Below are 112,382 nucleotides of genomic sequence, written 5' to 3' on the forward strand. Positions count from 1 at the left end.
CACGGCCTGCTCGTGCGCCCGCTGCCGCACCGCCTCCTGGTAGGCGACCGCGTTGCCGACCGCGATGCCGGCGTGCCCGGCCAGCAGCTCCAGCAGCTCCAGCTCCAGGTGTCCCGGGTTGCGGCGGGCGAACAGGGCGTACAGGGCGCCGTACGGCCGCCCGCCCACGGCCGCGAGCCCCAGGGCGATCGTGTGCAGCCCCTTCAGCCGCGCCCACACCAGGTCGTCGAGCCCTTCGGACTGCAGCAGCACGGTCTTGCCGGTGCGTAAGAGCTTGTCCACCAGGCTCGTGCGCAGGTCGGTGGTGATGCCCCTGATCGCCTCGGGCAGCTGGTACGTGCTGACCAGCCGCAGCCTGTCGCCCTCGATGAGGACGAACCCGCCCGCGTCCGCCCCGGTCAGCTCGGTCAGGCTGGCCGAGATGCGGTCGAGCACGGCGGGCAGCTCCAGCTCGGAGTTGATGTCGCCCACGACGTCGGTGAGCCGGGCGACCAGGCGGGCCCTGCGCGCCATGCGGTGCTCGGCCATCTCGTCGGCCCTGGCGGGGTGGTAGGCGCACACGTAGCCGGCCACGGCGCTGCCCAGGCGCAGGGCGCTGATGTCCACCCGCAGATCGAGCACCCGGCCGTCGGCGTGCAGGCGCTTGGTGCGCAGCGACACGGGCTCTCCCGTGCGCACGCGCTCGAGGACCGCGTTGTGCTCGGCGGTCAGCTCCTCGGGCACGATCGGCGCGCGGCGTCCGAGCAGCTCGTCGGCGCTATAGCCGAACATGCGCTCGGCGGCGGCGTTCCACACCAGCACGCTCTGGTCGCGGTCGAGCGCCACGATGGCGTTGGGCGAGCTGGCGAGCGCCGCACGAGCGATCTCATCGTCACTACCGGCCCATTCGTCCCCCACTACTCCATAGTGCACGTGGCGCGGTGGGTGCGTCGGGCGATCCGTCCGATACGCTGCGGTCACGGTGATTCCCGGCAGGTGGGAGGGTGAGGGGTATGTCGAGCAACGATCTCGATGCCCTGTTGCGAGTGACCTCCAGCACCTATCGGGGTGAGACCCCACCCGACATCGCGTTCGGCACCTACGACGGCGCGGTGGGCAGGCTGGTGCTGGCGGTGACCGCCAAGGGCATCGTGGCGTGCAGCTATGAGGCGGAGAACGACGTGTTCGAGCGGGTCACACGCCATCTGGGCCGGTTCATCGGACCCGACTCGCGGCGGCTCGACCCGGTGCGCAGGGAGCTCGACGCGTACTTCTCCGGGCGGCTGCGCGCGTTCGCCACGCCGGTGGACCTGACCCTGGCCACGCCGTTCGCGCGTACGGTGCTGCAGAAGACCATGGCGGTCCCCTACGGCACCACCACGACGATCGAGCGGATCGGAGAGAGCATCGGCAGGCCGCGCGCGCTGCGAGCGATCGGCAACGCGCTGGCCTCCAACCCGGTCTGCGTCATCGTGCCCTGCCACCGGGTGGTGCGCGAGGACGGCGAGCTCGGCGACTACCCGGGCGGCGCGGCCGCCAAGCAGCATCTGCTCAACGTCGAGCGGCGCGCGATCGCTGGATGAGCCCGATGAGCAGCGTGACCAGGGCGGCCACCAAGGCGCCGCCCAGCGCGCCGTTCATCCACGGCTCCCGTACGAAGCCGAGCGCGTCGCGCACGCCGGCCCACCAGCCGTCCCACGCGGCGAAGGTCGGCGTCGAGGTGGTCAGCCAGTACGCGGCGAAGCCCAGCGCCCACGGCACCAGCATCGACCAGCGCGAGGGTGCGTCCTCGGCGGTGTTCCAGCCCTCGCCGCGGCGCAGCACGAAGTAGTCGACCGCGAGCACCGCGAACATCGGCACGAACACGGCGCCGATCACGCCGAGGAACACGCCGTAGGAGTTCACGTCCGCGAACAGGGCGATCACGATCGTGACCACGCCGATGGCGGTCGACAGGATGCGCCGGTCCACCCGCGGCATGAGGTTCTGCAGCGACATCGTGGTGGAGTAGACGTTGGCGAACGACTGGTCGGTCTCGCGCAGCACGAGGATGCCGAAGAACAGCGCGCCGAGCGGCACCGCGACGAACGGGTTGAACACCGTCGTCTGGTCGGCGAGCACGCCGTCGGCGCCCGCCAGCGCCACCGCGTACACGCCCAGCCCCAGGCAGGCCACCTGGGCCAGCGTGTAGCCGCCGACCACGCCGGTGAACGCGGCCTTGCCCGAGCGCGAGTGCCGGGCGAAGTCGGCCGCCATCGGCACCCACGACACCGACAGCGCGATCACGTAGTCCACGGCGGCGGGGAAGGCCGTCCAGCTCCCGCCCTCGGGCGAGGGGGCCTCGCGCAGGAAGAACACCGTGAACCAGACCATCGCCACGATCACGCCGACCGTGACGTAGCGGCGCAGCAGCCGGATCGAGCCGAGCGGCCAGATGGTCAGCGCCGCCGTCAGCACGCCCGCCACGATCACCCACACCTGGTACGGCACCGCGGGGAAGATCGCGCCCGCGCCCTTGGCGATCACCCACAGCTCGAAGGCGCCCCAGCCGATCATCTGGATGATGTTCAGCACCGTGGGCACGTACGAGATCCGCGCGCCGAACAACCCGCGCAGCAGCACCATCGCGGGCTTGCCCGTGTGCGTGCCGGGGATGGCGGACAGGCCCACCATGGCGGTGCCGATGAGGCTGCCGACCACGGTGGCGATCAGCGCCGCGGCCAGCGTCAGCGGGGCGTCGCCCAGCGGGTCGAGCAGCAGCAGCGCTCCGGAGAAGCCGAGCAGGCTGACACCGAGGTTGGCCCAGAGCGCGCCCTGATCGAGCACGCCCAGGGTCTTGGGGGCCTCTCCGTCAAGAGTCAGAGGTACTTCTTCGACGCCGTGCGACATCGCACACTCCCTACGCCGGCATTACCCGGACAGGTTCAGGCGGTCGGCAGCGGATGGTTGTGCTGCCCTCTCAGCCCGGCGACCCCGAGCTCCCGCGACGATCTGTAGTTTGCGCCCCAATAATGCCTCAATGGCGTCTAAGTCGCCATAGTGGGGGACTTATGCCACAAAAGGCTCCTGGCCCGTTTCGCTGACCATCGGCCGCCGCGCCGCCTCCCACGACTGCATGCCGCCGCCGACGTTGACCGCATCGCGCCCGAGCTGGTTGAGCCAGGCCGCGACCTGCAGGGAACGGCCGCCCACCCGGCACACGACGTAGATCGTGCGGTCGTCGGGAACCTCGTCCACGCGCCCCTGGATCTGGGTCATCGGGATGTGAACGGCCTGCGGCGCGTGGCCCGCCAGCCATTCCTCCTGCTCGCGGACGTCGAGCAGGTAAGCGTCTGCGGGTACGGCACTGGCCTCGATCTCAGGAACGGTCATGACTCCATCATGGCCTGCGCGCGGCGGTGCACCGGCCGCCCGGCTACTTCAGCAGGCGGGACAGGCGGCGGTCGGCCAGCGGCTTGCCACCGGTCTGGCAGGTCGGGCAGTACTGCAGCGAGGAGTCGGCGAACGACACCTCCCTGATCGTGTCGCCGCACACGTCGCAGGGCTGCCCCGTACGGTTGTGCACCCGTAGCCCCGACTTCTTCTCCGCCTTGAGATCCTTGGCGGCCAGCCCGCGGGCCCGCTCGACCGCGTCGCGCAGCGTGGTCACGATGGCCTCGTGCAGGTCGGCGATCTGCGCGTCGGTCAGCGTCGCGGCGATCTTGAACGGCGACATCTTGGCCGCGTGCAACACCTCGTCGGAGTAGGCGTTGCCGATGCCGGCGATCACCTTCTGGTCGCGCAGCAGGCCCTTGATCTGGGTGCGCTTGCCGCCGACGATGCGCTTGAGCGCCTCGACCGTGAACGACTCGGCGAGCGGGTCGGGGCCGAGAGCGGCGATGCCCGGCACATCGTCCGGATTTTTTGTGACATAGACGGCAAGACGCTTCTGCGTCCCCGCCTCCGTCAGCTCGAACCCCGGCGCCAGGCCCTCCTCGTCGGGCGCCAGCCGCACGCGTACGGCCAGCGGCCCCTTGCCGGGCCGCACCGGCTTCGCGCCCGACAGGTCGTCGCGCCAGCGCAGCCACCCCGCCCGCGCCAGGTGGACGACCAGGTGCAGCCCGTCGCAGTCGAGATCGAGGAACTTGCCGTGCCTGGCCACGCCGGTCACCGTCAGCCCGTTGAGCGCGGTGACCGGCGGGTCGAACGTCTTGAGCGCCTGAACGGCCACCACGTCGACCCCGGCGATCGCGCGGCCCACGGCCCGCTCGCGCAGAAAGCCGGTGAGCGACTCGACCTCGGGAAGTTCGGGCATGCCCCCAGCGTACGTCCCGCTTGCACCCGGCCGGGGAACCCCAAATCACGCCGTTAGGGTCGAAGGCATGACCGTGACGATCGCCGAAGAACTTCTCCTCCTGGCGCTCAGCGAGCACCAGGGCAGGTTCCTCATCAGCACGGCCCAGCTCGACCTGGCGCTGGGCGGCGGCGTCCTGGCCGAGCTGGCGCTGGCCGGCCGCATCGCCAAGGTCGGCAGGCGGCTGGCGGTCGCCGCGCCCCAGCCGCTCGGCGACGCGGAGCTGGACGCCGCGCTATCGCTGATCGCGCGGGACAGGCCGCGCACCCCCGAGTGGTGGGTGCGCAAGCTGAAGTCGGACGACCTGCGCGGCCGCCTGCTCGCCCGCCTGGCGCGGGCCGGCGTCCTGGCCATGGAGCGCACGAAGGCGCTCGGGATCTTCCCCGTCACCCGCTGGCCGGAGCTGAATCCCGCGGTCGAGGCCGAGGTCAGGAGCCGGGCGGCGGCCGTGCTCGCGGGCGCCGCACCCGACGCCCGCACGACCGCGCTGATCGCGCTGGCCAAGGCGGCCGGCCTGGACCGCAAGGCGTTTCCCGGCTCGAGCAGGTCACGGGTCAAGGAGCTCGCCAGGGGCCACTGGGTGGCCGACGCGGTGGCCCGCGCCATCGGCTCCGACAACGTCGCGGTGATGACGACCACCATAACGTGACCCCCGTGACCTGAGCCCCGGTGACCCGGGAGGGATCGGTCACGGCCGACGACGCCCTTCGACACCGACCAGCCCGACCCGACCCGCCCCCTCAGCATCAGTTGCGGTCGACGACGTCCTTCGGCACCGGCCGGCCCTCCTTGATCGCGTTGAACATGGCGAGGGCCTTCGGCCGGTCCCACTTCACCGCCGCGCCGCTCGGCACGGTCTCGTTGCCGCCGAACGGCACCACCGTGGTCACCGGGCTGTCGCCCATGGCCAGCCCGAGCGAGAGCATGTCGAAGGCGCCCGTGCCGGCGTCGACCTCGACCGCGTCGGTGGCGCTCGCCGCCAGCGGGACCGCGGTGAACGGGTTGAGCAGCACCCCGGGGCTCGCCGCCTTCTTCACGACCGCGCCGAGGAACTGCCGCTGCCGCTTGGTGCGCTCGTAGTCGGGCAACGCGCCGCCCTTGCGGGTGCGCACGTAGCCGAGCGCCTGCGCGCCGTTGAGCGTCTGCACGCCCTTCTTCAGCTTGAGCCCGGCCTTGGGGTCGTCGACGGCGGCCCGCACGTTGATCTCGACCCCGCCGACGGCGTCGACGATGTCGACGAACCCGGCGAAGCCGATCTCCATGTAGTGGTCGATGTGCACGCCGGTGGCGTTCTCGATGGTGCGCACCAGCAGCTTGGGCCCGCCGAAGGCGTAGGCCGCGTTGAGCTTGTCGCGACCCCTGCCGGGGATGGTGACGGCGGAGTCGCGCGGCAGGCTGATCAGCGTGGGCGGGTCGTCGGTCTCGGGGATGTGCAGCAGCATCATCGAGTCCGTACGCTGCCCCGCGGCCCGCCCGGTCTTCAGCTTCTTGCGCTGGGCGGCGGTCAGCCCCTTGCGGCTGTCGGAGCCGACGAGCAGCCAGTTGGTGCCCGGCGTGTCGGCGGGCCGTCCCTCGTAGTCGTCCAGCACCCCCTCGATGCCCGTCAACCGCGAGTCGATCCAGAAGTACATCCCGATGCCGGCGATCAACAGCACCACGAGCAGGCCGGCGATGATCCCCAAAACGGTCTTGCCGGAGAACCGCGGGCGCGGCACCAGCCCCCAGGGCCGCCGCTCACCGGAACCGGAACGCGACCCGAGCGGCCTGATCGGGCTCCTGCCCGACCGCTCACGCCCGTAGATCCGCGAGGACACCCGGCGCGGCTCGTTCTCGGCGGGACCTGGCGGCACGGGGGCGGAAAGCTTCTGTGTGGGCGCTGCCTGCGCCCCTCCGGGCGGAACATGCCCTCTGGGCGGAACGTGCCCTCCAGGCGGGGTCGGCCCACCAGGCGGAGTAGGCCCTGCGGGCGGTATCCGGTGCGCCGGCGCGCCCCCAGAACGCAGACGGCCGTCACCGGGCCGTGGTGGCAGCGGGCGGCCGTCGCCTGGCGAGCGCATGGCCCGCGTCCGGTCGTCCTCAGACACTTCGCCTCTTCCCTTCACTTGTCATCAACGCTACGTCCAACCCCGGCAGTCAAGACGTTCCGCCAAGGATTTCCTACGGAAAAGTACGCGGAGCCAGCGGAGAGTCACTGCGGAAACATAGATGCCATCGGGATCGTTACGGTTGTGGACGACCCCTATCGAAAGGAAGATCGTGTCCGACTCGGACCCGTGCAGTCCCCGCCCGTGCTCGGGCACGGGTTCATCTGAGGACTCACCACGGTGAGCGCCTATCTGGGGCTGCTGGCCCTGCTGCTTCTGACCGCGGCGACCGGCTACTTCGTCGCCCAGGAATTCGCTTTCGTCGCCGCCGACCGCAGCCTGCTGCGCGAGCAGGCCGCCGCGGGCGACACCTCCGCCGAAAAGGCACTCCAGGTCACCTCCCGGCTCTCCTTCATGCTCTCGGGCGCCCAGCTCGGCATCACGGTGACGGCCCTGCTGGTGGGCTTCCTCGCCGAGCCGGCGATCGCCGAACTCGTCCGCCCCTGGCTGAGCGGCCTCGGCCTGCCCGACGCCGCGATCACCGGGGTCTCCGTGGCGACCGGCGTGTTCGTGGCCACGGTCGTGCAGATGGTGTTCGGCGAGCTGGCGCCCAAGAACCTCGGCATCGCCAGGCCGGAGCCGGTCGCCAAGTTCCTGGCCCGCTCGACGCTCGCGTACCTCGCGGTCGTCGGCCCGGTGGTCAGGCTGTTCGACTCGGCCGCCACGGGCCTGCTGAGGCGCATCGGCATCGAGCCCGTCGAGGAGGTGGAGCACGGCGCGACCCCCGAGGAGCTGTCACGCATCATCGCGGAGTCGACCCAGGCGGGCGAGCTGCCCGCCCGGCTCTCCGACCTCCTGGAGCGGGCCCTGGAGTTCGGCGACCGCATCGCCGAGGAGATCATGGTGCCGCGCCCCCGCGTGGTGGTGCTGCGCGCCTCACAGCCCATCTCGGACCTGCTGGACGTCATGCGCGACGGCGGGCACTCCCGCTACCCGGTGGTGACCGACGACGGCGATGTGGCGGGCGTGACGGGCGTGCGCGAGCTGCTGACCGCCGGCGTGGAGGACGGCACGATCGCCGCCATCACGCGCCCCGCGCTGCTGGTGCCCGACTCGCTGCCGCTGCCCGCCGTCCTCGACCGCATGCGCGCGGCGCGCGACGACATCGCCTGTGTCATCGACGAGTACGGCGGCCTGGCCGGCGTCATCACGATCGAGGACCTGGCCGAGGAGCTGGTGGGCGAGCTGGTGGACGAGAACGACCCCGAGCCGCAGGGCGCCGTCGAGCACCCGGGCGGCGTGTGGGAGGTCCCCGGCCGGCTGCGGCTCGACGAGGTGGAGCGGGCGACCGGATTCGCGCTGCCCGAGAGCGACGACTACGACACCCTGGCGGGCCTGGTGCTGGCGAGGCTGGGCCGGCTGCCCGACCCCGGCGACACGGTGACGGTGCCGGTGAGCCAGGACACCGACCCGTTCGCGGAGGAGACCGAGGAGCAGTTCGCCGAGCTGACGGTGATCTCGCTCAACCGCAGGGTGCCCGAGTGGGTGCGGCTGACCCCGCTCAGCAAGCACGCGGAGGCCGCGCACTGATGGGCCTCATCATCCTCAGCCTGGCCCTGCTGGCCTTCAACGCGCTCTTCGTGGCCGCGGAGTTCGCCTTCGTCTCCTCGCGCCGCCACCGGCTTGAGGAGATCGGCGCGAGCGGCAACCGCCTGGTCAGGATGGCGGCCCGCTCGGCGGCGGGCGGCAGCCGCAGGCTCTCGCTGATGCTCGCGGGCGCCCAGCTCGGCATCACGCTGTGCACGCTGGGCCTGGGCCAGGTGACCGAACCGGCGATCGAGCACTACCTGGAGCCGGTGTTCGCGGCCGTGGGCGTTCCCGAGGCGATGCGGATGCCGATCGCGCTGACGTTCTCGCTGACCCTGGTGACGTTCCTGCACATGGTGGTGGGCGAGATGGCGCCGAAGAGCTGGGCGCTGACCCACCCCGAGCGCGCGGCGCTGCTGCTGACGTTCCCGTTCCGGGCGTTCACCACGGTGATGCGCCCGCTGCTGTCGGCGCTCAACGCCCTGACCAACTTCACCCTCCACCTCTTCGGCGTCCAGCCGAGGGACGAGCTGGCGACGGCGCGGACCCCGCGCCAGCTGGCGATCCTGGTAGGCGAGTCGGGCCGCATGGGCCTGCTGGACAGGGCGGAACACGACCTGCTGACCAGAGCCCTCCGCCTGGGCGACGAGGGCATCGAGCACCTCATGGTGCCCCTGGAGAAGGTGGTCAAGGTCAAGGTGGACGCGACGGCGGCCGAGATCAAGAAGACGGCGGCGGGCAGCGCCCACCTGAGGCTCCTGGTGGAGGGCCCGAACGGCATAGAGGGCGCCCTGCACGTACGGGACGCCCTGCTGAACCCGGAGCGCAAGGCGGTGGACTTCCTCCGCAAGCTCCCGTCCCTGCCCTGCACGACCCAGGTCCCGGAGGCGGTGACCGTGCTGCAGGAGGAACGCTCCCATTTGGCCCTGGTCACGAACCAGGATCAGAAAGTCATCGGAATGGTGAGCCTGACGGACCTGGTGGGTGAACTTCTGGACACGAGGGCGACAAGTGTGACGTAGTTCACAAGAGTGGCAAAGGGTGCGGCTTGGGGCTTGCAAGTGCCTTGCAAGCCCCAAGCCGCATCGTGAAGAAGAAAAGAAGACGAGATTCCCCTTGCGCGGAGCGCGTCCTTTGGACAGGGTGAGCACAGCAAATCCGGAGGAAGCCAAGCACCAAGGTCACCAGACCCCAGACACACAAGCCCCGGGGCCCGGAGTTCAAGGCCTTCAGCGATCGGGATCCGCGAACACCAGCCCCACCTCGGTGACCAGCCTTCTCAGAACAGCGCCTTCTCAGAACCACAGCACGGCCGAGCATTCGGACACCGGCAAAGGCCCGCCGGCACCACGGCACCACCACCACGATCCGAACACCTGAGGCAAAGCCCGAAGATGCCAAACGTCGGGTCGGGACTCGTGGAGGGCTGGAACACGTCGGGCTGGAATCCGGGCACTGGAACGCGCCGGGCTGAGATCTGGGGGCTATAAGGCGTCAGGCTGAGGCCGGAGGCCGGAAGGCCTCGAGCGGGGATCTGGGGGCTGAAACGCGCCGGGCTGGAGTCAGGGGGCTGCAACACGTCGGATCGGAAGTCTGAAGGGGGTTGGAACGCGTCGAGTTGAAACTCTGGGGGCAGTCGAAGCTCTGGAGAGCCGAAGCGCTCTACTCGTGTTCGCGGGCGGATCTTCGGCCCGGGAACACAAACCCACAGAACCGAAGCACCCCCGTTCAGGAGGGGAAGCGCCCCCTCCGGGGGGCCAGGAGCGCCAGCGACCTGCCGGGGGTCCGGGGGTCATCCCCAGGACGGACACGACGAGGGGCCCCGAGGGAGCAAGCCGACCAAGGCTTGCGACCAGGGGCCCCCAGTCACCGAGTGGGCGAGGAGGGATTTGAACCCTCACGTCCTTTCGGACACACGGACCTGAACCGTGCGCGTCTGCCGTTCCGCCACCCGCCCTTGTGGGTGCGGAAAGAACAGTAGCACGGAACAGCCACTGGTACTGAACCCGGATACGATCGCATAAGACACGGGAGCGGAGGAGCTGGGCGCGGCCGCCCGACGAGCGCCTGTGACACCGTCACGTGGAACGAGCGGAGACCGGGCGCCGATGCGTCTACGGGGCCGCGATCATATGCACGGAGGAAGGGAGGTACCCGGTGGGAGTCCTTCAGCGCTTCGAGCGAAGGCTCGAAGGCCTGGTTGAGGGAGCCTTTGCGCGGGCGTTCAAATCTGACCTTCAGCCGGTCGAGGTCGCCAGCGCGGTTCAGCGGGAGATGGATGAGCGTGCGGCGATCGTCGCTCAAGGTCGCACGCTCGTGCCCAATGATTTCGTGGTGGAGCTGTCGACGACCGATGCCGAGCGGCTTGAGGTGTACGCCGACAGCATCAGCCAGGAGCTGGCCAACCTCGCCAGGGAGTACGCCAAGGAGCAGGGCTACTCCTTCGTGGGACCGGTCCGGGTTCGCTTCGAGACCGCCGGCGATCTGGCCGTGGGCTTGTTCCGCATCCGGTCCGGGGTCATCCGCGGTGCGACGGTGGAGCAGGACGAGATCCGCCAGCCGGTGAGCGACCTGCCTCCGTCGAGGCCCCATGCGTTCGGCGGGCGGCCGCGGCTGCTCGTCTCCACTCAGGACGATCCGCAGGGCGACCGCTCCTACGAGCTCACCACTCCGGTGACCTTGCTCGGCAGGGGCACCGACTGCGATCTTCGTCTCGTCGATCCCGGTGTCTCGCGGCACCATGCGGAGTTGCGGGTCGAGGGCCAGAATGTGGTCCTCGTCGACCTGGGTTCGACGAACGGCACTTTCGTCAATGGCCAGCCGGTGCGCAGGATCGAGCTCCAAAACGGCACGCGAGTGACGCTGGGGCGTACGACTCTGGTGTTCCGGCGCGATTAGGGGTAGACAGACGGTCCATGTCCGAGCTCACGCTGCTGCTGATCCGGCTCGCCTTTCTGGCGGTGCTGTGGTTCTTTGTCATTGCCGCAGTCGGCGTGATCCGGACTGACTTGTTCGGTTCACGCACCGCGCCGGCGGGTGGCCGCAATGCCATGAAGCCCGCCAAACCCGTGGCGAAGCCCAAGAGCAAGAGGGGCGAGCCACGCCAGCTCATCGTCACGGGTGGGCCTCTCCAGGGCACCACCATCAACCTCACGGAGCAGCCCATCACCATTGGCCGGGCCAATGACGCCACGCTGGTGGTCACCGACGACTACGCTTCCAGCCGGCATGCCCGGCTCTTTCCTCAGGACGGTCAATGGATCGTGGAAGATCTTGGGTCCACCAACGGCACGTATCTCGACCGTTCGAAAGTCACCCGCCCGACCCCGGTGCCGCTCGGTGTTCCGATCCGCGTCGGCAAGACAGTCATTGAATTGCGCAAATGACCATCGCACTCCGCTACGCCGCCCGCTCGGACGTCGGCCTCCTCCGCGAAGGGAACGAGGACTCGGCGTACGCTAGCGGCCGCCTGCTCGCCGTCGCCGACGGCATGGGCGGGCATGCACACGGCGAGGTGGCAAGTTCCGTCGCCATCGCCGCCATGGCCTCTCTGGAAGAGGCCCAACAGGGGGGTGACCTGCTCAACGCCATCGAGGCAGCGGTGCGCGACGCCAACCGCAGGCTGCACGAAATGGTGGGGCGGGATCCCAGCCTCAAAGGCATGGGCACGACGCTCACCGCCATGCTCTGGAACGGCACCCAGGTCGCCCTGGTCCATGTGGGCGACTCGCGGGCCTACCTCCTGAGACGTGGTGAGCTCTACCAGATCACCCATGACCACACGCTGGTGCAGCAGCTCGTCGACGACGGGCGCATCACGCCGGAAGAGGCGGCCACCCATCCGCAGCGGTCGATCCTGCTTCGCGCGCTCGACGGCAGCGGTGAGGTCGATCCCGATCTCACGCTGCGCGAGGCGCAGGTGGGCGACCGCTATCTGCTGTGTTCCGACGGCCTGTCGGGCGTGGTCAGCGCGGAGACGCTGCACGCCACGCTCACCAACATCGACGATCCCGAAGAGGTCGTCCGCCAGCTCATCGACCTGGCGAACCGGGGCGGCGGGCCCGACAACATCACGTGCGTTCTCGCCGACGTGCTGGAGATCTCCGACGACCAGCAACTGCCCGCGGAGGCCGCCATCGTCGGCGCCGCGGGGATGAACCGGCTCGATCCGACCAAGGACCTTCAGCCGGGGCGAGCAGGCGCGGTGACCGCACCCCAGCCGGTGCTCTCCGACGACGACTTCGATGAGCCGGTCGCCGAGGCCACGTCCCGGCGCTCGCGGAAGCGTCGCAGGTTGTGGCCCGTGCTGTTCACCGTGCTCGGTGTAGGCGTCGTCGGCGTGGCCGCCGGCGTCTACTTCGGTTACCAGTGGACCCAGGACCAGTTCTTCGTCGGTGCTAGGGGCGGCGAGGTGGTCATCTACCAGGGGATCAAGAAAGAGGTGGGTCCCTTCCAGCTCTTCCACGTCTCCAGGCCCACCGGTCGCAAGCTCTCCCAGCTCTCCGAGGCCGATCAGGCTCTGGTCAAGAGCGGCATCCCCGTCACCACCGTCGACGAAGGCATCACGAAGATCAACAGCTTGTCGTTCACCGGCGACAAGGAGGCCGACAAGGCCGAAGCAGAAGAGCAGCAGCCCGAGACGGAGGTGAGCGCCACTCCCACCGCGAGCGCCTCCGCCACCAAGTCCAAGACGAGACAGCAGTAGATGAGCGAAGTCGCCGTCACCCCCGTTCCGATGCCGGCCAAGCGGCGCGTGGCGCAGTTGCTCATGCTCGCGCTCGCCGTGGGCATCGTCATGGGCGCCTACGCGAACGTGGGCCTGGCCATGGACGGCCGGATCCCGGCCGGGATGCTGACGTACGGGCTGAGCCTGGGCGGCCTGATGCTGGCCGCGTACCTCGTGCTCGCGAGGTTCGCCCCGTGGGCCGACCCGCTGATCCTGCCGCTGGTGACGCTGGTCAACGGCATCGGCCTGGTGATGATCTACCGGCTGGAGAACGCCCCGATGCAAGGCGCCTCCGCCACCAGCCAGATCATCATGACCGGCATCGGGGTCGTGCTGTTCGCCGTGACACTGCTGGTGCTGCGCGACCATCGCATGCTGCAGCGGCTGACGTACACGGCGGGGCTGGTCGGCGTGGTCCTGCTGATCTCGCCGCTGACCCCGGGTCTCGGCAAGGAGATCAACGGCGCCCGCATCTGGATCGGGTTCGGCTCGGCCTCCATCCAGCCGGCCGAGTTCGCCAAGATCGCGCTGGTCATCTTCTTCGCCGGCTACCTGGTCGCCAAGCGCGACGTGCTGGCGCTGGCGGGCCGGCGGCTGCTCTTCATCGACCTGCCGAGAGCACGCGACCTCGGCCCGGTTCTGATCACCTGGGCCGTCGCCATCGGCGTGCTGGTGCTGCAGAAGGACCTCGGCTCGTCGCTGCTGCTGTTCGGCGGCTTCGTGGTGATGCTGTACATCGCCACGCAGCGCACCTCGTGGGTGCTGATCGGCCTGCTGCTGTTCGTCGGCGGCGCGTTCGTCGCCGGGCAGATCTTCTCCCACGTCGGCGACCGCTTCGACGTCTGGCTCGACCCGAGCAACCCCGAGTACTACGAGCGGGCCTACGGCGGCAGCTACCAGATCATGCAGGGCCTGTTCGGGCTGGGCTCTGGCCGCATCCTGGGCACGGGTCTCGGCCAGGGGCACCCCGATCTGATCCCGCTGGCCTTCTCCGACTTCATCTTCAACGCCGTCGGCGAGGAGCTCGGCCTGACCGGGCTGATGGCGATCCTGATGATCTACGCGCTGATCGTCGAACGCGGCCTGCGCACCGCGCTCGCGGCTCGCGACCCGTTCTCGAAGCTGCTCGCGGGCGGCCTGTCGTTCATCCTCGCCTGGCAGGTGTTCATCATCGTGGGCGGTGTGACGAACCTCATCCCGCTCACCGGCCTGGTCACGCCGTTCATGTCGCAGGGCGGCTCGGCGCTGCTGGCTAACTGGATCCTTATCGCGCTGCTGGTACGAACGTCAGACGCCGCCAGACGCCCCCCACCCCAGGCGATCCAGAACGAGGGATTGACGCAGGTGTTCCAGCGATGAACGGCCCCCTGAAGCGAGTGGCGGTGGCCGCCCTCGCCATGTTCGCGCTCCTGATGGTGAACGTGAACTGGCTGCAGGCGGTCAAGGCCGACGAGTACGCCTCCGACGCGCGCAACACCCGCAACTTCTACGACCGTTACGCGGTCGAGCGCGGCCGCATCACGGCGGGCGGGAAGGTGCTCGCGGAGTCCGTCGACACCGGCGACAACAACTTCCGGTTCGTCAGGAAGTACCCGGACGCGAAGCTCTACGCGCACGTCACCGGCTTCTTCTCGCCGGAGAGCGCCTCGGCCATCGAGGCGGCCGAGAACAAACTGCTCGACGGCTCCAGCGCCGACCTGCTGCTGCGCAGGAGCATCGATCTGTTCACCGGCGAGCCGACCAAGGGCGCCAACGTCGATCTGACGATCGACCCCAAGGCCCAGAAGGCGGCCTACGACGCGCTGCGCCAGAGCGGCAAGCGCGGCGCCGTGGTGGCGCTCGAACCGAAGACCGGCGCCATCCTCGCCATGGTCTCGCTGCCCACGTACGACCCGTCCGAGCTGTCGGGCACCGACAAGGGGACGGTGTTCAAGCGGTACGACGAGCTGGCCAAGGACAAGAGCCAGCCGCTGCTCAACCGCGCCATCGCCCAGACCTACCCGCCGGGCTCGACGTTCAAGGTCGTGACGACGGCGGCGTACCTGGAGGACGACTCCTCGCGCGGCCCCGAGACCACGGTGCAGGCCCCGCAGCGGCTGCCGCTGCCCAACACGAACATCAGCCTGCCCAACTACGGCGGCGCCGCGTGCGGCAGCGGCCAGGTCACGCTCACCTACGCGCTGGAGCGGTCGTGCAACACGCCGTTCGGCGCGATCGGCATGGAGCTGGGCTACGACAAGATGCGGGAGCAGACCGAGAAGTTCGGCATGGGCAAGCAGATCGGCGTGCCGATGTCGGTCGCCCAGAGCGACTTCGGGCCCAAGGAGGACCAGGCCGCCGTGGCGATGGCCTCCATCGGCCAGCGCAGCAACCGCATGACGCCGCTGCAGATGGCCATGGTCGCGGCGGGCATCGCCAACGACGGGACGGTGATGAAGCCGTACCTCGTCAACAAGATCACCGACTCCAAGGGCGACACCATCGATGAGGCCGACCCCGACGAGCTCAGCGAGGCGGTCAGCTCCGAGACGGCGGCCAAGCTCCGCGAGATGATGGTGAGCGTCGTCGCCAACGGCACCGCCAACCTCGCGCAGATTCCAGGCGTCGAAGTTGGAGGGAAGACGGGCACCGCGGAGACCACCGACGGCCGGCCCCCGCACGCCTGGTTCATCAGCTTCGCGCCCGCGGACAACCCGAAGGTGGCCGTAGCGGTCATCGTCGAGTCCGGGGCGGCCAACGTCGGGGCCGAGGCCACCGGTGGTCACACCGCCGCGCCCATCGCCAAGGCAGTGATGGAGGCGGTGCTGAACAAGTGAGTGACGGTAACCTGCTGGGTCATGCGGCTGCGTAACCGCTATCTGCTGGTCTCCCGTATCGCCACGGGCGGTATGGGAGAGGTCTGGCGTGCCCGCGACGAGTTGCTGGGGCGCGAGGTGGCGGTGAAGATCCTGCGCAGCCACATGCACGCCGACCCCACGTTCCGCGAGCGGTTCAGGAACGAGGCGCGGCTCACCGCGGCGCTGGCCGACCCGGGAGTGGCCCAGGTCTTCGACTACGGCGAGCAGAGCGACCTGGCCTACCTCGTCATGGAGCTGGTGCACGGCGAGCCGCTGTCGGCCATCCTGGCGCGCAACGGCGCGCTCGGGCCCGAGGTGACGCTCGACGTGGTGCACCAGACGGCCAAGGCGCTGCACGCGGCGCACTCGGCCGGCATCATCCACCGCGACATCAAGCCCGGCAACCTGCTGGTCACCCCCGAGGGGGCGATCAAGGTGACGGACTTCGGCATCGCGCGCGCCCTGGAGGCCGCGCCGGTGACGCAGACCGGCACCGTGCTGGGCACCGCCCAGTACGTCAGTCCCGAGCAGGCGCAGGGCCTGCCTCTGACGCCTTCGACGGACCTGTACTCGCTGGGCGTGGTGGCCTACGAGTGCCTGGCGGGGCGCACGCCGTTCCGTGCCGACAGCCAGGTGGCGATCGCGCTGCTGCACCTCAACGAGCAGCCGCCGCCGCTCGGCGCCGACGTGCCGGCCCCGGTGCGCGAGCTGGTCATGAGCCTGCTCGCCAAGGAGCCCGAGCAGCGGCCGGGGTCGGCGATCGAAGTCGCCGACCGTGCGTACATGCTGCGCGAGTCGCTGGCCGGGGCTGTGCGAGGCCAGGCCGAGCTCAGCATGCTGACCGACCCCGCGGGCTTCCGCGTCCGCGAGCCGGGCCCTGAGGACGAGCTCGCGACCGACGACCTGCAGCCGGCCACGCTGCAGGAGGGCACGGGCAGGAAGCGGCGCAGGGGCGCGCGGACGCTGGCGCTGGTCGCCACGGCGGGCTGTGCGGCGGCGGTGGGGCTGACCGCCATCACGTTCGCCGAGCCGCAGCGCCCGCAGGCCACTCCCCAGGTGGCCGAACCGACACAGTCGCCTAACGTGAAGCCGACGCCGACCCGGCACAAGCCGCGGCCGTCGAAGACGAGGGAGGCCACGCGGCGGCCGCCGGTTGTTACGGTGAGGACACCGCGTCCGGTACCTTCGCGGTCGGCTACGGTAAGCACGTCGGCTACTCCCACCAAGAAGCCGACGCCGAAACCGCCCCCGACCACCCGGACACCCACCCCCACCCCGACCCCAACGCCCACCAGGACTCCGACAACTCCGACACCCACCACGACCAGCACCTCGCCGGATCCGGGTGAGACAAACCCGCCCAATGAGGAGACGTGACGCGCCATGGGGTCGATGATGGACACCGGCGGCCCCGCGAGCCGGCCGGTACCCAAGATGAACGGTAAGGGACAGTGCAGGAAATGACTCAGCCTCGGCTACTCGGAGGTCGCTACGAGCTCGACGGTGTCGTCGGGCGCGGCGGCATGGCCGAGGTGTATCGCGCCCGAGACATCCGGCTGGACCGCGTCGTCGCGATCAAGACCCTCCGGTCTGATCTGGCGAGAGACCATACCTTCCAGGCCCGGTTCCGCCGTGAGGCGCAGTCGGCGGCCTCACTGAACCACCCGGCCGTGGTCGCGGTCTACGACACCGGCGAAGACGTCACCGACGGCACGCCCGTGCCGTACATCGTGATGGAGTACGTCGACGGCCGGACGCTGCGCGACCTGCTGCGCCAAGACCGCCGGCTGCTGCCCGAGCGCGCCGTGGAGCTGGTCGACGGCATTCTGCGCGCGCTCGACTACAGCCACCGCGGCGGCATCGTGCACCGCGACATCAAGCCCGCCAACGTCATGATCACCCGCTCCGGCGACGTCAAGGTGATGGACTTCGGCATCGCCCGCGCGATGGCCGACTCGGCGGCCACGATGACGCAGACCGCCCAGGTGATCGGCACCGCGCAGTACCTGTCGCCCGAGCAGGCGCGCGGCGAGCGGGTCGACGCGCGCAGCGACATCTACTCCACCGGCTGCGTGCTGTACGAGCTGCTGACCGGCCAGCCGCCGTTCACCGGCGACTCCCCGGTGGCGATCGCCTACCAGCACGTGCGCGAGGAGCCCATCCCGCCGTCCCAGATCGACCCGGACATCCCGCAGTGGGCCGACGCCATCGTGCTCAAGGCGATGGCGAAGGACCCGAGCCAGCGCTACCAGAGCGCGGGCGAGATGCGGGCCGACATCCAGCGGGCGATGTCCGGCATGCCGACCGACGCCCAGACGATGGCGATGACCGGTCCCATGCAGCAGGGCACCCGCGTGATGACCGCGGCCCAGGCGGCCACCGGCCCGGCCACCCAGCGCACCAGCGCGATCCCGCCGTACGAGTACGACGACGACCGCGGCGGCCGCGGCGGCGGTGGCCGGCGCCGGGCCTCCGGCGGAGGCGGCGGCAACAGCGCGCTCAAGACCGCCTTGTGGATCATCATTCCGCTGCTCATCATCGGCGCGTTCATCACGATCGGCTACACGGTCTTCAGCGGCAAGGACACGCCGTCCGACTCGACGGTGACGGTCCCGTCGCTGGTGTCGCAGGAGCGCTCGTACGCCGAGGCCGAGCTGAAGAAGCTCGGGCTGGTGCCCGACGTGGAGCTGAAGGCGAGTTCCGACGTCGAGAAGGGCGCGGTCATCGAGACCGACCCGCCGGCCGACACCAAGGTCGAGAAGGGCTCCACGGTCAAGCTGATCGTGTCCAAGGGCCCCGAGAAGATCAAGGTGCCCGACGGCCTGGTCGGCATGTCCCAGGAGGACGCGCAGCGGGCGCTCGAAGAGGTCGGCCTGCGCGGCGTCATCAAGACCCGCAACTCCACCAAGCCGCAGGGCACGGTCATCGCGACCGACCCGAAGGCCGGCGCCGAGCTGGAGAAGGGCGGCTCGGTCACGCTCTTCGTGCCGAAGGAGATGCGCGAGGTCCCGAGCGTCATCGGGCTGACCCAGGAGGACGCGACCGCCCAGCTCAAGTCCGCGGGCTTCAAGGTCAAGGTCTCCCAGCAGCCGGCGCAGGAGCCCGAGGGCACCGTCGTGCAGCAGAACCCGGGTGAGGGCACCAAGCTGCTGCCCGGCACCACGATCACGATCACCGTGTCGACCGGTCCCCAGCAGCAGCAAGAGGATTCGCCGCCGCCGACCGACGATTTCCCGACACAGGACGTCCCGAGTGACGACCAGCCGGACGACGGCTTCCCGGCGGAGGAGGAGCCGCCGGGCGACAGCCCGATCGAGGACGGTCTGGGCGGCGGCCGCGGCCGCGGCCCGGGCTGGGGCCCGAGGAACTAAGGCTTCGAGCCGACGAGAAAGCCGCCCCTCCGCTTGCGGAGGGGCGGCTTTTCGCTGCTCATTTCCGCCGCGCGGCCTGGTCCCCGCGCACGGGAGCCCCCGTGCGGCAGGAGGTCCGCACACGAGAACGCCCCCGCCGCTCGGGGGCAACGGCGGGGACGCTCACTGGTACGTCGCTCGCCGCGCGCCGTTTGTTACAGGATTTTTCGCCACCAATTTCCGAGCAGCCGGTGGCCGTGCTCGGACAGCACCGACTCGGGGTGGAACTGGATGCCCTCGATGGGCATCCGGCGGTGCCGCAGGCCCATGATGACGCCGTCGTCGGTGCGCGCGGTCACCTCGAGCTCCGGGGGCACGGTCTCGGGCAGCACGGCCAGCGAGTGGTAGCGGGTCATGCGCACGGGCGACGGCAGGTCCTCGAACACGCCCTTGCCGTCGTGGGCGATCTCGCTCGTCCTGCCGTGGAACAGCTCGGGGGCGCGCGCCACCGTGGCGCCGAAGGCCACCGCGATGGCCTGGTGGCCGAGGCAGACGCCGAGCAGCGGCAGGCCGGTCTCGGCCGCGTGGTGGACCAGCGGGACACTGACGCCCGCCGCCTCCGGCGTGCCGGGTCCCGGGCTGACGAGCACGCCGGCGAAGCCGCCGGCGTCGTGCACGCGCACGTCGTCGCGGGGCCGGACGTCGCAGTCGGCGCCCAGCTCGCGCAGGTACTGCACGATCGTGTGGACGAAGCTGTCGTGGTTGTCCACGACGAGCACCCGGCTCATCTCCTCACCGTCACCTCGTCGAGCGTCACCGACGGCTCCATCAGCGGGAACACGACGTACCAGAGTACGGCCCCCGCGAGCAGCACCAGCAGGGCGGCCGTCAGCAGCCGGACGGGCGGGCGGCCGGGCAGCTTGCGCCAGAGCCAGGCGTACACGGTGTCACTCCTCTCGCGGTTCGCTGTGCTTGAGCACGCCGTAGACGATGAGCCGCTCCTCGGCGGAGTACTCGGGGTGGCAGGTGGTGAGCGTGATGAACGCGCGGATGGGGCGGATGTCGGGCTTGCCGGGCACGGGGGCGAGCACCTCGACCTCGTCGGGCCGCACGATGTCCTGGGAGGTGACGCGGTAGGTGTGGCGGGCCTCGCGGGTCTCGACGATGATCTCGTCGTCGCGTTCCAACTCGTCGATCTCGTTGAACGGGGCCGCGTACGTGGTGCGGTGGCCCGACAGCACGAAGTTGCCGACCTCGCCCGGCATCGCGCTGTCGGGGTAGTGTCCCGGCCCCTTCTTGAGCTGCTCGGCGCCGACGCCCTCGACCACCGCGTACGTGTAGTCGCGGCCCAGCCTGGGGATGCGCAGCAGCGCGAACGCCTGCCCGATCTTCGGCCGCGGCGGGCGCTGCGCAACGCTCTCCTTGGCCGCGAGCTCGCGCTGGAGCAGCAGCTGCTGGCGCTGCGTGTACGCGCCCGTCCCCCAGAGCAGGTACGCGCAGAACAGCATGAGGATCAGGCCCGCGGTGATGCTGAGCTCCCCGAGGGCACGCAGGGTGGCCCGCATGCGCTCAGGGTATTCCGCCGCGATGCGGGCCCCTGGGATCGCCATGCGATGCGCGTGGCGACTATCCTGGGCCTCACTTCAACTACCCTTACCGAAGAGCCTGCGGACGATCCGGATGCCCAGGCCCTCAGCAGGAGTCATCCAGTGCCCAAGTCCAAAACTCGCAAGAAGGCGGTCTACACCCCGCCGCAGCGGTCGCAGCAGGTCAAGGTCAGCCCGCGCTGGCTCGCCCCCACGATGGTCGCCGCGTGGGTCATCGGCATTCTGTGGATCGCGACCTATTACGTCGCTCCTCAGGCGCCGTTCTTCAGGGACCTCCAGAACTGGAACCTGCTGATCGGGTTTGTTTTCATCATCTTCGGTGTGGTTCTCTCCACCCGCTGGCGTTAGTTCTTTCCACAGTCTTTTCCACAGCCTGGGGAAGCTCAGCCGCCGAGCATGCTGACAATCGCTGGGACGCGTACGAGCACGAGCACCACCAAGAGCGCCAGCGCTCCAGCGATCGCCAGCCACTGCACCCGCGCCCTGTTGGCCTTCGGCGCGTAGACCAGCGCCAGGGCCAGGAGCGTGCCGGTGACGAGGCCGCCCACGTGGCCGGTCCAGCTGATGCGCACACCTGAGATCGCGGGCAGCACGAACGTGATGACCAGGTTGAGCACGATGATCAGGCCGATGCCGCGTACGTCGAGGTCGAGCCTGCGCCCGACCACGAAGACCGCGCCGAACATGCCGAACACCGCGCCCGACGCGCCCAGCGTGAAGGTGTTGACCGGGTCGAGCCAGAGGCCGAGCACCGAGCCGCCCAGCGCGCTGATCAGGTAGAGGGCGGTGAAGCGGGCGTGGCCGAAGGCGCGCTCGAGGTAGGGGCCGACGACCCAGATGGCCCAGCCGTTGAACAGGATGTGGATGACGTCCTGGTGCAGGAACGCCGCGGTGATCAGGCGGTAGTACTGGTCGAGGACGGCGACCCCGATGGGCGACATCCCCAGCTCCGCGACGATGGCGTGGGAGCCGCCCAGCAGGAACTGAGCGGCGAGCGTCGCGAGGAAGACCAGCACGTTGAGCGCCAGGATGGCGTAGGTGACGACCGGGGTGCGCACGATGCCGCCGCCGAAGGCGGTCTTGGCCTCGCGGACGGCCCTGTTGCCCTCGGCGACGCACTCGGGGCACTGGAAGCCGACCGCGGCGTCACGCATGCAGTCGGGGCAGATGGGGCGCTCACAACGCTGGCAGCGCACCCACGTCTCCCTCTCGGGATGGCGGTAGCACGTGGGGACGGCTTCAGCGGGCTGCTCGGGCTGCGGGGGCTGGCTCGGCGGCTGGCTGGTCATGACCGAAGCCTAAGGCTTGCGGAGGCATGCTGCGTGAGCCTCCCGGGCCCGGCGGCCGGGCGCGGCCGGAAGGGCGCTGAGAGCGGCCGTCCGGCGCGCATGGAGGGCCGCACGATACCGACCCGCCCAAAGGAACCCTGGGAACCCCAGAGGAGCCCTGAGCAACGGCCCCGCGAGGCCCGCCTCCGGTGTGCGTGCGCCCCCTGACGCGACACGCCGGCGCTGCGGGCCCCTGCGGCCGGGTGTCAGGCGGCCTGGCGCTCGATGGTGACCGACTCCAGGACGACGTCCTCGACCGGGCGGTCCCGGCCGTCGGTGCGGGTCTTGGAGATCGCCTCCACCACCTCGCTGCCCTCGATGACCTCGCCGAAGATGGTGTGCTTGCCGTTGAGGTGCGGCGTCGGCGCGACCGTGATGAAGAACTGCGAGCCGTTGGTGCCCTTGCCGAAGCGCTTGCCCGCGTTGGCCATGGCCAGCAGGTACGGGCGGTCGAAGCGCAGCTCGGGGTGGATCTCGTCGTCGAACTCGTAGCCGGGGCCGCCGATGCCCTGGCCGAGCGGGTCACCGCCCTGGATCATGAAGCCGGCGATGACCCGGTGGAAGATCGTGCCGTCGTAGTAGCGGGCGTTGCTCTTCTCGCCGGTGCCGGGGTGCGTCCACTGACGGGTGCCCTCGGCGAGCTCCACGAAGTTGCGCACCGTCTTGGGCGCCTTGGTGGGGAAGAGCTCCACCTTGATATTGCCGTGATTGGTCTGCAGGTTCGCGATCAGCTTCTCAGCCACGAGACAGCTGCCCCCCTCTATGGACAGGGTTGGTTTTGTGATGTTTTGAGGACTATGGCCGTTCGGCCTACCGGGCCATCCTCCCATGGACGGCCATGATTGAGCCGCCTTGTCCAGGGAAGGTCAGGCTCGGGGCCCCAAGACAGGGGAGGTTGTCGTGTCCCTGACAATGAAAAGACGCCGCGTGGTCATCGACGTGCCCACCACGTGGATGGGTCAAGTGAAGACCCGGGCCGCTGAAACCGGCCAGCGCCTCGCACCCATGGCGGACCAGGCCAAGGTGGTCGCGGCGCAACGTATCGAAGAAGCCCGTCACTGGGCGGCGCCGCGGCTGGAGTCCGCGGCGCACGGGTTCGAGCAGCAGGTCGCCCCCAAGGTCAGCTCGATGCTGACCGCCGCGGCCAAACGCATCGACCCGGCGCCGGCGCGATCGCGGCGATGGCCGGCGCTCATGCTGCTGACCGGCCTCGCGGTGGGGACGATCGGCTACATGTTCTACCGCCGCAACGCTCAGCAGTGGACCGAGCACATGAAGGACTCCGCCTCCGATGCCACACGATGGGTCAATGAGAAGGCGGACAGGGCCGCGGAGTCCTCGGACCAGATGGCGGACAAGGTGTCCAGCGGGACGGACGAGACCTCGCACGAGACATCGTGAGCGCGTCCGTCCTGAAAAGCGCGCCCCCGTCACATGACGGGGGCGCGCTTTGCTTCCGGGTCACGGCCTGGCCGGGCGGAGGGCGTTCGGGCCGCCCGTGAGCGGCGCTCTCAGTCGTCGAGCCCCGCGCCGGCGATCCCCTCGCAGGTGATCTCGATGGTCTCGGCGACCTTCTCAGCCTGCGTTTCGGACGGCGTCACGACGCGGACCTTCACCGGGGCGTCACCGGCGGGCTCGCCGCTTGCGGCGGCCCGGGTGGCACGGAACTTCACCTCCCCGGCTTCGGCCTTGCCCTCACCGCTGGACGGCGACACGACCTGCGGCTCGCCGTTCGGGTCCACCGACTCGGCGCGCCGCGGCTGCGTGATCGCGCTCGGCGGGTCCGCCGGCTGGGCGGGGCGGGCCTCGGTGCCGGCGCCGCGTTCGGCGGGCTTCGCCTTGGCCAGTGTGATCACCTTGCCATCGGCGGTCTTGCAGGTCAGCGTGCCGGTCCCGGAGGCGGCGGAGGCCGTCGAGTCCCAGGCGGGCTCGGGCGGCGAGGACGGAGTCCCGGCCAGCGCCGACCCGGTCAGGCCCGCGACGGTCAGCGCGACCGCCGCGCCGAGTACCGCGAAACGCCGCTTGAACATGGAGTGCTCCTCTCTCGGAAACGGTGAGACGGCTCCGAGGGTGGCCGCGCCGACCTGAAGCGACCCTGAAGGGAGCTAAACGATCTTCAGCTTCGCTTTAGGTACGCTGAGGCAGGCTGGACCGCGTGCGAGTCTTGCTGGTGGAGGACGAGGAGCGGCTGGCCGACCTGATCAAGGGCGGGCTGGCGGGCGAGGGCTTCGCGGTGGACGTCGCCCACGACGGGCGCGACGGCCTGTGGCTGGCCACCGAGAACACCTACGACGTGATCATCCTGGACGTCATGCTGCCCAGGATGAACGGCTACGCCGTCTGCTCCCGGCTGCGCGAGGCCGGCGACTGGACGCCCATCATGATGCTCACCGCCAAGGACGGCGTCTACGACGAGGCCGAGGCGCTGGACAACGGGGCCGACGACTACCTGGCCAAGCCGTTCTCGTACGTGGTGCTGCTGGCCCGGCTGCGCGCGCTGGTCCGGCGCGGCGGGCGGGAGCGTCCCGTCCGCATCACGGTGGGCGACCTCGTCATCGACCCGGCCGGTCTGCGCTGCCGCCGCGGCGAGGTGGACATCGCGCTCACGCCGAAAGAGTTCGCCGTGCTGCACGCGCTCGCCCGGCGGGCCGGCGAGGTGGTCTCCAAAAGCGACCTGCTGGCCCAGGCGTGGGACTTCAGCTACGACGGCGACCCGAACATCGTGGAGGTCTACATCAGCGCCCTGCGCCGCAAGATCGACGTCCCGTTCGGAAAGACGACACTGATCACCGTACGCGGCGCCGGCTACCGCCTGGAGGCGACGTGAGCGCGGGAGTTACGCCGATGGCGGAAGGCGCGCCCCGGCCGGCGGGGCGCGCCTTCCGCCATTTCCGGGGTTCTTCCTGGAGCGATAACCGATCGCGGCCGGGCGACGCGTGCGCGAGCGCAAGCGGGACGCCCGAGAGATTTATGCCTGCAAACGGCCGCGAATGGTACACGTGTTGAACCGGTGCGGCGTGGTGCGGGCCACCGAGGGCACCGAGCAGAGGCATTGACGTCTACGGGGCGGGCCGCCGGACGCGGGGTGCGGCGGCCGGCGCGCAAGGGGACCTCATGAATCGATCATGGTGCGGGTGGTTCGGTGTCGGCCTGGCGGTCACCGGAGCCGTGACGACGATCGCGGCCTACGCAACCTGGGGGTTCGCCTGGCCCTTCTTACCCGCCTCGCACCCCCCGGAGCCGCCCTTCGGCTTCTGGGGGATCGCGCTGGTCGTCCTGCTGATGTGGGTGCTGATCGCCCTCGTCCTGGACATCCGCCACAGTCGGGACCCCCAAGATGGCGAGCTACGACTCTACGAATCGCGCCCGCCATCGATGATCCTCGCCATAGGGCTCGCGGTCGCCGCCGTATTCCGCTGGATCGCGTTGACGAACACCTTCAAGCTGGGCGAGCCGGGAGGATCAGAGGCCGCCCTGGCGATCGGCCTGTCGGCGACGGCGGTGGGTCTGGCCACGGCGGCGCTCACGTTCCGGCCGCGGAAGAAGGAATGGACCGGAGCGCTGGGCGGAGCGGCCGTCACGGTGCTCGCGACCGTAGCCGTCGTGATCGCCGCCGCAGTGGTGCCCGTCGACGCCACCACCACGACGAAGGACACCCCCAAGGGAGCGGTGCCGGCCTCAGTGAGCAGGATCGCATGGCAGTGGCAGACGCCCGACGGCTTTGCCGCGCGTCATGTCGCCGTCGCGGGCGGGGGTCTGGTGGCGATGATCAGAGACGGCGTCGTGGCGCTGGACAGCGCCACCGGCCGGGAACGCTGGCACTACCGCAGGCCGGGCGGCTTCGCCTGGGGGTTCAAAGCGTCGCCTGACGGGAGCACCCTCTTGATCCGGTTCAACCGTCGGACGGTGGTCCTGGACGCGTACACGGGGGCGGTCCTCGCCGAGCACCCATTGAAGTGGCCAAGCGACTACGGCATGTGGCTGAGCTCCAACATTCACCAGTCCGGTCCGGCCTTCCTCGAAATTTCGTGGCCAGGCGACTACGGCATGTGGCTCAACTCCACCAACGTGGTCACCGCCGGCCTCGGCCATCCGCTCGCTCACCTGTGGCCGGGAACACTCACCGGATGGCGGGTGACCGCCTCGGAGCCCGCCTGGCACTACACCCCGCCGCGCGGTTGCCTGACCGGCCAAGACCACAAGAGCTCGCAGAGTTACCACCACGCCATGGCCCTGAACGTGTTCGCTCACGTCCTCATCTGTGCGCCAGGGATCGAGCAGCGGGAGCGTGACTCGGACTACCGGTACACGCCGAGCTCACTCACCATCGTCCTGCTGGGGCTCGACCCCGCCACGGGCGCCGAAAAGTGGCGGCATGAGCGGAAGGTGACGGCCGCCCCGGAAAGCGTCAAACTCCACATGTCGGATGATGCCAAGGCTCTGTCGTTGATCTGGGGCGAGGACGAAGGCGTGGTGCTGGACCAGGCGTCGGGCAAGGTCATCGCCCAGCAGCGGGTGACCGGCGCGTTCAACACCGACGGCGTCCTCGACATGGGGGACCACGAGCTCAAAGACACCCGGTGGACCTCCGAGTGGCAGCCGTTCGGCACGGGTCCGGTGAAGCGGGCGTCGTTCTCCCTCGCGGGGCTGAATCGGTCGCTTGGGAGCGACCGCGCAACTGGGCAGCTGCCGCTCGACGACTCGCTGGTCGTGACATACCCGAGCGATGACCCCGGACCCACGGCATCCATCGTTGTGCTGGTCACTCCGTGGAATACGGCCGACACGACGCGGATCTCCATCGCCCGCACTGATAAGGACATATATCACTCCCCGCTGCGCCTGCTGCAGGCGCCCGGCTCGCTGGTCTTCGCGCACCCGGAGATGCCGGTCGTCGTCGGTCTGGTGTGAGAGACCGGGGTCGCCCGGCGCTGAACGATCTTCAGGTTGGCTTTAGGTGGGCTGCGGCACCCTGGTGCCCGTGCGAGTGTTGCGGGTGAAGGACGAGGGCGGGACGGGGCGCGGGGTGAAGGGGCTGTGGCGGCGGCTCTCCCCCGCGTTGTCCTCGGTGCGGGTGCGGGCGACGGCGGCGGCCACGCTCGTCGTGGCGCTCGCGCTCGGCACGGCGGCGCTGGTGCTGGTGGTGTCGTTGCGCGGCACGCTGGTCAGCAGCGCCGACGCGGAGGCGGCGAGGAGGGCCACGGCGGCGGTGCCGTACGCGCGGACACTGGAGATCCCCGAGCACGCCACGGAACGCATCACCGAGCCGGAGGCCCCGGCAGAGCGCACAAACGAGCCGGAGGCCCCGGCAGAGCGCAAGACCGAGCCGGAGGCGGGGGCTCCGGCGGAGCGCACGACCGAGCCGGAGGCGAAGGCACCCGAGGAGGAGCCCAAGCTGGTGAAGGGGGCGCAGCGGGCGGCGGCCCTGGAGGAGGGCGTGTCCGTGCGCTTGGCCGACCCCGACCTGGTGGTGACCAAGGAGGACGGCGCCGCGGAGCTGGCCAGGGCCAGCGGGTACGCCGTCGCCGCCGTCGAGGTGACCACCGCCGACGGCCCCGCCACGCTGCTGTCGCGGGTCCCGCTCGACGGCGTCGAGCAGGCGCTGCGGACCGTCTACGGCGCGCTGCTGCCCGGCGTGCCGGCGCTGCTCGCGGTGGTGGCGGCGATGACCTGGCTGTCGGTGGGCCGGGCGCTGCGCCCCGTGGCGGCGATCCGGGCGAAGGTGGCCGACATCACGGCTCGCGACCTGCACCAGCGGGTGCCCGTACCGCGCTCCAAGGATGAGGTCGCCGCGCTCGCGACCACCGTGAACGGCACGCTCGACCGGCTGGAGACGGCCGTGGAGCAGCACAAGCGGTTCGTCGCGGACGCCGCGCACGAGCTGCGCAGCCCGATCGCGACGCTGCGGGCCCGGCTGGAGCTGGCCGAGCCGAGCGAGCTGACCGCCGAGGCGCTGGCCGACGTCGAACGTCTCCAGTCGCTGGCCGCCGACCTGCTCATGCTGGCCAGGCTGGATGCGGGCGAGCCGCTGCGGGCCGCCGAGCTGGACCTGGGTCAGGTGGCGGCCGAGGCGGCGCTGCGGGCCAGGCGGCGGCCGGGTGTGCGGGTGGAGCTGGACGTCGCGCCGGACGTGGTCATGTCAGGGTCGAGTGGGCATCTCGACCGCTTGGTGACGAACCTGGTGGACAACGCCGTACGCCATGCCGCCTCGACCGTGACGGTGCGGGTCGCCGCCGAGGACGGCGCGGCGGTGCTCGTGGTGAGCGACGACGGCCCCGGCATCCCGCCGGACCAGCGCGAGGCGGTGTTCGGCCGGTTCACCCGGCTGGACGAGGCGCGGGCCAGGGACGCGGGCGGCGCGGGGCTCGGACTGCCCATCGCCAGGGACATCGCGCACCTGCACGGCGGTTCGCTGGTGTACGAGGACGCGGGCTTCGTCGCGCGATTCCCCCTCGGCTGACCGAAACCCCGCCGGCTCCCCTCCGCTGACCGAAACCCTGCCGGCTCCCCTCGGCTGACCGGAGCCATACCGGCCGAGGGCTGGCCCAGCCGACCGGTCCGCTCAGTTGATCGCGGCGTCGAGCTGGTCCAGCTGCATGAACGCGCGCTCGATGGCCTGGCGGGAGATCGGCTCGGGGTAGGGGAAGAGCTTGATCGAGTCGCGCAGCCCCTCCACGTGGGCCTTCCTGGCCAGGTCGGCGACCAGCGCCAGCTCCTCCTGCTGCCCCTGCACGTACGCCCGGTCCACCACCGCGCCGTGGCCGGGCACGATCACCTGCTCGGGCATCTCGGCGAGCATGGCGGCCGTGGTGACCGGCCAGTCCAGCGGGTAGGAGTCGCTGAACGCGGGCGGCGCGCCCTCCTCCACGAGGTCACCGGCGAACAGCACGCCCGCGTCGGGCACCTGCACCACGATGTCGTTGCTGCTGTGGCCGAGCCCGAAGTGCCGCAGGTGCACGATGCGCCCGCCGATGTCGAGGCTGGCCGCGGAGGCGAACGTGTGGTCCGGCGGCACGATCGTGACCTCCTCCCACTCGTCGCGCCGCTCGGGGCGGCTCTCGATGAGGTGGGCCCGCTGCTGCTCGCCGTACTGCTCGATCTCCTCGGCGCACCTGACGTGGCCCCAGATCTCGGCGGGGCCGAACGCGGCGTTGCCGAAGAAGTGGTCGAAGTGAGAGTGGGAGTTGACGATCGTCCAGGGGGCCGGGGTGATCCGCCGGACGGCCTCGACCAGGTCCGCGCCCTCGCGGTGTGAGCCGCGGGTGTCCAGCACCAGGCAGTGCCCGTCGCCCACGATCAGGCCCGTGTTGACGTCGTACGACCGGTGGCGCCGTACGTAGACCCGGTCGCCGACTTCCTGCCACTGCTCGTTCATGCCACCGAACCATACTGAGCGCGCCGGGTCATGACATATGCCCTCATGAAATGATCACCCGCCTGCGCGATGAGCCGCCCGAGCTCGGTGTCCTCAGGCGGTGACCGTGTACGCGGCCACCGGCGGCAGCAGCACCGCGTGGTCAGTAGTGCTGGGTCCAGCTTTTCACCGGACGCTCAGGCCCTCGTACGCGCCCCTCAGCGGAACGTCAGCCCGTCGAAGTCGCCCGAGTTCCGCCAGCGGTCGATGTAGGCGAAGTACGCCATCGCGCCCTGCGGGTGCCCGACGTTCAGCCACGACTTCAGCCCGAGGTCGCGGCCCTCGTTGTTGTAGTAGCCGGGCGTGCAGTCGAGCGAGCCCATGAGCCGTCCTTTGCCCGACAGCAGCAGCTCGATCCAGGCGTCCTCGGCCTCTCTGGTGGCCTCGACCTGTGTGTATCCGTGCTCGACCGCGTGCTTGACGATCGCGGCGATGGTCTTGCCCGCCTCGGTGAAGTTGTGCGGGATGTTGGAGATGAGGTTCGCGCCCTGGGCGGGCTGGACGATGAAGACGTTGGGGAAGCCGTGCACGTGGATGCCGTGCAGGGTGCGCATGCCGCCGGCCCAGCGCTCCGACAGCCGCACCCCGCCGCGTCCCTTGACGTCGTAGCCGGCGCGGCGGGTGTAGCCGGTGCCGACCTCGAAGCCGGAGGCGTAGATGACGCAGTCGACCTCGTACTCGCGGCCGGCCGCCACGACGCCGCGCTCGGTGATGCGCTCGACGCCTTTGCCGTCGGTGTCGACCAGGTGGACGCCCGGCAGGTTGAACGCCTGGAGGTATTCGTCGTGGAAGCAGGGGCGCTTGCAGAGCTGGCGGTACCACGCCTTGAGCTTCTGGGCGGTCTGCGGGTCGCGGACGACGGCGTCCACGCGGGCCCTGATCTCCTCCATCTTCTCGAAGTCGGCGTCCTCGAACGCGGCCTGCACGCTCTCCGGGGTGACCTGGCCGGGCGGCAAAGCGTTGATCTTGGCGCGGAAGCGGCGGGCGATGTCGGTCCAGCCGTCCATGACCAGGTCCTCGTCGGCCAGGACGCCGGTCTGGTTGGCGGTGAAGTTCTCCAGCCAGCGCTGCTGCCAGCCGGGCGTGGCGATCGAGGCGAACCACTCGGGGTCGGTCGGCCGGTTGTCGCGTACGTCGACGGAGGAGGGCGTGCGCTGGAAGACGTACAGCTCGCGGCAGGCTCTGGCGAGGTGCGGCACGCACTGCACGGCGGTCGCGCCGGTGCCGATGATCGCCACCCGCTTGTCGCCGAGCCGGTCCATCGGCGCGCCGGAGGGGTCGCCGCCGGTGTAGGCGTAGTCCCAGCGGCTGGTGTGGAACGAGTGCCCGGCGAAGTCGTCGATGCCGGGGATGCCGGGCAGCTTGGGCACGTGCAGCGGGCCGATGCCCATGGCGACGAACCGGGCGGTGAACGCGTCGCCCCGGTCGGTGCGGACGATCCAGTGAGAGCGGGCCTCGTCCCATTCCAGGTCGGTGACCTCGGTGTGGAAGAGGGCGTTGTCGTACAGGCCGTAGTGCTTGCCGATGCGGCGGCAGTGCTCGAGGATCTCGGGCGCGTGCGCGTACTTCTCGGTCGGCATGTGGCCGGTCTCTTCGAGCAGCGGCATGTAGACGTACGAGGCGGTGTCGCACTGCGCGCCGGGGTAGCGGTTCCAGTACCAGGTGCCGCCGAAGTCGCCGCCCTTCTCCACGATGCGCACGTCGTCGATGCCGGCCTCCTTGAGGCGCGCGCCGGTGAGCAGCCCGGCGAAGCCGCCGCCGATGAAGGCGACCGTCACGTGGTCGGCCTTGGGCGCGCGTTCCGCGACCGGCGTGTACGGGTCCTTGAGGTAGCGGGCGAAGCGGCCGGTGAGGCGGATGTACTGGTCGTTGCCGTCGGGGCGCAGCCGCTTGTCGCGCTCTTCGCGGTATTTCCTGCGGAGGGCTTCCTTGTCGATCGCGGGACGGCCGGCGACGGTCATGCTTTCCTCCGGCGGCGTTCGGCATCTCCGGACCTTATTTTCAGAATGTCATTCGGAAATAGCCGCGGCAAGACCGGCCCGATGCGCTGACCAGGATGTCCACTATTGTGTGGTCCGGGACTCACGAGGAAGCGGATTCGTCTTGGCCCATCGCGCACTGGTCATCGCCATGTTGCCGGCGATCGGGCTGCGCGTGCTCGCCGTGCTCGGCTTCCCTCCGGCCATCCTCTTCTACGGCGACTCCTTCGCGTTCCTGCGCGAGGAGCTGACCCCCGGCACGACGCGGCCCTCCGGCTACTCGCTGCTGCTCGCGCTGCTGCGCCCCGCCCACAGCCTCACGCTGGTCACGGTCCTGCAGCACCTGCTCGTACTGGGGCTCGCCGTCGCCCTGTACGCGCTGCTGCGCCGCCGCGGCCTGCCCGGCTGGGGCGCCGCACTGCTGGTCACCCCGGTGCTCTACGACGAGTTCATGATCCTGCTCGAGCACATGATCATGGCCGATGCGGTCTTCATCGTGCTCGTCGCCGCGGCGATCGCGCTGCTCGTCTGGCGGGTCACCCCGGCCACCGCCGCGACCGGCGGCATGCTGCTCGGCCTGGCCGGCATCACCAGGACCGTCGGGCTGCCGCTGCTCATCCTCACCGCCGCGTACCTGCTGATCCGCCGCTACGGCTGGCGTCCCCTGGTGGCGCTGCTGGTCGCCGGCGCGATCCCGCTGGGCGCGTACGCGAGCTGGATGAAGGCCGAGAAGGGCGTCTTCGCGCTGACCGAGGCCGACGGGAACTTCCTGTGGTCGCGCACCATGAGCTTCGCCGACTGCGACGTGATCAAGCCGCCGGAGCGGCTGAAGGTGCTCTGCCCGGACATGCCGGTCGAGGAGCGGCCCTACCCGCCCCACTGGCTGTGGGAGGACTTCTCGCCGTTGCCTAAGGTGCCGGGCACGGCCAACCGCAACCGGCTCGCCGGCGAGTTCGCGCGGGCGGCCATCCTCGCCCAGCCGGGCGAGTACCTGGGGGCGGTGCTGACGGACCTGGGCCAGCTCTTCCGCTGGGAGCGGACGGCCGTGGACGAGAAGACGCCGTACAAGCTGCCCACGTCCGAGCGGCCCATCAGCGAGTCGGTGCGCGGCGTCGCGGAGTCGTACGAGATGGGGCCCGCCGCCACCCGCGTGGTCGAGCCCTTCGCCGGCTGGCTGCGCGCCTATCAGCGCTTCGGCTACGTGCCGTTCCCCATCCTCACGCTGGTCCTCGCCGGCACCCTGGTCGCCGCGCCGCTGCGGCGGCGCTGGGACGCGCTGCTGCCCGCGCTCGCCGCGCTCGCGCTCGTCGCCTCACCGCCGTTCCTCGCCGCCTTCGACGTCCGGTACGTCATCCCGGCCATCCCGCTGGTCTGCCTGGCGGTGGGGCTGCTCTTCGGGCCGCCGGCCCCGTTCCTCGCCCGCCCGGCGAGGCGGAGCCGTGACCGTCTCACGGACGGTCGGGTGACGGCTGGGCGCTGAAGCGGGCGACGTAGCGGCGCTGCCAGGGCGTCTCGACGGCGTGGCGGGAGTAGTGGGCGCGCACGTACGCGACGGCCTGATCGGCGGGGACGCCGTCGATCACGGCCAGGCAGGCGAGCGCGGTGCCGGTGCGGCCGCGCCCGCCGCCGCAGGCCACCTCGACCCGCTCCGACGCGGCGCGCTCCCACGCCTCGCGCATGTCGGCCGCGGCCTTGCGCCGGTCGGACGGCAGCCAGAAGTCCGGCCAGCGCACCCACCGCTGCTCCCAGGGGGTGGGTGGCGGCTGCTTGCCGAGCAGGTAAAGCCCGAAGTCGGGCTCGGGGCCCGGCGGGAGCGGATGGCGCAGGCCGCGGCCGCGCACCAGCCGCCCTGAAGGCAGGCGCAGCACGCCCGGGGCGTCGGGATCCCACGTCATGCCGCCGAGCGTAACCACGCCCACCCGGCCGGGACGGCGACACGACGGACATTCCGCGCTGAGCGATCAGGACACGCCGGCGCTCTCTGCCCTCACCCACCCCGCGACGGCCCCAACCAGGGCAAACCCAAGGGAACCCCAACTTATCTTTGAAGCGACACGAAAATTGCATCGCTCATAAACTTGTATCGTTCGTGTTTACGTGAGTAGGTTAGTCGCCATGACCGCACCCAGGACGCCGACCGGCGCCGAGGAGCTGCGCAGCGTCGGGCTGCGGGTGACCGCCGCCCGGGTCGCGCTGCTCGAGACCGTCCGCGACGGTGACCACCTCGACGTCGAAGCCATCGCCGCCGGGGTGCGCGAGCGCGTCGGCCACATCTCGTTGCAAGCCGTCTACGAGGCGCTCAACGCCCTCACGGCCGCCGGACTCGTCCGCCGCATCGAACCGGCGGGCAGCCCGGCCAGATACGAGGGACGGGTCGGCGACAACCACCACCACGTCGTCTGCCGCGTCTGCGGCGCCGTCGCCGACGTGGACTGCGCGGTCGGACACGCGCCCTGCCTGCACGCGTCCGACGACCACGGCTTCACCATCGACGAGGCCGAGGTCATCTACTGGGGTCTATGCCCCGACTGTTCCACCGCCACCAGCTCATGAGCATCTTGCGTCACATAGTCCGGAGGGATTCATGTCTGAGAACCACGACGCGATCGTCACAGACCCGAAGGGGCAGGATGGAGGTGGCTGCCCGGTAGCCCACCGCGCACCTCACCCCACCCAGGGTGGCGGTAACCGTCAGTGGTGGCCGGACCGGCTCAACCTGAAGATCCTGGCCAAGAACCCGGCCGTGGCCAACCCGATGGGCGAGGACTTCAACTACGCCGAGGAGTTCAAGACCCTCGACCTGGCCGCCGTCAAGCGCGACATCGCCGAGGTGCTCACCACGTCGCAGGACTGGTGGCCGGCCGACTTCGGCCACTACGGGCCGTTCATCATCCGCATGGCCTGGCACAGCGCGGGCACGTACCGCATCAGCGACGGCCGCGGCGGCGCCGGCTCCGGCCAGCAGCGCTTCGCCCCGCTCAACAGCTGGCCCGACAACGCCAACCTCGACAAGGCCCGCCGCCTGCTGTGGCCGGTCAAGAAGAAGTACGGCAGGAAGCTCTCCTGGGCCGACCTGCTGATCCTCGCCGGTAACGTCGCGCTGGAGTCGATGGGCTTCAAGACGTTCGGCTTCGCCGGTGGCCGCGAGGACGCGTGGGAGCCGGAGGACGACGTCTACTGGGGCCCCGAGACCACGTGGCTCGGCGACGAGCGCTACACCGGCGACCGCGAGCTGGAGGAGCCGCTGGCCGCCGTCCAGATGGGCCTCATCTACGTCAACCCCGAGGGCCCGAACGGCAACCCCGACCCGCTGGCCGCCGCCCGCGACATCCGCGAGACGTTCCGCCGCATGGCGATGAACGACGAGGAGACGGCCGCGCTGATCGCCGGTGGTCACACGTTCGGCAAGACCCACGGCGCCGGTCCGGCCGAGAACGTCGGCCCCGACCCCGAGTCCGCGCCCCTGGAGGAGCAGGGCCTCGGCTGGCGCAACAGCTTCGGCACCGGCAAGGGCGCCGACACCATCACCTCGGGCCTCGAGGGCATCTGGACCCCGACCCCGACCAAGTGGGACAACAGCTTCCTGGAGACCCTCTACAAGTACGAGTGGGAGCTGTACAAGAGCCCGGCGGGCGCCTGGCAGTGGCGGCCGAAGGACGGCGCGGGCGAGGGCACCGTTCCGGACGCCCACGACCCGAACAAGCGCGTCCACCCGACGATGCTCACCACCGACCTGTCGCTGCGCTACGACCCGATCTACGAGCAGATCACGCGGCGCTGGCTCGACCACCCCGAGGAGTTCGCCGACGCGTTCGCGCGGGCGTGGTTCAAGCTGACCCACCGCGACATGGGCCCGGTCGCCCGCTACCTCGGCCCCGAGGTGCCGAGCGAGGTGCTGCTCTGGCAGGACCCGCTGCCCGAGCGCACCTACGAGCTGATCGACGCGAACGACATCGCCACGCTCAAGAGCCGCGTCCTGGCCTCCGGCCTGTCGGTCTCCGAGCTGGTCTCCACCGCGTGGGCCTCCGCCTCCTCCTTCCGCGGCAGCGACAAGCGCGGCGGCGCCAACGGCGCTCGCATCCGCCTGCAGCCGCAGGCCGGCTGGGAGGTCAACGACCCCGACAGGCTCGCCAAGGTGCTCGGCACCCTTGAGGGCATCCAGAAGGCGTTCAACGGCGAGCAGACGACCGGCAAGCAGGTCTCGCTGGCCGACCTGATCGTGCTGGCCGGCTGCGCGGCCGTCGAGAAGGCCGCCAAGGACGCGGGCTTCGAGATCGAGGTGCCGTTCACGCCCGGCCGCGTGGACGCCACGCAGGAGCAGACCGACGTCGAGTCCTTCGCCGCCCTGGAGCCGAAGGCCGACGGCTTCCGCAACTACCTGGGCAAGGGCAACCGGCTCCCCGCCGAGTACCTGCTCATCGACCGCGCCAACCTGCTGACCCTGAGCGCCCCCGAAATGACCGTCCTGGTCGGCGGTCTGCGCGTGCTGGGCGCCAACTACCAGCAGTCGCAGCACGGTGTCTTCACCACCAGGCCCGGCACGCTGACGAACGACTTCTTCGTCAACCTGCTCGACCTGAACACCACGTGGAAGCCGACCTCCGAGGACTCCACCACCTTCGAGGGCCGCGACGCCTCCACCGGCGAGCTCAAGTGGACCGGCACCCGCGCCGACCTCGTCTTCGGCTCCAACTCGGAGCTGCGGGCGCTCGCCGAGGTGTACGCCTGCGACGACGCCCAGGAGAAGTTCGTCAAGGACTTCGTGGCCGCCTGGGACAAGGTCATGAACCTCGACCGGTTCGACCTGCGCTGACCCTCCCGGCCCGCCGCCACCTGCCGAAGGGAGCGGCGGGCCGCCTTCCGGCCCGCCGCCTTCGCGGTGGCGGGCCGCCTTCCGGCCCTGTCACGGCGGTCTTCCCGGCCCGCCGGCACGGCCGGCCGGAGCTTCGGGCCCGTCACCCTCGCGGTGGCGGGCCTTTGCGTTGCATGCGTTCAGTACGCAACGGCGATCTTGCCGATGCCCAGCGTGGTCTGCGAGGGCAGCATGCCCGACTCGAACACCGCGCCGAGCAGCGGCCGGTTCAGCTCGGCGAGCAGCGCGGCCCGCTCCTCGCCGAGTGCCCGCCAGGGTCCGGCGGCGAGCTGGTCGGTGTGGCGCTCGACCCGGTTGCGCAGGGCGCGCCCCTCGTCGGTGGCCACGCCCTCGGCGTCGACGAGTCCGCGGGCGGCCAGCCGGTCACGGGCCGCCGCCCACTCCTCCTCGCTCCACCCCCGGCTCTCAAAGGTCGCGGCGGGCGCGGCCCCCACGGCGGCGAACGACACCAGCGCCTCGCACCCGTCGAACCCGGCCGCCTGCAGCGCCGTCAGGTGACCGTCGCCGCGGTGCTCGCGCAGCACCGTGTACGCCTGCCACAGCCGCAGGTGCGGCTCGTCGGGCCAGGGCAGCGCCAGGTTGGCCGCGGCCATCGGCCGGTGCGCCACGTCGGCGCTCTCCGCCGCCCTGACAGCAAGCTCGGCCGCCTCGGCCAGCGGCGCGACATCGCCGGCGAGGGCGCGGACCGTCCGGTCCATCGCCCGCAGCCTGGCCTCCAGCACCCGGCCGGGGGCGGCCGTGTCCCAGATCGCCGGCACGTACTCGGCGATCATCTTCGGGCTGAAGCTGTAGTACGCGGCGGTGACCAGCCCGCGACCTGCGGCGCCCAGGGGCGCCGTGCGCCAGGCGAAGTAGCTCGGCCAGCGCGGCTCGATCGCGTAGCCGAGCGCGGCGGCCTCCTCGTACGCCTCCTTGCTGTAGTAGAGCGTGGCGTGCACCGGCTCGATCTGGTGCCACATCTGCCGGGCGAGTTGCTCGAAGGCCACAGGAATCCTCACTGTCTAGATAAGTTATGACAGTGATGGTAGAGACATGGCGAATCACTGGTCAAGCGGAAATAGACGGTTATGTTGGGAGCCGGGTAGAACTCGCCGTACGGCTGATCAACGCCCTGGCCACACCGTTCCAGCACGGCCGCGCCGTCACGCCGCCCGCGTCGGGAGATGACCGGCTGGCCGCCGTGCGCGCCGTTCAGCAGCACCTCACCGTCCACCCGGCGGCGAGCCTGCTCACGCCCGCCGACGCCGACCGGCTGGCCGGGATCGCCGCCGAGCTGCGCCCGGTGTTCGCCGCGGGCGATGGCCTCGCCGACGCCGCCGCCGGGCTCAACGACCTCCTCGTCCGCCACCACGCCGTGCCCAACCTGCACGGCTCCCCCGCGAACCCGCTCGGGCTGTCCTTCCACCGCCCCGACGCCGACCCCGTGGACGCCTGGGCGGCCGACATGGGCACCGCGCTCGCGATGGTGATCGGCGTCGGCCAGGCCGCCAGGCTGGGCGCATGCCAGGCCGGCAAGTGCGCGCTGGTCTTCTTCGACACCACCCGCAACGCCTCCCGCCGCTTCTGCGGCCTGTCCTGCCAGAACCGCGCGAAGGCCAGCGCCTACCGCGCCAGGCGCCGCGGCTGACCCCCGCACACACCCCCGTCCACGGCCCTGAGCAGGGCTTTCACGCTTGACAGGCCCATGTGGTGATCATGTGGAGCTTTTGTGGAGTGCCGGGCGATCGTTGGCCAGGAGGCGATCACATGCCTCGCCGCGGAGCTCCGCGGCGAGCGTCGATTGGAGGAACCTGTGATCCGTATGGGCCTGCGTTACGCCAGGTACGCCATCAGCACCCTGACGACCGCGCTGTTCCAGATCCCCGCCACCTGATCGGACGAGGCCGGCCGGCCACTCCGGGGCCGGCCGGCCCCCATCGCGCCGTCACGTTGAATCGAGGTGCCATTGCTCGCCACTGCCGCTCGACAGCTTCGTTACGCCGCCACCGTCCTCCGCGGTGGCCGCTTCGATGTGGACGCGCTACGGAAGATGGTGACCGACATCCGCCTGATGCTGGCCGAACTGGGCGAGCCGGGTGAGGGTGCGGGCGAGTTGCTGCCGGGCGGCGGTGTCGACGATCCGGAGATCCGCCGCGCGATGGCGGACCGCCGGCTGCGGCAGGCGGTCAAGCGCGCCGCCGAGCACACCGCGTACTACCGGCTCTGGTTCAGAGAGCACGGCATCGACCCCGCCGAGGTCGGGATCGACCAGATCGAGCAGGTGGCGTCCACGCCCAAGTCCGCCCTGCGCGGCGCCGGCCCGGCGTTCGTGTCGGAGCGGAGCGAGCCGGTGCTGCTGGCGCAGACCACCGGCACCACGGGCACGCCGACCATCGTCTGGTTCTCCCGGTACGAGCTGGAGCTGGCGGCGGTGCTGTCGGCGATCTCGTACCTCATCGTCGGCGACATGCGCGAGCACCACGTGGGCCTGTCGTGCATCAGCTCGCGCGCGACCGTGGGCCTGGTCACGGCACAGCGGGCGCTGAACATGGTGGGCGCGGGCTTCATCGCGCAGGGCCTGGTCGATCCCGGCATCGCGCTGGACCGGCTGGCCACGCCGCTGCACCTGCCGCGCAAGGCCCCGTACATCACCGATCTCTACACCGTCCCCTCCTACCTGGGGGCGCTCGTGCAGCGGGCGGAGCGGGACGGCTGGCGGAAGAAGGACTTCGGGCTGCGCCGGATCTTCACCGGCGCCGAGGTCCTCACCGACGCGCTGCGCGAGCGCGTACGCGAGCTGTTCGACGTGCCGGTGAACGACGTGTACGGCATGACGGAGCTCGTCCCCACCACCGGCATGGTGTGCAGCAAGCAGCACCTGCATCTGGCCGCCGAGCAGGCGCACTTCGAGATCCTCGACGTGGACGCCGACCGGCCGGTCGCCCCCGGTGAGATCGGGGAGCTGGTGGCCACCCCGTACGCGCCCTACCGCGAGACGACGCTGCTGATCCGCTACCGCACCGGCGACCTGGTGCGCCGCCTGCCCGACGAGCCGTACGGCTGCGAGCTGGCCATGCTCCCGGCCACGTCACTGGTGCTCGGGCGGGCCACCGGATACGGCGGGGGACCGACCGCCCGCGACGTCCTGGAGGTGCTGCAGGGGGTGCGTGAGGTCCCGCTGCCGACCAGGTACGCCCTCACCGGCGACCCGGTCAAGCCGGACCTGCACGTGGCGGCGCCTCCAGGCGCGCTGGGCGAAATCGAGGAGCGGGCGACCGCCCGCTCGCTCCAGGTCTCCAAGATCCTGCTCGTGGACGACGCGAAGAACCTGCCCGAGCCGTGCCGGGTCCGCGCCGACCTGTACGAGCACAGCTTCGAGTCGTCGCTCTTCTAGCCCGCCGGAGACCCCCTTCATGCTCACCTTCCAGAACATCGCCCTGCTCGACGTCCTCATCGCCGCGATCGTGCTGGGCGGCCTCGGGTACGTGCGGCGGTTCGCCCTGCCACGGCCGCCGGTCGGGCATTCGACCGCCTCGGACGTGCTCATCATGACGTGCCTGGTGGTCGTGATGCCGGTCGCGTACCTCGCGCTGCCGGGTCCCGCGGTCTCCGCCGTCTTCGGCGTGCTGTTCCTCGCCGGCACGCAGATGACGCTCGCGCCGCTGCTCGGCGGGCGGTGGGCGACGCTCGGCTCGCTGCTGCTCGTCGCCGCCGACGTGGCCGCGGCCTTCGCCGGGCTCGGCGGCGCGGTGCTGGTGCTGAACGCGCTGCTCATCGCGGTCGCCGTGATCGGGGTGACCAGCCTGTGGGCACAGACCGGCATGAAGGCGGGCCACGTGGCCGCGTTCGCCACCGTGCTCGCGGTGTACGACCTGTTCGCGACCGGGCTCGGCGACCTGACCGACCGGTTCCTCGCGCAGGTGGTGGGCCGGCCGTTCGCGCCGCTGCTTGCGGTGACGGACGGGTCCGCGCCGGTGGCGGCAGGCCTCGGCGACTGCCTGATGCTCGCGCTGTGGCCGCTGGTGGCGACGAAGGCGTACGGCAAGGTGGCCGGCTGGATCGGCGCGGCCGTCGGCGTCGGCCTGATCGTGCTCGTGGAGATCGGGTTCGTGACCGGGCTGCTGCGCTCGGGGATGGCGTTCCTGACCGTGCTCGGCCCGGCCATCCTCATCCAGTACGTGATCTGGCGGCGCCTTCGCGGGACCGAGCGGCGTACCCACGAATGGCTGGGCCTGCCCGCGTCGGGCGTGGACACCTCCGGCCGCGTCGAGCGGCTGGCCGGCTCGCTGCGCGCCGCCCGCGCGGCCGAGACCGGCGTGCCCGCGGGCACCTGGGTGGCCGTCGCCGGCGACGACCGCGTGGTCGGCCACGGCCCCACCCCCGGAACGGCGCTGCGCGCCGCCCGCCGCGCCGGCTACGAGGGCGCGCCGTTCGTCAAGCAGGTCTGACCCAGCGCCACCGTCACACACACGCCCGGCCCGAGTCCCGTTGATCAGCTTTCGGAGAGCAGGACGGCGGCCGCGCGCTGCTCCGGGGCTCCGGCGTCGGCGGCGATGGCGTGCGCGCGCCGCCAGGCCGACCGTGCCGCGTCCCGCCGTCCCATGGCGTGCAGGGCACGGCCGAGCGTGATCAGCGTTCTGGCGCGGGCGAGCCGCTGCCCGGTCCTGCGGAAGACCAGCAGCGCCTCCTCGCAGCTCTCCTCGCAGGCGGCCGGTTCGCCCAGGTCGAGCCGGGCGGCGGCGACGGCGGCGTGCGCCTTGCCCAGCGCCAGCCCGTAGCCCCGCTCCGCCAGGTGCCTGGCCTGCCCGGCGAAGGCCAGCGCGTCGGCGAGCGCGCCCCGGGCGCGGGCCAGCTCGGAGCGGGCGAGCAGCAGCTCCACCTCAATCGGCCGGTGTCCGGTCCGCTCGGCGATCGCGGCGGCGGCGTCGAGCCGTTCACCGGCCTCGGCGGCGTCGCCGAGCCGCAGGTGCGCGAGCGCCAGCCCGATGAGCGCGCGCGCCTCGATCTCGGGATTCTCGGCGCGGCGCGCCGCGTCCGCCGCCTCCGACAGGACGGGCAGCGCCTCCTCGTTCCCGCCGCACTCCAGATGCACCAGGGCGAGCGACTCCAGCGCGATGGCCTCCACGTACGGCGAGCCGGCATCCCGCCCGGCCGCCAGGGCCCGGCCGAGCGTGGCCCTGGCGTCGTCCAGCCGCCCCATCTCCCGCCTGACCACGCCGAGGTTCACCAGGATGACGGCTTCGAGATGGCGCTTGCCGATCTCGGCGGCGGCGACGATGGTCTCCTCATGGCGACGCTCGGCCTCGCGCAGGCGGCCGAGGTCGAGGGAGAGCGAGGCCAGGTTGGCGAGGCTGGTCGTCTCACCGGCCCGGTTGCCCAGCTTCCTGTCCAGCGACAGCGCGCGCCGGAACCTGCCGGCCGCCTGTTCAGGCTCACCCGCCTGCGCGAGCGCCACCCCGGCGGCCCGCAGCGCCGCCGACTCGGCGGCCTGCCAGCGGGCGCGGCGCAGGAACGGCAGCGCCTCCTGGTAGGCGTCGATGGCGGCCTGCAGGTCGCCGATGCGCCACCGCGCGTACCCGATGGACATCAGCGTCGCGCCCTGCCCCAGGCTGTCGCGCTCGGCGCGGGCGGCCTTCAGCCCCAGCTCGGCGATGCGCAGGCACTCGGCGACCGGCCGCCTCCATGGCAGCACGTCCCGCAGCGCGTCGGCCATCCGCCAGGCCATGGCGTACGAGCCGTGCTCGGCCGCGCGGGCGATCAGCGCGGCGATGGTGTCCCACTCCTGCTCGAGCCAGCTCTCCGCCTCGGCCCGGTCGCCGAAGGCGAGCGGCGCCGCCCCCGTCTCGGGCGCACCCGGCGCGGGACCGACGACGCGCACGTCCACGTGCTCCCCCGCGGCCACGATCGAGCGCAGGTAGAAGTCGAAGTAGCGGATGACGGCGCTGTCACGCTCGTCTTGGGGGTCCTCGGCCGCCGCACGCTCCGCCGCGTACGTGACCACCAGGTCGTGGCAGGTGTAGCGGCCGGATCCCGCGTTCATGAGGTGGACCCGCGCCAGGTCGTCGAGCAGCCCGGCCGTCTCCTCCGCCGGGTAGCCGGACAGCGCGGCGGCGGCGGGGACCGTGATGCCGGTGTTCGGCACCAGCCCGACCAGCCGGAGCAGCCGCCTCCCTTCCGGGGTCAGCGTCTCGTGCGACCTGCCGACCGCGCCGCGCACCGCCGTACGCTGGTCGCCGGCCACTTCGAGCTTCGACAGCAGGTCCTGACCGCCCAGCTCGGCCACGTAATCGGCGAGCGTCCTGTGCGGGCCCGCCGCCACCTTCGCCGCGGCCACCCGCAGCGCCAGCGGCAGCCGCGCGCACAGCTCGGCCAGGCGGGCGGCGGCCTCCGGCTCCCTTTCCACCCGCTCCGGCCCGACGGTCTCGGCGAGCAGCGCGACCGCCTCATCGAGGCCGAGCACGTCCAGCGTGACCGGGGCCGCCGACTCCAGCGCCACCAGGCCGCTCAGCCGGTCGCGGCTGGTGACGAGCATCCGCGAGCCGCTGCCCGGCGGGATCAGCGCCCTGATCAGGTCGGGATCGGCGGCGTTGTCCAGCACCACGAGGACCCGCTGCCCGGCCAGGATCGACCGGTACAGGCCGATCTGGGCCTCCAGCGCCACGGGGACGTCCTTGGCCGGCCAGCCGAGCGCCTGGATCAGCCGCGGCAGCGCCTCGGCCGCGCTCATCGGCGGCGCCTGGTCGAAGCCGCGCGCGTCGAGGAAGAGCTGGCCGTCGGGGAAGCGGTCGGCGACCTGGTGCGCCCAGTGCACGGCCAGCGTGGTCTTGCCGACGCCCGCGCCTCCGACCACCAGGATCAGCTTCGCGGCCGACACGGCCTCCAGCCGCTCCAGCTCCGCGCGCCTGCCCACCAGGCGGCCCAGCGCGGGCGGGAGCTGGCGGGGGACGATGCGAGAGGGGACGGCGGCGCGGACGGGCGGGGTCAGCGGCGGGGCCAGCGTCTCGTCGCCCGCGAGGATCGCGGCATGCAGATCCCGGAGCTCGGGGCCGGGTTCGACGCCCAGCTCCGCCGAGAGCACCGCGCGTACCCGGCCGTACATCTCCAGCGCCTCCGCGCGGCGGCCCGACCTGTGCAGCGCCAGGATGAGCTGCCGCCAGATCCGCTCGTTGAGCGACTTGGCCTGGGCGAGCGCCCGCAGCTCGCCGATCAGCTCCTCATGCAGGCCCAGACGTAACCGCAGGTCCGTCCAGTCGCAGCGGGCGGACACCGCCAGCTCCTCCAGGTCGGTGACGCGCGGCAGTACGGCGCCGGTGAGCTGGGCGTCCTCGGCCGGTCTGCCGCGCCACAGCGACAGCGCCGACCGGTACGCCTCGTGCGCCGCCTCCAGGTCGCCCGCGTCGGCGCGGCGGCGCGCCTCGGCCACCCTGTCCACGAAGACCAGCAGGTCGAGCTCGGTGCGGTCGAGGGGGAGCAGGTAGTGGTGGTCCTGGGTGACGAGGCGGGGCGCCACCGTACGCCGCAGGCGGGTGACGTAACTGTGGATGTTGGACACCGCCGAGGCGGGCGGCTCCTCCCACAGGCAGTCGATCAGCCGCTCGATCGAGATCGGCGTGTTGGGGTAGAGCAGCAGCACACCGAGCACCGACCGCTGCTTCCCCGGGACGTGCACCGGCCCGTCCGCCGAACGAGCCTGCACAGCACCGAGAACGCCAAACGCGGTCACTGATGACCTTTCCTCGTCGATGGTGACTGGTTGTACACCGGCCATCGCGACCGCGCAAGGCATTACTCCTTGACGGGCGCCGCCCTGGAGGGAAGCAGGATCGCGGTGATCACCACGGCCACCGACAGCACCGCGCCGATGACGAACGCAAGGCGCATCCCGCCGAGGTCGGCGAGCAGGTCGGTGACGCCCGATGCCCGCAGCGCGGCGCTGCGCGCGCTCATCACCGTGACCACCAGCGCCGTGCCGATGGCCGCCGCGACCTGCTGCAGCGTGCTGAGGATCGAGCTGCCGTGGGAGTAGAGCGACGGTGGGACCGCGCCGAGCCCCAGCGTGAAGACCGGGGTGAAGGTCGCCGCCAGGCTGATCGACAGCAGCGCGTGGAGCGCGAGGAGCTGCCAGTAGGGCGTCGTCATCGTGATCTGGGTGAAGCCGGCGAGCGAGAGCATGATGCCGATCGCTCCCGGCACCACCAGCACCCGGCCGCCGAACTTGTCGAACAACCGCCCCACGGCCGGCCCCAGCAGCCCCATCGCCAGGCCGCCCGGCATGACCAGCAGCCCGGTCTCCAGCGGGCTGAACGACCGGACGTTCTGCAGGTAGAGCGGCAGCAGCACCATCGAGCCGAGCATCGCCATGAACGCCACCGACATCATGATCAGCGCGATCGTGTACGTGCGGTGCCGGAGCGTGCGCAGATCGACCAGCGGCACCCCGCGCCGCTGCAGCACGAGCTGGCGGAGCACGAACACGGCGATGGTGGCCAGGCCGGCCGCCACGATGCCCGCCGCGACCCCGGCGTCACCGCCCTCGAACCTGCTCAGCCCGTAGACCAGGCCGCCGAACCCGGCCGCCGCCGTCACCACGCTGAACCAGTCGATCGTGCCGGCGCGCGGCTCCCCGACGTTCTGCAACTGCGCGAGACCCCGCCACGTGACCAGCGCGGCGATCGGCAGCACCACCGCGAACAGCAGCCGCCACGACCCGAAACCGAGGATCAACCCGGAGATCGTCGGCCCCATGGCGGGCGCCACCGAGATCGCCAGGCTGACGCCGCCCATCACCCGGCCTCTGCTGCTCTCCGGCACCACGTGCATCAACGTCGTCATCAGCAGCGGCATCATCACGGCCGTGCCCGACGCCTGGATGATGCGGGCGGCCAGCAGCACCTCGAACGTCGGCGCCACGGCGGCCAGCGCGGTGCCCAGCAGGAACAGGCCCATCGCGGTGGCGTAGGCGGTGCGCGTGGACACCCGCTGCAGGAACCACCCGGTGATCGGGATGACCGCCGCCATCGTCAGCATGAACGCGGTCGACAGCCACTGCGCCGTCTGCTCGGTGATGCTCAACGCGGTCATCAGACGCGGGATCGCGTTGATCATGATGGTCTCGTTGAGAATGACCACGAACGTGGCCAGCACCAGCAGCCGGATCACCGGCGGTGTGCGCCCACCGGCCCCCTCGGTATGGGACGGCACAGTATGGGATGGCACAGTATGAGGGGGCGCAGTATGAGGGGGCGCAGTATGAGGGGGCGCGTCCTGCTGGGCGTCTTGCGGGGAAGTGGTCACGGAGCCTCGATCCCGGTCGTCGGTCAGAAGGTGGTCAGGGGCTCCGCCTGGGGGACGGTGCCTCGAGAAACGGTGCCTGCGGATGCGGTCATCGCCGTCATGCACATACTGACCGGCGCCACCGACAGAACTCATCGGCCGGGCGGCGCCGGGCTTCTCCACCGGCGTACAGCGACCAATCGGCGGCACAAATTCCACAATCGCGTTACGAATCCGGGCAGCGGGCTCCACGTCCGTTAGCGTCACTCGTATGGTCCTCGCCGCGATTCCCAGCCCCTCCGAGGGGGTCTGGCATCTCGGATTCATCCCGATCCGTGCCTACGCGCTCTGCTTCATCGCGGGGATCGTCGCAGGCGCCTGGATCAGCGACCGCCGCTGGCGCGCCCGGGGCGGCGCGCCGGGCACGATCACCGACATCGCCGTCCCCGCCGTCGTCTTCGGCCTGATCGGCGCCCGCGCCTACCACGTCATCACCGACTGGCAGCTCTACTTCGGCCCGCGCGCCGTCAAGGAGCCCTACCAGGCGCTGTTCATCTGGGAAGGCGGGATGAGCATCTGGGGCGCGGTCGCGCTGGGCGGCGTCGGCGTGTGGCTCGCCTGCCGCCGCCGCGGCCTGCCCCTCGGCGCCATCGCCGACACCATCGCGCCGGGCCTCGCCGTCGGCCAGGCCATCGCCCGCTGGGGCAACTGGTTCAACCAGGAGCTGTACGGCCGCCCCACCACGCTGCCGTGGGGGCTGGAGATCGACCAGGCGCACGGCGGCGAGCCCGGCGTCCTCTACCATCCGGCCTTCCTGTACGAGTCGCTGTGGGACCTGGCGCTCGGGCTCGCGCTCATCTGGGCCGGGCGGCGCTTCGCGCTCCATCACGGGCGGTTGTTCGCCGTTTACGTGGCCGGATACACGTTCGGCCGCTTCTGGATCGAGGGCCTGCGGATCGACCCGGTCGGCGGGGTCGATCACGCGGCGACGTTCCTGGATCTCAGGATCAACCAGTGGACGTCGCTCGTGCTGTTCGCCGGGGCGATCGTGTACTTCTTCGCGATGCGGCGCAAGAACGCGCCGGAGGCCGTCGTACCGGCAGGAAAGACCCCCGCCCCCGCCGAGTGACCGTCTCCGGGAGGCTCCGCCGCAACGGCCGGATGGACGGATGGACCACTGCCGCGCCTGGGCCGGATGCCCCCGGAGGTATGGGCTACAGTCGTCCGCCATGGCCGAACCCTCCCACCTGACCGCCACGGCGGACGCCTACGACGCCGTCGCCGACCTCTACACCGACCTCGTCAGGGACTCGCTCGACGCCCTGCCGCTGGACCGGGCCATCGTGGGGGCGTTCGCGGAGCTCGTACGAGCCTCGGGCATGCGCCGCGTCGTCGAGGCGGGCTGCGGACCCGGCCACATGACCGCGCACCTTCGCGACCTCGGCCTGGACCCGTTCGGCGTGGACCTCTCGCCCGCGTTCATCGAGATCGCCCGCAGGGACCACCCTGATCTGCGCTTCGAGCCGGGCTCCATGGGCGCGCTCGACGTGCCGGACGGCGCGCTGGGCGGCGTGCTGTCCTGGTACTCCGTCATTCACACCCCGCCCGCGGAGCTGCCGCCGTACCTCACCGAGTTCCGCCGCGTGCTGACCCCCGGCGGTCACCTCCTGCTCGGGTTCTTCGAGTCGGAGGGCGGGCCGGTGACGGAGTTCGACCACAAGGTCGCCCCTGCCTACCGCTGGCCGATCGACGAGCTGGCCGGCCTGGTCCGCAAGGAGGGCTTCACCGAGGTGGGGCGCATGCTGCGCGAGCCCCTAGAGGACGAACGCTTCCGCCGCGGCCACCTGCTGATGCGCGCGGTGTGAACGGAGAAGATCCGGACCAGCGTGGCCGAAAGAACCGGTGCGGGAGAGGCCCGGCGATGGGCTACCCGCCGATCGAGTTCGTCACCGCCGTGCACCCCCAGGTCCGCTCGAGCCGCTCGGCCAGGTCGGCGGCCGTGCCGCCTTTGTTGAGCAGCGCCTTGACCGCCTGTGCCTGCGCGGTCGTCGGCAGCCGCCCGTCGAGGAGGTAGGGCAGCAGGAGCCGCCGCGCCACCATCTCGTGCGACGAGATCCCGTACGGCCTGCGCACCACCGACACGTTGACCCGTATCGCGTGCTCGTTCCCCGGCGGGACGCCGGGCCGGTCGATCTCGATGGCGGCATACCGGAACCCGTTGGCCCGATCGCACGTGCCGCACCCGGCCGGCCCCCTGCTCAGCCTGCCGCCGCACTCCTCGCAGGTGAGCCGGTCGTAGGCGGCGTCCACCACCCGCCACAGGTGCTTGCCGGGCTCGTCGGCCACCATCGCGGCGACGTCCCGCTCCTCCTGGTCGCCCAGCGCCCCGAACTCGCGCGCCACGAACGCCCGCCACCCGGACTCGACGATCTCGTCCACGACGCCCGCGCACCGCCGGCAGTCCGGCGCCCCCGCCGGCTCCCGCTGCCCGCACTGCCCGCATCGCCGCATACGGGAACGCTATCCACCGTCTTGTCCCCGCCTCACCCGAATATCGGGGACCGCCCGTGCCTCCTGTACCGCCCGGCGACCGTGAGGTGCACCCCTGTGTTGCCGGTGCGCCTCCGTACCGTCGTCATCGTCGCCGAATGCTCGGTGGCCGCCCACCGCGCGGGCAGCGCGGGCAGGTGGGCGTCGTCCACGTCGGCGAGCGTGCCACGGACGCTCACCGGCGGCGCCAGGATGCCGGGCCCGTAGACGGAGGGAGAGTCTTCGGGGAGGGCGTCCCACTCCTCCGGAGTGCGCGGACCGACTCGCAGGCCGTGCGGAATCTTGCCGAGTCTTGTCCGGAGGCGGGCGCACGCGCCAGAATCACTTGAGTCTTCAACTATCCCGGTTGAAGAGACCGATGAAGGAGAGGCATGAAGCGCACCATCTCCGCTCTCGCCGCCGGCATCCTCGGCGCCACGCTGTTAGGCGCCGCCCCCGCCTCGGCGGCCACCTCCGGCGTCGACTGCGCCGCACGTGACGACTACACGTGGGTCAGGAACAGCTACGTCCCCACCAACGTCGAGCGGCCGGCGATCGACGGCCGCAGCTACAACATCGGCGGTCCCTACACCTACACGTACGAGATCTGCCTCGACATCCCCGACGAAGCCTCGAAGTTCGCCATCGAGGTGCGCATCTACAACAACGGGGCCTGGAGCACGTTCACCGACGACCGGCCCGGCGACAAGATCTTCACGTACACGCTGCCGCCCAACAGCTTCTGGCAGGTCTACGGCACGTTGACCGGCCCCGGCAGCACGTACCTCTACTACACCTGGCACGAGAAGCAGACCCTGTCCTGACCCTCTGACGCCTTCGAGGCCGCATCCCGCCGGCCGGGGTGCGGCCTCTGCGACGACAACGGCTCCCCGGAGCGGCGCCAGGGCCCGCTGTGACGCCGCCACCCCGCGTCCGCAGGCACGGCGGTGCGGCGAGACCCGGGACGCCGGCCACCTGACTCCAGCACCTTTCCCGATCTTGCAGAAAAGGTGAACATCGCACACAATCAGTTGAGCGTTCAACATTCCCGATTGGCGTGGACTGATGAGGAGTGGCATGAAGCGCATCTTTTCCGGACTGGGCGCCGCCGGCGTGCTCGGCACCGCACTCGCCGCCGGCGGTCCCGCCTCGGCGGCCACGTCGTCGGTCGACTGCGCGGCGATCGGCCCGTGGGACCAGGTTCAGCGGCTGTACGGGCCCGCCAACGTGGAACGGCGCGGAGTCAACAACGCGGCCTGGAATGTCAACGGGTCGCAGAAGACTACGCATGAAGTCTGCGTCGACATCCCGGACGGCGAGACGTTCACCATCCGCGTGAAGGACCTGTACGACAACGAGAAGGTCATCTTCGAAGACGGCCGGCCCGGCGACAAGGCGTTCAGCTACACGATGCCGCCCAACAGCTACTGGCGGATCGACGGCACGATGACCGGGCCCGAAGGTGCCTTCCCCTACTACACCTGGCACCAGCGGACCATCCGGGACTGACCCGGCAGGGCGCGACGGCGAACAGGCCGCATCCCGCCGAACGAGATGCGGCCGCCGCGGCTCTCATCCGAGAGCACGGTACTCGGGCGGCGGGTCGGCGAGCTCGGGATGGGAGACCCAGTAGCGCTCGCCGTAGATCCCGAGCATCGCCCAGTGCCACGCCTCGTCGTGGAAGACCAGGCCGCGGTACGGCTCGCCGGCCGGCTCGTACGCGTAGAACTCCCGGGCCGCCGCCTCCGCCTCGGCCTCACCGAGCCCGCCGTACCTCCGCATCACCCAGGCGTACCGCCGCCGCTCACCCTCCAGGCACGCGACGTACTCCTCCTCACTGAACGCCATGGCCGCAGACTAAGAGACGTCAGCGCGCCCGCGCCCGCCGTGGGGTCAGCTGAACTGGTGGTTGGCGCCGTTGCGCCCGTCGTTCAGCATCGTCCTGCGCAGCTCACGCGTCCGGTTGCTGATCATCTCCTCGATCTTGCTGCGTGCGGCCAGGTCGGTCGCCTTCCGCTCCACATCGATCTGCTGCCGGGCCCTGTGACGTTCCTCAGCGGTCATGTACGCGCTCAGTTCGAGCCGGCCGATCTCGGCCTCCGCCGCGAGCCGCACCTGGTGTGCGTGGACCTCTTCCCTGCGGCGATTCTCTTCGCCGACCATGCGGTCGTACGTCGTCGTCCCGCCCATGAGCTTGACGAGCACGGGCAGGCAGTCGATCAGGATCAGGAACAGCCGGAGAAGCCAGCTCGCCGCCCCAAGGTAGGTGTTGTCCCGCGTCAGTTCATGCAGTGCCTTGAGGCGTTCGAGAAGACCGACGGGGTCGTCCGGCGACGGCATCTCGGCGAGTCTCCGCTGGATCTCCGCGTCGAGGGCCTTCTGGTACGCCTCCCCCTTGACCGGAAGAGGCTCGCGCAGCTTGTCGATCCGCGCTTCCAGTTGCCGCAGTTCGGCCGTGTTCTCCTTCAGACGGCTGTTCGCCAGATAGCGCCGGGCCTCCTCCTTCAGGCGGCGGCACCGGGGCCCTTCGCCCGCTCTTCCGCTCAGCCCCGGGCCCGACCTGCCGGCGCACTCGTCACTCGCCTGGTCCACGAGCTTGGCATGGCGGCGGTTGGCCGTGTCGATGCGTTTCCGCAGCTTCTCGGCGTCTTTTTGCAGATCGGCCAGAGCGGTGAGGTCCGCCACCGTGGTCGAGGCCATGAGGCTGCTCCCCTGGCAGTCCTGCCGCTTCGGGGTGGCGGGAGGCAGGGGATTGCACTCCACCCACCAGGCTTTGCGTACGTTCCTGAGCGTCTCGCGCTGGTCTTTGACGTGCTGGACCACCGCTGTCTCGAACACCCTCAGCACCAGCGGTTCCGCGATGACGACTCCCAGGACCATGGCGACGAGCAGCCGCGGGATGAGCGTGAGGAGGCGGCGCTGCCACATGCCCGTGACGGTGGAGACCAGCCACCGGTCGAGATTGAGCACGATGAGGGCCCAGATCAGGACCGGGACGGCCAGCAGCAGATGGGAACCTCCGAGCACCTGGCTCAGCGCGAACCACATCGAAAGCCCGGCCATCACCGCGGTGCCCAGGATGACGCCGCCAACCCCCGTGTAGCGGGTACGTTCCAGCGGCACGCGCGCCAGCAGGGCCTCGTCGACGCCGGCGAGCACCCGCAGGCGCCGGCCTACATCGACCTTGCGCAGCCAAGACCGCCGACCGACGTGCGCCGGCCCTGTGTGCTGTGCGGACTCAGTCATCCAGATCCTCCAGCCCTATGGACCGTGGACCGTTGGTCTCGCCCCGATCGCGCCCGTCGGGTAGGGCAGGCCGTTCCCCTGACTCCGGCGCCTCGATGAAGGGCTCGAAACCGGCCATCGCCTTTATCAACTTGAGCAGCTGCTGGGAGTCGATGGGGAGGAAGTCCAGCGATCCTTGGGGCAGCTTGTCGAGCACCTCCTGCAGGCGCTGCAGCCGTTCCTCTTGGAGCTTGTGGCTGGCCTGGGCGACATCGTCCATCGTGATCTGCTCCCGGCTGATGCCGAGGGCGATCGCCGCCTCGACCCCGCGTTGGAGAATGCTCTCGATGCGCTCGACGTCCCGGTTCTCGATCGCCGCGCGCAGCTCCGCGCTCTCGCCGCCCCACTGGATCCGCTTGAGCCCTCTTCCGTGTACGGCGACGTCGTCCGGCATGAGCAGCTCGACGTTCTCAAGCGCGATCTCCATGCCGTCGATCGCCGGCGGATGGAACTCCAAGAAGGCCTGCACCCTGGAGACGACGTCGGGAGCGAGGGCGTTGACGTCCTCGATCGGGCGGGTCGCTCCGAGCTGCATCAAGGTCGAGTCTTTGCGGAGATGCCCGGCCAGGATCTCGGCGACGTCCTTCACGTGATCGGCGACGACCGTCTCCGGGTTGGTCACCCGGCATCTGAAGTTCGCCCGCACGGTGAACTTGTAGCCGAGGTCGCGTGAAGGCAGCTCGACCTCGGTGGACACGTGGCGGGTCCGCACGTCCACGACGGCGACGGAGCGCGCCTCGACGACCGCCTCCTCGGTCCCTCGTGGGTGCCCGCGCTCCGCGAAGGCGTGATGGCCGCCGTGAACTTCGAAGACCAGGACCGTTCCGGCACGCGGCTGGGGCAGCTGGGCGGGATCGCGGCGGGCGAAGATCCCGAAACGCCGCTGCGACGGTGGCAGGTCCTGTTCCTCGATGATCGGATATGAGGTGCTCACGGCATGACTCCTCTTGTTCGTGTGCTGCTCGAAAGCCCTCCTCCAGCGCTCGCCGCGAGCACCGCCAGAACGAGTTCCCGCGTCCTGCCGGCGTCTTCGCGGCCCTCCCGCAACGTGTTGCCCGCGCGCTCGATCGCGTGCTTGACCAGGGGAACCGTGTTGGGCGGCAGCGACGACCACACGACCTTCCCCAAGGCCATGGCGGCGGCGCGCGCTCCGTCCTTGCCGCAGAGGGCCCGCAAGGTGCGGTAGAGGGCCTGTATCGCGTCCCTCCGGTAATGGCCGCTGCGCAGGGCCCACGCCCAGAGAGTGCCCAGGGGCCGGGCACTGTCGGGCTCGTTCAGCAGCAGCCAGGCCGCCAGAGGATCGTCCTCGGTATCGAGCCGGTCGGCCTTGAGGACCTCCAGAGCCACGGCTAGGGCCTTGCGGGCGGAGCCGGGGTCGATGGGGCCGTGCAGCTCGAGCTCGATGTGCTTCGTGAGGAGCCGTAGTGCCTGTGACGCCCCTTCCTCGCGTTCGGCGGCGCCTTGAATCAGCAGGACGAGCGCACGTATCGCCACCACGCGGATGTCGATCGCACGCAAGGACAGGAACCACAGCCAGTCGATGCTGTCGGCCGGGTAGCGGATGGACAGGCCGCCAGCGAAGGCCAGCGCCGCGGTCATGGCACGGCGCCGGTCGGCGTCGACGGCCCACCCTAAGACCGTTCTAAGGGCTATCGGGGCCAGCGTGTCGTTCGCGCACATCATCGACAGCAGCAGCGTGGCCATGATCTGCTCCGACGCCGGGCCCGCGGCCCACGGTTCGAGGAACGACTCGCGCACCTCTTGGGGGTTGACGGCGGCCAGCAGCGACAGCCCTTCCGCGACTTGAGCCTGTACCTCCGGCAGGTCGTCGGCCAGGGCACGGATCCACAGCCGCAGCGGCTCCCACAGGTCGTAGCTGTAGAGCAGCATCAGCTCGGTGATGACCTGCTCACGATGGCGAGCCGCCCGGAAGACGATCCTGCGCTCTCCTGCGAGCAGGTCCGACGATCTGTCGACGGTGATCAGTGGGTGGTCACCGCTCCACTGCGCTCGATGCTGCGGCAGGGTGTCGTCATCGTTCTGCGCGCCCGGTTCCCTGCCGCGCAGCTTGACGTCCTCCGCTATGCGCTCGAAGTCGACCAGCAGGCGTTCGAAGATTCGCTCGGGAAGGTTGTGCGCGAAAGCGAGGGCGGCGACCACGAGGACCTCGGACCGCTTGGGCTGCCTCTCGAACCACTTGGTCACCTCGCTGTCGGAGATCTCCGCGAGGACGTCGGCCGGGGATCGCCCGCCTACGGCGATCTGACGTGCGAGACCGGCGATCTGGCCGGGTGAACGGAGCTCCGCCGCGTGGGCGCGCACCTCGGCGAGCTCGTCGGTGAGGGCCGTGCCGCCGAGGTGGGCGTCGAACAGCGCGAGAGGCTCCGGTATCTGCCAGCGCATGTGGAAGGGCCCCGGCGCGGCGGTCGCCGGATCACGGTGGACGGTGAGCACCAGGTAGGCGTCGGCCTCTTCAAGCGTGCGAGCGAGCGTCTCGAACTCGAAGTGCTGCAGGGCCGGCGCGATGTCATCCGGCGTCCATCCCTGGATGACGTAGCCCCAGCCGTTCCGATAGGCGGTCTTGCTCGCCAGGTCGTCGAGGGCGCGCGCAGGTGACAGCACGATGATCTTCGTATCCGGCCGCTTGACCCGGTTCAGGAGCGCGACCGCGCTGGTCCATTTGCCGGTGTCCTCACGGCTGACGAGCACGAGCACGCGACGCTCGCGTAACTTCGCCAGAGCGTCTTCGAAGCAAGGGGGAGGGACGAAGGGTTCGAGGGCCCGCTCGATGTCGGCGGGGCCGAGGGTGCCCGTCATCGTACGCGTGGTGCGCCGGGAGGCTACGCCGAAGACGGACTGTGAGGCGTCCACCGCGTCGAAGAAGTTGTTGATGACGGTAGCGCTCTGGCCGAGCGCGCCCTCGTCGAAGGCGGCTTCTTCCTTCTTGTCCTGCTGCCCAGGCTTTTGCTCGCCCTTCTCGTCGTCCTTCTTCTCGTCCTTCTCTTCGCTCTTCTCCTCGGCCTTCTGCTCGCCCTTTTGCTCGGCGGTCTCCTTCCCTTTCGACGCCTTCCCCTCCTCGGATGCAGAGCCATCCTCAGGCGTCTTGGGATCGGCCGGCTCCCTTGCCGGTGATGCTTCCGCCATCGTCACTTCCCGCTCACGCCGAAAACAGCGTTGCGCGCGTCGACGGCGCCGTAGAGATTGGTGATGACTTCGGCTTTCTGAGTCATCGCTCCGACGACGTGGCGCGGCGACGGCCCGCTCGGCTCGGGTTCCGTTTCCGCGAAAAGCGAGCTCAAGTCGGAGACGTCAATACCGGCCACGCGGATCCAGGCCGATGAAACGTACTCCTTCTCCTGGACCTGCACTTCCCGGAACTCCGAGAGCGAGTACGAGGTGTGCCCTTGCCGTACGGTCTCGTCGAAGACCCGCTGCGAGAGTATGAGGGCCAGATCCACCTCGGGCCGCCTGTCCAGCAGTAGCTTCAGCGGCCGGCACGACAAGAGCCGACTGGCCTCCACAACCGCCTGGCCGGCATAGCCATTGGCGGCGGGATAGGCCGTGCCGAAGGCCATCGCCACCCTCAGCCGCAGCCGCTCCTCCAATGGAAGGTCCGCGTTATAGTCACGAAGCTGCTTGCCCAACTCTCTGACGTACTGGTCGATGACCCTTATCTCAGGTTCACCCGCGGGCAGCACCGCGAGTTCGCCGTCACCACCCGGCTGGCGCTCCCATGCGTCCCGGTTGAGACCTGCCGCCTGCGTGGCAGCCTGCTGGATCCGGACGAACTCCGCCTGCATGGTCTCATGACGCTTGTCATTGCCGCGCCCATAGCCTTTGAGGTCGCTCGAAACTACGAGAGCACGCCCGAAAGTTGTGCTTTTCACGACCATAGACCGCCTCTCTGCCTCTGACGCGGATATCAGTATGAGCGCTTAAGCGCGCGCAGACTACCTATTAATAGGAAGAATCCGGCGGCACAATACACTCATGATCCCGACAGATGGGGCGTATGTGACATTCTGCTCTAAACGCCGCCAATACCGGCCGGGTCAGTTTGCGTGTTCCAGGTCGTGGAGCCGGGCCGGGTCCGTGATGACGTACTGACGGTAACCCGTACGCAGCACGCCGGTTTCCTTGAGGAATCGCATGGCCTTGCTCACGGCGGCGTCCCGCGCCCCGATGAGCCGCCCCAGCTCCTGCTGGGACAGATCGACGCCAAGCTCGATCCCCGCCGGAGTCTCCACCCCGTGACGCCGGGCGAGCTCCCCGATGATGCGCGCGAGCCGTACGGGGATGTCGAAGGCCGCGAAATCGAGCCGCCGCTGATTCGCCCAGTCGAGCCGGTTGGCGAGCATGGCGGCGATCGCCGTGGCGACCTGAGGCCGCTGCTTGAGGTAATCCGTGAAAACCTTCGCGGTGATGCGGAACGCCAGAGTCGGCGTGCAGGACGTCACCGTGGCCGAGCGCTCCGTGCCGCGCAGCACGCCCATCTCCCCGATGAGATCGCCGCTGACCCGGATGCCGAGGAGCGTTTCGACGCCCGTTCCCCGGTTCGCCGTCACTTTCGCGCACGCGCACATTCCCGCTCGCGTCGAGCGCAGCAGATAGACGTGATCCACGCGCGGATCACCCTGGCGAAGGAGGACGTCACCCGCATCGAAGTGCTGCGGCTCGCCCAGCGCGAGAAACTCCGCCTGGGTCCGCTGGTCGAGCCCCGCCATGAACGTGCCCCTGGGCCACCGCATGACCATCACCTTCGCATGAATGCGGGTATTCGTGATGATACGGAATTCAGGCACCGCCGTCTCAGTGAAGAGGTATCACCACGGTTCTCGGCGATCTCCGTAATCGTCGGAGCCGATCAGTGTCGTTCGAAGGGCCGGTGAGATGTTCCTGAGCAAGAAGCGCGCCGCGATGCCGGCACCGGCGTCCGCCCCTCGACCGGACCAGCCGCGTACTGGAGTGGAGGACGCGTGGAAGGCTCTTTCGCTCGTCGTCGATCTGGTCAAGCACGCGGAGAACAAGGCGGGGTTCACCCTTGCCGCTTCAGGAGTCATCGGCGGTCTCGTTTACACGCTGATCAGGACCACCGTGCGGCCGAGCGCGCTGTTCGCGGTCGCGGTCGCGATCTGCGCACTGCTGGTGATCGGCGCCGCCTGTTGCGCCGGGCTCAGCCTCCTGCCCCGCCGCGTGAACGTGAAGCCAGCCAACCTCCTCTACTACCACCAGATCGCGGGGCGTTACCGCGACCGGCCCGATGCGTACGCCGGCGACCTGGGCGGTCTCATCCGGGATCCCGACGCGCTCACCACCGCCGTGGCCGAACAGGTGTGGGCGAACGCCCAAGTGGCCTCACGCAAATACCGGTGGAGCAGTCTGGGGATCATCGCCCTGCTCGCGGCCCTGGCGGCTCTCACGATCACGGCCGCCATCGCCGTCCTGCAAAGCACGTGAACGCCTGCCGGCTTTCCGCAGCCCCGCACCGCTAGACGACCGGTCTAATCCATTGGGTACGGTCGAGGTATGACCGCTTCCGACACCCGGCAGACCATTCTGGACGTCGCACAGGCCACGGTGGCGCGCAAGGGGTGGGCGGCGGTCGGCATCAACGAGGTGCTGACGGCGGCCGGCGTGCCCAAGGGGTCGTTCTACCACTGGTTCAGCTCGAAGGACGCCTTCGGCGAGGCCATGCTGCGCAGCTACTTCACCACGTACCTGGCGGAGATGGACGCGCTGTTCGCCCGCCCGGGCGTCCCGGCCGCGGAGCGGCTCATGGCGTACTGGCGGAACTGGCGCGACGACCAGGGCATCGGGGACTGCCAGGGCAAGTGCCTGGCGGTCAAGCTCGGGGCGGAGGTGGCCGACCTGTCGGAGCCCATGCGCCTGGCGCTGAAAGAGGGCACGACGGCGATCATCGACCGCATCCAGCGCATGATCGAGGCGGGTGCGTCAGACGGCTCGCTGGATGCCGGCGGCGACGCGCGCGAGGTCGCCGAGACGCTGTACGAGATGTGGGTGGGGGCGAGCGTCCTGGCGAAGATCCGTCGAGATCCCGGGCCGCTCGACAGCGCGCTCGCCGCGACGTCCCGCATCCTCCGCCTCGCCTGACGGCGCCGACCGGCCTCCCGCCGGGCCTGCGCACACGCGTCCAAGACGACCGGTCTACTGGAAGGAATCATGAAGGTTCTCATCGTTCTCACCTCGCACGACCGGCTCGGCGACACCGGCGAGAAGACGGGGTTCTGGCTCGAAGAGCTCGCCGCGCCGTACCGCCGCTTCAAGGAGGCGGGCTACGACATCACGCTCGCCTCGCCCGCGGGCGGACGGCCCCCGCTCGACCCGAAGAGCAGCGCGCCCGCCTCCCAGAGCGAGGACACGCGCTGGTTCGAGTCCGACGCGGAGGCGACGGCGGCGCTGGCCTCGACCGTACGCCTGGACTCGGTCTCGGCAGCGGACTACGACGCGATCTTCTACCCGGGCGGCCACGGCCCGCTGTGGGACCTCGCCGAGGACCCCGCCTCGATCCGCCTGATCGAGAGCGCGGTACGCGCGGGCAAGCCGGTCGCGCTGGTCTGCCACGCGCCGGGCGTGCTGCGCCGCGTCACCGGCGAGGACGGCCGGCCGCTCGTGGCGGGCAAGCGGGTCACCGGCTTCTCCAACAGCGAGGAGGCCGCGGCCGGGCTGGTGGACGTGGTGCCGTTCCTCGTCGAGGACGAGCTGGTCAAGCTGGGCGGCGAGTACGAGCGTTCGGAGGACTGGGCGCCGCACGTGGCCGAGGACGGCCTGCTCATCACCGGGCAGAACCCGGCCTCCTCGGCCCCGGTGGCCGACGCGCTGATCGCCAAGCCGGCGGCCTGAGCGCGCGATGCGGCGTCGAGAGTGCGGCGGCGTCCGTCGCCCCCTCGACGTCGATCGTCCGGAGATTCCGCAGGATCGCGGTCGAGGATTCGCTCGATACCGTGCTGAGCGTATGACGTTCGGCGATACTCGGCGTATGGCTGAGCTGGACGAACTCGACACGGCGATCCTGCGGGAGCTCATGCGCGACGCACGGCGTACGAACCGTGACGTCGCGGCGGCGGTCGGCGTCGCACCGACCACGGCGCTCGACCGCACGCGCTCACTGCGCGAGCGCGGCGTCATCACCGGCGCGCGGCTGGAGGTCGACCTCGCCAAGATCGGCCGCGCCGTGCAGGCGCTCGTGGCGGTCCGTGTACGTCCCCCCACGCGGGCCAACATCGAGGGGTTCCGCGAGTGGGCGGCCGGGCTGCCCGAGGTGATCGGCGTGTTCGTGACCGCGGGCGACGAGGACTTCCTGCTCCACGTGGCGGTGCCGTCCAACGATCACCTGTACGCGTTCGTCATCGACCGGCTCACGGAGAAGCCGGAGGTCGCCGACGTCCGCACCTCCATCGTGTACGAGCACATCCGCAGCTCGAACCTCTTCCCCGAGAGCGGGCCACGGCGCGGCGCACCGGGCCGGCGCGGCCCGCGGCGCTGACCCGTACGTTCGGCCCTGGCCGCCGCCGTCCTGAGCCCGGGAGTCGCGGGCGGCGAGCCGGCGATGCGGCGGTGGGATACCCGCCCGGCGGCTCCTGACCAGGTCGAACCCTGGGGCTGCCGGAACGGTCAGATGGCTATGGTCGACCCGATACCTTGCCACACAAGGTATCGGGTCGTACCGTGCTTGTATGACCGAGGACACCGAGACGACGCCGGGATCGGCCACCATCGCGCGGCTCCGCCGGGAGCTCGCGCGGGGCACGACCGAGCTGGCCGTACTGTCCGTGCTCAACGCTCGCCGCCGATACGGCTACGAGCTGATGAAGGTGCTGCGCGGCGCGGGCGAGGGCGTCCTCGAGGTCAAGGAAGGCACGCTCTACCCGCTGCTGCACCGTCTTGAGGACTCCGGCCACATCGTCGCGACCTGGGAGGCCGAGGGACGGTCCAGGCCGCGGAAGTACTACGTCATCACCGAGGACGGACGCGCGTACCTCGCCATGCTGCGCGAGGAATGGAGCGGCCTCGTCGACGGGATGCGCCAGCTACTCGACACCCTGGGCGAGGTACACGAATGAGCGACGTACGACAGACCATCGACGACTACACCGGAAAGGTCGCCCGCCACCTGGTCGGCGCCGAACGCGACAGGGCCAGGGCGGAGCTCGGCGATCACCTGGCGGAGGCGGCGGAGGCCGGCGAGCTGTCCGAGGCGTTAGAGCGGCTCGGCACTCCGGCCGAAGCGGCGGCCTCCTTCGCCGAACTGCGCGACACCAAGCCCGCCCGCACCGACATCCGCTTCATCGCCGTGCTCATCGACAACCTGCCGCTGGCCGGGATCTCGATCACGCTGTTCGTCCAAGGGCTGATCAGGACGATCGAGGGCGGCGGCGGGTTCACGATGTCGTTCCCGCCCGTCACGTACTTCAGGATCGGCGAGGGCTGCGCCGCCCTCTCGACCGCGGGGTGCGGCGCGTACGACGGCTCCGGCCTCGTCTACACGCTGGGCTTCCCCCTCGCGCTCGCCTGGTCGATCATCGGGCTCGGCCTGATCGAGGCGCGCACCGGCATAACGCCCGGCAAGCGCCTGATGAAGCTCCGCACCGTCACCGAGACCGGGCTGCGCATCCACCCGATCACCGGCATCGTCCGCAGGCTCAGCCTGCTGGTGGGACCGTTCGCGTGGGTGGACTGGATCCCGGCGGTGTGGGGCGACCGGCGCCGCATCCTCGACCGCCTGACCGAGACCAAGGTCGTATCCGTCACCGCCGCTGAGAAGTCACGGTGAGCGGGCGTTCGCGCTCGAGCGGAATCCAGAAGCAACAAGCCGGATCGGCTGCCCGACCCTCCTGGCTCGCCCACGGGTCGGGAGTGTGCTGGCAGGAGCGTCCAGAACAGCCAGTTGCCGCTGGCCGCGCAGGTGGCCACGTCCCGACCGCGTCCGCCGAGTTCGGAAAGCACCGCGACCACCTCGTCGTAGCCGCCGGAGAACACGCGCGAGCTGCTCCCCGGCGACTTGACGCGGATGGCCTCCTCACCCCGATTCCACTCGACAATGCCGGACTCGTCAGTGAACACCGCTGCAGAAAGCCAGGAAGACAGCACGACGGCGGATTCTGCATCGTTGTTTCATTCCTTTGACAGGCCGACGCCCCACAGCGGCCGACCTTCGGTGACGCCCCCCGAGGCTCTGCAGAATGCCGCTGTAAAAGTCCGCCAGAAGAAATTCGAATGCCGTGGCGAAAGGCTTGTAGCGGGGTCAGCGGCATCTCCACGTGCGGTGGCAGGAGGCGCCCGAGGCCGGCGGGAACGAGCGCCGGCTCGGGGATCCCCGTAACGGAGACCCTACTGACGGACCCCGTTCACCGGCTTCTCGTGTCCTCGTCTCTCATGACAGATGTCATACGACACCGATGATCTGCGCCTCTACTGCGCACGCGGCGTCCACGGAAGTATGTGAGCCATGACGAACACGAAGTGCTCCCCCGACTGGAGGTTCGGCATCTGCGGGAGCCTGGCCATCGGCCTGGCGCTCGGCCTGGCGCTGTCCAACATCGCCCTGGGCATCGCGCTGTCGGTGAGTTTCGGCGTGGCGCTGCCGTTCGCGCGCGGGATCCAGAAGACGGAGACGGAGACTTCCGCCGACCCTCATGCGTGAAAGGGCGCCCCGCGGAGTCAGCGGATCCGCCAGAGGCTCTCATCCACGCGAACGTCCGTCAGCCCCGGCACCGGCGCCGTGACCGCGTACAGCATGGGGGTGCCGTCCTCGTCGTCCAGCTCGGCGAGGAGGCGACTGCCGTCCGGCAGGATCACCGACCACAGCCAGACCGGATCGTCGTCGCCGTACAGCACGTACATGCCGAAGCGCGCTGCGAACCTTGCGATGAACTCCCGCCTGCCCACCCGGTCGGCGAGGCGTCCCTCGATGCCGACGTCGAACCGCATCGCGAAATGGCCGCCGGCCTCCTCGTAGGTGCAGAAGGCCGGGAACGTCACGTCCTTCGGAACGCCCTCCAGCGCCTCATCGACCCGGTCGGCGTGGCTGACGAACAGCTCGTGCTCGGCGATCCCGAAACAGTCCAGCAGGAACTCCCGCAGCTCGGCTTCCGGGACCAGGCGGGAGGCCAGGCCGTCGTAGCCCGTGGCCTCCGTCCGCGTCATCAGGCCAACCTAAACGCTTGCTAGCCCGCTGTCGCGCCGATTTCCACCAGGCCCGCCGAGGACGGAGAGGTCCGCCGGGAGACCGACGAGCCGGAGCGCCGATGAGTTCCGCCCGGACACGCCGTCCGCAGCACTGACAAGCACCCCCGTGCCGGCGGAGCCCGAAACCGCGCGCTCATGCGGCTCGATGCGCTCGACGAGCTCCGGGTGACGATGTACCGCCGCCACTGATGGGAAGCGCAGACGTACGGAGCGCGTCCGGCCGCGGGTTCGATCCGATGCCGATGAGATCTGCGGCCGGTTCTCGCCCCCGCCCGGCGCCTACGCTCGGGGCACATCCCCCGTCCCGCCGGAGGCGCCCCATGTCCGGGTACGATCATCCGCTCGACCCGCCGCGACCGGTCAGGCTGGCGCGGCTCTGCCTATGGGTGCAGGCGCTGTTCTTTCTCCCGTCGGTGGCCCTGCTGATCATGGTGCTGCGGGCCGGCGCCGGCGATGACACCCTCCAGGTCGTCGTCCAGCTCGCCGTGCAGGTGGCGGCGGTACTCGCCCTGGGCACGCTGACCTTCATGGTCACCACCCGGCGCACCTGGGTGCGCCTGACCGCGGTCTGCCTCCAGGCGCTGCTGGCGCTGACCTTCCTGCTCTCCATGTTCGGCGAGGGCGGGTTCTTCCTGGGCGCCCTGGCGATGCTGGTGGCGAGCGTGGGCGCGACCCAGCTCCTCACCGAGCCCGCCCAGGAGTGGTTCAACGTACGCGGCCGGCGGAGATCGCCGACCGGCTGACCCTCCGTTCGAGAAGAACAGAACTCATCGGCGTTGCTCCCGGAGCCCGGCCGCCTAGGGAATGTCACCCGCGCGGTCCACGATCCCGGAGCCGAGCACCGACATGCCGAAGCTCCGGCCGTCCCGCTCGGCCTTCACGCCCATGTAGTGGTAGTCGCCGGGATCGAGCACATAGGAGAGCCTGCCGTGCTCGCCCGCATCGAAGCTCACACCGATGCCGTGGCGGCCCTCCATGTCCGTGGTGTCCTCCTCCACGGAGACCCGCGGGATCTTCGCGAGGGCCTGGAACATCGCCGCGGCCGTCTCCGGCGGGATCACGGGCCCGTACTTCAAGTACCACCCGATCGTCCCGAACGCCTTCATGTCCTGCGCGATCTCCGGCGGGCAGGTCGGCACGCAGATCGACAGCGGAGTGCGCTCCGGAGCATCGCGGAAGAGCCGCAGCAGCGCGTCGGGATCGGCCGGAAAGGCCTCCACCTCCTGCTGAGTACGCCGCACGTTCGTCGGCCCCTTCTCCCCCGGGCCCTTCTTCAACCGCCCGCCCTCATGGCGGAGCGCCATCCTGCGGCCGTCCATGCGGTCCCAGATCTCGAACGTCGACGGGCCGGCTCCCGACATGTGCTGGGACTCCTTGAGGTAGAACCACTGGTCCGGCCGGATCTCGGCGGCCGTGCTCCGCGCCGCCACGAGCGCGGCCCGCTCCAGCACCGCCGCCGCGCTCGGCGGGGCCGGCTCCGTCACCGGCTCGCCCCCACCCGGCCGGAGGATGACCACGGCCGTCGCCGCCGCCAGCACGACCGCCGCGGCCAGCCCGAGTGCGAACCTCACCCCGTACGCGGGCCGCGCACGCCGAACGGGGACCCCGTCCGCGAGACGCACACGTGGAGCGCGAACCCGACCCGCGTACTCGGCGATCTTGCGCTGGGCTTCTGACACGTCGGGCCGCCTGGGAACCTCGCCGCGCATCTCGCGCAGCATCTCCATCTCGTCCACCATGGACTACTCCTCGTCCCGCTCGATGCCGGACAGCGCCCGGCGCAGCTTGTTCCTCGCCCGGTTCACCCGCGACCGCACGGTCCCCACGGGCACGCCCAGCGCCGCCGCGGCCTCCTCGTACGTCAGCTCCGCCCAGACCACCAGCAACAACGTGTCCCGGTGCGCCTGGGAGAGCCCGGCCAGCGCCTTCGCCAGCCGCCTGCGCGCCGCGCCCGCGCTCACCCGCCGATCCACCACGTCGGTGAACGACTCGATCGCCGGGTCGATACCGGTGCGGCTCAGCGCCTTGTACAGCCCGATCTCGCGGCGCCGGTGCCGGCTGATGAGGTTGGTGGCGATCCCGAACAGCCAGGCCCGCTCATCTCCCCTGCTCCGGTCGTACGACGCCAGGTGCTGCAGCGCCACGGCGAACGTCTCGGCCACGATGTCGTCGGCAGGCTCAGGCCCCAAGCGCCGGATGATGTAGTGCTTCAGCTCGGGGGCGTGGTCGGTGAACAGGGCGGTGAACCGCTCGGAATCGCTCCAGGGCGGCGGCCCCTCGGTGGCGTGGGGCCAGGGCGAGGGAGCCACCCGGCTCTCGTGTCGCATCTGTCGCCTCTCGGGTGTCCTCGGACATGACACGAGTAATTGCCACGAACGCGGCCAGCGGTTCCATGATTTTCGGCGACACGTGTCATGCCTGGTGCGTCCCCCAGCGTGCCCGAAGCGAGCCTGGCAGCTACGCCCCCCCCCCCCGGCGCCACGCTGAACCCCGCCGGCCCGACGGGTCCACGGGGCGCCAGGCTCGAACCCGGTCCAGGTCACGTTGCGGCAAGCTCGTACCCAGTCCAGGAGGACTCGGTCCGCCACTTCAGAACGGCATGAGCACGTTCCTGGAAGGACGGCATGAGCCCGTTCCTGAAAAGCCATTCCGATCCCGCACACGGGACCCACCCCGCCCGAAAGGCCGGAGGATGCCATCACCGGCGTAGGACTGATCGGGGACCCGCGAGCCGAGGCTCCGGAGGTGCACGTGGTCCTGGGACCGGGACGGGGAGCGGTGCCGGGTCCCCGGCCCGGTGTCCCGCTGACACCACTTCGAGCGGAGTACATCGGGCGACCTTGCGGCGCAGCGGGGCGCGCCGTAGGCGCGCCCACCAGGAGGAACAGCCCGAGCGAAGCGAGGCCCTTTGGTCACGGGCGGGCGTAGGCGGTGAACCACCCAGATGGGCAAGGGGTGGGTGGAGGGGGTGACGGTGGACCACCCAGGCGGGCAGGGGATTGGCGGAGCGGGCGGGAACGCGGCGGCCGGGGGCCGTCCGCCGCGTTCCGCTGGAGGGCGGGGGTCAGGCGGCGGGAGCGGCGCCCTTCTCGTCGCGGGGGAAGAAGGGGTGGTCGATGCGGACGCGGTCGGCGGCGGCGAGGATCTTCTCCGCGTCGTCGACCGGCGGGTGGATCGCCTGGTTGATCCGCATCTTGATCTCCTTGCCGTGGCTGCCCGTGGCCAGCACCCTGCGCTCCCAGCCCCGGGTGAAGATTCCGCCGGCGTCGCCGAGGTCCAGGCAGGTGACGTACGGGCCGGGCGTGAAGTCGCGCAGCGGCACGCCGAGCAGGTCGGCCGCCGCGTTGTACCCGGCGACCTTGCCGAGCGGGGTGGCGTGCTGGCACGCCTGCATGACCGTGTGCTCGGCGTCGAACGGCGCCGCGGCCGTGTCTCCGGCGGCGAACACCTCGGGCAGGGCGCGCAGCCGCCGATCCACCGGTACCCGGCCGAGGTGGTCGAGTTCGCCGGAGATCTGCCGGGTGAGCTCGCTGGCCCGCATCCCCACCGTCCAGACCACCGCGTCCGCTTCGGTCTCGGTGCCGTCGGACAGAACGGCGTACCCGTCGCCGACCTCGGTCACGGTCGTCCCGAGGCGGCGTTCGATGCCCAGCTCGTCCAGCGCCGCCTCGATGTCCTTACGCGGTCCCGGTCCGAGCTGGTCGCCGACCACCGGTGACCGGTCCACCAGCAGCACTCTGCCCCGGGAGGCCAGCGCGGTCGCGGCTTCCAGACCGGTGAACCCGGCCCCGACGACCACGACCCTGCAGTCCTCCCGGTCGCGCAGGTGGTCGGTGAGCCGCCGGGCCCCGTCGAGGGTGTCGATGTCGAAGAGCCGTTCAGCGCCGGGCAGGTCATGCGGCCGGATGAGCCGGCTGCCGGCCGCCAGCACCAGGCGGTCGTAGCCGATCTCCACACCGTCGGCCACCACGACGCGGCGTTCGGTGTCGATCGTGCTCACCGAGGCGCGCACATGCCGGGCGCCGATCGGCCCGAGGATCCTGCGCAGCTCGACCTTGGCCAGGTCCGGCTCCGGCTCGTACAGGCGCGGCCGCAGCACCAGGTGCTCGTTCGGCGCGATGAGCGTGATGCGCGGCTCCGTATCCCCGTCGGCGCGCTCGCGTGCCAGGGCCGCGCCCGCCGCGCTCCACACGCCCGCGAAACCGCCACCGATGATCACAACGTGTGCCATCGTCTCGTCCTCTCTCAGTCTCACCCTGGAAATCAGGGGCGACAGGGAGACAAGACAGCGGGTTCAGATGTGACCGATGTGGGTGAGCTTTTCGGGGTTGACCAGTCTCCGCAACGTCGTGATCCGCCCGCCGGCGATCTCCACGGTGTCGAGCCAGACCAGTTCGCCACCGGAGTAGGTCGCAAGGGCCGGCTGCCCGTTCACCTCGATGATCCGGAACGCGTCGGGACGCCTGATCTCGATCTGCCTGACCGCCAGCAGCGCGATCCGCTCGGCACCCTGAACCGGCCTGCGCGCGGCGGTCGCCTTACCGCCGCCATCGGCGAGGTAGACGGCATCGGGATGCAGCAGCTCGACGAGCTCGGCCATGTCCCCCGCGTCGGCGGCCGCCTTGAACGCCTTGAGCAGACGTTCCGTCTCGGCCTTGGACGCCCGGGGCCGCTCCTTGACCGCAGCGACCCGCGCCCGCGCCCGCGAGGCCAGCTTGCGGCTCGCGGCGGGCGTACCGCCCAGCACCTCCGCGACCCGGTCGAACGGAAAGCCGAAGACGTCGTGCAGCACGAACGCGACCCGCTCGGCCGGGGTCAGGCTCTCCATGAGCACGAGCATCGCGGTGCTCACCGACTCGTCCACGAGCACCTGAGCGGCGACGTCGGGCCCGGTCAGCAGCGGCTCGGGCAGCCAGGGCCCGACGTAGGACTCCCGCCGGACGCGGGCGGACTTGAGCACGTTGTACGACGCCCGCGCCGCCAAGGTCACCAGCCAGGCCCGCAGATCGCGCACCTCGGACACGTCGGCGGCGGCGGCGCGCAGCCAGACCTCCTGCGTCACATCCTCGGCCTCGGCCACGCTGCCGAGGATGCGGTAGGCCGCCCCGAACACGGCGGGCCGATGCGACCGCCAGTCGGCCTCCGCCAACGGCCCGCTCGGCTCCACCCCCGGCCTCCCGTCCTCATTTCCAGACCAGCGCCCGACCGCCGAGTTTAGGGTCCCGACCTCACCCCGACTGCGCCGACCCGGCCCCGCCCCTGGCCGGCCCCACGCCACCTCCCTGTACCTGGACAGGCAGCCCACAAGTGACCGGAAGCACCCCTGTCGACCGATCCTGATGCCACGGATGCGTGGGGGCCGTGCCCCATTGACTTCCGCGTAGCCTCTGAGACTGGATGCTGTTCGGGTGAGCAGCGACGATCTCTCAAGATCGGTGTTCTCGCCTTGGCCGGCCGTCTTGTCGACCATGCTTTACGGCACTACGACGAACTCGGCCAGCTGCGGCCTGCGGTTGTCGATTCAACCACTGGCCATCGCCGTTAGCTGGTCTGGACGAAGCGGGCATCGATGCGCCAACCGACGCCTGCCCGCGTCTTGCATGAACGACCCAGCCAGTGAGCCACCGCGCACCATGCTGCAGGCACAGCGAGGGCGGCTGGTGGATCGCGTCCCGGCTCTTCCCTTCGTCGCGTATCGCGTAGCGGCCCGAGTGCATGGTTTCGAAGCGACACCATGGTGATGCCTGGCGGCTCTGGGAGCGCTGGAGTGAGTCTTTTCCGCACGACAGCATGGTGTGCTTGACTGTGGGCAGGAAATCTTCTTGAAGTGCCTAGGGGCATCCCGAACACCACATCCTGAGGCCGCCCGTTTCGGGCGGCCTCAGCGCTACTGTGCCTCCGTGCACATCTGCTATCTCGATGAGGCAGGTGGCTGCGAAGCTCCGGACAGCGACACCGAACGCAACGCCTGTCATGGTGGTCTTGAAGCTGCGCGCACCGACGCTCAGCCGGAAGCCGGGGAACCGAACATCCACTTTCGCGATATCCAGCACACCGGCAATACCCCCGGCCGCCAACACGGGCGTGTCCACCCGAGAACCGACGATCCGCATGGGCCGGCCCGGCACCCAGGCCGCCCTTATTCACCAGCACCACACCGACGAGCGGGAGCGCCAGGTGGCTCACAGGCTCAACACCGTCGCCCGCGGTGCGCTGAACCAAGAAGCCATCGGGCGCGTAACGGGAACGTCTCGGAGAAACGAACCCTGGAAAAATCGAAGGCCCAGGCCGCTGACCGTACTTTGCAACTGAACGAAATCGGAAAGACCATTTCTGGTCATGAGAAATAGCCGGGGAGCGGGTGAAGGCCATGGACCTGGCCTCGTCGGCTACCTACTTCCAGCCGAGAATCGTCAGGCACCCATGCGGCGAAGCCGGGCGCGCCTGCGCGCCCACGAGGAAGAACAGCCCGAGCGAAGCGAGGCCCGCTGAACGACGGGCGGGCGTAGGCGGTGAACCACCCAGACGGGCAACGGGTGGGTGGAGCCGGGTGACGATGGTGGTGGAGCCTAGGGGATTCGAACCCCTGACTTCCTGCTTGCAAATCGGCCCGATCAACAGGGGAAACGGCTTCAACCTGCGCAGAAAGCAGTCCACAAGTGACCGCGAGTACCCCCTGTTGACCGCTCTCAATGGCACGCTAATGGCACGACGATCACGCGACCCGATCTGCCCAAGCAAGGGGCCCGCGCCCCGCCTCCTGGTCCGCCCCCGTCCTCCTCGTAGCTGCCGACCCCCAGGCCGGGGACCGTCGCGTCAAGGGTCAGCGGAGCTGATCGCGCAGCGACGCCGCAGGCGCCCTTGACTCGGCGGGCACGGCCGGGATACTCGGGGCAGCAAGGAGGACAAAGGACAATCGGATTATGAGTCCGACGCAGTATCGCCATCGAAACACCCGCTGACCTGCTGCTGAGTGGCAGAGAAACCCTAGAAGAGGAAGATCACCCCGTGTATATCCCGCGATCAGTCCTATCGGCACCTTCTGTTTACAAGGTCCCCAAACGATCTCCAGGGTCGTTCGAGGGCGTTCGTATCGCTGCTCGTCGGGACTCCGGCCGTTCAGATCCGTCCGGCTCAGTTCGTGATCGTCCGTCCCGGTGGCTCCTAGAGTGGCTCCCGGAACCGGGTCGATGCCCAGCCCATGCTCGATGACGGCGGCCGCCGAGAAGCCCGCTCGCGTACCTGCATGGTGAACCTTTCGGCAATGCGTCGGGGCACCAGTGCGGCGATGAGTTTTGGATGAACTCGGCGGGCCACTCGGCGAGACTGGTGAGGACAGTCACACCGGCTTCCGGTGGGCCGGGGCTGAGGAACGAAGCCCCGGCCCGTCGATCGCCCCAGCCATACACGGCGGTCGACCAGAATCGGGCGATCGTGAGGGTGGTACTGGGCAGTTGTTCACCCCTCTTGGCGGCTGTCGCCATCGGGTCTTGGATCCTCTTCAAGTGAGGCTGCATTCCTCTTTTGAAGGTGAACCCGTAGTGTGTCAAGGATTCTCTTGCGGCGCGTCTCTAGATCGTCGGGCGCATAGAGTGGGTATGGACCGGACGGCTCCGTGTTGTCGATCTCGTCGGCGAGTTCGCCCAGAATATAGTCCAGACCCACCAGTGTGTCGAAGCTCTCCAGGTCGACCTCACCGACCACGCGTGATTCGCCCGCGCCATTGACGACGCGGGCAGCCGGGAAGAGTCGTACGAGCATGTCCAGCAGATCCCAGCCTGCTTGGAGCCGCTCGTGAATCCACGCCTTGGCAGGCTCTGCTGCTAGGAACCTCCAAAGCAAAATGAGATCAACCTGAATATCTGTAAGGTCGGCAGGCGATGAGCCGATGCCCCTCAGGTGGTGCTTGATGCCGGCCTCGACAGCTTCGCGGCAGCGCAGCGACCACTCCGGTTCTGGGTTGGTCAGATCCGTGTCGCTCGCGGGAGTTTTCTCTTCTTTGAGCCTCAGCAAGGACAGTGCAGCAAGATGTGTTCCGGCCGATGTGCGACTCATTCGAGTCAATACGGCGGAACGAGATTCGCGAGGGATATTGGCAAGGAGATCAGTCGCTAGAAACCGGAGAGCAGAGTCCGGTGTCAGAAGCCCGAGCGACTCGGCGGGTGCATCAAGCTCTCCTGCTGAATCAGCAAGGAAGCCTAGGAAGTTGCTGTTGGGCAACGAATTCCCCTCGAAATACCGCCGGATCCGCCGGGCGATCCGATGAGTGTCTGAGCGCAGCCGCTTAAGTACTTCTTCTCGCTCGTAGCCTGCGGTGTCTGTGAGGATCTGCTCAATCGCTCGAGCGAATTCTGCCTCCGGGAGATCGTCGTCTGGCACTGCAAAGGTGATGTAGCGGTCGAAATAGTCGATGCTACAGATGCCACGCGGCCGAGTGGCGTCGCCCACGCCGAATTGCGTTATCTTCGCGATGGAAGGAAAAAGTAAGCCAAGAAGCGTAAGAACACCCTCGCGATTATTTGCCGACACGCCAGCATCGACGAGGCGTTTCTGCCACTTTCCCAACCGGTCTTCATGCTTGTCCGGCAGGTACTCAGTCCCGGTTAGTTCACCTCGATATCGCCTAAGCAAATTATAGGCACCAGGCTCCATGGTACGCAGGAACGTCACGATGAGAAAATCCACCAGGTCAATGTCATTGGCCACAGAAATCAAACCAGCGTTTACCTGACCAAAGTAGCGCTTGATCGACCTTGGGGTGGTGAGCCGCTCCCGGAGATGCGCATCATAAGCGTAAGTCAGGCGCTCCATAGCCTTCGGCTCAAGAGTCAGGCCGTACGCAGCAAGGAGGTCACCTATCCCCTGATTAACCAAGGCGACCGCGTCTCGTTCACGGAATGCCGGGAGATCGAGTCGAACCTGAACAATTTTTTCTAGGAACTCCTGCGCACGAGTTTCTTCGTTGCCGACGAGATCGGTACGCCTCAATACGTCCAGAAGAGTGCGCTCGTCGTAGCAGAGCAGGTAGTAGATGTTGGGCAACCGCCCTACGAGTCGGACGAGTTTGAAAACAACGAGTAGTTCGGCTGGGGTAACCCGGTCGAGATCATCAATAATTACCAGGATCGGCCTGTCAGTAGCACGCAGAGCCTCTTCGACCCGCCGCTTGGCTGCGCTTGCACTCTCATCGCCCGCGATGGCCGCAGATACGCTTTCAAGGGCTCCGGATGCATCGATGCCGACGAACGATGCGATTTTGCTGTATGGGACGATGGCGCGGCCGAACTTGGCAATCCTCTGCCGGGTTTCTGACCATCGCTCGTCCTCGGGGAGGACTTCGCGGATCTCACTGAACAGCGCGAGGGTGAGAGAGTCAACATCGGAGTACATCCACGGGTTAAGCTCGGCGATCGACCACGGTGTGTCGGGCCGACTCTTAAGCTGCCGGGTGATCATCCCAAGCAGTGAGGACTTACCCGAGCCCCAGGGCCCGATGAGGGCGAGCACGCCCGAAGGACTCTGCTCGCGAACGTGCTCCAGCAGAGTGACAGCGTGACGAACATAAGCGTCCCGTCCTAGCAGATCCGGCGCTGAATCGCTGCCATCAACCGGGTCGTCGTTCAAGTAGCCGAAAGTACCCATAGGGACCATTGTGGCGGGACGACTGGGGACGCGCTGCTCGTTCCGACCAGGTAGACATCTGCGTCCTCGGATCGTTACTTCGTGCGCCGCCGACTTCTTTCAGTCATGAGATCGAACTCATTCAATGCGTCCAGGGGCCGAACGACATGCGTCGAAATCACTGCTTTAGAAACAGTCCGGCAAGCTGCGGCCCGAGCCGCTGGCGGCCGGGACCGGCCCCCAGGCCGCACGCCCGGCCGCCGAGCGGGCGACGGGCCGCGAGGCGGCGCGCAGCGCCGCCCTTGATCCCTATGAGAACAATTCGGCAATGCCCGCCACAGCCAGAGTGGTAGAACGCTCGGTGTGGAGGATCGACGGGATCGCTTGCGGGCGTTGGGTGAGCTGCTGCGGAGATTGCGCAAGCGGGCAGGGCTGACGGGCAAGGAGCTGGCGCAGCGCGCCCAGATCGCTCAGCCCACCGTCTCCCGGATCGAGACCGGCCGGCTGCTGCCCACCCCGGAGACCGTTGAGCGCCTGGTCGATGCCCTGGCACTGGATGAGAACGAGCGGGCAGAGCTGGATGGCCTGCTAGCGCGGCTGCGTGATGAGGTGTCGAGGCTCAAGGGTGGGCTCGCCGGCCGGGAGGCTGCCAACGCGGCTCGGTTGCGTGCGGCTCGGCGGGTGAGGTCGTTCCAGTCGGCCATGATCCCGGCTCTCCTCCAGACGGCCGAATATGCGCGGCTGGCGCTCGCGATCGGTCGGGATGTCGATGAGGAGGACGCGGCCAAGGCGGCGGCCGTGCGTGTGGAGTCTCAGGCGGTGTTGTTCGAGGCGGGCCGGGAGTTCGCGTTCGTGCTGACCGAGGGAGCGGTGCGGACGTGGCCAGGGTCGCCGGCGCTGATGGTGGCGCAGATCGATCGGCTGGTTCAGGTGTCCACGTTGTCGCATGTACGGCTGGGGGTTGTGCCGTGGACGGTGGAGGCGCCGGCCTTTCCGCTGCACGGCTTCACGATCTATGACGACGGCGTGAGCGTGGTCGAGTCCCTGACCGGTGATCTCACGATGACGCAGGCGCATGGGGTCGCGGCACACGAGGAGACCTTCGAGCTCTTCGGCAACGCCGCCGTGTACGGGGACGAGCTGCGGGACTTTCTCGGGCAGATCGCCCAGGACATGAAGGAACTGACGACCCGCTCTCACTAAGGCGCGCATTTATACGTCTAATACCTTGAGCTTGCTGCGATGCTGCTCATACGCTGGGTGCGCGGCGGCGTATAGTCCCCTAGACACCCAGGAGTGTCCCGTGTCAGCTTGGTGCATCTCCCGCTCCTTCCTCGGGTCCACCGTTTCGATCACGGAAGCTCGGCGCTTCGTCACCATGTTCCTCAAGGGCTGGCCGGACGTCGAGACGGCCGAGCTGATCGTGAGCGAGTTGGCCACGAACGCGATACGGCACTCGGCCAGCGGACGGTTCGGCGGTCGCTTCCATGTGACCATTCGCGCCGAACGCCGCCGAGTTTGGATCGGCGTCCTGGACGAAGGTGGCCCCGGCAGACCACAAATCTTCCCCGAGTATCCCGAGCTGGAAGGCGGGCGCGGCCTGCGGATCGTCTCCGAGATGGCGACCGATTGGGGCGTGCTGGGCGACCACAGGGGCCGCACGGTCTGGGCTTCGCTGCACGAAGCGCCGCAGCCTCAGCGCCGGGACTGCTGATGTGCATCTCGCCCCACGTGGGGCTTCCGCAGCCCACCTGCAAAGCCCTCCCCTGGCGGGCGCCTCGTGATGACGGCAGGCAGAGGGTCGTCCAGTGGACGTGCGACTGCCAGGAGATCGTGTACGAACTGCGCGAGGCCGCAGGTCAGGGGTTCGTCAGACGGTACGTGCGGGCCGGCAAGGGATGGCGGGTGTCCGACACGTTCCGGATGCGGACCGGCGAAGCGCACGAGGTGTGGCAGGCTCTGTTGTCAGGGCATGCTCGATGAGCCCGCGCGGGGTTCCTCGACGACGCTCAGCAATTCGGGCAGTACATCCCAAAACCGGCGAACCGCTTGAATGCGTACCGTCGAGGGGGATAGACGTCATTCTGTCTAGGGGCCTAGACTCATCGGCAATGATCCGAGGGGGACCATTGCCATCGAACGACGTGGAGCGGATCGCCGCGATCGAAGATCCGTATCAACTGCTCAGAGTCGCCACCGAGCGCCTGAACGCCGCGCAGCAGGAGGTGACCGAGCTGTCGCGTCTTCGCCGGCGGGTCATCCAGGAGTTGCACGCACAGGGCATGTCGTACGCCCAGATCGCCAAGGAAGCCGGCCTCACCCGGGGCCGCATCCACCAGATCCGCCACACCGGCCCTGCCCCTGAGGGAGCGTTCTTCGGCCAGGGGACGATCACGCTCGTCACGCCCCTCAAGCGCGAGGCCCGGCAGGCACGCCCTGTCGTGGCCGTCGAGGACGTCGCGGCGGCGAAGCGGCTGGAGGATCTGGCGCGTGGGTTCGATCTGGCCGTGGAGCTGGAGCACGTACCCCTCGGCGGCGAGATCGACCTGAACCGGCCCAACCTCGTGGTGATCTGCGGGCCACGACTCTCGACGGTCATGGGCGAGCTGTACGAGCGGGACCCGGTGCTGGAGTGGGTGAAGGAGGACGTGTGGACCCTTCACGACACCCGTACCGATGAACGCTACCGATCGGGCTCCGACGACGACCCCGCACGGCCGGTCGACTACGCCTACCTGGGACGGCTTCCTCGCCCTGACGGGGCCGGCAACGTCCTGGTCTTCACCGGCATCCACCCGCAGGGGACGCTCGGCGTGGTCCGGCTCCTGCAAACCGAGCTGACGGCGCTGTGGGGTCAGGTGGCGGACAAGCCGTTCTCGACCATCGTGGCCACGGAGTACGCCCCGGACAGCGGGGAACCCGTGAAGGTCGAACTCGCCAGTCCGCTCTACCGGCACGAAGAGGAGTGAGCATGCGCGTCGCGCTGGCCACCGAGGCGGCACCGGGACGTCCCAATGAAGACTTCGCCGCCGTGACCGCGGACGCCGCAGTCCTCCTCGACGGGGCCGGCACACCCGCGGGCTCGGAGTCCGGCTGCTCGCACGGGGTCGCATGGTACGCGCGCACCCTCGGCTCCTCGCTGCTGGCCGCTATGACGCAGAAGCCGAACGAGACCCTGCCCGAGCTGCTGGCAGGCGAGATCAAGGCGGTCGCCGGCCTGCACGAGGACACCTGCGACCTCGCCCACCCCGGCTCGCCCTCGGCGACCGTGGTCATGCTCCGCCGTACGGACGACGCTCTCGAATGGCTCGTCCTGGCCGACTCCAGCCTGATCCTCGACACGGGCGGCACCACAGACCCGATGGTCATCTGCGACGACCGCGAAGCCCAGGTAGGCGCCCGCTACCGCAAGGCCATGGACGCCCTCGACTCCGGCACCCCCGAACACCAGAAAGCCCACCGCGAATACGTCGAGACCCTGCGCGCCCACCGCAACCGCGACGGCGGCTTCTGGGTGGCCGCGACCGATCCCCTCGCCGCCGACCAGGCCCTCACCGGGACCGTCCCCCAGGAGGCCGTGCGCACGGCGGTCCTCCTCAGCGACGGCGCATCCCGCCTCGTCGATCGCTTCCACCTCGCCACCTGGCGGCAGACCCTCGACCTGCTCGACCAAGAGGGACCGGCAGCGCTGATCAGCCGCGTACGCGCCGCCGAACACAGCGACCCCACCGGAGCCCGCTGGCCACGGGGCAAGACCTTCGACGACGCCACCGTGGTCACGCTCTCAATGCCTTGAAACAGCAGAAACCGCCCCTCGATCCATAACCGCTCGGCATTTTTGAGACCGACTCCGTTTACCCCCCTAGACAGTCCGGGAACACCGTCCCTATCTTCGTTTGCATAGCCCCCTAGACAGTTCGTCGAGCAGGGCACCTGTCACTGTCTAGGGGGGTTGACAGAAGGGACGCCACATGGCACTCCAAGGACCGATCCCGGTCACGTTCGAGATGGTCTTCCCCCACGGCTGCTACCTCGTCGGGGAGGTCGAGCAGGTCAAGGACTTCGACGCCTCCACCAACGGCCGGTTCGTCCAGGCACGCGACAAGGCCACCGGCGAACCGGTGTGGCAGGTCGCCGTCGTGGACGCCGACCCGACGCTCAAGCCCGCGCAGAAGACGGTGGCGGTCAAGATCCTGTCGCCGGTTCAGCCGGCCTGCCCGGCTGCGGTGCCGGGGATGCCGTTCACGCCGGTCGAGTTCGACCACATCACGGTCACGCCGTACGTCAACCAGGTCGGGCGGCTGGCCTACTCCATCCGGGCCCGCGAAATGCGAGCACCGGCCCCGCGCCGTACGGCCAAGCAGGCCCCGAGCGCAACGGACGCGGCATGAGCGGGCGGCGGCAGGCTCGGCCGACGAGCGTGATCACCATCAACACCGCCGAAGGCGCGGTGGCCGAGAACCACTCCTATCAGCTCAGAACGCCGGTCCTGATCATCCGGTTCGGCACCACGCAGGTGCAGATCGCCACTGCCCAGGCGGACCGCGTCACGGCTGCGGAAGTCGAGTTCGCCCGGCAACTGGCCCGTGAAGCGAACGACTTCGCCCGCAGCGTGGAGCGGACCTTTCGCGGCCGGCCTGGAGCAGAGCGGTCGGCCTGACATCCAGCGGGGCCGCTGGAAGCGGCAACTTCCTGCGGCCCCTTGATCTCCCGGACACACCACATGCTCGGAAGGACTCCCACTCTAATGTTCAAGAAGATGCCCGGCGAAGAGTCGCAACGCATCGTCTCCACCACCCCGGACACGGCCGTCGTGTTCAAGCCGGCCGTCGTCACGACCCCGGCCTTCATCACCCTCGCCATCTTCGTCGCCCGCCTCGTCGCAGGTCTGGCACGCACGATCTGGCGGCATCCCGTGGCGGTGGCGGTGGCCGTCGCGCCGCTCGCGCTGTGCTGGCTGTACGGCTGGAGGGCCGGCCTCCTGCTGACCGTTCCTCCGCTCACGGGCCTGGCGACGTGGGCCGTTCTCGATCGGACGTCGTTCGCCCGCCTGGTGGGCCGGCGGCTGCTGGCCTGGTGGCGACTCGTCTGGATCTACCGCCGTCACTGGCAACCCGTCATGATCATCTCCGGGCTCGGCAAGCACCTGCAAGGCCGCGACTACCTCCCACGCCTCGGCAAGGTCACCTGCACCGCATGGGCCGACCTGGTAACCGTACGCATGCTGAACGGCCAGACGGTCAAGGACTGGACCGACCGCGCCGATCACCTGGCGCACGGCTTCGGCGCTCCCTCCTGCCGCGTCTCGGTCCTCAAGGCCGGTCGGCTGCTGCTCACCTTCCCGCGTCACGACCCCCTCGCCGACCCGCTGCCGGCGCTTCCCATCCCGGACCGGACGAGCGTCGGACCGGTCGAGATCGGCAAGCAGGAGAACGGCCTGCCCTGGCGGCTCAAGGTCCACGGCACGCACATCCTGGTGGCCGGCGCGACGGGTGCGGGCAAGGGCTCGATCATCTGGTCCACCATCCGAGGGCTGCTCTCGGCCGTCCAGGCGGGGCTCGTCGAGCTATGGGCGCTGGATCCGAAGCTCATGGAGCTGTCCTTCGGCCGCGACCTCTTCGGACCTCGCTACGCCGCCACCCCCGAGGCATGCGCCGACCTCCTCGAACAGGCCGTCAAGGTGATGCAGGAACGGGCCGCCCGGTTCGCCGGGGTTCAGCGCTCGCACACGCCCACGACCCAGGACCCGTTCATCCTGGTCATCGTCGATGAGGTGGCCTTCCTGACCGCCTACCAGGCCGACAAGCACCTGCGGCAACGCATCACGGCGGCGCTGGCCACGCTCACCACCCAAGGCCGCGCGGTCGGCATCGGGGTCCTGGCGGCCCTCCAGGACCCGCGCAAAGAGGTCATGAACATCCGCAACCTCTTCCCCGACAAGATCGCCCTCCGGCTGGACGAGTCCGAACAGGTGGACATGGTCCTCGGCGACGGCGCCCGCGATCGTGGCGCACTGGCCGATCAGATCTCCCCCGCCCCGGCCAAGGGCGCCGGCGTCGGCTACGTCCGCCTGGAGGCCAGTCCTGACCCGATCCGGGTCCGCGCCGCCTACGTCTCCGACGACGACATCCACGCCATGGTCAGCGCCTTCGCCCGCCCGAGGGCCTTCGGCATCGACGGAAGGGAGGCCCTATGACGGATCGCTCCGTGCCCAGGGCGGTGCGGCTGACCCGGCCGCTGGCTCGGGAGGTGGTCAAGGAGGTCGCCAAGCGGTACGGCGTGTGCATCCGCCCCGTGGCCTTCCAGCGCCTCGACACCCGCACCGGCCGTACGGAGATCGTGGACGTACCCTGCGGGGCGACCCTGGAGTCCGCCTGCCCGCCGTGCGCCAAGCGCAACCGTCAGCTCCGCATGGCCCAATGCCGCGAGGGCTGGCACCTCGACCACGAACCGGCCAGCACCCCGAACGAGCCGAATGAGGAACAGCGCCGGCTGGTCGAGTTCCGCGCCGACGTCCACGCCCAGCAAGAGGCCGCCGAACGAGCAGGCCAGGACAGCACCGGCCTCGACATCCTCGCCGAGGGCTTGGACGAAGAGATCACCAAGGCCGGGATGCGCGGTCACGTCACCGGTCGGACCACCGGCCGCCGCGTCCGCTCCACCAGACGACGCCAAGACGCGCCGGACCTGCCCAAGCGCAAGATGGCCGCCACCACGCTGGGCCGCACCTTCACCGCACCGGACGGCCGGGTCTACCGGCCCTCGATGTTCATCACCCTGACGCTCCCGTCCTACGGCAAGGTGCGCGACGGCGTGCCCCTCGACCCGGACACCTACGACTACCGGCGCGGCGCCCGCGACGCCCTGCACTTCTCCCGGCTGGTGGACCGGTTCGTGCAGAACCTGCGCCGGGTGGCCGGATACGACGTGCAGTACTTCGCCACCGTCGAGCCGCAGCAACGCCTCGCCCCGCACCTGCACATGGCCATCCGCGGCACACTGCCCCGCGCCGAACTCAAGCAGATCATCGCCGCCACCTACCACCAGGTCTGGTGGCCACCCACCGACACCATCCGCTTCGAGGGAGTCCACCTGCCGCTCTGGCAGGACGGCGTCGGCTACCTCGACCCCGACACCGGCGATGTCCTGCCCACCTGGGACCAGGCACTCGACGAGCTGGACGCCGACGACGACGCCCAACCCCTCCACGTGGTCGGCTTCGGCGAACAGCACAACATCCAAAGCGTGCTCGCCGGCACGCCCGCCGCCGGCAAGTGGCTCGGCTACCTCACCAAGTACCTGACCAAGAGCCTCGCCGACCCGCTCGACGCCGCCACCGACGACCAGGCCCGCCGCGACCACGCGGCCCGGCTCGTCGAAGCCCTCCGCTTCGAGCCGTGCTCACCCACCTGCGCCAACTGGCTCCGCTACGGCATCCAGCCCAAGAACGCCAAGCCCGGCATGCAGCCCGGCCGCTGCCGTGGCAAGGCCCACAAGCCCGAACACCTCGGCTACGCCGGACGCCGCGTCCTGGTCTCGCGCAAGTGGTCCAACAAGACCCTCGCCGAACACAGGCAGGACCGCCGCACCTGGGTCCTGGAAGCCCTCGGCCACCCCGACCAGCCCACCGACCCGCACCGCTACATCTGGAAGCCCGTCCCGGCCGGCGACGCGAACGTACCGCCCCTCGCCGTACGCCTCCTCCGCACCGTCGCCGAACGCCAACGCTGGCGAGCCCACATGAACCGGCTAGAGCAAGATCTTTCGGCAATCGGAGAGGAGGCGGCGTAGTGGACAAGCTCCTGAGCGTGGATGAGGCAGCGGAACTCCTCAGCACCACCCCGCGCTTCGTCCGGCGGCTGATCGCTGAACGGCGGATCGAGTTCGTCAAGCTCGGCCGACTGGTGCGCATCCGGGAGTCGGCCCTGATCGCCTACGTCACCGCCGGCACCGTCGCCCCCATGAACGCGGGAGACACCCGCCGGTCGCCGGGGAGGGCCGCCTGATGGCCAAGAGGGAAGGTCGCCGACGTTTCGGCAGCATCCGTAAGTTGCCCTCCGGTCGGTTCCAGATCCGCTATCCCGGCCCTGATGGCCGGCTGCGCACCGGGACCACGACGTACCGAACGAAGACCGACGCCGACCGGGCGCTGACGCTCATCGAAGCTCAGATGATCTCGGGCGAGTGGACGGACCCGGATCGAGGCAAGATCCGGCTCGCCGACTATGCCCGCGCCTGGATCAAGGAACGTCCGGGCCTGCGCCCCAAGACGGTGGAGCTGTACACCTGGCTGCTCGAACGCCACATCATTCCGACGCTGGGCGACGTGGCGGTCGGCAAGCTGTCCGCGCAGGCGATCCGCACGTGGCGCGCCGATCTTCTCGCGAACGGCGTCTCCGTCTCGACTGCGGCCAAGGCGTACCGCCTGCTGCGCGCCATACTGATGACGGCCGTCGAAGAGGACCAGTTGATCGCGCGCAACCCGTGCAGGATCAAGGGCGCCGACAACGAGCACACTCCCGAACGGCCCGTCCTCACCGTGCGCCAGGTCTTCGAGCTGGCCGACCGGATGGCCGACAAGCGCTTCAAGGCCCTCATCCTGCTGGCCACCTTCGCGAGCCTGCGCTGGGGTGAGGTGATCGCCCTCCGTCGTAGCTCGATCGACCTCGACGCGCGGACGGTGACGATCCGCGAACAGCTTCTCGAACTCGACAACGGCGAGATGCGCCTGTGCCCGCCCAAGTCACGCGCCGGCAGGCGCACGGTCAGCATCCCCGCAGTCATCATCCCTGTCCTCGCCGAACACCTCGCCGCGTACGTCGATGAGGCCGACGACGCCTTCGTCTTCCTCGGCAAGCGCGGGGCGTTCCTTCGGGGCAGCAACTTCCGGCGCGAGGCCAGGTGGGCGGAGGCGCTGAAGGAGATGGGACTCCAGGGCTTGCACTTCCACGATCTCCGGCACACCGGCAACACCCTGGCCGCGCAGTCCGGCGCGAGCCTGGCCGACCTCAAGGCGCGGATGGGGCATGACAGCGACCGGGCGGCGCTGATCTACCAGCACGCCACGCGCGACGCGGACCAGCGGATCGCCGACGCGCTGAGTGCCCGCGTCGCGGCCGAACAGCAGAAGATCGCCGACAGCTAATGGCACGTGGATGGCACGAACGCCCCGCACCGAGATCGGTGGCGGGGCGTTTCGCCTGGTGGAGCCTAGGAGATTCGAACTCCTGACTTCCTGCTTGCAAAGCAGGCGCTCTGCCAACTGAGCTAAGGCCCCTTCGACGAAGATAGCTTACCGGGCCGATGAAGCCACCTGCGTCGTACCGAGATCATCGCTCAGGACCAACCCGGGGAAGTCCTGGATGGAGTCGAGGATGTGGGTGGCGCCGCCCTTGAGGAGGCGTTCGCGGCTGTGGACGCCCGTCATGATGCCCGCGACGATGGAGGCGCCGGCGCGCTTGCCGCAGAGCATGTCGCTCTCCGAGTCGCCGAGTACGGCGACCTGGCGTACGTCGTCGACCCCCAGGCGGAGTACGGCGTGCAGGACCATGTCGGGCCAGGGGCGGCCGCGGCCGCCGGCGTCTTCGGGGGAGATGGCAAGATCGATCTTGTCGTGCCAGCCGAGGACGCTGAGGATGCGGCTCAAGGTGGTGCGGCTGAAGCCGGTGATGAGGGCGAGCTTGATGCCGTTGCCCCGGAGCTTGTCGAGGACCTCCAGGACTCCGGGCATGGGCGTGAGACCCGCCCGCTCGATGGCGCCCTCGTAGGAGCGTTCGAACGTCAGGTTCGCCGCCTGCGCCTGCGCCTCGTTCCCCGGGAAGATACCGCGGAACACGTCGATCTTGGGGCAGCCCCGGGACCGGTGCACGTGAACCATGGCTCTCGCGTACGCTCCGGTCCCGGGCACTATGCCCTGAGTCGCGATCGCCTCAGCGAAGGCGCGCTCGACCATGGCGATGTCACCGACGGTGGTGCCGGCCAGGTCAAGGCACACCAGCTTGATGGGGACGATGTCACTCATCGCCTCGCCGGTCGGTTAGTTCTCGGTGCCGGTCGCCTCGGTCCAGAGATCGAGCTCTGCGCGGTCGGCCTGCACCTTACGCCAGATCAGCAACCCCCCGAGGGCGATCAGCGCCAGAACGAGCAGCTTCTTCACGGTGTGACCCCACTTCTTCGACGGCCTCACCTGCCGGGGTGAGACCCAACGGTTGACAAGCAGCCTAGCAAGGTATGGCTGCGGTCCCTGTGTTGTGCGGCGGACCAGATGGGTGGATCGGGCGAAGGACGGGCATTCCCACGTCCAGATCCACGTCCATGTGGCGGCCGTTCTCCCATAACGGGCAACAGCTCGATCATGCCAAATATGCGGCCGAGGTGCGCAGGTCTCGTCGCCCTTGCTTCCCCGGTTCTCGCCCCGGCCGCCGCCGTGCCTTCTCTCGCAGCGGCCCTGGCCCCCGCTCCCCCTCGCACGGCGCTCCTGGCGTCACTTCTCCTCCCACGGCGGCAACAGGGCTGTGAAGGGCTCGCCCTCCGTGCAACGCACCTCACATATGCGGGAGACCAGTGGGTACAGAGGGGCTATATGTCATGGTTCGACCGTGTTGACATACCCCTTGGGGGTATATTACGTTCAGCCGGTAACGCACCGGAACGCCCGGTCCGTTATCTCGGACATACCCTAGGGGGGTACGGTGTTAGACTCGAACCGGATGAGGAAGACAGAAGGAGAGCCCGCCATGACCACCGCCACCTACACCGTCAACGGCATGACCTGCGGCCACTGTGTGAGCTCCGTCAAGGAGGAGGTCGGGGAGGTTCCCGGTGTGACCGGCGTCGAGGTCGACCTGGCCACGGGCCTGTTGACGGTCAGCAGTGACGAGCCGGTCGCGCGCGACCTGATCGCCTCCGCGGTGCAGGAAGCCGGCTACGAGCTGGTGGATCGCCCATGAACGCCGCCACCAAGCTCGGCTCCTACGTCCTGGGCCTCGCCGTCGTCTTCGGCGGCGCCCTGGGCGCGGGCAAGCTGATGGCCCCCTCATCCACGGAGGCCGCGGGCAGCCAGAAGCCCGTCCAGCAGTCCCCCGAGAGCCACGGGCACACGACCGGCGAGAGCCAAGAGGCGCCGGCGGCCCACGAGGGCACCCCCGCAGAGGGCCATGGTCAGCAGGCCGGCCATACCCCCGGGGGGCTTCAGGTGTCGCAGGACGGCTACACGCTCGACCTCATCGACTCGATCTCGACGAAGAAGGCCACCGACTTCACCTTCACGGTCATCGGCCCCGACGGCTCCCCCGTGACCGACTACGAGGTGGAGCACGACAAGAAGCTGCACTTCATCGTCGTCTCCCGCGACCTCACGAGCTTCCAGCACGTCCACCCCGAGCTCTCCCCCGACGGCACCTGGTCGGTACGCCTGAAGGCGCCGAAGCCCGGCCCGTACAAGGCGTTCGCCGACTTCATCCCCAAGGGCGGCGAGAAGCTGACGCTGGGCGCGGACCTGACGGCCGCGGGCGACTACAAGCCCGAGCCGCTGCCGGAGGCGAGCCGCACGGCAAAGGTGGACGGCTACACGGTCCGCCTCGACGGCGACCTGACCCCGAACGCGACGGCCAAGCTCACCCTCACGGTCAGCAAGGACGGCGAGCCGGTCAAGGACCTGGAGCCCTACCTGGGCGCGTACGGCCACCTCGTGGCGCTGCGCGCGGGCGACCTGGCCTACCTGCACGTCCACCCGGAGGAGAGCGACACCGCAGGCCCCGAGATCACGTTCTTCGCCGAAGCACCGAGCCGGGGCGACTACCGTCTGTTCCTGGACTTCAAGCACAAGGGCGAGGTCCGTACGGCGAGCTTCACGGCGACGGCCGGCGACACGCCCGCGGGCCACGGCGGCGACGGCCACTCCCACTGACGGACACGAGGAAGGAGAGGTGACGATGACGTCTTCCCTCACCGAAGGCAAGTCCGTCGAGCTCTTGATCGGCGGCATGACGTGCGCGTCCTGCGCCAACCGGATCGAGCGCAAGCTCAACAAGCTGGACGGCGTGACCGCGACGGTCAACTACGCGACGGAGAAGGCGAAGGTCACCTTCCCCGTGGACGTCGATCCGCAGGTGCTGATCGCCGAGGTGGAGAAGGCGGGTTACACGGCCGAGCTGCCGCCGCCGCCCGCTTCAGCCCCTGACGAACATCAGGAGCGGAAGAAGGAACGCGACCCCCTCCGCGACCGGCTGATCACCGCGATCGTGCTGTCGGTCCCGGTGGTGGCGATGGCGATGATCCCGGCGCTGCAGTTCGAGTACTGGCAGTGGCTGTCGCTGACGCTGGCCGCGCCGGTGGTGACGTACGCGGGCTGGCCGTTCCACAAGGCCGCGTGGACGAATCTGCGGCACGGCACGGCCACCATGGACACGCTGGTCTCACTGGGCACACTGGCGGCGTTCGGCTGGTCGGTGTGGGCGCTGTTCTTCGGTACGGCGGGCGTGCCGGGCATGACGCACCCGTTCGAGTTCACGATCGGCCGCACCGACGGCGCGGGCACGATCTACCTGGAGACGGCGGCGGCGGTGACCGCGTTCATCCTGGCGGGCCGCTACTTCGAGTCCCGCTCGAAGCGGCGGGCGGGTGCCGCGCTGCGGGCGCTGATGGAGCTGGGCGCCAAGGACGTCGAGCTGGCCGACGGGCGCCGCGTGCCGGTCGAGCAGCTCAAGGCCGGCGACAGGTTCGTGGTCCGGCCGGGCGAGAAGATCGCCACGGACGGCGTGGTCGAGGAGGGCACCTCGGCCGTGGACGCGTCGATGCTGACGGGCGAGTCGATGCCGGTCGAGGTGCGTCCCGGCGACCCGGTGACGGGCGCGACGGTCAACGCGGGCGGCCGGCTGCTGGTCAGGGCCACCCGGGTGGGCGCGGACACGCAGCTCGCGCAGATGGCGAAGCTGGTGGAGGAGGCGCAGACCGGCAAGGCGCAGGTGCAGCGGCTGGCCGACCGCATCTCGGGCGTGTTCGTCCCGGTGGTGATCGCGCTGGCGATCGGCACGCTCGGCTACTGGCTGGGCAGCGGTGCGGGCGCGAGCGCGGCGTTCACGGCGGCGGTCGCGGTGCTGATCATCGCCTGTCCGTGCGCGCTGGGCCTCGCGACGCCGACGGCTCTGCTCGTCGGTACGGGCCGGGGCGCCCAGCTGGGCATCCTCATCAAGGGCCCCGAGGTGCTGGAGTCGACGCGCAGGATCGACACGATCGTCCTGGACAAGACGGGCACGGTCACCGAGGGCAAGATGACGCTGACCGAGGTCCACCTGGCCGAGGGCGAGTCCCGCGACGAGGTGCTGCGGCTGGCCGGGGCGCTGGAGCACGCCTCCGAGCACCCGATCGCGCGGGCCATCGCCCGCGAGGCCGGCTCGACGGCGGCCGTCGAGGACTTCAAGAACATCGAGGGCCTGGGCGTCCAGGGCGTCGTGGACGGGCACGCGGTGCTCGTGGGCCGGCCGCGGCTGCTGGAGGAGTGGTCGCAGCACCTGCCGGAGAGCCTCGTCCGCGCCATGGAGGAGGAGCAGGCCAAGGGCCGCACCGCCGTGGCGGTCGGCTGGGACGGAAAGGCCCGCGCGGTGCTCGTGGTGGCCGATGTGATCAAGCCGACGAGCAAGGAGGCCATCGCCGAGCTGAAGGCGCTGGGCCTGACGCCGGTGCTGCTGACCGGCGACAACGAGGCCGTGGCGCGCACGGTCGCCGCCGAGGTGGGCATCGACGAGGTGATCGCCGGTGTGCTGCCCGCGGGCAAGGTGGACGTGGTCAAGCGGCTGCAGTCCGAGGGCAAGGTGGTGGCCATGGCGGGCGACGGCGTCAACGACGCCGCCGCGCTGGCCCAGGCGGACCTGGGCCTGGCCATGGGCACGGGCACGGACGCCGCGATCGAGGCCGGCGATCTGACGCTCGTCCGCGGCGACCTGCGGGTGGCGCCCGACGCCATCCGGCTGGCGCGACGCACGCTAGCAACGATCAAGGGCAACCTGTTCTGGGCCTTCGCCTACAACGTGGCCGCCCTGCCGCTGGCCGCCCTGGGGCTGCTCAACCCCATGATCGCAGGTGCCGCGATGGCCTTCTCCAGCGTCTTCGTGGTCAGCAACAGCCTGCGGCTGCGCCGCTTCTCGTGACAGCGACCATCTGACGGCCGGCGCCATCGAGGCGCCGGCCGCCACGAACGCGGCGCCGGTGAGCAGCCAGCCGAGCGTGCCGCCGCCGAGCACGACCGTGGTGAGCACGGCGGGCCCGAGCATCCTCGCCACGGCCACGCCGCTGCCGAAGAACGCCTGGTACTGGCCCTGCCGGTCGTCGGGGGCCAGCCCGAAGCCGATCTCGAAGCAGCCGGCCGCGAGCCACAGCTCGGCGATCACCTGCAGGACCGCCGCGATCAGCAGGAACGCCCACCACGACGGGCTCAGCGCGAACACCGCGCAGGCGGCGAACATGATCAGCCCCGCCCGCCGTACCGCCGCCGACGCGTCGCGCAGGTCCTTGACCCGGCGGGCCACCCGCACCTGGCAGAGCAGCACGCCGCCGGTGTTGATCAGCAGCAGCACCGAGACGACCCAGGTGGGCGCGTCGGTACGGGCGGCGATCCACAGCGGCACGACCACGCTGAGCAGCGGCATGTAGAAGAGCATCAGCGCGTAGATCAGCGTGACGAGCGCGTACGGCCGGTCCCTGAGCACGGCCAGGCGGGGCCCGGCGGGGGCGGGCTGCGGACGTACGGGGGACAGGCGGAGCAGCAGGGCGGCGGCGATGAGGAAGGTCACCGCGTCCAGCCCGAACACCGCGAGGTACGCCTCCTTCGTGCCCGCGCTCAGCGCGAGACCGCCGATGGCGGCGCCGAGCGCCAGGCCGCCGTTGAGCGTGGCCTGCAGCACGGCGCGGACGACGGTGCGCTCCTCGGGCGGTGCCAGGGCGGCGAGCAGTGCCTGGCGGGCGGCCGACAGGCCGGTCTGCGCGGTGCCGTACAGGCAGGCGGCGAGCACGAACAGCGGGAACGTCCGGACCAGCAGGAACGACGCGACCGCGGCGGCGGTCGCGAGCGCGAGCAGCACGGCGACGCCGCGCGGCCCGCGCCGGTCGGCCAGGTGCCCGAGCGGCACACCGGCCACCGAGCCGACGCCCCAGCCGAGGGTCAGGCCGATGCCGATCTCGGTGGCCGAGAGCCCGACGACGGTGGAGAAGTAGAAGGCGGAGGTGACGAGGAAGACACCGTCACCGATGGAGTTCGCAAGCTGCGCCTGTGCCAGGATTCGCCGATATTTCATGAGGTGCAGGCCCCCTGCCTCGCGTGCCGACGCCACCATCTTGGATCCTGGCTTGTCCCGAGATAAGCTCCGTTTTTGGGCTATTTGATTGGGCCAATCGTGGACGTGCACATCAGCCTCGAAGGCCGCCGTGACCTGGCCGCACAGGTCTACCGGCAGCTCCTCGACGCGATACTCGACGGCCGGCTCAGATCCGGCGAACGCCTCCCCCCGACCAGGGAGCTGGCCAAGCGGCTGGAGATCTCCAGGAACACCGTCGCCCTCGCCTACGACCGGCTGGTCGCGGACGGGTTCCTGGTGGGCAGGGCGGGCGCGGGCACGTTCGTGTCGGCCGAGCCGGTCAGGGGGCGGGCCGCGCCCAAAGGCGTCGTACGGCCGCGTGCGGTCTGGCGGGACCTGCGCCCCGCCCCGAGCGGCATGCCGCCCGCCCGCTACGACTTCCGCGTCGGCGTCCCCGACGCCCGCCTGTTCCCCATGGAGACCTGGCGCCGCCTGGTGGCCCGCGAGCTGCGGGTGGGCGCCGCAGGTTACGGCGACCCGGCGGGTCACGAGCAGCTGCGCGCGGCCATCTCCCGGCACATCGGGCTCAGCCGTTCCGTGCACGCGGGCCCCGACGACGTGATCGTCACGAACGGCGCGCAGCAGGCGCTCGACCTCATCGGCCGCGTGCTGATCGAGCCCGGCACGGTCGTGGCCGTCGAGGAGCCCGGCTACCCGCCCGCCCGGCAGCTGTTCCGCACGCTCGGCGCCAGGGTGGCCGGCGTGCCCGTGGACGGCGAGGGCATCGACGTCACCGCGCTGCCGCGCCAGGCCCGCATCGTCTACGTCACGCCGTCGCACCAGTTCCCGCTCGGCACCCCCATGTCGCTGGCCCGCCGCGCCGCCCTGCTGGCCTGGGCCGAGCGCCGCCGCGCGGTGATCATCGAGGACGACTACGACAGCGAGTTCCGCTTCGGCGACCGCCCGCTCGAACCCCTCCAGAGCCTCGATCGGGCCGGCCGGGTCATCTACGTGGGCTCGTTCTCCAAGACCCTGCTGCCCATGCTCAGGGTCGGCTTCCTGGTCGCGCCCGCCTCGCTCGCGCCGGCGCTGCGCGCGGCCAGGCAGCTCACGGACTGGCACGGCGCGCTGCCCACGCAGGCCGCACTGGCCCGCTTCATCGACGAGGGGCTGCTCTCGCGGCACATCAGAAAGGCCACCCGCGAGTACGCCGCGAGGCACGCCATGATCGCCGAGGTGCTGGGCGCCGACGAGCGGCTGCTGCCGGTGCCGTCATCGGCGGGGCTGCACCTGTGCGCGCGCCTGGCGCCGGGCGTGCGCGTGCGGGCGGGGGACGGGCTCGCGGTCGAGCGGCTGGAGTCGTACTGCGGGGAGAGCCCGGTGCAGCACGGCCTGGTGCTCGGCTACGGCGCGATCCCCACCGACGCCGTGGCCGCGGGCCTGCGGCTGCTCAGGTCACGGATGTCGGCGGGTCCAGAAGCGGCGGTGGCGCTCTCCTGAGATCTCGGGCTCGTCGGGCGGCGCGGGTTGCTGCACGATCACCACCGTCGTCCTCGCGTGCCGGGCGCAGTACATGCTGGTCGAGGGGAGGAAGATGCGGCTGAGCAGGCCGCGCCGCCCCCGCCCGAGCACCAGCAGGTCGCCCTCGCGGGCCAGGTCGACGAGGTGGTAGCCGGGGTCGCCCACCCGTCCCACCGCCGCGATCGTCAGATCGTCGGGTACGCCGCCCGCCACGTCCTCGAACACGGACGTGATCACTTCGGAGCAGCGCGCCTCCTCGCCCTGGCGCACCGCGTGCTGCACGGGCAGCGCCTCAGGAAAAGGATGGACGGGCGCGCGGCTGACATGCACGGCCACCAGAGCCATCCGGTGCAGCCTGGCCGCCCCGATGGCCCAGGCCAGAGCCCAACGCGCGGCCGGGGACTCGTCGACCCCAACGATCAACCGCGGGCCGCCGGGCAGTTCCTGTTCCACGGTGCCTCCTGTTGAAGTACGACCATAGTGCGCCTACCCATCGGTTACCGGGAGGTGGCAGTTTGCGAACTCCGAAGTTTTTTCGGGAACGCGGATGGGGCCCCAGGTCGGCGGCATGGCCGGCGTCTTCGGGAGGGCTATTTATCCAGCCTTGAGCGGATCTTTTCTCTATAGAACTTTAATGGCCATTTGGGCGGTTTCCGGAGGGCTTTTCAAGAGGCGATCTAGATGAGCTTCAGCAGGGTCTCGTACAGGACGTGGCGCTCGCGCTCCGGCAGGATCCGGTACGCCTGTCCGGCCCGGCGGTTCGTGTCCGCCTCGATCTGCGCGCGCAGCGGGCCGTCCTCCAGGCGTACGATCTCGGCCGCCGACAGCCCCGCCGCCTGCCAGGCCGCGGCATGCGCGTCGGCGCGGTGGTAGCGCAGCACGGCCAGCCGGTTGAACAGCAGCAGCCCCGGCGAGGCGCCCGCCGGCTCGTACGGCGGCGACACCAGCTCGAACGCCCCGCCGGGCAGCCGGTCGGCGGTGTCGAGCACCCTGCCCACCAGGTCGGCCGCGCTGGCGAGGTCGCCGCCCGCCCAGACGCGCCCGACAGCGGCCTCGTGCAGCTCGTACAGCCGGTGGATGAACGTCCTGCCGGCGTCCGTCAGGCGCAGCACGCCGTCGCCGTCCTCCGCCAGCGTGCCCTGGCGGAGATGGTCCCGCACATCGGGCTCCGGGTCGGCGTACCGGAACAGCACGGCCAGCCCGCTGCGGGGCAGCGGGCGCAGCGGCAGGCTGAACCGCAGGTCGGACAGGAGCCCCGGAGTGAAGCCCGATGCCGCCGTGAGGTCGGCCACGGCTCTGACGGCGGAGGCGTGCACGTTGACGTGAGCGGCGTTGATGACCGGGGCGATCGCCTCAGCGAACTCCGACAGCTCCTGAAATTTCGGCATCGCTCCCGATTATGCGATCCCACCAAAGAACCCGCACCCACCACAACGAGACACCCCTCGCCCACCGCCAAGAGATCAGCCACCGGCACTCGAACCACCCAGCACCCCACCCACTACGACGAGACACCCCGCAGCCAGAGGCCCCGGACCGGCCCGACCAAAGACCACACACCGGAGCCGAGACCGCCACAGTGGCGTGGAATGCTGGTCGCATGGCGCTGCCGTTCCGTCTGGCCCGCACTGCGGTGTTCGCCGCGGTGTGTCTGGCGCTGGGCGTGGCGGCGCACGTGCTCGGCGGTGCGTCGGTGCCACCGGCGGCCGGGGTGTGGGCGTTCGGGCTGTCGTTCGCGGCGGCGTACCCGCTGGCGGGCCGCGAGCGTTCGCTGACGGTCATCCTGCCGCTGCTCGCCGCCCTGCAGGTGCTGCTGCACCTGATGTTCTCGCTTTCTCACGCGGTGCTCGCACCGGACGGACCGGCCACCGCGCAGCACCTGCACTCGGGCCTGGTGCCGAGCCTCGGCATGCTGATCGCCCACGGCTGGGCGGTCGGGCTGACCGCGCTGTGGCTGGCGCGCGGCGAGGCCGCGCTGTGGGCGCTGCTGCGCCGCCTGGCCGTACGGCTGCTGGTGCTGTGGCTGCCGCTGCCGGTCACGCCTTTCGCCACGCCGCTGTGCACGACCGAGCCGCCGATCCTGCGCTCGGCCGTGCTGCGGCACGTCGTCAGCAGGAGGGGTCCGCCGCGGGCCGTCGCCGCTTGACCTCCGAGGTCGGGCACGACGCTCCCCTCTCCGTTCAGACGACCCCACCGCCCGGCAGGGTCTATTTCGGCATGCCGGGCGGAGAAAGGCACTGCCATGTTCTTCCGTCATGCCCTCGTGCTCGCGGCCGCCGCGGCGGCGTTGACCGCCTGCGGCTCCTCGGCGGAGCCCGCCGCCGCACCGAGCCCGTCCCCGTCCGACTCCGCAGTGGCGGCGACCGGCGGGCTGAGCATCACCGACCCCTGGGTGAAGACCGCCGAGAAGGGGATGACCGCCGCGTTCGGCACGCTGGTCAACAACACCGACCGGCCGATCACCATCGTGTCCGGCAGCTCGCCGCTCTCCTCGGAGATCGAGCTGCACGAGGTGGTGGAGAGCGGCGGCAAGATGGTCATGCGTCCCAAGGAGGGCGGCTTCGTGGTGCCCGCGCACGGCACGCACACGCTGGAGCCGGGCGGTGACCACATCATGCTGATGAACGTCACCGAGGAGGTGCTGCCCGGGGCGCAGATCCCGTTCACGCTGCAGGTGCAGGGCGGCGAGCCGCTGGAGTTCACCGCCGTCGGCAAGGACTTCGCCGGCGGCGAGGAGGACTACCAGCCGGGGCACAAGTGATCACCCGGCGCGGGCTGCTCACCGGGGGCGCCGTCACCGCGGCCGCCGGCGCCCTCGCGGGCTGCCGAAGCGACAACACGTCCGCCCGCACGCTCGACGTCGGCTCGCTGGTACGCGAAGTCGCGGCGGGCTCACGGACCGAGCCCTTCTACGGCCCTCACCAGGCGGGGGTGGCCACGGAACCGCAGGCGCACGCCGTCTTCCTCGGCTTCGACCTGCGGCCGGGCACCCGCAAGGAGGCCCTCGTACGGCTGCTCAAGCTGCTCACCGACGACGCCGCCCGCCTCACCCAGGGGCGGCCGGCGCTCGCCGACACCGAGCCCGAGCTGGCCGCGAACCCGGCCCGCCTGACCTGCACGTTCGGGTTCGGGCCCGGGCTGTTCGACGCGGCCGGGGCGGACTCTCCGGTGCAGCCGCTGCCGCGCTTCGCCACCGATCGGCTGGACAAGCGGTGGAGCGGGGGAGACCTGCTCGTGCAGGTGTGCGCGGACGACAACGTGACGGTCGCGCACGCCGTACGGATGATCGTCAAGGACGCGCGGTCGTTCGCCCGCGTACGGTGGACGCAGCGCGGCTTCCGCTCCGCCACCCGGCGCAACCTGATGGGCCAGATCGAGGGCACCGGCAACGCCACCGACCTCGACAGAGCCGTCTGGATCGGGCAGGGCCCGCTGGCCGGCGGCACCACGCTGGTGCTGCGCAGGATCCGCATGGCGCTGGAGACGTGGGACGCCGTCGACCGCACGGCCAGGGAGTTCACCATCGGCCGCAGGCTCGACAACGGCGCCCCGCTCACCGGCGCCACCGAGTCCGACGAGCCCGACTTCGCGGCCAAGAACCGGCTCGGGTTCCCGGTCATCTCCGAGTACGCCCACATCAGGCGCGCTCACGTGGCCGACCCGGCGCTGCGGCTGCTGCGGCGGCCGTACAACTACGACGACGGGCTGAGCCCGGACGGCGAACCCGACGCCGGGCTGCTGTTCGCGTCGTACCAGGCGGACGTCGAGCGGCAGTTCGTCCCGATCCAGCGGATACTGGCCGAAGGCGACCTGCTCAACGAGTGGATCACCACGATCGGGTCGGCCGTCTTCGCGATCCCGCCCGGGTGCGCGGAGGGCGGCTGGATCGGCGAGCCCCTGCTGTCCTGAACCGTTCGCCGGAGGGCCTTCACCGTACGTACGCGGGAGGGCCCTCCTTCCTCGTCGCCCCCGCGCATCAGGGCAAGGGCGCCGGGCGGGCGCTGGGGGAGCACGTCCTCGGCCGGTGCCGCGCCGAGGGCTTCCACGGCACGTGAGGCGGAACCTTTTCCGGTCCGCGTACGTGATGGAGGTCATGCGGAGCCTTCCCTTACTCGCCCTCCCCGCCCTGCTCGCGCTGACCGCCTGCGGCGGGGGTGACACGACGGCCGCCGAGCCCGTCACGTACGCGGCCGACTCCGTCACCGTCCTGGAAAGCCCCGAGCACGGGCCGCAACTGTGCAGCACGGTGGCCGAATCGTTGCCGCCCCAGTGCGGCGGGCCCGACGTCGTCGGCTGGGACTGGTCCAAGGTGCGGCACGAGAGCCACGGCGGCACCACGTGGGGCCAGTACCGCGTGGTCGGCACCTGGGACGGCGCCAAGCTCACGCTCACCGAACCGCCGGGACCGGCGACCTCGGGGCAGAAGGAGGAGCCGCGCTTCGGCTCCCCGTGCCCGGCTCCCGAGGGCGGCTGGCGGCCGGTCGATCCCGCCAAGGCCACGCAGGCCGCGCTGGAGACCACCCAGCAGCGGCTGAACGAGGCGGACGGCGTGGGCGGGGTGTGGCTGGACCAGAGCTACCTCGACGCGATCCCCGGCTACGACGAGAGCGATCCCGACATGGCGCAGAAGTACGCCAACGACCCCACCAAGCTGGTGCTGAACGTGAAGTTCACCGGCGACCTGGCCGGCCGGGAGGCGTGGATCAGGCAGACCTGGGGCGGCGCGCTCTGCGTCAGCCAGGCCCGGCGCAGCGAGAAGGAGCTGCGCGAGATCCAGGAGTCCCTGAGCGGCGAGCTCGGCCCGCACGCCGTCTCGGCCTCGGTGGACATCGTGAAGGAACAGGTCGTCGCCGGCGTCCTGGTGGCCGACGAGGAGCTGCAGCGGCGGCTCGACGACAAGTACGGCGAGGGCGTCGTACGCCTCGACGGCGTGCTGAAGCCGGTCCGCTAGCTCACTTGGGGTGCGGGCGCGCATCGCCGGGATCGCGGCGGGACCGGCGGTGACGACGTACGCGCGGCTGTCGTCCAGGCGGCGGCCGGTCTTCGCGTCCACGTCAGCCCCAGCCGCAGGTCACCTCGCCCCGGACAGACGACCGCTTTGCCATGGTTCGAGGTTTTTTGATCTGTGCTACGGCACGCGCCGTCATCGCTAACGTGCTGGCGGTGAGGAACATGAGGAGATGCGCACGGGCCGTCGCCGTCGTGGGGGCGGCGGCGGCCACGGGGCTCGCTGGGATCACGGTGCCCGCACAGGCGGCCGAGAACTACGGACAGTATTCGATGTTCGGCAAGCGCCGGGCCGGCCAGCACTGGTCGGGCGGGCAGGTCGGCGGGCAGTGGGCGTGGAAGCCGCTGTCGTCGACGACGTCCGAGATCAGCTGGGGCGACCCGAAGAAGTGGCCGCCGTCGTACGCGGAGAAGTTCGTCCGTTCGGGCGACTGGCTGATGCTCGACGGGTGGCGGGACAATGGAACGTACTACAAGCTCCGCGTCACCAAGGAGCAGATCGGCGACGTCAACTGCAAGAACCTGAAGACCTTCGCCACGTCGGGGCCGCAGCACTACGTCAAGTGGACCATTCCATCCACCGGCTACTGCCTGAAGGCGTGGGGCACGATCACCGAGCAGTCCTCGGGCAAGGTCGTGGACTTCGGGCACACCCAGATCTGGTATCCGCCGGCCTCCTGCTCGAACCGCTACCTGGGCAAGCAGACCTGCATCAAGCAGTGGGAGTCCTGGTGGGACAACAACGGCAGCCCCGGTAAGCCGATCAAGCGGAAGCTCGACCGGGACCAGTACATCGCCCGCGGACAGGGGATGGCGTTCAAGATCCACCAGTTCTACCCGAAGACGTGGAACTCGGAGGCCAAGTCGTACTGGAACTGGTGACGTGAGCACGACCCGGCGTGCCGGGCTGTGGACGCCGCCCGTCAGGCGGCGGCCCGTGCACGCCGGGTAGGGCACAGCCGATCGCGAACGCTGTACGGGGGATAGCAGGCTGTGGATATCCGGGGGGAGACGGCCCCGTACACATCACACAAAGTCGGACCCCGCGCAGACAGCACGGGCGAGCTCGGACTTCGCACCCACAATCGCGGGCGCCACCCCAGCGCCCGGCCGACCGGCCTCTGTTCACCGACTACGGCAAGGGGCGGACGACCGGCCGTGGACACGTAGGGACGGTCGGGTGTGACTCCGGTGAAGGACGGCCGCCTGTGAAACGTCGCGTAGGGGACGGCCGCTTGTGAACGTCACACAGGGGAGCGGCTGCCTGTGGATGCCGGCCACCGGATGCCGAGCTGTGGCGGCCGCGGAAAGCGTGCGGCCCTGGGAGCGTGCGGCCCTGGGAGCGTTTGGCGCGGGGAGCGTTTGGCGCGGGGAGCACCACCGCGCACAACGCCGGCGCCGGAAACACTGAGCTGAGCTGAGCTGGGAGCGGTGGGGGTGTGGATGGCGGGCCGGGAACGATCTGCGGGGACTCGGTCTCGGCCCGCCGTCCGTTGGCTTGAGGGGGGTGACAGGAGCGACGTTCATCCACAGGGTGAGGGGTGCGGTGGACGGCGGCGGAACCCGCCCGGACGCCCTGGGCACAGGGGGTGATTTGGAACGTTATGTACCGGTGACTTTTTCAGTGTGGTATGGCCGGTCCTGGGCACTCGGGGGCGTCCGGTCGAGGCCGTACCGGTGACCTAGAACACACACCTGACCTGGGGAAATGTGGATAACCGCTGGTGAGCGCGGGGGTGCGGGACCGGCGGCGGGGACGGCGCCGAACGAGGGTGCGGGCAGGGGCGGCGAACGCGGGCGCGACGGGCTGTGGATGAGACTCTCGCACGGGGGTGCGAAAACGGGTTATCCACAAGAGTCATTGGTTATCCACAGCTTGTGAGTCACCGGCTTCCTGACGGTCGCGGAGCGGCCATGATGCCCGTCAGGAGGTGCGGCGACGATGTTGCTGAGCGAGGGCGGCGGCGTCCCCGGGAAGGTCACGGGCGGCCAGGCCGGCGGCCACCCGGTCACGCAGTTCGGCCGGCTTGTGGTCGTCGTACTTGAACTTGGCGCGTACGTCGGTCACGCGCAGCCGCAGGCCGCGCAGCCCGGAGAGCTGCCGGTGGTACGGCCCGGCATCGGCCGCCATCTCCCCGTAGTCGCCACCGGGCTGGTGGTGGGCGAGCTGGCGACGCAGGATGTCGGCCTTGCCCTCCTTATCGTCCACGATCTCGGCCTGGCAGATGAGCTGCACGGACGCGTAATAGCTGGTGGGCACGCCGACCTCGGGGGAGTCCGCCCGCCAGCCGGTGGGGATGTAGGCGTAGTCGCCGTAGACGCTGACGACCGCCACCGGGTTGGCCTCGAGGGCGGGCCAGATCGGGTTGGGGCGGGCCAGGTGGAGCAGCACCTGGTCGTGCCCGTCGTACAGGAAGTGCGTCGGCACCACCACCGGGGGTGCGCCGTCCACGCCGTTGGCGGCGATCTGCCCGAAATCGCGCGTACGCAGCCACTGACGCCACTCGTCGTCGGTCCTGGCCGCGTCCCAAGGGTGGATCAGCATGCGAACCTCTTTGTACTAGTACATAATGGACATTGTGCTAGAAACATATCCGATCGCCGGTTCGACGGCCAGCGAGATAGCGGCCGGCGTCGAGGTCGCCGTGTCCGAAGGACGGCTGCCGCCTGGAGCCACCCTCCCCCCGGTACGCGAGGTGGCGGCCATGGCCGGTGTCAGCCCCGGCACCGCGGCGGCCGCTTACCGCCTGCTGCGCGAGCGCGGCATCATCGAGACCGCAGGCCGGCGCGGCACCCGGGTCAGGGCGCGGCCCGCGAGCACGTTCAGGGAGGAGATCCGCGTCGAGGTGCCGCCGGGGGTGCGCGACCTCTCCCAGGGCAACCCCGACGCCCGCCTGCTGCCGCCGCTGCATGACGCACTGGCCGCCGCCGCGCGGGCGCACGAGGAGCGGCCCGCCATGTACGGCACCGGCGACGACGACGAGCTCATGGCCCTCGCCGGTGAGCGGCTGCGCGCCGACGGGGTGCCGCCGGGGCCGCTGGCCGTCACCTCGGGCACCCTCGACGCGGTCGAACGCGTGCTCGCCGGGCAGCTCCGCCCGGGCGACGCGATCGCCGTCGAGGACCCGGGCTGGACGGCGCTGCTCGACCTCGTCGCCGTGCTCGGGCTGCGGCCGGTGCCGGTACGGGTGGACGACGACGGTCCGCTGCCCGACGAGCTGCGGCGGGCGTTGCGGGCGGGCGTACGCGCGGTGGTGGTCACCGCGCGCGCACAGAACCCGACAGGCGCCGCCGTGACGGCCGGACGGGCGGAGGAGCTGCGCGCGGTGCTGGGGGCGTCCCCTGAAGTGCTGCTGATCGAGGACGATCACGGCTCGGGCTTCGTGGACGTGCCGCTGCACCCGCTGGCCGGGGCCACGTCGCGGTGGGTGCTCCTCCGGTCGACCGCGAAGGCGTTCGGCCCCGACCTGCGGCTCGCCCTCGTCACCGGCGACCCCGTGACCCTGGCCCGGCTACGCGGACGGCAGCGCCTGGCCGCCGGTTGGGTGAGTCACCTGCTGCAGCGTACGGTCGCCCACCTCTGGCGCACGGGGGCGGTGGACCCGGCGGCGGTGGCGGCCTCGTACGGGCGACGGCGCGACGGCCTGGTCACCGCGCTCGCCCGGCGCGGCATCCGCGCCCACGGCCGCACCGGCCTGAACGTGTGGATCTCGGTGGCGGACGAGTCCAGCGCCATCACCCGGCTGCTGGCCCGCGGCTGGGCCTGCGCCCCCGGCGCCCGCAACCGCATCGCCACCCCGCCCGCCCTGCGCCTGACCGTCTCAACGCTGGACGTGGAGGACCTGGAGCCCTTGGCCGACGCCCTGGCCACCGCCCTCACCCCCACCACCTCCGGCCGCTACGGCTAGCAAGCTGACCAGGGGTGCCGCGCGACCACCCCCCGCAAGGGGCACAGCCGCCCCCGGGGTGCCGCGAACCCACCCCCGCCCGGGACACAACCGCCCCCGCACCACCGCCCACGCACGACCGCCCCGAAAACCCGCACGTTCCGGCCACCGCAAGGGCCTGCACCCGGGGCGGCGTCTCCGGCCGCCCTAAGCGCCCACGCGGGCGGGCCGACGCAGCGTCAAGGACTGGAATCGCTGCTTACCCGCCCCCACGACGTGAAAATCCACAACCTCGGACAACCGCCGCCCGCACTCCTGCGGCTCCTCATCACCCCGGAACGAGAAGAACCGGGGCGGCTCATGGTCGTCCCCGTCGTAGGGCCCCTCACCCAGCAGCGCGCCCCCGCCGTAAACCCCGAAGAAGAACACGCAGCAGCCCGCGCACGGCCCACGGCCTCCAGCACCGCCGGCAGGTCGCTGTCGGGCACGTGCAGCAGGCGGTTCATCGCGTCCACCGCATCGAACGACTCGGGCGCGAAGTCGAGGTGCAGAAAGTCCATGACAAAAGCCTCAAGGCCCTTCTCACGGCACCGCGCCACCATGGCGGGACAAGGTCCACGGCGACGACGTCCAGGCCGTTCTCCTTGAAGTACAGGCTGTCCTGGCCGGTGCCCGCGCCGATCTCCAGCAACCGCCGCCCGTCACCGGACCGCACCAGATCGAGAAACGCCGCCCGCGAAGGAAGCACGTGGGCGGACGACAGGTGATGCTCGTCAGATTCGCCCCGGGGAAACATGGTCACCCGGTCAGTCGCGCAGAAAACCGAAAAGGCCACTTCCGATGCTCGGAAATGGCCTTCGAACTGGGTGGGGCTACCTGGACTTGAACCAGGGACCTCTTCCTTATCAGGGAAGCGCTCTAACCGACTGAGCTATAGCCCCGCTCGCACCCCGAACGTTATCGCATTCGCCTCCCGGAGGCGAACCGTTTGTTCGGGACGAGGTAAAGCTTACAGGGTCCGGCGGGCTGCTCGCGCCGTACGGGCGGGCCGTACGGCGCGAGCAGCCGATGTCACTCGGCCTCGCTGAAGGTCACCTCGACACCGCCCACCAGGTCGGAGGCGATGTTGTAGATGACCGCACCCAGGGTGGCCAGTGCCGTGATCAGGACGACGTTGACCGCGCCGATCAGGGCCGTGTAGCCGAGGATGCGTACGGGCTCGAACCAGGAGGCGATGTCGATCGGGATGGAGCTCTGGCCCTGCTCGCCCTTGCCGAGCTGGTTGACCAGGTCGACGATCGAGTCGAACACGCCCAGGCCCGACAGCACGCCGTACAGCACGGCGACCGCCACGAAGAGCACGACGAAGCAGACGAGGGAGACCACGAAGCTGAACTTCATGGCCGACCACGGCTCGATGCGGCGCAGGACCAGGTGCGCCTTGCGGGGAAGCCGTCCCGAGGAGGCGGACTTCTTCTTCTTGCTGCTGGAGGTTTCAGGGGCCGGCGGGGCCTCCGTGGCCAGCGACGGGCGCAGGCGCACGGTGTCGTTGTTCCCCGCCTGCGGGCCGGCAGGCGGCGCGGAGGGGCTCATGGAGCCGGCCGCGTGCGGCTGGGGCTCCTGGACCGGCCTGCCCTGCGCGGGCGAGGTGTCCTTGCCGTCGTCCGCCTTGTGGGAGATCTCGTTGTCTGTGGGCTTCTTCGGCTGCTGTCCGTTGCCCGAAGCCGCCGTGGTCCTGGCGGTGCCACCCTGGGCGCTCATGGGTTACTCTCCTCCCCCGTCTTCCTCATTCCCCATCGAAGTCTCCCTGGACTCCGCGTTCCGGGCGAGGGCCACCACGCTGTCGCCTTCAGCGAGATTCATCAATCGCACTCCCATGGTCTGGCGGCCGGACTGCTTGATCTCACCGGCGCTCGTCCGGATCACGCCGCCTGCGGACGTGATCGCGAAGACCTCGTCCTCTGGGTTGACCATGACGGCTCCGACCAGCTTGCCACGAGATGCAACGATCTTCGCAGTCAGCACGCCTCGACCGCCACGGCCTTGGACCGGATACTGCTCCACTGGCGTCCGCTTTGCGTACCCGCCCTCGGTGGCGATAAGCACGTCTTGACCGTCGGCGATGCGATTCATGGCGAGAAGTTCGTCACCTTCGAGGAACCTCATGCCGATGACGCCGCTGGTCGCGCGCCCCATGGGACGCAGCGTCTCGTCGGAGGCGGTGAACCGGATGGACTGCGCGCCCTTGGAGACGAGCAGCAGGTCGTCGCTCTCGTTGATGAGCAGGGCTCCGATGACCTCGTCGTCCTCGCGCAGGTTGATCGCGATCAGCCCGCCCGACCTGGGGGAGTCGTACTCGGACAGGCGGGTCTTCTTGACCAGCCCGCTGCGGGTGCCGAGGACGAGGTACGGCGCGACGTTGTAGTCACGCAGGTCGAGGACCTCCATGACGGTCTCGTCGGGCTGCATGGCGAGCAGGTTCGCAAGATGCATGCCGCGCGCGTCGCGCCCGGCGTCGGGCAGCTCGTACGCCTTCACCCGGTACACGCGGCCCTTGTTGGTGAAGAAGAGCAGCCAGTGATGGGTGGTGGTGACGAAGAAGTGGTCGACGATGTCGTCCTGGCGCAGCTGAGCACCGCGCACGCCCTTGCCGCCGCGCTTTTGCGCCCGGTACATGTCGGTACGGGTGCGCTTGGCGTAGCCGCCCCTGGTGATGGTGACGACGACCTCTTCCTCGGCGATGAGATCCTCGATAGACATGTCGCCGTCGTAGGCGATGATCTCGGTCTTGCGGTCGTCGCCGTAGCGGCCGACCAGCTCGGCCAGCTCCTCGTTGATGATCTCGCGCTGGCGGATCTCGCTGGCCAGGATCGCGTTGTACTCGGCGATCTGCGCCATCAGGGCGTCGTACTCGTCCTGGATGGCCTGCCGCTCCAGGGCGGCCAGCTTGCGCAGCTGCATGTCGAGGATGGCCTGCGCCTGGACCTCGTCGATCTCCAGCAGTTCCATGAGGCCCTGCTGGGCGGCGGAGGCGGACTCGGAGGCCCGGATGAGGGCGATGACGTCGTCGAGCCGGTTGAGCGCTTTGAGCAGGGCGCGCAGGATGTGTGCCCGCTCCTCGGCCTTGCGCAGCAGGTAGCGCGTCCGGCGGACGATGACCTCGATCTGGTGGGCGACGTAGTGGCGGATGAACTGGTCGAGGCGCAGCGTGCGGGGCACGCCGTCGACCAGCGCCAGCATGTTGGCGCCGAAGGTGTCCTGGAGCTGGGTGTGCTTGTACAGGTTGTTGAGCACGACCTTGGCGACCGCGTCGCGCTTGAGCACGATGACCAGCCGCTGGCCGACCCGCGACGAGCTCTCGTCGCGGACGTCGGCGATGCCGGTCAGCTTGCCCTCGCGCACCAGCTCGGCGATCTTCAGCGCCAGGTTGTCGGGGTTGACCTGGTACGGCAGCTCGGTGACGACCAGCGCCTGCCGGCCCTTGTCCTCCTCGACCTCGACCACGGCCCGCATGGTGATCGAGCCGCGGCCGGTACGGTAGGCGTCCTCGATGCCCCGCCGGCCCACGATGAGCGCGCCGGTCGGGAAGTCGGGGCCCTTGACCAGCTTGATCGCGGCTTCGAGCAGCTCCTCGTCGGTGGCCTCGGGGTGCTCGAGCGCCCACTTGACCGCCGCGGCGACCTCACGCAGGTTGTGCGGCGGAATGTTGGTGGCCATGCCGACGGCGATGCCGCCCGAGCCGTTGACCAGCAGCTGCGGGAAGCGGGACGGCAGGACGTCGGGCTCCTGCGACTTGCCGTCGTAGTTGGGGCGGAAGTCGACGGTCTCCTTGTCGATGTCCCGCAGCATCTCCATGGCGATGGGCGCGAGCTTGCACTCGGTGTAGCGCATCGCCGCCGCCGGGTCGTTGCCCGGCGAGCCGAAGTTGCCCTGCCCGTCGACCAGCGGGTAACGCAGCGACCACGGCTGCGCCAGGCGTACCAGCGCGTCGTAGATCGAGGTGTCGCCGTGCGGGTGGTAGGTGCCCATCACGTCGCCGACGACGCGGGCGCACTTGAAGTAGCCGCGGTCGGGACGGTAGCCGCCGTCGTACATCGCGTAGAGCACGCGGCGATGCACCGGTTTGAGGCCGTCTCTCACGTCCGGCAGCGCCCTGGACACGATGACAGACATCGCGTAGTCCATGTAGCTGCGCTGCATCTCGGACTGGATGTCCACCGGCTCGATGCGATCGGCCGGGGGAGTGGTGTTCACGTCCGTCACAGGTAAAGGTCCTTCTGACTAAACATCGAGGAAGCGCACGTCGCGGGCGTTGCGGATGATGAAGTCACGCCGCGCTTCGACGTCCTCGCCCATCAGCACGCTGAACAGGTCGTCGGCCTGGGCCGCGTCGTCCAGCGTGACGAGACGCAGCAGCCGGGTCTCCGGGTTCATCGTGGTCTCCCAGAGCTGGCTCGCGTTCATCTCGCCGAGACCCTTGAAGCGCTGTACGTTGTCGCGCGGCCTGGGGTCGGGCTTGCCGTTGGCGATGCCCTCGGCGATGATCGCGTCCCGCTCGGCGTCGGAGTAGGCGTAGGAGGCCTCCTCGCCCTTGCGGTCCCACTTGATCTTGTAGAGCGGCGGGCAGGACAGGTAGACGTGCCCGGCCTCGATCAGCGGCCGCATGAAGCGGAAGAGCAGCGTCAGCAGCAGCGTGTTGATGTGCTGGCCGTCGACGTCGGCGTCGGCCATCAGGATGACCTTGTGGTACCGCAGCTTGCTGATGTCGAACTCGTCGTGCACGCCGGTGCCCAGCGCCGTGATCAGCGCCTGGACCTCGTTGTTCTTCAGGACCTTGTCGATCCGCGCCTTCTCGACGTTGAGGATCTTGCCGCGGATGGGCAGGATCGCCTGGTAGCGCGAGTCGCGGCCGCCCTTGGCCGAGCCGCCGGCCGAGTCGCCCTCGACGATGAACAGCTCGCACTTCTCGGGGTCGTTCCACTGGCAGTCGGCCAGCTTGCCGGGCAGCCCGCTGCCCTGCTCGAGCAGCGACTTGCGCCTGGTCAGGTCGCGCGCCTGGCGCGCGGCGATGCGAGCGCGCGAGGCCTGCAGCGACTTGTTGATGATGTCCTTGGCCTCACCGGGGTTGCGCTCGAACCAGTCGCGGATGTGGTCGTTGCACGCCTTCTGTACGAACGACTTCGCCTCGGTGTTACCGAGCTTGGTCTTGGTCTGCCCCTCGAACTGCGGGTCGGACAGCTTGACCGAGATGATCGCGGTCAGGCCCTCGCGGACGTCCTCACCGGTGAGGTTGTCGTCCTTGCCCTCCTTGAGGAACTTCTGCTCGCGCGCGTAACGGTTGACGATGGAGGTCAGCGCCGCGCGGAAGCCCTCCTCGTGGGTGCCGCCCTCGGCGGTGTTGATGGTGTTGGCGAACGTGTAGACCGACTCGGTGAAGGAGTTGTTCCACTGCATCGCGATCTCGACCGCGATGCCGTCGCCCTCCTCCTCGAAGTAGATGATCGACGCGTGCGCCGGCTCCTTCTTGGAGTTGAGGTGCTTGACGAAGTCGGCCAGGCCGCCCTCGTAGTGGTACTCCACCCGCTTGGGCTCGCCGTTGATGTGGTCGGGCCGCTCGTCGGTGAAGGTGATCTTGAGGCCCTTGTTGAGGAAGGCCATCTCCTGGAAGCGGCGCGAGAGCGTCTCGAAGTTCCAGGTCGTGGTCTCGAAGACGTCGGGGTCGGGCCAGAACGTGATCGTCGTGCCGGTCTCGTCGGTCTCCTCGCCCTTGGCCAGCGGGGCCAGCGGCTTGGCCATCTCGTAGCGCTGCCGCCAGTAGTGGCCGTTCTGCTTGACCTCGACCTCAAGGGCCGTGGACAGCGCGTTGACGACCGCGGAGCCGACGCCGTGCAGACCACCGGAGACCGCGTAGGACTGGCTGTCGAACTTGCCGCCCGCGTGCAGCGTGGTCAGCACGAGCTCGACCGCGGAGATCCCCTCGACGGGGTGGATGCCCGTGGGGATGCCGCGGCCGTTGTCGACCACGCGTACGCCGTTGTCGGGAAGCAGTGTGATGTCGATCTTGTCGGCGTAGCCGGCGAGTGCCTCGTCCACCGCGTTGTCGACGATCTCGTAGACGAGGTGATGCAGGCCGCGCTCACCGGTGGAGCCGATATACATACCCGGGCGCTTGCGAACCGCCTCAAGCCCCTCGAGTACGGTGATTGAGCTAGCGTCGTAGGACAACTGCGAAATCCTCCTGCCGCGGACACGCGGCGGGGGAGGCGATCAACTCGTGAAGCTGCCCCTGCCGTGCCCGTCACCGTCGTGAGTGCCCCGATGCGCGGTCACCCAGGGGAGTCGGCTTGCTGCCGGGGTGACACGCAAGCGGACGTGTCCGGAATCCTTTTTCATTCTACCGCTTCCGGCGGGCCAAGGTGGCAATGAACGCGCCTGTGGTGGTCTCTAGCTCGTTTTGCCCCCAGGCAAGCATCCCCCCTCCGGAAAGGGGGCTTATCGCGTCTGCGGCTTTCTGGCCGCTCCGGGCGCCCAACTCGGGCGACCGGAAGGCGTCGGCCTCGACGTCACCCATAGGTGTCGCGCGGACCTCGGCTTCCGGTCACCCGCAATGCGCCCGAAGGACGCGGAGCGTTCTGCGGCCCCTTGACCTTGACCCGCGTGACCGTGCCGTCGCCGAGCTCCTCGTTGAGCCTGCGCACGAGCGTGCGGGCGAGCAGCCGCACCTGCGTGGCCCAGGCCGTGGAGTCGGCCACGATGACCACCTCGCCGTCGTCGAACGACTCGGGCTTGGTGTGCGCGGCCAGGTCGGGGCCGACGATTTCCGGCCAGCGGCCGAACACCCCGCCGACCGCGGCCTGGCGCTCCCAGCCGCGATCGGCGAGCAGCTCGGCGATCGCGCGTCCGAAAAGCTGCGGGTCGCCGCTCTCCCTGCGCGGGCCCTTCGCCTTGCGCCTGGGCTCGCGCCGGGGGAGCTGGCCGCGCTTGGCGGCGTCGGCCTTGGCCTGGGCGAGCTTCTCCCTGGCCAGCGCCACGCCCCGCGCCGTGGCGTTCGCGTTGCGCTCAGGGCGCCCGCCGAGCTCGCCACGCTCAGGGCGCCCGCCGAGCTCGCCGCGCTCAGGGCGCCCGCCGAGCTCGCCACGCTCAGGGCGCCCGCCCGGATCGCCATGCACCGGGCGTCCACCGAGCTCGCCGCGCTCGGGGCGCTCTTCACGCGCGGGGCGCGTGGGGCGCCGGCCGGGCTCGCGGGGCTGCTGGTCAGCGGACACGGGTGACACTCCCCTCTGCGACGTCGAATCTGCCGCCCGACAGCTCCTCGGGCACGTCATCGGGCACCGCCGCGGTGATGAGCACCTGCTCGGCCGGCGCCACGAACTCGGCCAGGCGGCGCCTGCGCTGGCTGTCGAGCTCGGCGAACACGTCGTCGAGGATCAGCACGGGGTCGCCGCCGTCGGCCCGCAGCAGGTCGTAGGCCGCGAGCCGGAGCGCGAGCGCGAACGACCACGACTCGCCGTGGCTGGCGTAGCCGCGCGCCGGCAGGTCGCCGAGCCCCAGGATCAGGTCGTCGCGGTGGGGACCGACGAGCGTGACCCCGCGTTCGAGCTCGGCCTGGCGGACCTCCAATAGCCGCTCGCGCAGGCGCTCTTCAAGGGTTTTCCCCAAGTCTGTGGATAACGTCTGTGTATCGAAAGATCCCCGCTCACCGGGGCCTTCCGCCTCGCCCGGCGCCCCGGCGTCATCCCCACCTGTGGACAACGTGCTGCGGTAGGCGAGCGTCGCGGGCGCGCTCGACGGGGCCAGCGTCGCGTACGCGTGCGCCACCCGCGGCCGCAGCTGCTCGATCAGCTCGAGCCGCCCGCGCAGCAGCTCCGCGCCGTGCCTGGCGAGGTGGGCGTCCCACACCTCCAGCGTGCTCAGCACGTCGCCGGCGCCGGCCGCGGCGAACGCGGCCTCGCTCTCCTGCCGCCTGGCGCTGCGCGAGCCCCTGCGGGCCTGGGCGGCGGTGCGCAGCAGCGCGCCGCGCTGCTTGAGCACCCGGTCGTAGTCGGCCCGCACCCCCGCGAACCTCGGCGTCCTGGCCACCAGCAGCTCGTCGAGGAAGCGGCGGCGCTCGGACGGGTCGCCCTTGGCCAGCGCCAGGTCCTCAGGTGCGAACAGCACCGTGCGCAGCAGGCCCACGACGTCGCGGGCCCTGGACACGGGCGCACGGTTGAGCCTGGCGCGATTGGCCCGCCCGGGGTTGATCTCCAGCTCGACCAGCGCCCGCCGGTCGTCGCGCTGGATGGCGCAGCGCACGATCGCCCGCGTCGCGCCCTGGCGCACCAGCGGCGCGTCGCTCGCGACCCGGTGGCTGGACTGCGTCGCGACGTAGCCGAGCGCCTCGACCAGGTTGGTCTTGCCCTGGCCGTTGGGCCCGACGAACGCCGTGACGCCCGGCTCCAGGCCGAGCTCCACGGACGCGTAGGACCGGAAGTCGGTCAGCGAGAGGTGGGCGACATGCACCCCACGAAGGGTAGTGCGCCGCGACCGCCGCCGGGGTCACCGGCATGCGGCCTGTGGAAAACCGTTAGCGATCGACCTCGCGCGGCGGCGCGACGTCGGCGCCGGGGGAGTCGGCCCCCTTGCCGGTGCTGCCCTCCGCCGAGGTGATGGCGTGGCCGCCGAACTGGTTGCGCAGCGCCGCGACCACCTTCATCGCCGGCGAGTCGTCCTGGCGGGAGGCGAACCTGGCGTACAGGGCGGCGGTGATGACCGGCAGCGGGACGGCGTGGTCCACGGCCGCCTGCACCGTCCACCGGCCCTCGCCGGAGTCCTGTGCATAACCGCGCAGCTGCTCCAGGTGCTCGTCGTCCTCAAGGGCCCGCACCAGCAGGTCGAGCAGCCAGGAACGGATCACGGTGCCGGTGCGCCAGCTCTTGAAGGAGCCCTTGACGTCCTTGACGACGTCGGACGCCTCGAGCAGCTCCCAGCCCTCGGCGAAGGCCTGCATCATGCCGTACTCGATGCCGTTGTGGACCATCTTCGCGAAGTGGCCGGCGCCGACGTCGCCGGCGTGCACGAAGCCGTCCTCGCCCTCGGGCTTGAGCGTCTCGAAGATCGGCATGAGCCGGTCGACGTGGGCCTTGTCGCCGCCGCACATGAGCGCGTAGCCGTTCTGCAGGCCCCAGACGCCGCCGCTGACGCCGCAGTCGACGAAGCCGATGCCCTTGGCCGACAGCTCGCCGGCGTGCTTCTGGTCGTCGACGTAGTGGCTGTTGCCGCCGTCGACGACGAGGTCGCCCGCGTCGAGCAGCTGTCCGAGCTCGTCGATGGTCGATTGCGTGGGCTTGCCCGCCGGCACCATGACCCAGACGGCCCGGGGCGCCTCCAAGCGCTCGACCAGTTCCTTGAGACTGCCTACGTCACTGATGGCCGGGTCGCGGTCGTAGCCGATGACCTCGTGACCGCCGCGGCGCAGGCGCTCGGCCATGTTGCCGCCCATCTTGCCCAGTCCGACCATGCCGATCTGCATGTTGTCTACCCCCTTGTCAGGCTTCCATCATCCCTGATGGCCGGTTCAGCCTGACAGCCGGATGGGCATGATCAGATAGCGGTAGTCGGTGCCGCCGCCGTCCTCCACAGGCTTGCCCCCGGTGAGGATAGCGGGCTTCGTGGACGTGGTCATCTGCAGCCTGGCCACATCGGAGTCGATGGCGCCCAGGCCCTCCAGCAGGAACTGGTGGTTGAAGGCGATCTGCATCTCCTCGCCCTCGTAGTCCACAGGCAGCGCCTCGACGGCCTGCGCCTCGTCGCCGCTGCCCGCCTCCAGCACGACCTCGCCGCTCTTGAACGCCAGGCGCACCGGCGTGTTGCGCTCGGCTACCAGGGCCACGCGCTTGACCGCCTCGACGAACGGGCCTGTGGACAGATCGGCGCGTGCGGAGAACTCGGTCGGCAGCAGCGAGCGGTACTTGGGGAACTCGGGGTCGAGCAGGCGGGTCGTGGTGCGGCGGCCGGCGCTGGAGAAGCCGATCATGCCCTCGCCGGTGCCGCCCGCGGAGCTGAGCGCGATCTCGACCTCGGCGCCGGTCGTGCCGAGCGCCTTGGCGGTGTCGGCGAGCGTCTTGCCGGGGATCATCGCGACCGCGGAGAAGTCGGGCTGTCCCGGCTGCCACTTCAGCTCGCGTACGGCCAGGCGGTAGCGGTCGGTCGCGGCGAGGGTCACCGTGTCGCCCTCGATCTCCATGCGCACGCCGGTGAGCATCGGCAGCGTGTCGTCGCGGCCGGCGGCGACGGCGACCTGGCTGACGGCGGAGGCGAACACGTCGGCGCCGACCCGCCCGGCGGCCGGGGGCATCGACGGGAGGGTGGGGTAGTCCTCCACAGGCATGGTGAGGAGTGTGAACCGGGCGCTGCCGCAGGTGACGACCGCCTTGGCGCCGTCCACCACGAAGTCCACAGGCTGTGCGGGAAGCGCGCGCGTGATCTCGGCGAGCAGCTTGCCCGAGACCAGGACGACGCCCGGCTCGCCGGTGTGCAGTTCGAGCGTGACCTCCGCCGAGACCTCGTAGTCGAAGCCGGACAGCTTCAGCCGCTGCTCCTCGGTGACCTCCAGGCGCATGCCGGCGAGAACGGGCACCGACGGGCGCGCCGGGAGGCTGCGTGCCGTCCATGCCACCGCCTCAGCGAGGACGTCTCGCTCGATTCGGAACATCACGGTGATCAGCCTCCTGGGTTCGTCGTTGATTGAAGGATCTCAAGGATCCACCCTCCCGGCCTCGCGCTCCGGGAGAACCCCTCTATGGGTCTTTGAGTTTCTTAGTTAGAGAGATAAGAGGTCATCACATTAGGGGCTGTGGAAACTGGGGACAACCGGCGTCCTTGCTGGTCAGCGCCCTTGTTTTTATCCACCGCGGGTGTGGGTGGCGCCTGGGGAGAACTCGCGCGCCTGGGGACGGCGAAACTTCGCCCACAGGCCGTCCCCAGATCTTGGTGCCGTCATCCACGGCCGAGGCCGGGTTATCCACGAGGTTTCCACAGGTTATCCACGGGGTAAAAGGGCCCCTTCTGGAGCCCCAGATCGACTGTTCACAGCCTGTCCACACGTTGTCCACTGGTAGTCCCCAGGTTCTCCCCAGGATGTCCCCAGCACTGTCCCCAACCGTTGTGGACGGATTTTTCCCAGCATTTGCGGGCGATCGGCCGCCCCGATTTTGCGTTTCCGCTGGTCCACAGTGTTTTCCACAGGCTGTGTACGACGTCACGACCCACGCTGTGTCTGCTTGATCCGCATTGTGAGCTCGTTGACCTGGTTGTACATCGAGCGGCGCTCGGCGATGAGCGAGCGGATCTTGCGTTCGGCGTGCATCACCGTGGTGTGGTCGCGGCCGCCGAACTGCTGGCCGATCTTCGGCAGCGACAGCTCGGTCAGCTCGCGGGCGAGGTACATGGCGATCTGCCGGGCGTTGACGAGCGCCCGGCTGCGCGAGGTGCCGCACAGGTCCTCGATGCTGATGCCGAAGTACTGCGCGGTCTCGCTCATGATCGAGGCGATCGTGATCTCGTTGTCGGACTCCGACGTGATGAGGTCCTTCAGCACGACCTCGGCGAGCTGCAGGTCCACACCCTGCCTGTTGAGGCTGGCGAACGCGGTGACCCGGATCAGCGCGCCCTCCAGCTCGCGGATGTTGGTGGAGATCCGGCTGGCGATGTACTCCAGCACCTCGGGCGGCGCGGCCAGGCCCTCCTGGATGGCCTTCTTCCTGAGGATCGCGATGCGCGTCTCCAGCTCGGGCGGCTGGACGTCGGTGATCAGGCCCCACTCGAACCGGTTGCGCAGCCGGTCCTCCAGCGTGATGAGCTGCTTCGGCGCGCGGTCGCTGGAGATGACGATCTGCTTGTTGGCGTTGTGGAGGGTGTTGAAGGTGTGGAAGAACTCCTCCTGCGTCTGCTCCTTGCCCTCCAGGAACTGGATGTCGTCCACAAGCAGGATGTCGATCGCGCGGTAGCGGCCGCGGAACCCGTCGGCCTTGTGATCGCGGATGCTGTTGATGAAGTCGTTGGTGAACTCCTCGGAGCTCACGTATCTGACGCGGGCGCCGTCGTACAGGCTCTGCGCGTAGTGGCCGATCGCGTGCAGCAGGTGCGTCTTCCCCAGCCCGGAATCGCCGTAGATGAACAGCGGGTTGTACGCCTTCGCCGGCGATTCGGCGACCGCGACGGCCGCGGCGTGCGCGAAACGGTTGCTGGCGCCGATGACGAAAGTCTCGAATGTGTACTTCTGGTTAAGCCGGGCCGTTTCGCTGGGTTTGCTGCTCTTCGCCTCCCAGCGGTTCTGCGCCGGCTCCGCGGGCTTCTCCGCGGGCGGCGTATAGGACTGGCTCTGTTCATAACCGAAGCCCTGCTGTGGATATTCGGTGGATATCTGCTGCTGCTCGGGCTGCGGCGAATAGTACTGTGGCGGCTCGGAAGGCTGGTTGTGCTGCGGCGGCGCGGGCTGTGCATAACGCGGCTGGCTCTCCACACCTTGGGGATAACTCTGACCCCCAGGCTGTTGATGAGAGTCTCCGGACGGCTGCTCAGGCGCCGTCGTATCGATCATCACGGCCAGCCGCATGGTCCGGCCGAGCTCCTGCGACAGCGCATGGGCCACCAGCGGGCGCAGCTTGCCCTCGATGAGGTCCTTGAGGAAGTCGTTGGGGACGCCGAGCACGATCGTGTCGTTGGCCAGCGCGATCGGGCGCACCATCGACAGCCACGTGCGCTGCTGGATGGGCACGTTCTCGTTGAGGAAGTTGCCCAGTGCCCTCGCCCATACCGTGCCGAGGTCGACACCGTTCACGATGCGGTTCCCCCTCCTCTCACTCGCGGCCCCCCGCGATCGGTTATCCACATGCCACAGCCGATCACGATGATCGACGACTCCTTCGTCCACACGCGGCCGGCGGGCGTCCCGCCCACGTACTCCACAGGAGATCCACAGGCTGTCCACAGGCTTTGAGCGGCCCGGAAGGGCCGACAGTAGCTTTGTGCACAGCTGTGTTCAAGACGTTGTCCACAGCCTAGTGGCACCTGAGTGCACATACTGTGGACGTGGGGGCGGCGGTGGAAAAGTGGCCTGTGGATCAGTGGATAACCGCGTCCGGTTTGACCTGCGGGCGCCTTCCCTCGTAACGTACGACGGTCGGCTTGTCACGCGACGGCTATTTCGCGTGCCCTCGCTTCCTTGGCAGGCCATCCATGTGTGTTAGGCGCCCGTGCGGCGCACCATCAAGCCTGGAGCCCACCCGTGAGCAAGCGTACTTTCCAGCCGAACAACCGTCGCCGCGCGAAGACCCACGGCTTCCGGCTGCGCATGCGCACCCGGGCCGGTCGCGCCATCCTCGCCGCTCGCCGCCGCAAGGGCCGCGAGAGGCTGTCGGCCTGACCGTCCCGCGCGACGACAGCCCGCCGGCGCCTCACGCCGGCGGGCGTTAGACGTATACGGTGCTGTCCCGTCAATCCCGCATGCGACGCGGGGAGGAGTTCGAGGCTGCGGTCAGGCGCGGCAAGCGCGCCGGGCGCCCCACCCTGGTGGTGCATTTCACCATTTCGGGGGATGAGCCACCCCTTGTAGGTTTCGTGGTGAGTAAGGCCGTCGGGGGCGCGGTGACCCGGAACAAGGTCAAACGACGGCTCCGACACCTGATGCGGGACCGACTCCACCGGCTGCCGCGAGGTAGCCTGCTTGTGGTACGCGCCAATCCACCGGCCGCGTCCGCGCGATTCGAGCAACTGGCCGCCGAACTCGACGTCGCGCTGGATCGTTTGCTCAGGCGGCGCGAGTCCTCGACGGGTGGACGGAAATGACGGAGCAACCGCAAGGGGTGGCGGTGCCGAGCCTCGCCGCTCGGGCACTCATCCTCCCCATCCGGTTCTATCGGGCGTTCATCAGCCCGCTGCTCGGTCCACGCTGCCGGTTCTACCCCTCGTGCAGCGCATACGGGCTCGAAGCGATTGCCGTACATGGAGCACTGCGCGGCATTTGGCTGACTGTCCGGCGCATCGGGCGGTGCCATCCATTTCATCCCGGAGGTATAGACCCGGTGCCCCCACGCCCGGTCCCGTCCCACGAAACGCAAGGGAGATAGCTCGGTGGAGCTGTCCTGGCTCAACTGGCTGTACACAGCCGTCGCCCAAGTCATCACCTGGATCCATACCGGGTACAGCACGTTCCTCGACCCCAACAGCGGTCTGACCTGGGCGCTGACCATCATCACGCTGACCATCTGCATGAGGATCCTGATCTTCCCGCTGTTCCTCAAGCAGATGCGATCCTCGCGGAAGATGCAGGAGCTGGCGCCGAAAGTTCAGGAGCTCCGCAAGCGCTACAAGAACGACAAGCAGCGCCTGAACCAGGAGGTCATGGCGCTCTACCAGGGGGCGGGGGCCAACCCCCTCGGCGGCTGCCTGCCGGTCCTGGCGCAGTTCCCGATCTTCATCTCCATGTTCACCGTGCTCCGCGCGATCGCGGCCGACGAGCCCAAGTTCGGGATGACGCAGGAGCTGGTCGACAGTGCCAAGCAGGCGCTCATCATCGGCGCGCCGCTGCCCGCCACGTTCTTCGAGGCTCCCGCCGTCGGCGAGAAGGTCGTCATCGGCTGCTTCGTGGCGATCAGCTCGCTGACCACCTTCCTCACCGTCCGGCAGAGCGTCACCCGCTCCATGGCTCAGATGCCGGACAACCCCATGGCGCAGCAGCAGAAGATCCTCATGTACATCTCGCCGCTGTTCGCCTTCTTCAGCCTGAACTTCCCGCTCGGTCTGATCCTCTACTGGGTCACCACCAACCTGTGGACGCTCGGCCAGCAGCACTGGTTCTACAGCCGGCACCCCATGCCGCAGTACGACGCCAAGGGCAACCCCATCCCCGTCCAGCCCAAGCCCGGCCTGATCGCCAAGTTGCGCAAGACCACGCCGGAAGAACAGGCCCCTCCGTCCCCTCCGCAGCCTAAGATCATCAGGCAGCAGCCGAGCAGGCAGCCCCGCAGCAAGCGCACCGGCAGCAAGAAGTCGTGAACACGAAGGAGAGGCCGGCCATGACCGAGGCCGAGCAGAAGAAGGCTCCTGATCTCACTCTCCTGGAGCAGGAAGGCGAGATCGCTGCCGACTACGTCGAGGGCCTTCTCGACATCGCCGACATCGACGGCGACATCGACATGGACGTCGAGGGCGACCGCGCGCTCGTCTCCGTCGTCGGGATCAAGAGCACCGAACTCGTGGGCCCCGGGGGAGAGGTCCTCGAGGCGTTGCAGGAGCTGACCCGCCTCGCCGTCCACCGGCAGACGGGCGAGCGCTCCAAGCTCATGCTGGACGTCGCCGGCTACCGCGAGCGGCGGCGGGCCGAGCTGACCAAGCTCGGCACCGAGATCGCCAACCAGGTCAAGGATCGCGGCGAGCCCAAGTCGCTGCAGCCGATGACGCCGTTCGAACGCAAGATCGTCCACGACGCGGTGGCGGCCGCGGGGCTGCGCAGCGAGTCGGAGGGCGAGGAGCCGAACCGGTACGTGGTGGTCCTGCCCGCCTGAGCGTGCCCCGCCGCCCCGGGCGGTGTCGGGCCGCTGAGACGCCGGCGGACCGCCCATGACGGACGGTCTTGTGACGGATCGTCTCGACGCGGCGCCTCGACGAGCGCTTCGGCCAAGTGCTCTTGTGCAAGCGCTTCGACCAGGT

Annotated in this window: 104 protein-coding genes, 3 tRNA genes, 1 pseudogene and 1 riboswitch (1 of these 109 cut by a window edge); of the genes and pseudogenes, 60 read left to right on the forward strand and 48 right to left on the reverse strand. The window is 69.8% G+C overall.

Annotation, left to right across the window (positions count from 1 at the left end):
- On the reverse strand, positions 1-897 hold the 5' end (the start) of the coding sequence (locus ACGFIM_RS17665; protein WP_393201327.1) for a PAS domain S-box protein. It extends 972 nt beyond the left edge of the window; only the first 897 of its 1,869 coding nucleotides appear in the window; the start codon lies at positions 895-897; its stop codon lies off the left edge, out of view.
- Between the two features lie 95 nt (positions 898-992).
- On the opposite strand from ACGFIM_RS17665, the gene ACGFIM_RS17670 reads away from it, so the two are divergent.
- Entirely contained in the window at positions 993-1,562 is a 570-nt protein-coding gene (locus ACGFIM_RS17670) for a methylated-DNA--[protein]-cysteine S-methyltransferase (RefSeq protein WP_393201330.1), read from the forward strand.
- Here the strand turns inward: ACGFIM_RS17670 and ACGFIM_RS17675 are convergent.
- The 3 genes from ACGFIM_RS17675 to ACGFIM_RS17685 form a co-directional block, all read right to left on the reverse strand.
- Positions 1,531-2,868, reverse strand: a complete 1,338-nt coding sequence (locus tag ACGFIM_RS17675) for a purine-cytosine permease family protein (protein WP_393201333.1) — start codon at positions 2,866-2,868, stop codon at positions 1,531-1,533. The genes ACGFIM_RS17670 and ACGFIM_RS17675 overlap by 32 nt on opposite strands.
- Positions 2,858-2,974, reverse strand: a riboswitch (TPP riboswitch). It overlaps the preceding gene by 11 nt.
- Positions 2,975-3,027: 53 nt before the next feature.
- Positions 3,028-3,351, reverse strand: a complete 324-nt coding sequence (locus ACGFIM_RS17680) for a rhodanese-like domain-containing protein (RefSeq protein WP_393201336.1) — start codon at positions 3,349-3,351, stop codon at positions 3,028-3,030.
- A 43-nt stretch (positions 3,352-3,394) separates the two neighbouring features.
- Positions 3,395-4,273, reverse strand: a complete 879-nt coding sequence (locus ACGFIM_RS17685) for an Fpg/Nei family DNA glycosylase (RefSeq protein WP_393201339.1) — start codon at positions 4,271-4,273, stop codon at positions 3,395-3,397.
- Between the two features lie 67 nt (positions 4,274-4,340).
- Between ACGFIM_RS17685 and ACGFIM_RS17690 the strand changes: the two genes are divergently transcribed.
- Positions 4,341-4,961, forward strand: a complete 621-nt coding sequence (locus ACGFIM_RS17690; protein ID WP_393201342.1) for a GPP34 family phosphoprotein — start codon at positions 4,341-4,343, stop codon at positions 4,959-4,961.
- Positions 4,962-5,058: 97 nt separating this feature from the next.
- Here ACGFIM_RS17690 and ACGFIM_RS17695 read toward each other — a convergent pair whose 3' ends face one another.
- Complete coding sequence (locus tag ACGFIM_RS17695) at positions 5,059-6,126, reverse strand: LCP family protein (protein ID WP_393201345.1); 1,068 nt, start codon at positions 6,124-6,126, stop codon at positions 5,059-5,061.
- A 510-nt stretch (positions 6,127-6,636) separates the two neighbouring features.
- Between ACGFIM_RS17695 and ACGFIM_RS17700 the strand changes: the two genes are divergently transcribed.
- Together ACGFIM_RS17700 and ACGFIM_RS17705 are read left to right on the forward strand one after the other, a co-directional pair.
- Positions 6,637-7,986 (forward strand): hemolysin family protein, encoded by a 1,350-nt coding sequence (locus ACGFIM_RS17700; protein ID WP_393201348.1) that lies wholly within the window; start codon positions 6,637-6,639, stop codon positions 7,984-7,986.
- Positions 7,986-9,005, forward strand: coding sequence for a hemolysin family protein (locus ACGFIM_RS17705; RefSeq protein WP_393201351.1), 1,020 nt, complete (start codon positions 7,986-7,988; stop codon positions 9,003-9,005). The genes ACGFIM_RS17700 and ACGFIM_RS17705 overlap by 1 nt, the downstream gene beginning before the upstream one ends.
- Before the next feature lie 852 nt (positions 9,006-9,857).
- On the opposite strand, the gene ACGFIM_RS17710 is transcribed toward ACGFIM_RS17705, so the two are convergent.
- Positions 9,858-9,940 (reverse strand) — tRNA-Leu (locus ACGFIM_RS17710).
- A 200-nt stretch (positions 9,941-10,140) separates the two neighbouring features.
- Here ACGFIM_RS17710 and ACGFIM_RS17715 point away from each other — a divergent pair.
- The 7 genes from ACGFIM_RS17715 to pknB all read left to right on the forward strand — a co-directional run bounded on the left by ACGFIM_RS17715 (position 10,141) and on the right by pknB (position 18,917).
- Positions 10,141-10,881: an FhaA domain-containing protein gene (locus ACGFIM_RS17715; RefSeq protein WP_393201354.1), complete on the forward strand. Its 741-nt coding sequence runs from the start codon at positions 10,141-10,143 to the stop codon at positions 10,879-10,881.
- Positions 10,882-10,898: 17 nt separating this feature from the next.
- The gene (locus ACGFIM_RS17720; protein ID WP_393201357.1) at positions 10,899-11,369 is read left to right on the forward strand and encodes an FHA domain-containing protein; all 471 of its coding nucleotides are present in this window, start codon (positions 10,899-10,901) and stop codon (positions 11,367-11,369) included.
- A complete protein-coding gene (locus tag ACGFIM_RS17725) occupies positions 11,366-12,688 on the forward strand; it encodes a Stp1/IreP family PP2C-type Ser/Thr phosphatase (RefSeq protein ID WP_393201360.1) in 1,323 nt (440 codons plus the stop codon). Before ACGFIM_RS17720 ends, ACGFIM_RS17725 begins: the two co-directional genes overlap by 4 nt.
- A complete protein-coding gene (locus tag ACGFIM_RS17730) occupies positions 12,689-14,068 on the forward strand; it encodes an FtsW/RodA/SpoVE family cell cycle protein (protein WP_393201363.1) in 1,380 nt (459 codons plus the stop codon).
- Positions 14,065-15,525: a peptidoglycan D,D-transpeptidase FtsI family protein gene (locus ACGFIM_RS17735; RefSeq protein ID WP_393201366.1), complete on the forward strand. Its 1,461-nt coding sequence runs from the start codon at positions 14,065-14,067 to the stop codon at positions 15,523-15,525. Before ACGFIM_RS17730 ends, ACGFIM_RS17735 begins: the two co-directional genes overlap by 4 nt.
- Before the next feature lie 21 nt (positions 15,526-15,546).
- Complete coding sequence (locus ACGFIM_RS17740) at positions 15,547-16,923, forward strand: serine/threonine-protein kinase (RefSeq protein WP_393201369.1); 1,377 nt, start codon at positions 15,547-15,549, stop codon at positions 16,921-16,923.
- Between the two features lie 83 nt (positions 16,924-17,006).
- Positions 17,007-18,917, forward strand: a complete 1,911-nt coding sequence (gene pknB, locus ACGFIM_RS17745; protein ID WP_393201372.1) for a Stk1 family PASTA domain-containing Ser/Thr kinase — start codon at positions 17,007-17,009, stop codon at positions 18,915-18,917.
- A gap of 194 nt (positions 18,918-19,111) precedes the next feature.
- Here the strand turns inward: pknB and ACGFIM_RS17750 are convergent, their stop codons facing one another.
- From ACGFIM_RS17750 to ACGFIM_RS17760, 3 genes are read right to left on the reverse strand one after another with little or no spacing between them, the layout of a single operon-like run.
- The gene (locus tag ACGFIM_RS17750; RefSeq protein WP_393201375.1) at positions 19,112-19,684 is read right to left on the reverse strand and encodes a gamma-glutamyl-gamma-aminobutyrate hydrolase family protein; all 573 of its coding nucleotides are present in this window, start codon (positions 19,682-19,684) and stop codon (positions 19,112-19,114) included.
- Positions 19,681-19,839 carry a hypothetical protein gene (locus tag ACGFIM_RS17755; RefSeq protein WP_393201378.1) on the reverse strand — a complete coding sequence of 53 codons (159 nt, stop codon included), beginning with the start codon at positions 19,837-19,839 and terminating at the stop codon, positions 19,681-19,683. Before ACGFIM_RS17755 ends, ACGFIM_RS17750 begins: the two co-directional genes overlap by 4 nt.
- Positions 19,840-19,843: 4 nt before the next feature.
- Positions 19,844-20,461, reverse strand: a complete 618-nt coding sequence (locus tag ACGFIM_RS17760; protein ID WP_393201381.1) for a class E sortase — start codon at positions 20,459-20,461, stop codon at positions 19,844-19,846.
- A 144-nt stretch (positions 20,462-20,605) separates the two neighbouring features.
- On the opposite strand from ACGFIM_RS17760, the gene ACGFIM_RS17765 reads away from it, so the two are divergent.
- The gene (locus tag ACGFIM_RS17765) at positions 20,606-20,851 is read left to right on the forward strand and encodes a cell division protein CrgA (RefSeq protein ID WP_364061536.1); all 246 of its coding nucleotides are present in this window, start codon (positions 20,606-20,608) and stop codon (positions 20,849-20,851) included.
- Positions 20,852-20,886: 35 nt separating this feature from the next.
- On the opposite strand, the gene ACGFIM_RS17770 is transcribed toward ACGFIM_RS17765, so the two are convergent.
- Together ACGFIM_RS17770 and ACGFIM_RS17775 are read right to left on the reverse strand one after the other, a co-directional pair.
- Entirely contained in the window at positions 20,887-21,792 is a 906-nt protein-coding gene (locus ACGFIM_RS17770; RefSeq protein ID WP_393201384.1) for a rhomboid family intramembrane serine protease, read from the reverse strand.
- Between the two features lie 245 nt (positions 21,793-22,037).
- Positions 22,038-22,574, reverse strand: coding sequence for a peptidylprolyl isomerase (locus tag ACGFIM_RS17775; RefSeq protein WP_393201387.1), 537 nt, complete (start codon positions 22,572-22,574; stop codon positions 22,038-22,040).
- Between the two features lie 184 nt (positions 22,575-22,758).
- On the opposite strand from ACGFIM_RS17775, the gene ACGFIM_RS17780 reads away from it, so the two are divergent.
- Entirely contained in the window at positions 22,759-23,232 is a 474-nt protein-coding gene (locus tag ACGFIM_RS17780; RefSeq protein WP_393201390.1) for a YtxH domain-containing protein, read from the forward strand.
- Between the two features lie 110 nt (positions 23,233-23,342).
- On the opposite strand, the gene ACGFIM_RS17785 is transcribed toward ACGFIM_RS17780, so the two are convergent.
- The gene (locus ACGFIM_RS17785) at positions 23,343-23,861 is read right to left on the reverse strand and encodes a hypothetical protein (protein WP_393201393.1); all 519 of its coding nucleotides are present in this window, start codon (positions 23,859-23,861) and stop codon (positions 23,343-23,345) included.
- Positions 23,862-23,986: 125 nt separating this feature from the next.
- On the opposite strand from ACGFIM_RS17785, the gene ACGFIM_RS17790 reads away from it, so the two are divergent.
- The 3 genes from ACGFIM_RS17790 (at position 23,987) to ACGFIM_RS17800 (ending at position 28,291) form a co-directional block, all read left to right on the forward strand.
- Complete coding sequence (locus tag ACGFIM_RS17790) at positions 23,987-24,658, forward strand: response regulator transcription factor (RefSeq protein WP_393201396.1); 672 nt, start codon at positions 23,987-23,989, stop codon at positions 24,656-24,658.
- Between the two features lie 287 nt (positions 24,659-24,945).
- Complete coding sequence (locus ACGFIM_RS17795; RefSeq protein ID WP_393201399.1) at positions 24,946-26,742, forward strand: hypothetical protein; 1,797 nt, start codon at positions 24,946-24,948, stop codon at positions 26,740-26,742.
- A gap of 70 nt (positions 26,743-26,812) precedes the next feature.
- The gene (locus ACGFIM_RS17800) at positions 26,813-28,291 is read left to right on the forward strand and encodes a sensor histidine kinase (RefSeq protein WP_393201402.1); all 1,479 of its coding nucleotides are present in this window, start codon (positions 26,813-26,815) and stop codon (positions 28,289-28,291) included.
- A 102-nt stretch (positions 28,292-28,393) separates the two neighbouring features.
- On the opposite strand, the gene ACGFIM_RS17805 is transcribed toward ACGFIM_RS17800, so the two are convergent.
- Together ACGFIM_RS17805 and ACGFIM_RS17810 are read right to left on the reverse strand one after the other, a co-directional pair.
- On the reverse strand, positions 28,394-29,206 hold the full coding sequence (locus ACGFIM_RS17805) for an MBL fold metallo-hydrolase (RefSeq protein WP_393201405.1): 813 nt from the start codon (positions 29,204-29,206) through the stop codon (positions 28,394-28,396).
- A 197-nt stretch (positions 29,207-29,403) separates the two neighbouring features.
- Positions 29,404-31,206 (reverse strand): flavin-containing monooxygenase, encoded by a 1,803-nt coding sequence (locus ACGFIM_RS17810; RefSeq protein WP_393201408.1) that lies wholly within the window; start codon positions 31,204-31,206, stop codon positions 29,404-29,406.
- 142 nt (positions 31,207-31,348) lie between these two features.
- Here ACGFIM_RS17810 and ACGFIM_RS17815 point away from each other — a divergent pair, with 142 nt between their 5' ends.
- Positions 31,349-32,704, forward strand: a complete 1,356-nt coding sequence (locus tag ACGFIM_RS17815; protein WP_393201411.1) for a hypothetical protein — start codon at positions 31,349-31,351, stop codon at positions 32,702-32,704.
- Here the strand turns inward: ACGFIM_RS17815 and ACGFIM_RS17820 are convergent.
- Positions 32,673-33,119 (reverse strand): protein phosphatase, encoded by a 447-nt coding sequence (locus tag ACGFIM_RS17820; protein WP_393201414.1) that lies wholly within the window; start codon positions 33,117-33,119, stop codon positions 32,673-32,675. The two genes, ACGFIM_RS17815 and ACGFIM_RS17820, sit on opposite strands and share 32 nt — an antisense overlap.
- Positions 33,120-33,339: 220 nt before the next feature.
- On the opposite strand from ACGFIM_RS17820, the gene ACGFIM_RS17825 reads away from it, so the two are divergent.
- Positions 33,340-33,777: a Fur family transcriptional regulator gene (locus ACGFIM_RS17825; RefSeq protein ID WP_364061500.1), complete on the forward strand. Its 438-nt coding sequence runs from the start codon at positions 33,340-33,342 to the stop codon at positions 33,775-33,777.
- Positions 33,778-33,808: 31 nt separating this feature from the next.
- Positions 33,809-36,037, forward strand: a complete 2,229-nt coding sequence (katG, locus tag ACGFIM_RS17830) for a catalase/peroxidase HPI (RefSeq protein WP_393201418.1) — start codon at positions 33,809-33,811, stop codon at positions 36,035-36,037.
- Positions 36,038-36,216: 179 nt separating this feature from the next.
- On the opposite strand, the gene ACGFIM_RS17835 is transcribed toward katG, so the two are convergent.
- Positions 36,217-37,083: a hypothetical protein gene (locus ACGFIM_RS17835; protein WP_393201421.1), complete on the reverse strand. Its 867-nt coding sequence runs from the start codon at positions 37,081-37,083 to the stop codon at positions 36,217-36,219.
- A 35-nt stretch (positions 37,084-37,118) separates the two neighbouring features.
- On the opposite strand from ACGFIM_RS17835, the gene ACGFIM_RS17840 reads away from it, so the two are divergent.
- The 3 genes from ACGFIM_RS17840 to ACGFIM_RS17850 all read left to right on the forward strand — a co-directional run bounded on the left by ACGFIM_RS17840 (position 37,119) and on the right by ACGFIM_RS17850 (position 40,524).
- Positions 37,119-37,724 carry a CGNR zinc finger domain-containing protein gene (locus ACGFIM_RS17840; protein ID WP_393202582.1) on the forward strand — a complete coding sequence of 202 codons (606 nt, stop codon included), beginning with the start codon at positions 37,119-37,121 and terminating at the stop codon, positions 37,722-37,724.
- A gap of 402 nt (positions 37,725-38,126) precedes the next feature.
- Positions 38,127-39,470, forward strand: a complete 1,344-nt coding sequence (locus ACGFIM_RS17845; RefSeq protein ID WP_393201424.1) for a phenylacetate--CoA ligase family protein — start codon at positions 38,127-38,129, stop codon at positions 39,468-39,470.
- 19 nt (positions 39,471-39,489) lie between these two features.
- Entirely contained in the window at positions 39,490-40,524 is a 1,035-nt protein-coding gene (locus tag ACGFIM_RS17850; RefSeq protein ID WP_393201427.1) for a DUF5678 domain-containing protein, read from the forward strand.
- 44 nt (positions 40,525-40,568) lie between these two features.
- Here ACGFIM_RS17850 and ACGFIM_RS17855 read toward each other — a convergent pair whose 3' ends face one another.
- Complete coding sequence (locus ACGFIM_RS17855) at positions 40,569-43,718, reverse strand: BTAD domain-containing putative transcriptional regulator (RefSeq protein ID WP_393201430.1); 3,150 nt, start codon at positions 43,716-43,718, stop codon at positions 40,569-40,571.
- Positions 43,719-43,861: 143 nt separating this feature from the next.
- A complete protein-coding gene (locus ACGFIM_RS17860; protein WP_393201433.1) occupies positions 43,862-45,277 on the reverse strand; it encodes an MDR family MFS transporter in 1,416 nt (471 codons plus the stop codon).
- A gap of 343 nt (positions 45,278-45,620) precedes the next feature.
- Here ACGFIM_RS17860 and lgt point away from each other — a divergent pair, with 343 nt between their 5' ends.
- Positions 45,621-46,478, forward strand: a complete 858-nt coding sequence (gene lgt, locus ACGFIM_RS17865; RefSeq protein ID WP_393201436.1) for a prolipoprotein diacylglyceryl transferase — start codon at positions 45,621-45,623, stop codon at positions 46,476-46,478.
- Between the two features lie 100 nt (positions 46,479-46,578).
- The gene (locus ACGFIM_RS17870) at positions 46,579-47,214 is read left to right on the forward strand and encodes a class I SAM-dependent DNA methyltransferase (protein WP_393201439.1); all 636 of its coding nucleotides are present in this window, start codon (positions 46,579-46,581) and stop codon (positions 47,212-47,214) included.
- A 61-nt stretch (positions 47,215-47,275) separates the two neighbouring features.
- Here the strand turns inward: ACGFIM_RS17870 and ACGFIM_RS17875 are convergent, their stop codons facing one another.
- A complete protein-coding gene (locus ACGFIM_RS17875) occupies positions 47,276-47,860 on the reverse strand; it encodes a hypothetical protein (RefSeq protein ID WP_393201442.1) in 585 nt (194 codons plus the stop codon).
- Positions 47,861-47,956: 96 nt separating this feature from the next.
- On the opposite strand from ACGFIM_RS17875, the gene ACGFIM_RS17880 reads away from it, so the two are divergent.
- The 3 genes from ACGFIM_RS17880 to ACGFIM_RS17890 all read left to right on the forward strand — a co-directional run bounded on the left by ACGFIM_RS17880 (position 47,957) and on the right by ACGFIM_RS17890 (position 49,387).
- Positions 47,957-48,106: a hypothetical protein gene (locus ACGFIM_RS17880; protein ID WP_393201445.1), complete on the forward strand. Its 150-nt coding sequence runs from the start codon at positions 47,957-47,959 to the stop codon at positions 48,104-48,106.
- Positions 48,107-48,270: 164 nt separating this feature from the next.
- The gene (locus ACGFIM_RS17885; protein WP_393201448.1) at positions 48,271-48,702 is read left to right on the forward strand and encodes a hypothetical protein; all 432 of its coding nucleotides are present in this window, start codon (positions 48,271-48,273) and stop codon (positions 48,700-48,702) included.
- A 253-nt stretch (positions 48,703-48,955) separates the two neighbouring features.
- Positions 48,956-49,387, forward strand: a complete 432-nt coding sequence (locus ACGFIM_RS17890) for a hypothetical protein (protein WP_393201452.1) — start codon at positions 48,956-48,958, stop codon at positions 49,385-49,387.
- Positions 49,388-49,450: 63 nt separating this feature from the next.
- Here the strand turns inward: ACGFIM_RS17890 and ACGFIM_RS17895 are convergent, their stop codons facing one another.
- The 6 genes from ACGFIM_RS17895 to ACGFIM_RS17920 all read right to left on the reverse strand — a co-directional run bounded on the left by ACGFIM_RS17895 (position 49,451) and on the right by ACGFIM_RS17920 (position 55,965).
- Positions 49,451-49,726: a hypothetical protein gene (locus ACGFIM_RS17895; RefSeq protein WP_393201455.1), complete on the reverse strand. Its 276-nt coding sequence runs from the start codon at positions 49,724-49,726 to the stop codon at positions 49,451-49,453.
- A 45-nt stretch (positions 49,727-49,771) separates the two neighbouring features.
- The gene (locus ACGFIM_RS17900; protein WP_393201458.1) at positions 49,772-51,037 is read right to left on the reverse strand and encodes a DUF4407 domain-containing protein; all 1,266 of its coding nucleotides are present in this window, start codon (positions 51,035-51,037) and stop codon (positions 49,772-49,774) included.
- Positions 51,038-51,116: 79 nt separating this feature from the next.
- Positions 51,117-52,097, reverse strand: coding sequence for a hypothetical protein (locus ACGFIM_RS17905; RefSeq protein WP_393201461.1), 981 nt, complete (start codon positions 52,095-52,097; stop codon positions 51,117-51,119).
- Positions 52,094-54,307 carry a hypothetical protein gene (locus tag ACGFIM_RS17910; protein ID WP_393201464.1) on the reverse strand — a complete coding sequence of 738 codons (2,214 nt, stop codon included), beginning with the start codon at positions 54,305-54,307 and terminating at the stop codon, positions 52,094-52,096. The genes ACGFIM_RS17905 and ACGFIM_RS17910 overlap by 4 nt, the downstream gene beginning before the upstream one ends.
- A gap of 2 nt (positions 54,308-54,309) precedes the next feature.
- The gene (locus tag ACGFIM_RS17915; protein WP_393201467.1) at positions 54,310-55,056 is read right to left on the reverse strand and encodes a hypothetical protein; all 747 of its coding nucleotides are present in this window, start codon (positions 55,054-55,056) and stop codon (positions 54,310-54,312) included.
- A gap of 159 nt (positions 55,057-55,215) precedes the next feature.
- A complete protein-coding gene (locus ACGFIM_RS17920; RefSeq protein WP_393201470.1) occupies positions 55,216-55,965 on the reverse strand; it encodes a Crp/Fnr family transcriptional regulator in 750 nt (249 codons plus the stop codon).
- An 88-nt stretch (positions 55,966-56,053) separates the two neighbouring features.
- Between ACGFIM_RS17920 and ACGFIM_RS17925 the strand changes: the two genes are divergently transcribed.
- From ACGFIM_RS17925 to ACGFIM_RS17955, 7 genes are all read left to right on the forward strand, one after another.
- On the forward strand, positions 56,054-56,620 hold the full coding sequence (locus ACGFIM_RS17925) for a Pycsar system effector family protein (RefSeq protein WP_393201473.1): 567 nt from the start codon (positions 56,054-56,056) through the stop codon (positions 56,618-56,620).
- Positions 56,621-56,689: 69 nt separating this feature from the next.
- Entirely contained in the window at positions 56,690-57,274 is a 585-nt protein-coding gene (locus ACGFIM_RS17930; RefSeq protein WP_393201476.1) for a TetR/AcrR family transcriptional regulator, read from the forward strand.
- A 69-nt stretch (positions 57,275-57,343) separates the two neighbouring features.
- A complete protein-coding gene (locus ACGFIM_RS17935) occupies positions 57,344-58,024 on the forward strand; it encodes a type 1 glutamine amidotransferase domain-containing protein (RefSeq protein WP_393201479.1) in 681 nt (226 codons plus the stop codon).
- Positions 58,025-58,160: 136 nt separating this feature from the next.
- The gene (locus tag ACGFIM_RS17940; RefSeq protein ID WP_393201482.1) at positions 58,161-58,667 is read left to right on the forward strand and encodes an Lrp/AsnC family transcriptional regulator; all 507 of its coding nucleotides are present in this window, start codon (positions 58,161-58,163) and stop codon (positions 58,665-58,667) included.
- Between the two features lie 190 nt (positions 58,668-58,857).
- The gene (locus ACGFIM_RS17945; RefSeq protein WP_393201485.1) at positions 58,858-59,244 is read left to right on the forward strand and encodes a PadR family transcriptional regulator; all 387 of its coding nucleotides are present in this window, start codon (positions 58,858-58,860) and stop codon (positions 59,242-59,244) included.
- Entirely contained in the window at positions 59,241-59,954 is a 714-nt protein-coding gene (locus ACGFIM_RS17950) for an RDD family protein (RefSeq protein WP_393201488.1), read from the forward strand. Before ACGFIM_RS17945 ends, ACGFIM_RS17950 begins: the two co-directional genes overlap by 4 nt.
- A 675-nt stretch (positions 59,955-60,629) precedes the next feature.
- Positions 60,630-60,824, forward strand: coding sequence for a hypothetical protein (locus ACGFIM_RS17955; protein WP_393201491.1), 195 nt, complete (start codon positions 60,630-60,632; stop codon positions 60,822-60,824).
- Between the two features lie 17 nt (positions 60,825-60,841).
- Here the strand turns inward: ACGFIM_RS17955 and ACGFIM_RS17960 are convergent, their stop codons facing one another.
- Positions 60,842-61,327 carry a hypothetical protein gene (locus ACGFIM_RS17960; protein ID WP_393201494.1) on the reverse strand — a complete coding sequence of 162 codons (486 nt, stop codon included), beginning with the start codon at positions 61,325-61,327 and terminating at the stop codon, positions 60,842-60,844.
- A gap of 362 nt (positions 61,328-61,689) precedes the next feature.
- Here ACGFIM_RS17960 and ACGFIM_RS17965 point away from each other — a divergent pair, with 362 nt between their 5' ends.
- Positions 61,690-62,112 (forward strand): hypothetical protein, encoded by a 423-nt coding sequence (locus ACGFIM_RS17965; RefSeq protein ID WP_393201497.1) that lies wholly within the window; start codon positions 61,690-61,692, stop codon positions 62,110-62,112.
- Positions 62,113-62,166: 54 nt separating this feature from the next.
- On the opposite strand, the gene ACGFIM_RS17970 is transcribed toward ACGFIM_RS17965, so the two are convergent.
- From ACGFIM_RS17970 to ACGFIM_RS17990, 5 genes are all read right to left on the reverse strand, one after another.
- A complete protein-coding gene (locus ACGFIM_RS17970; protein WP_393201500.1) occupies positions 62,167-63,108 on the reverse strand; it encodes a CU044_5270 family protein in 942 nt (313 codons plus the stop codon).
- A 3-nt stretch (positions 63,109-63,111) separates the two neighbouring features.
- Complete coding sequence (locus tag ACGFIM_RS17975) at positions 63,112-63,696, reverse strand: RNA polymerase sigma factor (RefSeq protein WP_393201503.1); 585 nt, start codon at positions 63,694-63,696, stop codon at positions 63,112-63,114.
- A 737-nt stretch (positions 63,697-64,433) separates the two neighbouring features.
- The gene (locus ACGFIM_RS17980; RefSeq protein WP_393201506.1) at positions 64,434-65,600 is read right to left on the reverse strand and encodes an NAD(P)/FAD-dependent oxidoreductase; all 1,167 of its coding nucleotides are present in this window, start codon (positions 65,598-65,600) and stop codon (positions 64,434-64,436) included.
- A 63-nt stretch (positions 65,601-65,663) separates the two neighbouring features.
- Positions 65,664-66,518 carry an RNA polymerase sigma factor SigJ gene (gene sigJ / locus ACGFIM_RS17985; RefSeq protein ID WP_393201509.1) on the reverse strand — a complete coding sequence of 285 codons (855 nt, stop codon included), beginning with the start codon at positions 66,516-66,518 and terminating at the stop codon, positions 65,664-65,666.
- 2,309 nt (positions 66,519-68,827) lie between these two features.
- Positions 68,828-71,011: a P-loop NTPase fold protein gene (locus ACGFIM_RS17990; protein WP_393201512.1), complete on the reverse strand. Its 2,184-nt coding sequence runs from the start codon at positions 71,009-71,011 to the stop codon at positions 68,828-68,830.
- Positions 71,012-71,383: 372 nt separating this feature from the next.
- Here ACGFIM_RS17990 and ACGFIM_RS17995 point away from each other — a divergent pair, with 372 nt between their 5' ends.
- The 10 genes from ACGFIM_RS17995 (at position 71,384) to ACGFIM_RS18040 (ending at position 80,135) form a co-directional block, all read left to right on the forward strand.
- Positions 71,384-72,193: a helix-turn-helix domain-containing protein gene (locus tag ACGFIM_RS17995; protein ID WP_393201515.1), complete on the forward strand. Its 810-nt coding sequence runs from the start codon at positions 71,384-71,386 to the stop codon at positions 72,191-72,193.
- 100 nt (positions 72,194-72,293) lie between these two features.
- Positions 72,294-72,704 carry an ATP-binding protein gene (locus ACGFIM_RS18000; protein WP_393201518.1) on the forward strand — a complete coding sequence of 137 codons (411 nt, stop codon included), beginning with the start codon at positions 72,294-72,296 and terminating at the stop codon, positions 72,702-72,704.
- Between the two features lie 415 nt (positions 72,705-73,119).
- Positions 73,120-73,959 (forward strand): sigma factor-like helix-turn-helix DNA-binding protein, encoded by an 840-nt coding sequence (locus ACGFIM_RS18005; RefSeq protein WP_364064702.1) that lies wholly within the window; start codon positions 73,120-73,122, stop codon positions 73,957-73,959.
- Between the two features lie 2 nt (positions 73,960-73,961).
- Positions 73,962-74,786 (forward strand): protein phosphatase 2C domain-containing protein, encoded by an 825-nt coding sequence (locus ACGFIM_RS18010; protein WP_393201522.1) that lies wholly within the window; start codon positions 73,962-73,964, stop codon positions 74,784-74,786.
- Between the two features lie 175 nt (positions 74,787-74,961).
- The gene (locus tag ACGFIM_RS18015) at positions 74,962-75,381 is read left to right on the forward strand and encodes a plasmid replication, integration and excision activator (protein WP_364064697.1); all 420 of its coding nucleotides are present in this window, start codon (positions 74,962-74,964) and stop codon (positions 75,379-75,381) included.
- A 29-nt stretch (positions 75,382-75,410) separates the two neighbouring features.
- Positions 75,411-75,650, forward strand: coding sequence for a hypothetical protein (locus ACGFIM_RS18020; RefSeq protein ID WP_393201526.1), 240 nt, complete (start codon positions 75,411-75,413; stop codon positions 75,648-75,650).
- Positions 75,651-75,737: 87 nt separating this feature from the next.
- Positions 75,738-77,186 carry an FtsK/SpoIIIE domain-containing protein gene (locus ACGFIM_RS18025; protein WP_393201529.1) on the forward strand — a complete coding sequence of 483 codons (1,449 nt, stop codon included), beginning with the start codon at positions 75,738-75,740 and terminating at the stop codon, positions 77,184-77,186.
- Positions 77,183-78,781: a replication initiator gene (locus ACGFIM_RS18030; protein ID WP_393201532.1), complete on the forward strand. Its 1,599-nt coding sequence runs from the start codon at positions 77,183-77,185 to the stop codon at positions 78,779-78,781. The genes ACGFIM_RS18025 and ACGFIM_RS18030 overlap by 4 nt, the downstream gene beginning before the upstream one ends.
- Positions 78,781-78,996, forward strand: a complete 216-nt coding sequence (locus ACGFIM_RS18035; RefSeq protein WP_393201535.1) for an excisionase family DNA-binding protein — start codon at positions 78,781-78,783, stop codon at positions 78,994-78,996. The genes ACGFIM_RS18030 and ACGFIM_RS18035 overlap by 1 nt, the downstream gene beginning before the upstream one ends.
- A 44-nt stretch (positions 78,997-79,040) precedes the next feature.
- The gene (locus tag ACGFIM_RS18040) at positions 79,041-80,135 is read left to right on the forward strand and encodes a tyrosine-type recombinase/integrase (protein WP_393201538.1); all 1,095 of its coding nucleotides are present in this window, start codon (positions 79,041-79,043) and stop codon (positions 80,133-80,135) included.
- A 56-nt stretch (positions 80,136-80,191) separates the two neighbouring features.
- On the opposite strand, the gene ACGFIM_RS18045 is transcribed toward ACGFIM_RS18040, so the two are convergent.
- From ACGFIM_RS18045 to ACGFIM_RS18055, 3 genes are all read right to left on the reverse strand, one after another.
- Positions 80,192-80,267 (reverse strand) — tRNA-Ala (locus tag ACGFIM_RS18045).
- Positions 80,268-80,282: 15 nt separating this feature from the next.
- Positions 80,283-81,011 carry an HAD-IA family hydrolase gene (locus tag ACGFIM_RS18050; RefSeq protein WP_364064679.1) on the reverse strand — a complete coding sequence of 243 codons (729 nt, stop codon included), beginning with the start codon at positions 81,009-81,011 and terminating at the stop codon, positions 80,283-80,285.
- 15 nt (positions 81,012-81,026) lie between these two features.
- Complete coding sequence (locus ACGFIM_RS18055; RefSeq protein ID WP_218154143.1) at positions 81,027-81,146, reverse strand: DLW-39 family protein; 120 nt, start codon at positions 81,144-81,146, stop codon at positions 81,027-81,029.
- 580 nt (positions 81,147-81,726) lie between these two features.
- Here ACGFIM_RS18055 and ACGFIM_RS18060 point away from each other — a divergent pair.
- The 3 genes from ACGFIM_RS18060 to ACGFIM_RS18070 are packed head-to-tail and all read left to right on the forward strand — an operon-like array spanning position 81,727 to position 85,137.
- A complete protein-coding gene (locus ACGFIM_RS18060; protein WP_393201543.1) occupies positions 81,727-81,939 on the forward strand; it encodes a heavy-metal-associated domain-containing protein in 213 nt (70 codons plus the stop codon).
- Positions 81,936-82,898: a hypothetical protein gene (locus ACGFIM_RS18065; protein WP_393201546.1), complete on the forward strand. Its 963-nt coding sequence runs from the start codon at positions 81,936-81,938 to the stop codon at positions 82,896-82,898. The genes ACGFIM_RS18060 and ACGFIM_RS18065 overlap by 4 nt, the downstream gene beginning before the upstream one ends.
- A 25-nt stretch (positions 82,899-82,923) precedes the next feature.
- A complete protein-coding gene (locus ACGFIM_RS18070; RefSeq protein WP_393201549.1) occupies positions 82,924-85,137 on the forward strand; it encodes a heavy metal translocating P-type ATPase in 2,214 nt (737 codons plus the stop codon).
- Positions 85,138-85,548: 411 nt separating this feature from the next.
- Here the strand turns inward: ACGFIM_RS18070 and ACGFIM_RS18075 are convergent.
- Positions 85,549-86,319: pseudogene (locus ACGFIM_RS18075) on the reverse strand (MFS transporter); the annotation flags it as partial.
- Between the two features lie 60 nt (positions 86,320-86,379).
- Between ACGFIM_RS18075 and ACGFIM_RS18080 the strand changes: the two are divergent.
- Positions 86,380-87,780: a PLP-dependent aminotransferase family protein gene (locus ACGFIM_RS18080; RefSeq protein WP_393201552.1), complete on the forward strand. Its 1,401-nt coding sequence runs from the start codon at positions 86,380-86,382 to the stop codon at positions 87,778-87,780.
- On the opposite strand, the gene ACGFIM_RS18085 is transcribed toward ACGFIM_RS18080, so the two are convergent.
- On the reverse strand, positions 87,736-88,254 hold the full coding sequence (locus ACGFIM_RS18085; protein WP_393201555.1) for a universal stress protein: 519 nt from the start codon (positions 88,252-88,254) through the stop codon (positions 87,736-87,738). The two genes, ACGFIM_RS18080 and ACGFIM_RS18085, sit on opposite strands and share 45 nt — an antisense overlap.
- A gap of 224 nt (positions 88,255-88,478) precedes the next feature.
- Positions 88,479-89,189, reverse strand: coding sequence for a hypothetical protein (locus ACGFIM_RS18090; protein WP_393201558.1), 711 nt, complete (start codon positions 89,187-89,189; stop codon positions 88,479-88,481).
- 212 nt (positions 89,190-89,401) lie between these two features.
- Between ACGFIM_RS18090 and ACGFIM_RS18095 the strand changes: the two genes are divergently transcribed.
- From ACGFIM_RS18095 to ACGFIM_RS18115, 5 genes are all read left to right on the forward strand, one after another.
- Positions 89,402-89,947, forward strand: a complete 546-nt coding sequence (locus ACGFIM_RS18095; RefSeq protein ID WP_393201561.1) for an MFS transporter — start codon at positions 89,402-89,404, stop codon at positions 89,945-89,947.
- A gap of 96 nt (positions 89,948-90,043) precedes the next feature.
- Positions 90,044-90,562: a copper chaperone PCu(A)C gene (locus ACGFIM_RS18100; RefSeq protein ID WP_393201564.1), complete on the forward strand. Its 519-nt coding sequence runs from the start codon at positions 90,044-90,046 to the stop codon at positions 90,560-90,562.
- Positions 90,559-91,710 carry a Dyp-type peroxidase gene (locus ACGFIM_RS18105; protein WP_393201567.1) on the forward strand — a complete coding sequence of 384 codons (1,152 nt, stop codon included), beginning with the start codon at positions 90,559-90,561 and terminating at the stop codon, positions 91,708-91,710. Before ACGFIM_RS18100 ends, ACGFIM_RS18105 begins: the two co-directional genes overlap by 4 nt.
- Before the next feature lie 184 nt (positions 91,711-91,894).
- Complete coding sequence (locus tag ACGFIM_RS18110) at positions 91,895-92,752, forward strand: hypothetical protein (protein WP_393201570.1); 858 nt, start codon at positions 91,895-91,897, stop codon at positions 92,750-92,752.
- 221 nt (positions 92,753-92,973) lie between these two features.
- Complete coding sequence (locus tag ACGFIM_RS18115; protein ID WP_393201573.1) at positions 92,974-93,690, forward strand: hypothetical protein; 717 nt, start codon at positions 92,974-92,976, stop codon at positions 93,688-93,690.
- A 1,042-nt stretch (positions 93,691-94,732) separates the two neighbouring features.
- Here the strand turns inward: ACGFIM_RS18115 and ACGFIM_RS18120 are convergent.
- Positions 94,733-95,353 (reverse strand): FMN-binding negative transcriptional regulator, encoded by a 621-nt coding sequence (locus ACGFIM_RS18120; RefSeq protein ID WP_393201576.1) that lies wholly within the window; start codon positions 95,351-95,353, stop codon positions 94,733-94,735.
- A 25-nt stretch (positions 95,354-95,378) separates the two neighbouring features.
- Between ACGFIM_RS18120 and ACGFIM_RS18125 the strand changes: the two genes are divergently transcribed.
- Positions 95,379-96,716, forward strand: coding sequence for an aminotransferase class I/II-fold pyridoxal phosphate-dependent enzyme (locus tag ACGFIM_RS18125; protein ID WP_393201579.1), 1,338 nt, complete (start codon positions 95,379-95,381; stop codon positions 96,714-96,716).
- A gap of 481 nt (positions 96,717-97,197) precedes the next feature.
- On the opposite strand, the gene ACGFIM_RS18130 is transcribed toward ACGFIM_RS18125, so the two are convergent.
- The 10 genes from ACGFIM_RS18130 to dnaA all read right to left on the reverse strand — a co-directional run bounded on the left by ACGFIM_RS18130 (position 97,198) and on the right by dnaA (position 109,473).
- Positions 97,198-97,497 (reverse strand): class I SAM-dependent methyltransferase, encoded by a 300-nt coding sequence (locus ACGFIM_RS18130; RefSeq protein WP_393201582.1) that lies wholly within the window; start codon positions 97,495-97,497, stop codon positions 97,198-97,200.
- A 65-nt stretch (positions 97,498-97,562) separates the two neighbouring features.
- Positions 97,563-97,636: transfer RNA gene (locus ACGFIM_RS18135), tRNA-Ile, on the reverse strand.
- A gap of 130 nt (positions 97,637-97,766) precedes the next feature.
- The gene (locus tag ACGFIM_RS18140) at positions 97,767-98,456 is read right to left on the reverse strand and encodes a DUF3566 domain-containing protein (protein ID WP_393201585.1); all 690 of its coding nucleotides are present in this window, start codon (positions 98,454-98,456) and stop codon (positions 97,767-97,769) included.
- Positions 98,457-98,459: 3 nt separating this feature from the next.
- Positions 98,460-100,958, reverse strand: a complete 2,499-nt coding sequence (gene gyrA, locus ACGFIM_RS18145; protein WP_393201588.1) for a DNA gyrase subunit A — start codon at positions 100,956-100,958, stop codon at positions 98,460-98,462.
- An 18-nt stretch (positions 100,959-100,976) separates the two neighbouring features.
- Entirely contained in the window at positions 100,977-102,920 is a 1,944-nt protein-coding gene (gene gyrB, locus ACGFIM_RS18150; protein ID WP_393201591.1) for a DNA topoisomerase (ATP-hydrolyzing) subunit B, read from the reverse strand.
- 338 nt (positions 102,921-103,258) lie between these two features.
- The gene (locus ACGFIM_RS18155) at positions 103,259-103,960 is read right to left on the reverse strand and encodes a DciA family protein (RefSeq protein ID WP_393201594.1); all 702 of its coding nucleotides are present in this window, start codon (positions 103,958-103,960) and stop codon (positions 103,259-103,261) included.
- The gene (recF, locus tag ACGFIM_RS18160; protein ID WP_393201597.1) at positions 103,950-105,194 is read right to left on the reverse strand and encodes a DNA replication/repair protein RecF; all 1,245 of its coding nucleotides are present in this window, start codon (positions 105,192-105,194) and stop codon (positions 103,950-103,952) included. Before recF ends, ACGFIM_RS18155 begins: the two co-directional genes overlap by 11 nt.
- Positions 105,195-105,258: 64 nt before the next feature.
- Complete coding sequence (gnd, locus tag ACGFIM_RS18165) at positions 105,259-106,203, reverse strand: phosphogluconate dehydrogenase (NAD(+)-dependent, decarboxylating) (protein WP_393201600.1); 945 nt, start codon at positions 106,201-106,203, stop codon at positions 105,259-105,261.
- 45 nt (positions 106,204-106,248) lie between these two features.
- On the reverse strand, positions 106,249-107,388 hold the full coding sequence (gene dnaN, locus ACGFIM_RS18170; protein ID WP_393201603.1) for a DNA polymerase III subunit beta: 1,140 nt from the start codon (positions 107,386-107,388) through the stop codon (positions 106,249-106,251).
- A 543-nt stretch (positions 107,389-107,931) separates the two neighbouring features.
- Positions 107,932-109,473, reverse strand: coding sequence for a chromosomal replication initiator protein DnaA (dnaA, locus tag ACGFIM_RS18175; RefSeq protein WP_393202584.1), 1,542 nt, complete (start codon positions 109,471-109,473; stop codon positions 107,932-107,934).
- A 486-nt stretch (positions 109,474-109,959) separates the two neighbouring features.
- Here dnaA and rpmH point away from each other — a divergent pair, with 486 nt between their 5' ends.
- From rpmH to ACGFIM_RS18200, 5 genes are all read left to right on the forward strand, one after another.
- The gene (gene rpmH / locus ACGFIM_RS18180; RefSeq protein WP_364064619.1) at positions 109,960-110,097 is read left to right on the forward strand and encodes a 50S ribosomal protein L34; all 138 of its coding nucleotides are present in this window, start codon (positions 109,960-109,962) and stop codon (positions 110,095-110,097) included.
- A gap of 80 nt (positions 110,098-110,177) precedes the next feature.
- Positions 110,178-110,519, forward strand: coding sequence for a ribonuclease P protein component (gene rnpA, locus ACGFIM_RS18185; protein ID WP_393202586.1), 342 nt, complete (start codon positions 110,178-110,180; stop codon positions 110,517-110,519).
- A complete protein-coding gene (gene yidD, locus ACGFIM_RS18190; RefSeq protein ID WP_364064614.1) occupies positions 110,516-110,800 on the forward strand; it encodes a membrane protein insertion efficiency factor YidD in 285 nt (94 codons plus the stop codon). Before rnpA ends, yidD begins: the two co-directional genes overlap by 4 nt.
- Before the next feature lie 4 nt (positions 110,801-110,804).
- On the forward strand, positions 110,805-111,728 hold the full coding sequence (yidC, locus tag ACGFIM_RS18195) for a membrane protein insertase YidC (RefSeq protein WP_393201608.1): 924 nt from the start codon (positions 110,805-110,807) through the stop codon (positions 111,726-111,728).
- 20 nt (positions 111,729-111,748) lie between these two features.
- Positions 111,749-112,237, forward strand: coding sequence for a protein jag (locus ACGFIM_RS18200; protein ID WP_393202588.1), 489 nt, complete (start codon positions 111,749-111,751; stop codon positions 112,235-112,237).
- The last annotated feature ends 145 nt before the right edge of the window (positions 112,238-112,382 follow it).

The sequence above is a fragment of the Nonomuraea sp. NPDC049309 genome, from assembly GCF_043196965.1.
GTDB lineage: Bacteria > Actinomycetota > Actinomycetes > Streptosporangiales > Streptosporangiaceae > Nonomuraea > Nonomuraea fastidiosa.

What these genes read in the sequence shown, in the direction of transcription:
- ACGFIM_RS17980 (WP_393201506.1), bottom strand. Translation starts at nt 65,600, where the DNA reads ATGGCACACGTTGTGATCATCGGTGGCGGTTTCGCGGGCGTGTGGAGC.
- ACGFIM_RS17890 (WP_393201452.1), top strand. Translation starts at nt 48,956, where the DNA reads ATGAAGCGCATCTTTTCCGGACTGGGCGCCGCCGGCGTGCTCGGCACC.
- ACGFIM_RS17825 (WP_364061500.1), top strand. Translation starts at nt 33,340, where the DNA reads ATGACCGCACCCAGGACGCCGACCGGCGCCGAGGAGCTGCGCAGCGTC.
- ACGFIM_RS17885 (WP_393201448.1), top strand. Translation starts at nt 48,271, where the DNA reads ATGAAGCGCACCATCTCCGCTCTCGCCGCCGGCATCCTCGGCGCCACG.
- ACGFIM_RS17730 (WP_393201363.1), top strand. Translation starts at nt 12,689, where the DNA reads ATGAGCGAAGTCGCCGTCACCCCCGTTCCGATGCCGGCCAAGCGGCGC.
- ACGFIM_RS18070 (WP_393201549.1), top strand. Translation starts at nt 82,924, where the DNA reads ATGACGTCTTCCCTCACCGAAGGCAAGTCCGTCGAGCTCTTGATCGGC.
- ACGFIM_RS18065 (WP_393201546.1), top strand. Translation starts at nt 81,936, where the DNA reads ATGAACGCCGCCACCAAGCTCGGCTCCTACGTCCTGGGCCTCGCCGTC.
- rnpA (WP_393202586.1), top strand. Translation starts at nt 110,178, where the DNA reads ATGCGACGCGGGGAGGAGTTCGAGGCTGCGGTCAGGCGCGGCAAGCGC.
- ACGFIM_RS17975 (WP_393201503.1), bottom strand. Translation starts at nt 63,696, where the DNA reads ATGCGACACGAGAGCCGGGTGGCTCCCTCGCCCTGGCCCCACGCCACC.
- ACGFIM_RS18125 (WP_393201579.1), top strand. Translation starts at nt 95,379, where the DNA reads ATGGACATTGTGCTAGAAACATATCCGATCGCCGGTTCGACGGCCAGC.
- ACGFIM_RS18090 (WP_393201558.1), bottom strand. Translation starts at nt 89,189, where the DNA reads ATGCCGAAATTTCAGGAGCTGTCGGAGTTCGCTGAGGCGATCGCCCCG.
- gnd (WP_393201600.1), bottom strand. Translation starts at nt 106,203, where the DNA reads ATGCAGATCGGCATGGTCGGACTGGGCAAGATGGGCGGCAACATGGCC.
- ACGFIM_RS18060 (WP_393201543.1), top strand. Translation starts at nt 81,727, where the DNA reads ATGACCACCGCCACCTACACCGTCAACGGCATGACCTGCGGCCACTGT.
- ACGFIM_RS17925 (WP_393201473.1), top strand. Translation starts at nt 56,054, where the DNA reads ATGTTCCTGAGCAAGAAGCGCGCCGCGATGCCGGCACCGGCGTCCGCC.
- ACGFIM_RS18200 (WP_393202588.1), top strand. Translation starts at nt 111,749, where the DNA reads ATGACCGAGGCCGAGCAGAAGAAGGCTCCTGATCTCACTCTCCTGGAG.
- ACGFIM_RS17965 (WP_393201497.1), top strand. Translation starts at nt 61,690, where the DNA reads ATGTCCGGGTACGATCATCCGCTCGACCCGCCGCGACCGGTCAGGCTG.
- ACGFIM_RS17950 (WP_393201488.1), top strand. Translation starts at nt 59,241, where the DNA reads ATGAGCGACGTACGACAGACCATCGACGACTACACCGGAAAGGTCGCC.
- ACGFIM_RS18050 (WP_364064679.1), bottom strand. Translation starts at nt 81,011, where the DNA reads ATGAGTGACATCGTCCCCATCAAGCTGGTGTGCCTTGACCTGGCCGGC.
- pknB (WP_393201372.1), top strand. Translation starts at nt 17,007, where the DNA reads ATGACTCAGCCTCGGCTACTCGGAGGTCGCTACGAGCTCGACGGTGTC.
- ACGFIM_RS17675 (WP_393201333.1), bottom strand. Translation starts at nt 2,868, where the DNA reads ATGTCGCACGGCGTCGAAGAAGTACCTCTGACTCTTGACGGAGAGGCC.
- ACGFIM_RS18140 (WP_393201585.1), bottom strand. Translation starts at nt 98,456, where the DNA reads ATGAGCGCCCAGGGTGGCACCGCCAGGACCACGGCGGCTTCGGGCAAC.
- katG (WP_393201418.1), top strand. Translation starts at nt 33,809, where the DNA reads ATGTCTGAGAACCACGACGCGATCGTCACAGACCCGAAGGGGCAGGAT.
- ACGFIM_RS17785 (WP_393201393.1), bottom strand. Translation starts at nt 23,861, where the DNA reads ATGTTCAAGCGGCGTTTCGCGGTACTCGGCGCGGCGGTCGCGCTGACC.
- ACGFIM_RS17720 (WP_393201357.1), top strand. Translation starts at nt 10,899, where the DNA reads ATGTCCGAGCTCACGCTGCTGCTGATCCGGCTCGCCTTTCTGGCGGTG.
- ACGFIM_RS17685 (WP_393201339.1), bottom strand. Translation starts at nt 4,273, where the DNA reads ATGCCCGAACTTCCCGAGGTCGAGTCGCTCACCGGCTTTCTGCGCGAG.
- ACGFIM_RS17735 (WP_393201366.1), top strand. Translation starts at nt 14,065, where the DNA reads ATGAACGGCCCCCTGAAGCGAGTGGCGGTGGCCGCCCTCGCCATGTTC.
- ACGFIM_RS17970 (WP_393201500.1), bottom strand. Translation starts at nt 63,108, where the DNA reads ATGGTGGACGAGATGGAGATGCTGCGCGAGATGCGCGGCGAGGTTCCC.
- ACGFIM_RS17960 (WP_393201494.1), bottom strand. Translation starts at nt 61,327, where the DNA reads ATGACGCGGACGGAGGCCACGGGCTACGACGGCCTGGCCTCCCGCCTG.
- ACGFIM_RS17680 (WP_393201336.1), bottom strand. Translation starts at nt 3,351, where the DNA reads ATGACCGTTCCTGAGATCGAGGCCAGTGCCGTACCCGCAGACGCTTAC.
- ACGFIM_RS17895 (WP_393201455.1), bottom strand. Translation starts at nt 49,726, where the DNA reads ATGGCGTTCAGTGAGGAGGAGTACGTCGCGTGCCTGGAGGGTGAGCGG.
- ACGFIM_RS17875 (WP_393201442.1), bottom strand. Translation starts at nt 47,860, where the DNA reads ATGCGGCGATGCGGGCAGTGCGGGCAGCGGGAGCCGGCGGGGGCGCCG.
- ACGFIM_RS17820 (WP_393201414.1), bottom strand. Translation starts at nt 33,119, where the DNA reads ATGACGTGGGATCCCGACGCCCCGGGCGTGCTGCGCCTGCCTTCAGGG.
- ACGFIM_RS17945 (WP_393201485.1), top strand. Translation starts at nt 58,858, where the DNA reads ATGACCGAGGACACCGAGACGACGCCGGGATCGGCCACCATCGCGCGG.
- ACGFIM_RS17705 (WP_393201351.1), top strand. Translation starts at nt 7,986, where the DNA reads ATGGGCCTCATCATCCTCAGCCTGGCCCTGCTGGCCTTCAACGCGCTC.
- ACGFIM_RS17795 (WP_393201399.1), top strand. Translation starts at nt 24,946, where the DNA reads ATGAATCGATCATGGTGCGGGTGGTTCGGTGTCGGCCTGGCGGTCACC.
- ACGFIM_RS17935 (WP_393201479.1), top strand. Translation starts at nt 57,344, where the DNA reads ATGAAGGTTCTCATCGTTCTCACCTCGCACGACCGGCTCGGCGACACC.
- ACGFIM_RS17955 (WP_393201491.1), top strand. Translation starts at nt 60,630, where the DNA reads ATGACGAACACGAAGTGCTCCCCCGACTGGAGGTTCGGCATCTGCGGG.
- ACGFIM_RS18110 (WP_393201570.1), top strand. Translation starts at nt 91,895, where the DNA reads ATGCGGAGCCTTCCCTTACTCGCCCTCCCCGCCCTGCTCGCGCTGACC.
- ACGFIM_RS17930 (WP_393201476.1), top strand. Translation starts at nt 56,690, where the DNA reads ATGACCGCTTCCGACACCCGGCAGACCATTCTGGACGTCGCACAGGCC.
- ACGFIM_RS18010 (WP_393201522.1), top strand. Translation starts at nt 73,962, where the DNA reads ATGCGCGTCGCGCTGGCCACCGAGGCGGCACCGGGACGTCCCAATGAA.
- ACGFIM_RS17750 (WP_393201375.1), bottom strand. Translation starts at nt 19,684, where the DNA reads ATGAGCCGGGTGCTCGTCGTGGACAACCACGACAGCTTCGTCCACACG.
- yidD (WP_364064614.1), top strand. Translation starts at nt 110,516, where the DNA reads ATGACGGAGCAACCGCAAGGGGTGGCGGTGCCGAGCCTCGCCGCTCGG.
- ACGFIM_RS18120 (WP_393201576.1), bottom strand. Translation starts at nt 95,353, where the DNA reads ATGCTGATCCACCCTTGGGACGCGGCCAGGACCGACGACGAGTGGCGT.
- ACGFIM_RS18025 (WP_393201529.1), top strand. Translation starts at nt 75,738, where the DNA reads ATGTTCAAGAAGATGCCCGGCGAAGAGTCGCAACGCATCGTCTCCACC.
- ACGFIM_RS17870 (WP_393201439.1), top strand. Translation starts at nt 46,579, where the DNA reads ATGGCCGAACCCTCCCACCTGACCGCCACGGCGGACGCCTACGACGCC.
- ACGFIM_RS17760 (WP_393201381.1), bottom strand. Translation starts at nt 20,461, where the DNA reads ATGCGGGCCACCCTGCGTGCCCTCGGGGAGCTCAGCATCACCGCGGGC.
- ACGFIM_RS18030 (WP_393201532.1), top strand. Translation starts at nt 77,183, where the DNA reads ATGACGGATCGCTCCGTGCCCAGGGCGGTGCGGCTGACCCGGCCGCTG.
- ACGFIM_RS17990 (WP_393201512.1), bottom strand. Translation starts at nt 71,011, where the DNA reads ATGGGTACTTTCGGCTACTTGAACGACGACCCGGTTGATGGCAGCGAT.
- ACGFIM_RS17915 (WP_393201467.1), bottom strand. Translation starts at nt 55,056, where the DNA reads ATGGTCGTGAAAAGCACAACTTTCGGGCGTGCTCTCGTAGTTTCGAGC.
- lgt (WP_393201436.1), top strand. Translation starts at nt 45,621, where the DNA reads ATGGTCCTCGCCGCGATTCCCAGCCCCTCCGAGGGGGTCTGGCATCTC.
- ACGFIM_RS17740 (WP_393201369.1), top strand. Translation starts at nt 15,547, where the DNA reads ATGCGGCTGCGTAACCGCTATCTGCTGGTCTCCCGTATCGCCACGGGC.
- ACGFIM_RS17690 (WP_393201342.1), top strand. Translation starts at nt 4,341, where the DNA reads ATGACCGTGACGATCGCCGAAGAACTTCTCCTCCTGGCGCTCAGCGAG.
- ACGFIM_RS18015 (WP_364064697.1), top strand. Translation starts at nt 74,962, where the DNA reads ATGGCACTCCAAGGACCGATCCCGGTCACGTTCGAGATGGTCTTCCCC.
- ACGFIM_RS17770 (WP_393201384.1), bottom strand. Translation starts at nt 21,792, where the DNA reads ATGACCAGCCAGCCGCCGAGCCAGCCCCCGCAGCCCGAGCAGCCCGCT.
- ACGFIM_RS17670 (WP_393201330.1), top strand. Translation starts at nt 993, where the DNA reads ATGTCGAGCAACGATCTCGATGCCCTGTTGCGAGTGACCTCCAGCACC.
- ACGFIM_RS17910 (WP_393201464.1), bottom strand. Translation starts at nt 54,307, where the DNA reads ATGGCGGAAGCATCACCGGCAAGGGAGCCGGCCGATCCCAAGACGCCT.
- ACGFIM_RS18095 (WP_393201561.1), top strand. Translation starts at nt 89,402, where the DNA reads ATGGCGCTGCCGTTCCGTCTGGCCCGCACTGCGGTGTTCGCCGCGGTG.
- ACGFIM_RS17940 (WP_393201482.1), top strand. Translation starts at nt 58,161, where the DNA reads ATGGCTGAGCTGGACGAACTCGACACGGCGATCCTGCGGGAGCTCATG.
- ACGFIM_RS17840 (WP_393202582.1), top strand. Translation starts at nt 37,119, where the DNA reads ATGGTAGAGACATGGCGAATCACTGGTCAAGCGGAAATAGACGGTTAT.
- ACGFIM_RS17810 (WP_393201408.1), bottom strand. Translation starts at nt 31,206, where the DNA reads ATGACCGTCGCCGGCCGTCCCGCGATCGACAAGGAAGCCCTCCGCAGG.
- ACGFIM_RS18115 (WP_393201573.1), top strand. Translation starts at nt 92,974, where the DNA reads ATGAGGAGATGCGCACGGGCCGTCGCCGTCGTGGGGGCGGCGGCGGCC.
- ACGFIM_RS17850 (WP_393201427.1), top strand. Translation starts at nt 39,490, where the DNA reads ATGCTCACCTTCCAGAACATCGCCCTGCTCGACGTCCTCATCGCCGCG.
- ACGFIM_RS17845 (WP_393201424.1), top strand. Translation starts at nt 38,127, where the DNA reads ATGGTGACCGACATCCGCCTGATGCTGGCCGAACTGGGCGAGCCGGGT.
- ACGFIM_RS18100 (WP_393201564.1), top strand. Translation starts at nt 90,044, where the DNA reads ATGTTCTTCCGTCATGCCCTCGTGCTCGCGGCCGCCGCGGCGGCGTTG.
- ACGFIM_RS17725 (WP_393201360.1), top strand. Translation starts at nt 11,366, where the DNA reads ATGACCATCGCACTCCGCTACGCCGCCCGCTCGGACGTCGGCCTCCTC.
- ACGFIM_RS17805 (WP_393201405.1), bottom strand. Translation starts at nt 29,206, where the DNA reads ATGAACGAGCAGTGGCAGGAAGTCGGCGACCGGGTCTACGTACGGCGC.